Source organism: Burkholderia sp. S171, from assembly GCF_009766085.1.
Classification (GTDB): Bacteria; Pseudomonadota; Gammaproteobacteria; order Burkholderiales; family Burkholderiaceae; genus Caballeronia.
Genome location: NZ_LMUF01000001.1, coordinates 114,569 through 200,906 on the forward strand (window position 1 = coordinate 114,569; position 86,338 = coordinate 200,906).

The following is an 86,338-nucleotide window of genomic DNA, read 5'->3' on the forward strand; positions in this document are numbered from 1 at the left end:
AGTTACGATCATTTCGCGGCGTCCCTCGATCGTTTTCACGATACGCAGCAAGTGGTCGTAGACATCGCGGAAATAGTCCTGCATGCCGGTACAAATGCCCGGCGCGCGGCCGCCGTAGAGTTTGCTGACCGCTTCCAGCAGCGGCGCGGTGTGATGCTGAAGCAGCACGAGGCGACGCTTCAGGGAATACAAATCTTCAATGATCACCCGCGAGGCCGCCGACCCGTTGCGCTCGAAAATGCGCTCCTCGAGTTCGTCGAGCTCTGCGCCGAGCGTCTCCAGAATGGGGAAATAGCGGTCCACTACGTTATCGATAAGCGCGTACATCACGAACGCCGGGCCATGTTCCAGCAAATGCGGCTCGCGCTCGCAGCGCTTGCGCACGTCCTGGAACCCCTGGCTCGTCCGGTTGCGAACGGAGAGCACATAGTTGCTGCCTACAAACACGTTGATCTCGCCGACCACCAACTCGTTGTCGGTATCGAGTTCCACCGTGTGGAGCACGCAAAACAGCGAGTCCGCGTATTCGTCGATCTTCGGCCGCTGGTTCCCCTTCTGGGCGTCTTCCACCGCAAGTTCGTGTAGTCCGAACTGATGCGCCATATGCGGGAGTTCGCCCGGCCCGGGGTCTTTCAGCGCGACCCACACGAAGCAGTCGGGCACGTCCCTATAGGCGGAAATGTCGTCGATAGCGACGTCGGCGAGCTTGCGGCCTTTCTGGTAAGCCGCACAATTGACCAGCATAAGTTCCAGCCCTCTCGCACGGTGATGGAACCGGCGCATGCCGCCTTTCGCGAGCGTTTTTCGCGAGGACAGGCAGCGCGTAACGGGGCATGGCCGGACTTGCCGTGCATCTTAGCGGATTTGTCAGGCGCTTACTGCGCGAGCGCCGGATCACGTTGTCTTGCAACGCGGCCGCCGCGTGAATCAGGTCTCGCTATGCGAGTAGTCCGAGGTCCGTTCGGAACTGAGCCTTGGCGTTTCCACTTGTGGCGCCAAGGTGTTGTCGCGTTTCGTGAGCTTGCCTTCCACGGAAGCCCCCACATCCATGCGCAGTTGCTGGTAATAGATATTGCCGTTCACATGCGCATTCGATTGCAGTTCGACAAAATGTTCCACCGTTACGTCGCCGGTGATGGTTCCATTGATCACGATATCGTAGGCGATGACGTTGCCCGTGATCGAACCCTGGTCGCTCACGACCAGCAACGTCTGTTCGCCCGCGCGACCGGTCACGTTGCCTTTCACGTGGCCATCCATGCGCAGGCCGTCGCTGAATTCGAGGTTGCCGGCTATCTGGACATCGTGTGCGATCAGCGTAGCCAGCTTGGCTTGACTGACGCCGGGAGATTTTTTCTTGAACATGGGAAAACCCCTTCTGGTATGGATTGAAAAGTAGATGCCGGTAATGGACCGAGGGCAGGCGGGTTCCTGGCACGTTGGAAACGGTCAGTTGGACATGGTTAGTTTGACTTATCGCGCTGACGCTTGAGGAAGGTCAGGTCAGTTCGCATTCGATGAATTTCCGCCAGGCTTTCGGACGCTTGTTGCTCCATGACGAGCCGTGTTGCTACTTCATGGTCGAGCGCGATGCGCGCCTTCGAAAGTTGCTCGCGGATCTCGCGTTCCGACATGGGCGGTGCGCACAAGGCGTCGGCCTTCTTGCTGTTGTCGCGCGATGTGACGAGCGCGAAGCCGGCCGCGGCCAGCGCCGCCGCGGCGCAGGCCGCGGCAATCGTGCCGAGCATCAGCATGGGCCAGGTCGGGCCACGTCGCGACGTCAGGGAATAGGTGCGGCGCGTGAGCTTGTGTGACGGCCTGTTTCGATCAGCTTGCGGCATTGGATTTCAGCTTGAAGAGCGCGAGATAAGGCGTGGGATTCACCTGCGTCCCGTCGATGATTACCTCGAAGTGCAAATGCGGTCCGGTCGAGCGCCCGGTCGAGCCGATCTCGGCAATCTTCTGGCCGGGCATGACAAGGTCGCCCACCTTCACGAATATCTTCGATGTATGCCCGTAGCGGGTGATCACGCCGCTACTGTGCTGGATATCGACGGCATTGCCGTACCCGCCGTGGGGTCCCGCTTGCACCACGCGGCCACCCGCGCTCGCGAAGATGGCCGTGCCCGTCGGCGCGACCAGATCAACGCCCGGATGAAAGTTCAGGTGTCCCGTGAACGGGTCGATGCGGTTGCCAAACGGCGAACCCGAACGCGCGCCGGGCGCGGGTTGTCGGCCCGGAAACGCCATGTATGACGCGTAGTGCGCGAGCACGGCGTCATCGAGTGCGCCGATGGTTGCGTCGAGACAATCCAGCGCACTCTGAGTGCGCTTCAGGCGCTGTGGCGCGGAACCGGTTTGCGCTGCACGCTGGGCATCGCAGAGGCGAGGAGGCATCGACGGCCCGCCCGACGCACTGCTGTCGAGCGGCGATTCATCGTCGTTATCGGGAAGCGGTGGAACCACGTGGATGTCCGGATGATCGGCCGCGCGCCGGGCCGCTTTCAATTGTGCTTCGAAGTCCTGAAGTTCATTTACTTGTGACACGAGTTCGATCACGCGCGGTTCGATATGCGTGAGCGTTGCGCTGATCTTGCCGAGCTCATCGATTTCGTAGGAGCGCCGCTCTGTTTGCGTCTTCTCTTCGGCTGCGTGAGTGTTGCCCATTGCCGCACCAATGGCGATGCCGAGCGCGAGTGCGGCCATGATCATCGCAACGACGGCGACGATCACCATGGCGCGGACAGTGCGCGCTTCGACGAAACGCACACGCTGATGCGACACGTTCCGGCGGGACCAGATGACGAACGCCATCAGCGCACCGGGCGCGGCGAATGCGCGGGCAATCGCGCGGCCACAAAACGACGTGCGGGCGGCCGATTACCGGTCTGTCTGCGAGTGTTAATAATGAGATGGATAAAGGTCACGTCCATGTGAAAACGCCGCAGCAGGGCTACGGCGGAAAGCCTTATGGGCGGACGATTATGCACCCGTTACGCAAATGCGTATCTCATATATAAGGGGAGCTGAACAAACACGAAATTCACGGCCTCATCGTTTCGCTCCATAGCATCTCGCGCGCCTCGCCCATCAGCAGCGGACGATTGATTTCAGCCACTGTGCGCAGGAAGTCCCACACTGCCGTGATGCGTTTCAATTTGCGCAAATCTTCGCGGCAGGACAGATAAAAAGCACGCGTGACGACGATGTCATCGGCGAGAACGGGCACGAGGCGCGGGTCCTGCGCTGCCATGAAACACGGCAGGATGGCGAGCGAGCGGCCCTGCAGCGCGGCGTGATATTGAGCGATCACGCTGGTGCTGCGCCAACGCGACACAGCGCCCGGAACTGCGCGTTCGAGATAGAGCAGTTCGTAGCTGAACGCGAGGTCGTCGATATAACTCGCGAAGCGATGCGTCGCGAGGTCTTCTACCTTGTTGACCGGTTCGTGCTGATCGAGATAGTCGCGCGTGGCGTAGAGACGCAAGCGGTAATCGCAGAGTTTGGTGTAGACGGTCTGGCCGTGTTCCGGGCGCTCCAGCGTGACGGCTATGTCGGCCTCGCGCTTGGACAAGCTGACGAAGTGCGGCACCGGCAACAAGTCGATGGAAATCTGCCTGTGCGCGTCCTGAAAGCGCGCGAGTTGCGGCGCGAGAAAGAAGCAGCCGAAACCTTCGGTCGAGCCCACCCGAACATGTCCCGACAGTGCGTGTCCCGTGTTCGCAATGTGCTCGGTCGCCGACTGAACCGTGGTTTCCATGGCGTCTACATAAGCCAGCAGACGCTGCCCTTCGGCGGTCAGGATGAAACCGCCGCTGCGGGATTTGTCGAAGAGCAGGGTGCCGAGCGCATCTTCCAGCGCTCGCACGCGCCGAGCGACGGTCGTGTAATCGACCCCCAGACGCTTCGCCGCGCCGCTTGCACGCTGGGTTCGAGCGACTTCCAGGAAATACCGGAGGTCGTCCCAATTCAGGTGGCTGTCGCCCGGAGTCGTGCTTTTTTGCATATCGGATGGGTATTTGTATCCATACTTCGTAGAGATTTGCATAACTATACTGAACCTTGTGGACTCGCCGTGCACGCGTTCTGTCCCTACGTGTAATGGGCGAGCCGACAACATTCAAATAATCCGGAGACGACATTTCCCCTTTGGCGACCCGCGCGGCATCCCTGCGTGCGTCCGCCTGTCTGTGTCTCCGCATCCCGTTCCGGCCAGGAACGTTCCCGTTTCAAGGAGCTTCTCTCATGAATACCGCTGCTGACCGTCCGGCGCAGGCCGAACAATCCAACGCCGGCGTGCGTACGGCGAAATTGCTGATCGACGGCAAGTTCGTGGAATCGACGACGCAAGAGTGGCGCGATATCGTCAATCCTGCGACCCAGGAGGTTGTCGGCCGGGTGCCATTTGCAACCAAGGCAGAAGTGGATGCCGCCGTGGCATCGGCGGCAAAAGCGTTCCAGACGTGGCGCGTGACGCCGCTTGGCGCACGCATGCGCGTGATGCTGCGGTTCCAGGACCTGGTGCGCCAGAACATGAAACGGATCGCGCAGACGCTGACGGCCGAGCAGGGCAAGACGCTGCCCGATGCCGAAGGCGATATCTTCCGCGGCCTTGAGGTGATCGAACATGCGTGCTCGATTGGCACGCTGCAGCAGGGCGAGTTCTCGGAGAACGTCGCGGGCGGCGTGGACACGTACACGCTGCGCCAGCCTATAGGCGTGTGCGCCGGCATCACGCCGTTCAACTTCCCCGCGATGATCCCGCTGTGGATGTTCCCGATGGCGATCGTTTGCGGCAATACGTTCGTGCTGAAGCCATCGGAACAAGATCCGTTGTCCACCATGGAGCTGGTCGAGCTGGCGCTCGAGGCGGGCGTTCCCGCGGGTGTGCTGAACGTGGTGCACGGTGGCAAGGAGGTGGTCGACGCCATCTGCACGCATCCCGACATCAAGGCGATTTCGTTCGTCGGATCGACGCATGTGGGCACGCACGTATACAACCTCGGCAGCCAGCACGGCAAGCGCGTGCAGGCCATGATGGGCGCGAAGAATCACGCAGTCGTGCTACCCGATGCAAATCGCGAGCAGACGCTTAACGCGCTTGCCGGCGCGGGTTTTGGCGCGGCGGGGCAACGTTGCATGGCGACCTCCGTCGTGGTGTTCGTGGGGGCATCGAAGGACTGGTTGCCGGAGCTGGTCGAGCGGGCGCGCGGCTTGTCCGTGAACGGCGGCACGGAGGCGAATACCGACGTTGGCCCGGTCGTCTCGCGAGCAGCCAAGGAACGGATCCTCGGGCTGATCGAAGCCGGCGTGAAAGAAGGCGCAACGCTTTCGCTGGATGGCCGCGATGTGACGGTCAAGGGTTATGAGCAGGGCAATTTCATTGGCCCGACGGTGTTTTCGGGCGTCACCACCGACATGACTATCTACAGGCAGGAGATCTTCGGCCCCGTGATTTGCGTGCTGGAAGCTGCAACGCTTGACGATGCCATTGCACTGGTCAACCGCAATCCGATGGGCAACGGCGTCGGCCTCTTTACGCAAAGCGGTGCGGCGGCGCGCAAGTTCCAGAGCGAGATCGATGTCGGCCAGGTGGGGATCAACATTCCGATTCCCGTGCCGGTGCCGTATTTCAGCTTTACCGGCTCGCGCGGGTCGAAGCTGGGCGACCTCGGGCCGTACGGCAAACAAGTCGTGCAGTTCTATACGCAAACGAAAACCGTCACGTCGCGCTGGTTCGACGACGCCACCGTCAATGACGGCGTCAACACGACCATCTCTCTGCGCTGAGCCGGTTGCCACGCTGCCAGCTCGCTGAACGAAATAAACAGGGGAAACGCAATGGAAATCGGCTTTATCGGACTGGGCAACATGGGCGGACCCATGGCCGCCAACTTGCTGAAAGCAGGGCATTCGCTGACGGTGTTCGACTTATCGAAGACGGCGTTGCAGGCGGCGGTAGATGCAGGCGCGCGGACCGCCGTTTCACCGCGCGAGGCGGCGCAGACAAGCGAGGTGGTGATCACCATGCTGCCGGCCGCCGCACACGTGAAGGCGGTGTATCTGAACGACGATGGCGTACTCGCCGGAGTTCGTCCGGGCGTACCGCTGATCGACAGCAGTACGATCGATCCGGCGACCGCGCGCCTGATCGGTGAAGCTGCGTCAAAGCAGGGCAATCCGTTCGCCGATGCGCCGGTATCCGGCGGCACAGGCGGCGCGCAGGCGGGCACGCTGACGTTCATGGTCGGCGCCAACGCTGAGCTGTTCGAAACGCTTAAACCAGTGCTCGCCGGCATGGGCAAGAACATGGTTCAGTGCGGCGGAACGGGGACGGGTCAGATCGCGAAAATCTGCAATAACCTGCTGCTGGGAATTTCGATGATCGGCGTGGCGGAAGCAATGAAACTTGGCGCGTCGCTCGGGATCGAACCGAATAAGCTTGCCGGAATCATCAACACATCGACGGGACGTTGCTGGAGTGCCGATACGTGTAATCCCTACCCTAACGTTTTACCGAATGCGCCTTCGTCACGCGGGTATACGGGGGGGTTCGGTGCCGACCTCATGCTGAAGGACCTGGGACTGGCTGTTGACGCAGCGCGTCAAGTCAAGCAACCTATTTTGCTTGGCGCGCTCGCACAGCAGCTTTATCAGACCATGAGCATGCAGGGCTTGGGCGGGTTGGACTTCTCCGCGATCATCAAGTTGTACGGTAGCGAGGACGCCTGATTAAAATTTTCCGATTGCGAATTGCTGCAATGCATTTTATGTGCCCTTTTAAGCTGCGTTGCAGCATCGCATTCGCTCTGCCATGCTAATCAAGGACATGGGGAATACGATGATTCGCTTCTTCCGATTTTGGCCTATTCTAAAAGCACGACGTTCGTGTCTTCACTTTAATTAGTAAGTAACTTATGAACTGAGTTACGAACTGAGTTACGAACTGAGTTAAGAACTGAGTGAAGTCAGCGAAGCCGCTTTGAGTTGCTTATTAAGTTAGTTAAGGCCAGCGAAATGCTGGCGGCAAATAGCCAGGATCAAGGAGAGCCAGATGTCAACAACTCGTCATCACTTTCACATGGAATTGCGGCATGCAACGCTGCCGACCTACGTGTTCAGCTACCTGTTCCCGTTGGTGCTGCTGGCGTATGAGTTATGGCGCGTAGGTTCATGGGTGGCCATGCGCGGTTTCAACTTCGCGGACTTCAGTTCGATGGGGTATGAATTCGCATTGATGCTGGCCGTGTTCGCGATGCAGATCATCGTGGAAATCGCATTCATGGCTGCGGCCATGTTGACGAAACACCATGACGTTGCACATCGTGCGGCTAACTTGCTGCTTGGCGTGTTCTGCTCGGTGGTCGTGCTGGGATTCGACCTCGCGCTTCAGTATGGAATGTAACGGGCGATATAAACCCGCGTCGTAAGCGGTAGCGCCATTCAGGTTCTCGCAGCAATAAAAAGCCCGTTCGAACGTTGTGTTCGAGCGGGCTTTTTCTATGGTTCTTTCCGGCGTGGGTCAGCAGCCTGCCGCAGTGGGCAATTCCGGCGCTGTCTGCGCGCGTGCTTCAAAACATTTTTTGTTCGCCTCTTTGAGCGCCGTGCGCAAACCTTCCTCGATCACCGGGTGATAGAACGGCAGCTTCAGCATGTCTTCCACGGACAGGTCCAGTTGCAACGCCCATGCAATCAGATGACCGAGATGTTCGAGGGCCGGTCCGCACCCTTGGGCACCCAGCAACTTGCCGGTCTGAGAGTGGGCATAGACATGCAGCAAACCCCGGTTTTGGCGCAGCACCCGACTGCGTCCCTGCGTTTCGAATGACACCGTTCCGGTCACCGTCATCTGCTTGTCGAGGTCGTCGTAGGACGCACCTACGCTAGCGACTTGCGGCTCGCAGAAGACGATAGAGAACGGCACCTTGCGTTTGACGGATTGCACATCGGGGAAGCACGCGGCGTTGTCGCCGGCGAGCTTGCCTTCGTCGGCGGCATCGGAGAGAAACGGCCGCGTGCCGTCGCAATCGCCTGCCATGAAGATGCTGCTGTCACCACACTGCATCGACTGCTCGTTGAACAGGGGAACGCCTTTATCGTTGAGCTCGATGTCGGTCTTTTCAAGCTGCAGTGAAGTCAGCACCGGTTTCCTGCCGGTTGCCACGAGCACCAGGTCGAAGCGCTCGGTGCGCTCGGTTCCATCCAGCGCTTTAAAGCGGATCGTGGGCTCGCCATCCTGCATCGATTTTTCGAGGATGGTCGCATCAGGGTCGAGGTAAAACTCTTGCTGCAGCGCTTCAATCAACGCGTCGCGTACAGGGGTATCGGTCAACGCGCCAACCTGGTTCTTCTGGCTGAACATGAATACGTCCACGCCGAGTCGCGCGAAGGCCTGACCAAGTTCAAGAGCGATAGGGCCGGCGCCAAAGACGGCGCAGCGCTTGGGCAAGGTCTTCAGGTCGAAGACATCGTCGCTCGTGATGAGACGGTCGCCGAATAGCTTGAAGTCGTCTGGAATGACCGATGCCGAACCCGTCGCGATCACGACGCTCGTGGCTTCCACGCGGGCGAAGTCATCGACGAGAAGAACGTTACGCGACTCGAAACGGGCGAACCCGCGGATGATCGTGTCCTGAGGAAACGCATCCGTTTCCTTCAGCACGCCCTTGACGAAATGATCCCGCTCGCGGCGAACATAAGCGAGTACATGCTCGCCGTTTGCTTCGAGCGCATGCGTGCCTTCAATGCCCCGCGGCGCCTGCGCCTTCGCGTCGTGCAGGCCATTGGCGGCGGCGAGTAACAGCTTGGACGGCATGCAGCCCACGCGCGCGCAAGTCGTGCCGAACTCGGCGCCCTCAATCAGCACGACTTGCTTGCCCGCCTGACGTGCCGCACGATACGCGGCCATACCGGCCGTGCCAGCGCCAATGACGGCGACGTCCACCTTGATCTGCTTCATCGATACCCTTGGTTGGATGCACCCGAGCCTGTGCCCGAGCATGTATTCACGACCACTGCGGATGCGCTCCGTCCAGGCTCCGGTCGAGCTGGAACGCCGTGCTGATCAGCGCAAGATGGGTCAGTGCCTGCGGAAAATTGCCCAGCGCTTCGCCGCTGATGGCAACCTCTTCGGAGTAAAGGCCGACATGGTTGGCATAGGCCAGCATTTTCTCGAATACAAGCCGTCCTTCGTCCACGCGTCCCGCTCGCACCAGCGCTTCTGCATACCAGAACGAACACGCGCTGAAGCCACCTTCCTCGCCGGGAAGGCCGTCCAGCGAATCACCGCGCGTATAGCGGAAGATCAGCGGATCGACACCCAGTTCGTTGCCGATTGCATCGAGCGTGGAAAGCCAGCGCGGGTCTTTCGGGCCGATGAAACGCACGAGCGGCATCATCAGCGTCGATGCATCGAGGATCTTCGAATCGGGCGTCTGAACGAAGCTTTGTATCTCGTCGTTCCAGAAGTGCGTGTAGATATCCTCGTGAATGGCGTCGCGGACCCTGTTCCACTCCGCGAACGGCGCGGGCAGCGACCGTTTTTCAGCGAGGCGTATGGCGCGATCCATCGCGACCCAGCACATTAGCCGCGAATGCAGCAGGGGCCGCCCGCCATTGCGGAATTCCCAGATGCCCTGGTCCGCTTGTTCCCAATTCTTTGCAACGAAGTTCACGGTGCGCGTGACGTGGCGCCAGCCGTCGTAGGAAATGGCTTCGCCATATTTGTTGTAGAGATAAATTGCGTCCAGCAGCGCGCCGTAGACGTCGAGCTGCGTCTGATCGCGCGCGGCGTTGCCGATCAGCGGGGGCTCGGTGCCGCTGCCGTACAGTTCCTGGACGGCTTCTTCTTCCGGCGACTCTTCGCCATCGACCGCGTACATCACGCTGAATGATCCATCCGAGTCGCACTGCTTGTTGCGCTCGGCGATCCAGTTCTTGAAGTTGCGCGCCTCGCCCGTATAGCCGAGCCGGAGCAGCGCGTAGACGGAGAATGCAGCGTCACGGATCCAGGTGTATCGGTAGTCCCAGCGGCGGCCGCCGTCCGATGTCTCCGGCAGCCCGAACGTAGGCGCCGCGACGATCGCACCGGTTGCGCGCGAGCTCAGCAATTTGAGCAACAGCGCCGAGCGCATCACGACTTCGCGATAGCGGCCACGATAGGTGGATTGTCGCGACCATTCGCGCCAGAAATCGATGGTGTCGGAAAGCGCCTGCTTGCAAGGGAGCGTCTCGCGCATCACTTCGGATTCGGCACCGAAGATGAAGCACGCAGTCTCGTCTTGCTTGAGATTGAAGCTTGCAACGGCGTCGTCATGATCGATAGAAAGCGGCACGGTTGCATCGAGCGTGAGTGCGTCCGTCTGAGCGCCGGCCGTCTGGCCTGCAGGCGTGAAGCGAAGCGTATGGGTGTCGACCTGCGCGGTTTCGTGACTGCCGCGAGCGTAGTCGAAGCGCGGCGCGCAGCGCATTTGCACGGACATATCGCCGTAAATCGCACGGACTATTCGCACGACGCAGTTGGACGTCGCCTTCGCGTCGTCATCCACGTCCGCGACCGGCATGAAGTCGACGATCTCGCACACGGCCTTCGCCGACATGAAGCGCGTGAGCAGCACGTTCGTTTCCGGCAGGTACATCTGTTTGGTACGCGACATCTCGAAGGCCGGCGTGATGCTGAACGCACCTCCCCGTTCAGGGTGCAGTAGCGACCCGAACACGGTCGGTGAATCGATGCGCGGAAAGCACATGAAATCGATCACGCCTTCGGTCGAGACCAGCGCGGTCGTGCGCATGTTGCCGATCAGGCCATGCGCGTCGATAGCGATGCCAAGCTGAGGGCCGGGGGGCGCTTCGCGGCGGCTAACCATTGTCCGCAAAGCCCGGATACAGGGTCATGCCGCCGTCCACGAACAAGGTTGTGCCGACCACATAGTCGCTGTCGTCGGAGGCCAGCCAGACCGCTGCCCGGCCGATATCCTCGCTTTCGCCAATCCGGCCGTAGGGCACGAGTTCGAGCAGCGCCTTCAACGCCTCGGGGCTGTCCCACGCCGCCTTGTTGATCGGCGTGCGGATTGCGCCCGGTGCGATCGAATTCACGCGGATCCTATGGGGCGCGACTTCCTGCGCGAGCGATTTCATCATCATCTGGATGCCACCCTTCGACGACGCATAGTTGACATGTCCCGCCCAAGGGATGACTTCGTGCACCGAGCTCATGCAGATGATCTTGCCCAACGCTTTGGACACGGGACGCGGGCCGCGCCGGAGAAATTCGCGCACGGCGCGTTGCGCGGTCAGGAACTGGCCCGTGAGATTCACGTTCATCACGGCGTTCCAGTCGGCGAGCGTCATGTCGACAAACTTCGCGTCCTTTTGCAAGCCGGAATTCGCGACCACGATGTCCACCGTGCCGAAACGCTTGATCAACGTGTCGAACATGGCGTCGATATCGGCTTCGTCAGAGACGTCGGCCTGGACCGCAATGGCTTGGCCGCCGGCTTTTTCTATCGATGCAGCGAGCGTTTCAGCGGCTTCGCCATGCGAGTGGTAGTTGATGACGACGCTCGCGCCGGCATCGGCGAGCGCTTGCGCCACGCCGTAGCCTATGCCTGAACTGCCGCCGGTGATGAGTGCGACCTGACCTTCGAGTACTGGGTTCATAACGTTCCCGGATGGGGTGCGAAGCGCGCCGTGTGCGCGGCTTGATCACTGCTTGATCATTACGTAGCGCCTGCTCGCGATGCACCTGCTGGGGGCCGGCCTGGGCCGGAGACGTCAGGGCATGAAGCAAGCGCCGGTCCCGCCCCGGGAGCGGACTCGTGAGTGAACTCGCAGTCCGGAACCCGCAGTCCTACTCGGAATCCACCCCAAGCGCGGGGAAACGTTCCGTGGGATAGGCAATTTCGTCCTGCGAGGCGACGATCTCAAGCTCGTAGCGCCCGGCCTGGAAGGTGGTCCTGACTACGGCGTTGACCGCGGCAAGCGTGTGTTCCAGCGCGGCACGCACGGAGTCGCCCAGTAGCGTGCGCGCGAGAAATACTGCGCTTGTCAGGTCGCCAACGCCGACCGGTTGCCGCGCGAACGGATAGAGCGGCCGTTGCGCGAACCACGCTTCGGTCGCGGTGACGGCGAGCATGTTGAAGGTATCGGCGCGGCTGTTGCGGTCTATCAGGTGTTTGACGAGCACCACTTTCGGACCGCGGGCGATCACTTCGCGGCACGCGGCGACTGCTTCGTCCACCGTCTCGATGGTGCGCCCCGTCAGCTTCTGCAATTCGATGTGATTCGGTGTCATGGCATCGGCGACTTCCGGCATGGTATTCACCAGAAACTCCTGGATGCCGGGTTCGACGATACAACCGCTGGCGGCGCCCATGACGGGGTCGCAGAAATAGCGCGCTTTCGGGTTGACGGCTTTCACCATCCTGACAATTTCCACGACGGCAGCGCCTTGCTCGGGCGAGCCGAGATAGCCTGACAGGATCGCATTGCAGCGCGACAGCACGCCGATAGCGCCAATCCCCTCGATCACTTTCGTCAGTTCGTCAGCGTCGACAACACTGCCGGTCCAGCGGCCGTATTGCGTGTGATTCGAGAACTGCACGGTATTGAGCGGCCAGACGTTGACGCCCATGCGGCGCATGGGGAAGACCGCTGCGCTGTTGCCTGCGTGGCCGAAGACCACATGTGACTGGATGCTAAGGACGTTTTGCATGAGGGTTTTTAGCGAGGTGCAGGACAGCGGCCAAGGGCCGCGCACGAAAACCGCATGCAGGTTAGGCATGCCGGACATCATTGTGCCGTGGTTTTTGCCCCGGCCGGAAGAGCCTGTTCGTAAAACGTTGCCGCGGTTGTCTGCCGCAGGCAAAGCTCGCATGGCATGAGGATTGCTAAACCTTCGCGTTTTCGCGCGCCCATCTGCGAGCGCGAACCAATCCGCGGAGATTTCCATCGGATTGCAAAGCGATTTTGACGGCCTCGCGAATCAATTTCCGAAAAGCAGGTGCGAACTATTCACCTTTGCAGCAAAATCATTACAACCGCCCAATCAAGCGCCATTCAAATCCTCTGGAGAAAACCACCTAAATCCCATTCGAGTCATTCGCCAGCTAGCCGGTAAACAGCTGAACCAAAGCTACAAACAGGCCAGAGACAGGCCGCAAAACAGGAGGTCGGTATGGAGACGCTGACAGGAAATCGTACGGATCTGCAGAAGAACACGCTGGCTATCGTCCTAGCGGGCGGCCGGGGTACCCGACTCGGACCGCTCACGAATAAACGCGTTAAGCCAGCAGTGCATTTTGGCGGCAAATACCGGATCGTGGACTTCGCACTGTCGAATTGCCTGAATTCAGGCATCCGGCGCATCGCGGTCGTCACGCAATACAAGGCGCATTCGCTCTTGCGCCACCTGCAGCGCGGCTGGGGTTTCCTGCGCGGCGAGTTCAACGAGTTCATCGATATCTGGCCGGCTCAGCAACGGGTCGATTCAAGCTGGTACAGGGGCACGGCGGACGCAGTCTTCCAGAATCTCGACATCATCCGGTCGATCGGACCCGAGTACATCATCGTGCTGGCGGGAGACCACATCTACAAGCAGGACTACACGCGCATGATTCTCGATCACGTCGAGAGCGGCGCGGATTGCACGGTCGGCTGTATTGAAGTGCCGCGCATGGAAGCGACCGCGTTCGGCGTGATGCACGTCGATGCGCAGCGCCGCATCACGGATTTCCTGGAAAAGCCGGATGATCCTCCGTGCATGCCGGGCAAGCCCGATGTCGCGCTCGCGAGCATGGGCATCTATGTGTTCAGCGCGAAGTACCTGTACAAGCTGCTTGAAGAAAACATCCTGACGTCGGATACGGATCACGACTTCGGCAAGGACATCTTGCCGCGCGTGGTGACGAGCGGCAAGGCGATCGCGCACCCGTTCAGCATGTCGTGCGTGACCTCCGAAACCGATCCGAACGTGCCGCCGTACTGGCGCGACGTGGGTACTGTGGATGCATACTGGTCGGCGAACCTTGACTTGGCATCGACCATTCCCGCGCTGGATCTATACGACCGCAAATGGCCGATCTGGACCAACCAGGAGCAGTTGCCGCCGGGCAAGTTCGTGCGTGATCTGCACGGGCAGCAGGGCGCAATCAACAATCTGCTGGTGTGCGGCGGCTGTGTGATATCGGGTTCGCAGGTAGCGCGGTCGGTGTTTTCATCGGCGGTACGGGTGCATTCGTTCTGTCACATCAACGAAGCCGTGTTGTTGCCGCAGGTCACCGTGGGTCCAAGTTGCCGCCTGAAGCGCGTGGTGATCGACCGGGGTTGCACGCTGCCCGAGGGGCTGGTCATAGGCGAAGATCCCGATTACGATGCCGAGCGGTTTTTCCGGACTGAAAATGGCGTAGTGCTCGTGACGCAGGATGCACTGACACGTCTCGGACAAGCCAAGCATTCATAATTTGGGCGACCGGAAACAAGCCAATGGGGAACCGATGACCGTATGTGTGCTGCATGTTGCAGCGGAGATGTATCCGCTTTTGAAAACCGGCGGCCTCGCCGATGTCGTGGGCGCATTGCCGCCGGCCCAGACGCAACTGGGCACGAACGCCCGCGTGATCCTGCCAGCATTCCCTTCCGTGGTGGCAGGGTTGACGCAGATCGAGCCGGTAGCCGAGCTGGGTTGGGCGTTTGGAATTCATAACGTGCGGCTTGAGCGCGGCTTGCTCGAACCGCACGGAATCGTGGTCTATATTGTGCGCGCCGATGCGTTCTACGATCGGCCGGGCAATCCGTATCTCGATTCGTCGCATACGCAATATGCGGACAGCGACCGGCGTTTTGCGCTGCTGGGCTGGGCGGCGGCGCGTCTTGCGACCGGTGCCGATCCGGCCTGGAAACCGGACGTACTGCACGCGCACGACTGGCATGCCGGCCTGGCGCCGGCGTATCTGAGGGCACGCGAGCGTGAGACGGGCGTGGCGCGCGTGCCGTCGGTCATGACGGTCCATAACCTCGCGTATCAGGGCGTGTTTCCCGCCGCGGAATTCAGCGTGTTGCAGCTACCGTCGGATTTTTTCTCCGTCGATGGCGTCGAGTTCTACGGTCATCTGTCGTTTCTCAAAGCCGGGCTGTTCTACTCGGACCGCATCACGACTGTTAGCCCGACCTACGCGCGCGAGATTCAAACTCATGCGCAGGGCGCCGGACTCGACGGTTTGCTGCGCACCCGCACGCACGATATCAGCGGCATTCTCAACGGCGTCGATAAGTCAGTGTGGAATCCGGCGACGGATACCGCCATCAACACGCAGTACTCGATCGCAAAATTCACCGGCAAAGCGAAGTGCAAAGCCGCATTGCAGGAACGTGTCGGCCTCGCGCGCGAGCCCGATGCTTTGCTGTTCGGCGTGGTGAGCCGGTTGACCGAGCAGAAGGGGATTGATCTCTTGCTGTCGGCTATTCCGGATATCCTCCAGCGCGGCGGCCAACTCGTCGTGCTCGGAACCGGCGACCCGGCGCTTGAAAACGGCCTCAAGAAAGCCGCGCTGGCGCATCCGCACGCGGTTGCCGTGGAGCTTGGATTTGACGAAACGCTCTCCCATTCGATCATTGCGGGCAGCGACATCGTCATGGTCCCGTCACGCTTCGAACCGTGCGGCCTGACGCAGTTGTACGCGTTGGCATACGGTTCGCTGCCGCTCGTGCATTACGTGGGTGGTCTGGCGGACACCGTGGTGGATGCGTCGCTGGAGAATCTCGCCGACGAGCTGGCTACCGGTTTTGTATTCGAGAAATTCGACCGGCCGTCAATTGTCGCCGCGATCCGGCGTGCGTTCGCATTGAAGCAGCGGCGGCTGGAATGGAAAGCTGTCGTGCGTCGCGCGATGGAACAGGACTTCGGCTGGGAAGCGTCCGCGTTGCGATACGTCGACGTGTACCGCGAGCTGATCGGGACGCGTGCGTTGTAGATACGGTTAGTCCGCCAGGTCGCGTGCGAGCGCGTGGATCGCGATCTGTACGCGGCTCGACAGATTGAGTTTGCGAAGCACGTTGCGAACGTGGATCTTCACGGTGCTCTCGGCCAAGTCGAGTTCACGGGCGATATCCTTGTTGCTCGCGCCGCGCGACAGGATCCGCACGATGTCGCGTTCTCTGGGCGTTAATGCAGGCGACGCAGGCGAGCCACGTGGTTCGAGTGACGGTGGCGGCACGGTGTCTTCCGCGCGCACCGGTGTTCTCATTTGCGCGATCAGCCGCTGGGTCATGCTCTCCGCGATCACGGATTCGCCCATCGCCGCGCGTCGGATCATGGTGGCGAGCGCATCGGCTTCCATGTTTTTCAACAGATAACCGCACGCACCTTCACGCAGCGCGCGGGTCAGTTCATCCACGTCTTCCGACACGGTCAGCATGATGACCGCGGTGTCCGGCAAATCCTGCTGAAGCAACTGCAACGTTTCGATACCCGATAACCCCGGCATGTTCAGGTCGAGCAGGACCACGTCCGGGCGATGCTGCTTCGCGCGCTTGAACCCTTCGATACCATCGGCGGCGTCATCCACAACTTCGAAGTCGGGCTGACGCTGCAATAACGCGCGCACACCGGAGCGAAACAGCGTGTGGTCATCGATTAGAAGAATGCGGATGGTCATGCTGCCTGCCGTTCGCTGACAGGCAGCAGAAGATGAACGCGTGCGCCCTTGCCAGGTTCGCTGTTCAGCTCCAATTGCGCCCCGAGCCGCGCCGCGCGTTCACGCATGATGTGAAAGCCGACATGAGCCTCGCCGCGACTGGCGATACGGGCGGGATCGTAACCGTCGCCGTTGTCTTGTATCGTCAGTTCAAAATCACGGGCGTTCTTGAGCGCGATATGGACCTGTGTAGCCAGCGCATGTTTGCGAACGTTCGACAACGCCTCCTGAAGAATGAACAGCACCTGTAGCTGCTGGTCCGGCGGCAAGGGCAGTCCGCCCGCTTCGTCGTAGTCAAGTCTGACCAGTGCGTCCGTTTGCCGTTCGAAGCGCGTTACCGTCTCGTCCACGGCGTCGCGAAGGTTGCCCGTAGCGAACTTCGTGCGGAAATTGACGAGCAATTCACGTACGTCCTCATAACTTTCCTCAAGACCGCCGCGTAACAACGGCGCGATCTCGCGCACTTCGTTCATGTCGTCGCGACTGGCGGCGTCATCGAGTAAGTGCAGTTGCAGCTTCAGGAAATTCAGGCTTTGCGCGATGCTGTCATGCAATCCCTGCGCGACCAGGTGACGTTCCTGCGCGACCGCAAGCTGACGCGCGGCCGTGGCGAGACGATGGTTCTGCAACGCCGTGCCCAGGTGTTTGCCGAGTGTTTCAAGCAAGCGCGTTTCCGATGGCAGCATCGGTCGGTCGCCGCGAAAGTGCAGCGAGAACGAACCTAGCGTTAGGTCATGCGAGGCAATGCCAAAGGCCGCGACTGCATCGAAACCTGCCTTGCTGCAATGGGTCGGAGGACCGCTGTCAACCGCTTGCTGCATGCGTAGATCGCGTACGACGGCCTCGCCGCCAGTCGCTGCCGCGCCGCACACGCAAGTGCTTGCCGGCATGCAGCGCTCGGCGCTCAAAAGCGGCCCGGGCAAACCTTCGGACACGACCACGTGCAGGTTATCCCCCTCTTGAGCGAGGACGCGGACGGTGCCTGCGTCGGCATTGAACTGGCGCATGACACGTGCGAGAAAACCGCGGCACAGGACTTCAACATCATGTGCGCCATGAAGGAATGACGTCATCTCGTAGAGCGCGACCAGCTCACCGTTGCGTGTGGCAAGTTGCGCAGTTTTGTTTGTTACGCGCAGCGCGAGGTCCCGGTACAAACTCTGAAGTTCGCTCGCCATCCGGTTGAAGCCCTGCGCAAGATGACCGAATTCGTCGCGAGACTCGACCGGCAAACGTGCGCTGAACTCGCGCTGTTCGATACGCGACAGTCCGCGCTCCAGGCGTCGAACGGGCGTCACGAACCACGCGTAGAGCAGGTACACGATGGCGATCGTGCCCACGCATGCGAGTGCCGCAAGGGCCATTTGCCAGCGTCGCAGCCAGGCTGTCTTGCGCGCGTTTTCGCGTTCGATCATGCGGACCAGTGCATCGGCTTCAGCAACGAATGCGGGCAGCCGGGCGAGATACAGCGAGGGGGTATCGACTGAGCTTGATGAGTCGTGCGTGATCGCCTGCTTCAACGAGTCGTGCCAGGCCTGCGATACGGCATTTAGCTGAGCGTGGATCGCGGGCGTGGCAGGGAGGAATAATGGCCGCGCGGGGTCGCCGCTTTTCAGGTTTGCCAGCGTGAGATCGAGCAGGGCGCTTTGTGAATTCACGTCGGCTTGACGGCCGGCCCGTGCTTGGTTGAGTTGAATAGCCACGTTGCCCGCGCGCATGCGCAGGCTGCCGGCGTCGTTGATCGCCGCGCCCGCGCCTTCGAGTTGCCACGAGAGCCAGAGGGTGCTCGCGATCATGGAGAGGACTAGCGCCAACGCAACGCCGGACAACGTGACAGTGCGCGTGGATAAGCGGTAACGGAACGGCGTGGCCGGATGAAGCGGATGATCGGACATGGAACTGCGTGCTTGCGCGACCGGAATGCAAAGGGCGCTAATTATCCTGCGTGCTGGCGTTCAATAGCGAAAGTCCGACTGTTTTACATATGAACTCACCAATACCGCCAACGTCCGCCAGAGGCAGAAGCGGGATCGCAGGTGCGTCATGAAGACGCGGGGCGTCGTTGGTGGCGATCGCGAGGATTGCCGTATCGGTTAGATACAGCGGGTCCCGGCCCGCCTCGGGACGAACGACTTCAAGGCGCGGCAAAACTTCGCGCGTGAAGCCTTCCACCAGCGTCAGGTCTGCTGGTGTGAGTCGCGCGACCAGATCCGCCAACGGTGGCTCGGGCGCGTCATGCAGCTCTCGCACGATGGCGTACCGGTACGGCGAGGCAATCAGCACCTCGCCCGCACCGGCGGCCCGAAAACGTGCGCTATCCTTGCCCGGCGGCTCAAGATCGATCGAATGATGGCTGTGTTTCACCACGTTCACCACCAGGCCGCGCGCGTGGAACCAGGGCAGGAGCGCCTCGATCAGCGTTGTCTTGCCCTGTCCCGAACGCCCGCAAATTCCGAAGATGCGCAGCTTCGCCGCTGCTTCTGTCATGTCGCTACCCCGTCTTTCCAGCCCTGGATATTAGCGCGTGCCACCGCTTCCATCACATAACGCCGCTCGGCAAGATCGCGCAGCGCCTGCGACATGGCGACGCGAATGCGCAGTTCGACCTGCTCGAACGGCAACACCGTGCCCGGCGATTTCTCGTGAACCCGGACAATATGGAAACCGAACTCTGTTTCCACCAGCACAGGGCAGAGGGTACCAGCAGGCGCGGCAAACACCGCGCGTTCGAACGCCGCCACGGTGTCGCCGCGGCCTATCTCGCCGAGCGCGCCGCCATCGACCCCCGATGGGCAATTCGACAAGGTACGCGCAAGGTGAACGAAACGCAGTTCGAGATTGTCAGTGCGCAGCAGTTCATCGAGCGTTTGTTGAGCGCGTTGACGCAGCGCCGTCAGATCCACTTTCTCCGTCACCTGGAACAGGATATGGCTGACACGCGCGCGTTCGTTCACTCGCCAGCGCTCCAGGTCTGCCAGGTAATGGCGCTCGCATTCTTCATGCGTGGGCGCGGCGGCCTCAGAGAGCTGATGATCGAGCAGTGCTTCGATCAAAGTCTCGTCGCTCTGATCTGAGGTGATGTGCAACTGAGCCGCTTCATCGAGCAACACGCGGCGCAGCACAGCCGCGGTCAGCGCCGCTTGATGCGAATCGGGCGTGTCCGCATGAACCGGCATTTCGCGTTCAAGGTCTGCATCGGCGAGCTCCACGCCGTTGACGATTATTGCCATGATGTTCTCCTCCGAACGGATTAGCGCGGCCGCACGAGTTGCCATGCGCGGCTTAGGTACGTGACGGACGCGAAGCCGCTCCAGACGTGCACGAGCCGGGTGAAAGGGAAGATGACGAAAAGCGACATGCCCATGAACAGGTGCATCCGGAACACAAACGGTGCGGTCGCCACATACTGCGATGCGTCGCCGCGGAAGGTGACGACGTCCTGCGCCCACGTCATGAGCTGGACCATCATGTGCCCGTCCATGTGATCCGCTGATTCCCGGATCGTCGACAAGCCGAGTAGCAAGGTAACCAGAATCCACACCAGCAGCACCTTGTCGCCGGTACGGGTCACGGCGGAAATACGCGCGTTGCTGATGCGCCGGTGAATCAGGATAACGAGACCGACGAGGCACAGGGATCCCATCACGCCGCCCGCGATCATCGCCACGGCTTGTTTCGTGCTGTGCTCGATCCCGAGCCAGTCCCAGACAGCAACCGGCGTGAGCAGGCCGGCAAGATGCCCGAAGAAGAGCCCGAGAATACCGACGTGAAACAGGATGCTGCCGAGCCGCAGATTGCCACGATGAAGCAACTGCGAACTGTCGGCTTTCCATGTGTACTGTTCGCGCTCGAAGCGCGCGAAGCTGCCGAACAGGAAAACGGCTGCCGCAATGTACGGATAAATACCGAACAAAAATTGATTAAGCATGAACGTAGTCCCCGGAACTTAGTTGGCCGTCACAGGCGGTCGCGGATGGAAATGCATCGGCTGGGCGAGCGGCGTGGGCATGGAGGGCGCGAGCAGCGGTTCGACGCCATCGGCGCCGGGGCCGAAACGTTCTAGCGCCTCGTCCATGTCGCGGATAGGCGGTACCTCGGCGGCTAGCGGCACGACATCCGTCATTGACCGCAGCACGGTGAATACGCCCGCGTACGGACTCTCGTCGCGTGCTAGACGATCGCCGAGAGCGGCTACGACATGGATGGCTTCATCAAGCAGTGCGCGCGCTTCCACAGGATCGATGTTTCCCAGCACCTCAAGAAACAGCGGCACATGGTCGGGTAATTCATTGGTCGCCATCTCAAGACCCAGCCGGCGATATTCATCCAGCAGATCGACCATCGCCTGCCCACGATCGCGGCTCTCGCCGTGAACGTGTTCGAACAGATGCAGCGAGTGCGCGGGATTGCGGTCGAACGTGGCGACGTAGTTCTCCTGCAACTCGATCAACGGATGCTCTTTGAGAAGTGAGAGCAACGGTTCCAACGCGACTTGAATGGTCTCAGAGGAGGCTTCGAGTTCTTGGCCAATTTCCTGCATGGCGTCAAGTAGTTCGGTCTCCGGATAGTCGAGCAAGGTCGCCAGCAACGTGTAAATTGAAGTTCCGCTCACGATGCAACCTCCGTTTTCTTGCGCGACTTCGGCATGTCCGCGAACACCACGCTGCCTTGCGGTTTCTTGCCGAACAACGACCCCTCCGATACCCCTCCCGAGCAACCATTGCCGAAGGTGAATCCGCAACTGCCTTTGTCGTTGAAACTGTCTTCAGTCTGTTCCTTATGCGATGACGGCACCACGAACCGGTCCTCGTAGTTGGCGATAGCCATTGTCTGGTACATGTCTTCCACTTGCGCGGGCGTGAGGTTCAGGCCGTCGAGCAACTCGGGTTCGGCGCGGCCATGCACGACTTCGGCGCGTTTGAACGCGCGCATGGCGAGCATGCGTTCCAGCGCGGACGTGACCGGCGCTTCATCGCCGGCGGTCAGCAGGTTCGCGAGGTACTTCACCGGAATGCGCAGGCTCTTCACGTCCGGAATGATGCCGTCCATGCCGATATGTCCCGCGTCCGCTGCGGACTGAATAGGAGAAAGCGGGGGGATGTACCACACCATCGGCAAAGTCCGATACTCCGGATGCAGCGGGAACGCCACCTTCCATTCCACCGCCATCTTGTAGACGGGCGACTTGATCGCGGCGTCGAGCCAGCTTTGCGATATACCCTGCGCAAGCGCTTCGGCCTGCACAGCGGGATCGTGGGGATCGAGGAACACGTCCAGCTGCGACTGGTACAGGTCTTTTTCATGTTCAACCGATGCAGCGTCGCTAATCTTGTCCGCGTCGTACAGCAGCACGCCAAGATAGCGAATACGCCCGACGCACGTTTCCGCACACACCGTCGGCTGACCGGCTTCAAGACGCGGATAACAGAAGATGCACTTCTCCGCCTTGCCGCTTTTCCAGTTGAAATAGATCTTCTTGTACGGGCAACCTGAGATGCACATGCGCCAGCCGCGGCACTTGTCCTGGTCGACGAGCACGATGCCGTCGTCCTCGCGTTTGTACACCGAGCCCGACGGACACGACGCCACGCATGCCGGATTCAGGCAGTGCTCGCACAAGCGCGGCAAGTACATCATGAAGGTGTTCTCGAAGGTCGCGTACATCTCTTTCTGCACATTCTCGAACAGCGCGTCACGACTGCGCGACGAAAACTCGCCACCAAGGTCGTCTTCCCAGTTCGGACCCCATTCGATCTTCTCCATCTTCTTGCCTGTGATGACAGACACCGGCCTTGCGGTCGGCGGCGTCTCGGACAAGCGCGCCTTTTGCAAATGCTCGTAGTCGAACGTGAACGGCTCGTAGTAGTCGTCGATGGCCGGCAGGTTCGGATTGGCGAACAGGTTCGCGAGGACCTTCAGCTTGCCGCCCTGACGCGGATGAAGCTTGCCACTGGCGTCGCGGGTCCAGCCGCCTCGCCACTTCTTCTGGTTCTGCCATTCCTTCGGATAGCCGATACCCGGTTTGGTCTCCACATTGTTGAACCACGCATACTCCACGCCATCGCGCGAGGTCCATACGTTCTTGCATGTCACGGAGCAGGTATGGCAACCGATGCATTTGTCCAGGTTCAACACCATTGCAACTTGTGCACGGATCTTCATGATGCGGCTCCTTCGCCTTCATTGAGCGGGCCTTCGAGCCACGCTATCTTTTTCATCTTGCGCACGATCACATACTCGTCGCGATTCGAGCCGACGGTGCCGTAGTAGTTGAAACCATAGGCCTGCTGCGCATAACCGCCGATCATGTGGGTAGGTTTGAGCACCGTGCGCGTGACCGAGTTGTGAATGCCGCCGCGCATGCCGCTTGTTTCCGCGCCCGGCACGTTGACGATTTTTTCCTGCGCGTGATACATCAGGCACATGCCCCGCGGCACGCGCTGGCTGACCACCACGCGGGCGGTCAGCGTGCCGTTGATATTGAACACTTCCACCCAGTCGTTATCGACGAGACCGGCTTCCTTGGCTTCCGCTTCCGATACCCAAACATGAGGTCCGCCACGCGAAAGCGTCAGCATGCGCAGGTTGTCCGAATACGTGGAGTGGATGCCCCATTTCTGGTGCGGCGTGATCCAGTTGAGCACGAGTTCGTGCTCGCCGTTCGACTTCGCGCCGAGCATCGCGGTGACGGTTTTTGTGTCGATAGCGGGGCGATACACGCACGAGCCCTCACCGAAGTCCAGCATCCAGCGATGGTCCTGATAGAACTGCTGGCGGCCGGTCAGCGTGCGCCATGGGATCAGTTCGTGCACATTCGTATAGCCGGCGTTGTAGCTGACTTCCTCGGACTCGAGCCCTGACCACGTCGGCGCAGAGATAATCTTGCGCGGCTGCGCCTGGACATCGCGGAAACGGATCTTGTCGTGCTCGCGGCCTTCGGCGAGGTGCGCATGTTCGCGGCCCGTGATCTTCGATAACGCTTGCCACGCCTTTACCGCAACGTGACCGTTGGTTTCGGGCGCGAACGTGAGGATCATTTCAGCAGCGTCAATGGCGGTGTCCAGCCTTGGCCGTCCCTGGCTCACCCCCGCTTCCGTTACCGTGCGCGTGATGTTCGCGAGTTCGCCCACTTCGTGCGCGCTGTTCCAGTTGATGCCCTTGCCGCCGTTACCCTGCGTATCGAGCAGGGGACCCACCGACGTGAACTTGCGATACACATCCTTGTAGTTGCGCTCGACGACCGTCATGGACGGTGCCGTCTTGCCGGGGATCAGGTCGCACTCGCCCGCACGCCAGTCTTTCGGTTCGAACGGCTGGCCAAGCTCGCCGGGGGTGTCGTGCATGAGCGGCGTGCAGACCAGATCGGTACGCGTGCCCAGATGCTCGCCGCCAATCTCCGCGAATTTTTCGGCGATGCCCTTATAGATTTCCCAATCGCTCATGCTTTCCCAGAGCGGTTGCACGGCTTCGGACAACGGATGAATGAACGGATGCATGTCCGAGGTATTCAGGTCGTCTTTCTCGTACCACGTGGCGGTGGGCAACACGATGTCACCGTAGAGGCACGTCGTGCTCATGCGGAAATCGAGCACGGTTAGCAAGTCGAGCTTGCCTTCCGCCGCGTCGCGCACATGAACCTGTCCGGGCATGATGGCGTCGTTTTCATCGGAGAAGAGGGCGAACTGTGGATATCGTTAAAAATCAACAGGTTACGATCTTCGAAATGTAGCCTGATGGACATGGCTGTGGGACAAAGGAGCAGAACAGGGATAACGGGAGCTTAGGAGTACAAAGTGAAACTGTTACGAGCTATCTATGATTACTGGACAAGCCCCGATAGCGATCCTTGGTTAGTGTTAGCCCGTGAGCAGTTCGCAGAATTTAGCCGTAACCATCCGCAGCACGAACAGAACAATATAAACAGGCCTAATCGCTAGATGACTTACCCGGCTACGTCCGTAAAGTCACGGCATTTACGAGGAAATACAAAAATGATGGATGAGAACCTGATCACGCGCTCCCTGTATGTGTCATTGGCCCGTTGCGACGGCCAGCCGGATAACCATATTCTCGACGTGCTGGAGGACTTGCGCCGCCATGGTTTCGAATTCTCGCTGCATACGTACGACGCTGAGGCGAAACAAATTCGCTTCTGGTGTACGTGGCTTCCTAACAGGACGTGGCCCACCAATCACCGTGCAAGACGCCCTAACGTGGTTTCTCGTAACCGAGCCGTGGCCCTGGCTGCACTCGCTACCGACCTGGGCCAAGACATTGACGTGCTGACTGGTGTACAGCAGTTGATGGAGGCGTAGCGTCTAGGCAGTTCACGCGGTGGCTACTGAGGGCTGTTCCCTGACCGGAGCGGCCCTTTTGCTATTGCGTATTGATTGGCTAGCTATGGTTTGCAGCAAACGCTTTACGCAGTTCCTCACGTCGCGCCTCGATATCAAGTACGAGTGCGTCAGGCACCCCAACGGGATTTCTACGGGCCTGTATCTCGTGCATGCGCGCCTTGAATTCATCTGGCGGTAACTTAGGAGCTAGCCCCGCAGCCGCTAATCCTAACGCTTCGTCAAAGTGTTCTCCAAATACCTGCCTCAATCCTGCAAATCGCAGCTTGGCGCGTCGCATCTGCTCCACATCAGGATTGATAACTCTACGCACGGGCCTCGCACGGTAGGAGTAATCCCCCACTACCTTGGTTTCTTGGTATTCGCCCTTTAGCCCGTAGATGTATCCCCCTGTAGCAAACCCGTTCCGGATATCAACCCGCATCTTCCGGTACGCAGTCTTATTCTCTGCCCACCATCCGAACTTAGCGGACGATTCGGCTAAGTCCTCATGCCCCGCACCGTAAAGCTGGAAACCCGGCAAGAGCAACGGGTGCAAATGCCTGTAAGTCTCCCGCTTGACCACGCGGTCAATAGTCGGTTGCGATACCCCAAATAACTGAGCAAGTATCACCGACCCAAACCGTGGACTGCGCGGCAAGTGGACGGCACGAATAACTAGCGCGTCCTGGTCAGTGAGTTTGCGCTCGTTGGTGGTATCAAAAATTTTCTTTGGCATTCGCGAACCTTAGCATGCCCCCATATAACACGCAACTCCTTTATCTGTATGGCTTTGGCTCCGTTTTTGTACAATCTAGTCTGCATCGAGAAGAAGCGAAGTCTGGAATACGAACATCTACCCGTATGTACCCTGGTCGGCAACGTTGATCAGTTCCGCACAGCGAAACACGCCCCACCATGCGAAACGCCGCAGAGTATTGGATAGAGACCTCCGTATCCTAGAGGTAACGATACCTGGCTAGTTCACATTGTGAAAGCGCGACGAGTTGTAATGGATGCGGTAGGCCACCCCTTCCCGCAGTTCCTCAGTAATCCCAAACACACGAGCAGTTCCCACGCACTGACCTTCACAGGCCGTGTGCTTTCCGTTTGTCACACAAACCTTTCTTGGATAGATATGAACACGAACATCCCCGCCACTCCCTACGATACCGCGCGATTTATTAGCGTCCGTGTCGACCCCCTGTTTCACAAAGAGCTTCGCGCCTTCTCAGTTGAAAAGGACGCCTCCGTGTCTGCGGTGGTCGTGGCAGCTATCGCTAAATACATGCAGGGTAAATAATTGTCCACATCTAATAACAATACTTCAATCGTCGTTTCCGTAGATGCTACTGGATTTGAAGCAGGCGTTAATAAGATTAAGGCAGGTTCGGCTTCTATTAGCGCGGCGCAAGCGCAAATGGCTCAGCGTGTTGCTTTAGTAGACGCGGCTATGAAAGAGGCAGCAGCTAACGGGTTTGAGTTGAACGCCCGTGCAGCGAATAAGCTCGCTTCAGAGTACCAGCGGTTAGCCGCAACGGTCGGTAAGACTCAGGCTGAGATTCTGGCTAGCAAGGCTGCGGCTAGTGGCGTGACTAGCACGTTCTCCAGCATGCAGGCACAGATTGCCGCTGCCTCGTCAGAGACACACGGATTCAGCCTCGCTACCGGCTCAGCACGGCGGGAACTTGCCGTCCTAGCCCACGAGGCGAGTATGGGCAACTGGTCCCGGTTTGCTGGGTCTCTAGGGGTACTCGCAGAACGGACAGGCGCTATTAATCTATTGTTCAGTGCTACGGGCGCTACATTTCTTGCAGGGGCTGCGGGAATCGCTGCTGTTGCTTATGAAGTAGCCAAGGGCGTAGAGCAGTATGAAGCGTTCAATAAGGCTATCCAATCCACGAATGGTTTCATTGGCCTGAATGCCGGGCAGATGGAGGACCTATCAGCTAGTCTCATGGGCGCGGGGCAATCACTTACTGCGGTGCATGAGGCTATGGCCCAGGTAGCGGCTACTGGTGCATTCACTGCGGAGAATCTCCGGCTTGCAACTACCGCTGCTCTTGATATGTCGTCTGATATCGGGATCGGCACGGACGAAGCTGCTAAGTCTTTGGCCAAAATTCAGGATAACGTAACAGAATGGGTTACGGCATACCAAAGGGCGCACCATACATTCTCCGCTGCACAGATTGAGGAGATTGATAACTTTGTAAAGATGGGTGATACTGGATCAGCCGTTAAAGCCGTAATGATCGACCTCGCAAACGCACACGATAGGATAGCTGCGGACGCCGATAAAAGTATGGGTTCGGTGATTACGTGGTGGCATGAGTGGGGAAGCATCATTGACCGTGTTAAAGCCAGCATCTTAAGTGTTGGTGTAGCGGACAGTATGAGTAAGCAGATTGGTGACCAGCTAGCCACCGTGCAGGGTGCACAGCGCAATCTAGCTCAGCAGCAGTCTATGGGCATGATGGGCAACGTAACAATGGCACAGCAGCAGTTGGCCGTTGAAATGAAGAAGCTCAGCGTGCTTCGCGATCAGCAGGCGGTAACTTCTAAAGCACAGAAAGATCAGCAGGCTGCAGCGCTAGGCGGTGACTCTACAGTAGCGGCTAAGAGTTTCATTAACTCACATAAGCATGACACTCCAGCACAGCAGCACCAGCAGGCCCTTGACGAGAACGCTGAGGCGTTTAATAACCCGGCTATCCAGCGGTTAGACCACAACGGCGCGGAGTACGCCGCTGCTCTTAAAAAGAATCTCGATAACATTGCAGAGATTAACGAGCAGTACGCAAAGAAAACTCGCCCTAAGGCTGCAAGCGAGGACGGTATCAATGCACAGATTAAAGCACTCAATGCGCAGACGGACCACCTAAAAGCTGTCTACCAGCAGCAGAACGACGCAGCTAAAGCATCTTACGCAACGGGTGCTATTGACGCACAGACGTTCATTGCGCTGCAGCTTCAATACCAAGAGCAGGAGTTAGCAGGCGAAGCAGCCATTGCGCAGAAGCAAGCGGACATTGCTAGGGGTAAGAAGCAAACCGTAGCTATGACGGAATATCTCAATACCGTAAAGAAGATTTATGGCGAGATGGACTCAGCCGCAGCTAAGGCAGCTACCGGCATCATCGAGGCAAACCAGAAACAGACCGATGCTATAGCTAAGTTCATTGCTGAGCAGAACAGCAAGACAAAGGTGCAGCAGCAGGGTTTCGACGTTACTAACGCTACGCAGGGTATGACTTCCAATGATGCTGCCAAGTATCAAGCGAAAGCCGACCTATACCGTGCATACGCTAGGACGATGGAGCAGCTTGAGGCCCAGCACCAAGCTAATGAAATCTCGCTCGGCGTTTACGATTCTGATAAGCAGGCTGCGTCCACTGCTTACGCGGATCAGCTTCAGCAACTGCAGGCTCAGCAAGATAAGCAGCTTGCACTAACGAACGACTACTACACCCAGGTCAAGAACGCTATGACCGAATCCACGGGTAACGCACAGACTAACGCACAGCTTATGGGTTCCGCGTTTAGCTCTGCTTACTCTACGATGGCATCTCAGTTAGAAACCTTCATAACTACAGGTAAAGGTAGCTGGGCGAGCTTCACGGAATCCATCATTGCGGACTTCGCCAAGATTGCACTTAAGGCAGCGGAACAACAGATTTTCACATCGGCTATTTCCATGTTCTCCAGTGGTGGTGCGGTACACGCCGCTACGGGTGGTGCAATCACTGGCGCAGGAAGTGGGACAAGCGACTCAATCCCCGCGATGCTTTCTAACGGCGAATACGTTATTAACGCAGCCTCCACTAAGAAGTATGGAAGTCTGCTCGACTCTATCAACGGCGGCACTATGAGCCACTACGCTACGGGTGGTGCTGTGGGTTCCGTCATGTCTAGTTTAGGCGGCAGTAACAGCGGCGGGGGTACTAATATCTCTCTGTCGCTTGGTGCAGGAAACCAGGGCTTAACTATGGCAGACCTGCAGGCTATCGCCCCGCATATTCAGACACTCGTGGATAAACGCATGGCTCAGAAAATGGGTGGACAGGGGGGCTATAGCGACATGATTCGACAAGGAAAAATCTAAATGGCTGCTGGGCTTCAATGTTTTGACGCAAGCGGGAATCTAATCGTGGATATCACGTCACGATTAACCCGCATTGCGGGTAGCGCGTCGGTGAGTGCTAACGGGTCTGTGGCTGTACCCTCAGGCGGCTCTATCTGGTATGCGTTCCAAGCTTTAACTATATGGGGTTATATATCTATGAACGTACAGCGCCCTAACTTTAGCGTGTCAGGTACTACGCTTATCTGGTCGTACTCTGCGCCTCAAAGTGGGACGCCCTCACACACGGTGTCGGGAACCGTCTTTTTCGGTATCTACTAATGACAGCAGGTTTTCAAGTATTTGCACAGGACGGCTCTAACGTAGCGCAGATAGACAGCGTAGCGGGACTTGGCAATATACAACTCCGCCAGAAGATAACGCAGACTATGAGTTTTTCCGGCTTCCTCGTGTATAACATTGCAGGAGGATCGACCTACAGTTCCCAGGGTAACCAAACCACCTTTAGCTTTACTGCCGTTAATCCGCTAGTGGTGTTCGAATGCCCCACTGGATACGCTGCTCCCATGACGTGGACTCCCGGCTCTAACAACTCGTGGACGCTGCTAGTAGTGGGTGACTCCTCTGTGCCCGTGACCATCTATGTATTCGATCAAGTTAGCGCCATAAGCGCACCTAGTAGTTTTGGGCTACAGGTCTTTGATGCGTCAGGTGCACTTATAGCGGACGTAGTTAAACCGTTTGCACGTGTTGCGGGATTCGCACAAGGTAATCCGAAGTACGCATACGGCTCTACGGGATTTACGAGCGATAGTGGTACTTGGTCAGAACCTCAGGGTAGTTCCGCATTCGCAGTATCTCAGCGTGTAGGTTTCGCATGCGTGCAACCTGCATTCGGTACAGGCGGTACTTCGGGCGGTGCTAGTAACGCGGGTGTTGTGTTCTCACTATTCAACACGTCAGGTGGGACCATTACCACACATATTCATATGTTCGGGGATACAAGCAATTTCAATAACTACGTAGGCTACAAAGAGGCCGTTAGCTGGTCCTACATGGCCGTAGATATCTCGTTCCTTTAGTAGGCACTCATAGGCCGTCCGCCTGCTGATCGACTGGACGCGCTGGTACGTAACAAAGATCAAGTAAGCAGCCCATCCGCATAACGCGCGGGCTAGCCGCTAGCTCTACCGCTGATGTGTGGAATTCTCTACGCCAGCAAACAATACTTAAGAGTACTTATAACTATGGCATCAAATATTATCCGTAAAGCAATCGTCAACACACTTTTCAACTGGGCATATGCGGACAGCGTTAAAGTTCCTGTTGAAATGCAGGAATACTCCGCTAAGCGGTTCGGAACATCCGCAGAAGTCACTAAGGCACTTGTTAATCCTATCGTAGCTGCAGGTAGCGGCCTTGTAAATGAAACGCTGATCCGTGACGAGTTCGTGCAGGCTGTGTTCTCGGGTTCGATCCTTGGGAAGTTGCAGGGCCTTATTGAGGTCCCAGCACTTACGCGGGTAGCCGTTGAAAGCTCACCTGTCATCGCGCCATTCGTAGGCGAGTATCTGAGCGCACCGGGATACCAGGGGAATTTCAGTTTCGTTGCTTCCGGTATCCGCAAAGTGGCTATTGTGGGTGTCGTGACAGAGGAGCTTCTCCGCCTTTCTGGAGATGCTGCAGAGGGCGTCATCTCCGGTCAATTGCAACGGGCACTGAGCCGTGGCATCGATAAGGCATTCGTGGGATCACAATCCCGTGATGCGGTCTCGCCAAATGGCCTAGGTGCAGTGGCGGTGCAAGCTGCTTCATTCAATGCCGGCGTGTTGGCATTCACGGGCGACCTGAGTAAGGCAAGCGTTATCGTCAATCCTCTTACGGCTGTCACGCTCCGCAGTCCTACCGAACAGAGCATTACGGCTGCTGGTGGTAACTACGGTGGTCTCCCGGTCATTACCTCGTATGCGGCCCCTGTAGGAAAGCTGATTATCGTGGATGGTTCGCGCGTGTTGGCGTACATCGGCGGCGCTACCGTTGATATGTCGGATCAGGCCGCGATTACGATGGACGATGGCTCAGGTACTGCAACCTCTACTGTGCCTGCATTTATGTTCCAAGAAGGCAAGCGCGCCCTTCTGGCTAAGCAGTACATTGACTTCGAATTTGTTCCTGGCGCAGCAGTGGAAGTTACCTTGTCGTGAGTACCCAACTTACTCAACATGCGGCTTTCGGTATCGCCTATCGCCTTGCGATGACTCCGGATGCGAGGGCTTCTGCCCTCAAAGCTAAGGTCAAAACTACCAAGGGCTTCTCTATCCGTATCGGCCTGCCTAACATCAATCCGTATGTACTAGACATGACCGCAGAGCAGTTCTCCGAATTCAAATCCACCTTTGAGGGTACGCAATGAACGACAATGAATGGGTCTACCCTTGGGACGGCCTGACGCTGGACGAGAGGAACGCAGCGCTTGACGCTAAGACCCTCGCCGCGCCTGGAAATTGTTTCGGAAAGGGTCACTTTTACTTGGTGTTGTTTGGTGATAGGCCCTCGTTCGTTCCTGTCGATTGCTTCGATGGATTCGCTGCTACGCTGCGAGCGGAAGCACCAGATGCATAATCAAACTGGATTTTCCGCAGTCGTCATTAAGGCGATTGACGAGGAGCGCAGGGAGATTACCGGCATTGCGTCTACGCCGCAGCTTGACCGTGTAAATGACATCGTAGAACCGCTAGGGTTGACGTTCGGAAAAGATACGCCCTTGCTGCTGAACCACAACCACGCACATCCCGTAGGTAATGTGCAGTTCGGTACGCCTACTGCGAAGGGTTTGCCGTTCAAAGCTACCATCGCTAAGGTTACCGAACCCGGCGCAGTTAAGGACAGGACCGAGGAATCTTGGCATAGCGTCAAGGCGGGTCTTATCAAGGGTGTCAGTATCGGCTTTCGTCCGCTGGCGTCTGAGCCTCTGGGAAAAGGGAAAGGGACTCGGTACACGAAAGCGGACATCCACGAGCTTTCGCTAGTTGCTATCCCAGCTAATCCCGGCGCGATCATTACGGCGTTTAAGAGCCTTGCACAGCCCTCAGCAGTTCTCACTGTGACTACCAAGGGTCTAGCCCATCAATTCCTCAATGACGCATCCCCTCAGTGCGCGAACGGGCTGCACGCTTTGGCTAAGCATCTGACAGGCCCCCATCGAAAATGGGTTACTGAGTTGTACGCTAGCTGATCGATAACAGGGCGGCGAATTGTCGCCCATCAATAACTAAGGATACCAAATGAATGATGCAGAAGCAGCACAACTAGAATTGACTCGGATTAACATCGCGCGCCTTCATCTGACGCTTGCTGGTGAGGCACTGGCTTTCATCGCACGTCAAGAGTCGCTGCAGACCGAACTAGCACAAGCGCAATTCCTGGCGGTAGCCCTTGAGCTTATGGAGGATGCCGAGTAATGGATTCATATCGTAGTCCTGCTAGTAACGACGAGTACATGTTTCACTTCAGCAAAACAGGATACAAGGGCCTCCGTACTTTGGCATCGCGAAACGGTAACCGTAGTTCTGAATCCATGCTACGGCTAATAGCAGTTACCCTGCTCCGCGATCCTCTCCGCAAGCTTAACGATACCGAGTACAGCGCGCACGACCTATCGATTACGAAGAACATCAACATTACCGCAGGCGTACATAGGGAGCTTGTACGTATTGCCGCAGCTAACGGCGTACCTCGTGAGTGCCTTGGCGAGATGCTGGCGAACTACGCAGTAACCGTATGAGCACCAGCTACGTAAGGGTAGACACCCCTTTCTATATGAGTAGGGCGGCCTATCAGCGCCTAATCACGGATGCGAGGGAGGCAGATATTCCAGTGGAAACTTATTTCCGAGCTAAGGCTACTGAGCTAGTGCAGATTGCATCTCCTCGGTTTACGGTGAGCGGAGACCCATTCCTAGGCGTCGTGTCGGTCTCCCTAGGTGAGTGGATTATGGATGGGCTGGCTGAGCTATGCCGTGACATTGGCGTGCCCTTTGCGACCGCTGGAGAGCTAGTAGCCGCAGCGGATATTGATCGATTTGAAAATCATGAGGATACACAATGAGCCGTATGAGTCTTGTAGCAGCAGCGAAACGCGTAGGAGTACCTACCACTATCTACGCACGGGGTAAGACGTGGGCTAAAAGTAATGAGGGGCTGCGCATCGATTTGTTGGAACGTTGCTACGGTAATGGCCTGGGCGTGCAAACGGCTAAGACCATGACGGAGCTAGATGCAAGGATCGTTCGGGCCGTGGACTGCTGCAAGGGTGAGCACGGATGGTTGTTATCAACGGCCCAGCATGCTTTGATGAACGCCAATAACGACCGATTTGAAGCTAACCGGATTGCTGCACTTAAGCGACCCAGGCCGGAAGAGATTGCACGGCTACGTAAAAGCGCGGTGCAGTGGTATGAAGTGGCGAGAATTGCACAGAATATGCACTCAATCGAAGTCGGTATGCGTGACGGAAAGGAGTCTGATTATAAGGAGTCGCTGATTAATGGCACGGAATAGGAGTGTTGACGATATTAGAAGGTCCGCTGTAGAGATTTTAATTCCAGAGTATATAAGCCTTACTCCTGCTGAGGCTGATTATTGGGATCGAATCATAAAATCGAGGCATGCAGATGATTGGTCTCAATCCGATTTAGAATTAGTCGCGGATTTATGTAAGTCTAGGGCACTAGAGAGACGCGTAAGAGATGAACTAGATCAGGGTGCGTTAATGCTAGCAGGTAAGCCTCACCCGTTACTCGCAGAAGCTGCACGCTGTTCCGGAGTTTGCCTTAAGTTAGTTACTGCATTAAGGCTAAAGTCACCGGCTGAAACCCGTGTCCTTAGAGGTAGGGCTTCAGAAAGGGTGCGGTTTGATAATGAGGACACAGAAGACGACGAGCTTATCCCCAGAATGCACGGCGCGGACCATGATCCGTCAATTCCGCGATTACCCGTGAGATAGTCCAAGATAGGCAAAAATTACAAACAATTAGCTTTCTCAGTGTGATTTTCTGGGCTTTTGTTAAAGCAAGTCTGAACTGTCGGCGCTTTGACCTTCGAAGTAAATATTTATCACTACCCCCCCCTCATTAGGTCGCTGCTATTAGCTATAAGGTTCACTGGCCGATAGAGTTCACAACTTTGGTGCATCAATTGTAGATATTAACAATATCGAGCTTGTTTATTGAATGTTCTACATTGATGTCGCCTGTTCTTAGTTGAGGTAATGTATGAATGACTGTTCTAAACATCCTGAGTATGTATTTAGTATGACTAGTATTAGCTGTCTACAGTGTAGTCCTAATATGCCAATACGTAATAGGCCACTGACTGCTAAACAGAAGATACGTGTAGCTGCTGCAGGTAATGCAGTGCGTATAGATGACGTATCAGGTTATGCATGGTCAAGGATTAGACTACGTATTAGAGAGCGTGATCAATATACATGCCAGTCATGTAATATCGGAGTACAGGCCGGTATTGTTGATCATAAGATTGCATTGATTAATGGTGGTAATAACGCGGATGATAATCTACAGTTACTTTGTGAAGTCTGCCATACGGATAAGACTAACCGTGATCTAGGTTACAAGGTTAAGACACGAACTAATGAATCTGGACTACCTACTAATCCAGACCATCATTGGAATAAGTAGATGCACACGGACCATAGGAAAGGTGGCTAGGGGGTTGGTGATAACTTGGTACATGAGGTACTTTTTCAGTCTGTGAGGCCCATTCTACCGTGGATTGGTATCAAGGGGGTGGGGGCACAAAAAACTGGTACATGGTGGAACCTATGATTTTGGAGGTACGAATTTGGACACTGGTGAGGCAATGGTTCACGCTGCAGTAAAGATGAACATGCGGACCAAAGGTAACGAGCAGGAGATTTCAGCAGCACAGTACGGCGTTGATATTGACGTTATCAGTAGTGTGTACATCAATGACGGGGCTAAAAATTGGCCTACCGTTCTCGCAACTAACCTTTGCAATAATCCCAAACTAGCGTTAGGAACGAGAGATGAATTAGCGCTTATGCTTACTTCTGCGTGCGGCATGCCTATGACAACGCCATTTATGGCTACCAGACTTAGCCGTATATTAAGTGTTAGGGCGAAATCATTGGTAGACCCCATATTGGCCGGTCGTGGCTATGGAGTGGATTTAGCTGTAACTGGCGTAGGTATTAGAGATGCTGTGCGTGCTGGAGTTAACGCTTCTAATGTAAGAGAGGCCATGCTAAAGACCACGTTTCATCCTGATGGAATAGAGCTAGGAGATAGGTGGTACTCATATGAGCGGATTGCTAGCTACGAGACTGAAATGCCCTGGTATTGTTTTGGACTGAGATTCGCAGGGAATCTTATACCGTTGAAAACCGTTCTAGCTATCCGAGGATTTGGAATTAGCGAATTTTTAAATCTTGACGCAGCAGCCATGCAATTAGCTAACACTGACCAGATGAAAATAAGAGCGCGACTGCTCGCGTCTTAGGGCTGGATTGGGCCACTGCGTAGCGGGTTCCTCGTCAGAACGGAATATCATCGTCCATATCTTCAAATCCAGTCTTAGCTGGAGTAGGCTCTGGAGCGCTTTTAACAAACCTTATCCAATCGTCGCTCCATCCTGTCTGTGAATAGCTGATAAGCTCGCCTTTATCGTTAAAGAACTGCTTTTTAAACTCAATCCATCCCAGCTTCTCCTTGTACCATTCCTCCACACTTCCCTCAGCGTGCATTCCTTCTTCACCTATCGTAAATCCACGTACGTTCAGCCATTTCGTCATTTCATCGTGGTTAGTAAAGAACACGCGGTATGACGTGCCTGTAAGCCTCGCAAGACATGCGAAGATGGGGTTATTCATCGATATAATTGATTGCAGCGCCTCGGCATGGTCTTGATTTGATACCGACAAAAAATTCACCATCTCCTGTAGAGTCGCGGCAACTCCTTTCATATCTTCTATTAATGATATTTCTGACGCTCTTTTTTGCTGCCCTAGATAACGTTGAAACAATCCGGCCCACTGCTCTTGTAAAAATGCGGTCACGTCTGCAATGGTCTTAAAGCCAGTAATAGCGTTATTTTGCGGCAGCGAGTATAGACGATCCAGGAAGCTGTAAATTCTGGGATCATCTGCATACCTGAACCGCATGCCTGTAGTTTCTTTATTTAATTTCCAAGTATTGTATTCAGTGAGCGTATTTTGCTCCACGAATACGTAAACTTGAATGCCTTTTTCGAGCGCACGCGTGATTTCGGTTTGAGTTATTGAGCTACCTTCTTCATCCTTAGATTCAGAACCGAATTTGCCACCGATAATCGTAACGAGCATATCGCATAATTCTACTTCCCTATAAGCGGAGGCTTCCAATTTGGTGTCTTTCGAGTACGGAATGGCACCGGCCTCGTGCCTTACGCAATCGTAACCAAGCGACCGAACAAAACGCTCTATATCTTCTCTTGATTGGTAAAGGTCGTAGTAGGTGGAGCTTAGAAAAACGCGCGGTCTAGCCATTTTTAGTTGGTCTCTTTTTGTTCGATCCTCGCAATATAAGCTGAGGCGACCGCAAAGGCAACGGCAGTCCGCAGCCCCACACATTTGTGCTCAGGATGCGCTCAAGCTGTCCGTTAAACGCAATCATATCTGCTGTATAGCTTTCAATCTCCGCCAGCAGGTTAGCTAGCTCCTGCTGCTCAGTGGTCGTGTCCTTATACCCGGCCTTAAGCTGCGTAAGCTCGAAACGGAGCGCGCTGAGCTTACGATTGTGAGCCGCTATCTGCGCTATAAGTTCATGCTCCATACCCTGTCCTTAAGATGTGTGGTTCGGCAGAAGTATGCAGTGGTTTGCCGTCGCCAGCAGCTATTACTTTCTCACAGTAACAAGTTCGAAACTATCTGCAGGAACGTTGTGGAATATGACATCCCGCACAGGTTGCGTGTTGGGGTCGTGTTGTAAACCGTCCACATCGCGCACGCTACTCGCACAGTGGTTGTGTGACACCCGCAAACCACATATTTCCCTTATCGGTAAACAGGTTACGGCTAACTCCTTACGTCTAATATCGCTACTTATTGTGCTGGTTAAACGTAGCCGCTAAAAATAACCTGCCTTAATCGCTTGTATACGGGGTAACTCCAGACTAATCTTCGTCTGCGGGATAGACCATATGTACACCTAAACATAACGAAACTGAGAATAACAATGAAAAAGCTGCTCGTAGCATCCGCTGTAGCCGCGCTGTTCCTGTCTGCATGCGGTGGTGGAGGTAGCTCCTCGTCCGCTGCTGCGCCTGCGCCAGTTCTTAAGCTGTCGTATTCAGGTAGCCCACTCCAGGCCACTGCACCGGCTGTAGCTCACGCCGCAGTTATCCATGCTGCTTCCGATACTCCCGCGTCTGATCCGAACGCCACCGCTACGGTTACTGATTTGACGGCCGCACTCGCTGCCACTGGCGTAACGGCTAATGTCACCGTGCAGACGATGGACGGGACCGCGCTCCACGCGCTGATTATGGCAACGGATAACGGGGCATCTCCTCCGCAGTCCGCATATGGTACGGTCGATCCGACTAATTGGAATATCGTTAATTTCACGTTTCCGGATATGGTCACTACGATGGACGTGTTGTCGCAGCAAGAGGAGTCGGTACAGTTCGTACAGGACCTGACAGTATTTACGCAACGCGGTTATGTGGCAGGTATGGAGACCTTCGTAGTTATGCCGATCCCCACGTGTAACGCGTCCAGCACTATGACGGCTGCTGGTGGACTGGCGTTAGCTATTGGCGGTTCACGGTCCCTTAACTTCCCAGTAGGTAACATTACTCCGGCTGAAGCAGCGGGGCACATGGGCACCGATTGCCTGACTCCCGATACGTACATTACTAATCTGCGGACGCAGCGCGTAGCTTCCGACATTACAACACTGTGGAACCTGCGGATTAATCCGACACCGCCCACATCTACGCCGATGTGTAGCGCAACGGTTACGACCAACTGCCAGATTCAACAATAACCAGGAGCTAGCATGGCACGTTACGGAATCATCGTTACGGAGAAGGTAGAGCCTGAGGACCACTATATCCACTGGCTGCTAAGGGGAACCGTAGTCCGGCTTTTCGGAGAAGGCGAAGTAGAGTGTGTGGCTCCCTGTTACGGCGTACCTTTTGCGCAGTTCCAGTTCCGCAAGCACCGCCAGTTCCTTAATGACGAGGATGTAATCGAGATTGCTGCGGATCAGCTTGAGGCGTTGCGTGCTATAGCGGATTAGCCAGGAAGCTTCACATCAAGCCGCTAGTGCATGCTCATTATTGCACGTACTGGACCGGGCGAATTATGCTGCCGGTCCCGTAAGAAGGGTGGAGAGGAGCATGCTAGCAGGGGTCGATGGCGGAGGGGGTTCTCCGAATCTGCGCAGTAGTAGTTTTCCTTCTTTGCAGACTTCGGTTAGTTTTTTCCGCTCGTCCTCCTTATCTGTAAGAGCCTTGGCTAGCTTCTGTAGTGAGTACTGCGATTCTCCATCTAATTCGATCGCTCGTTTTAGTGGCGTTAGTGCCTCGGACGGTAAGCCCCGATTCACCAGCAGGTTACCGATGTTGCCTTGTATCCACTCAGCGGTACCCTCGAAAATCTTATCGGCTTTGCGGTAAGCGTGAATAGCTTGATCGTTTAAATCTAAAGCTAAACATGCGTTAGCAAGATAGCCCCAATAGTCTCCATTTTGGGGAAAATCGTCTAACAGTCGATCTAGAAGGTAAGCCGCAATTTTCTGATGCCCCAAATCTGCAGCTAGGCGTGCAGACTTATAGCGTAGTGACTCGCTGTTAGGTGATCTGACCAAAGCAGCGCGGCACACTTCAAAAGCTTTTGATGCGTCGTTATTTGTCGCATGCATATCCGCGAGGTGTGTTGCTAGGTCCGCATTAGTCAGGTATACGTGCTCTGGAATAGAAGCAACGGCGGACGCAAAATCACCTGCCGCAACGTAGCTCTCGGCTAGAGCGATCATAATCGTAGGATCGTTCTGTATCGCAGGGTCCAAGCCTTTTAAGAAATCGAGAGCGTCATCTACGTACTGCTCCCACCGCATGAATAACGCGACAAGCTGATGAATATCAGAATTTAATGGGTTATCTCTTGAGTAATCTCGCAGCGGCTGAAAGCCAGCCGATTGATCGATTTTGTAATCAACGTACAACGCCCACGCCCGGTAATTTTCTTTAGCGCTGGCGTCTGCCGTCTCTATATCTTTAAGTAAAGCAAGTTTCGCTTTTCCGTACTCCTTTTCAAAAAACGGCTTTAGCCAATCACCCCGACTTTTAGTCGCCTCGGTTTCGTCTGGCTTTCCGACCTCAATCCGAACTTCAATCGGGCCAAGCTTTTTGACTTGGTTGCGGATTTGGTTGCACGTGGGACCCGTTGCGGCCTCTAGATTACTGTCCCCGCGTTTAGAGTCGTAGCCCCCAAAACTAACGCCTATCAGGTCAGTTGGTAGATGCAGTTCCTCTTGCCCGGCGATCTTGTCAGGCGAAATAAAATATACCCTGTCGCGTCCCAGTTTTCCGGTGAAAAGCCCCATTTCGAATAATACATTGTCCCTTACGACTCGATTCGTTTCCCCACGCAGCGTAACAATATCATCAGGGCTAAACACGAATATAGCAAAATCATTTGTATTGACCGCCGTTATTAGAGACTCCATAGGAGTACGCGATAGATCGAATACGCCCTGACTCCAAATTGTAGCTTCAACATCATGCGTAAGATTTTGCTGGATAGCGTACGCAACTGAAAGACCCTCAACAGACGACCCGATAAAAACTCTTGGCTTTGGTTTTGTGCTCATTGTATTCTCGTTAGGGAGTGCGGAATAATCGCCGGGACTGACAAAGGTCGCAATATCAAGGCGCAGGCAATTTTACCCCCGTTACCTTGTATTTAGCCATAGCCTCCACAAGCGGCCTAAGTGGGTGAAACTGCCCTCCGTAGTCTCCGGCTGAGTCTCCCTCACTGTGCCCTTGTATAGCATCCCGTACCCCCTTATCGATACCGTACTCCCGACAGATATCCTTAAACAGATGCCTGAAAGAATGGAATGACTTACGACTATCGATGTCGGGACAGTTCGCCCGTAGATACTTTGGAAACCAGCTTGAGAACTTGGACGTTTCCCGTCCGTATTTATCGGGTGTCATTGCGGGGAACAGTCGCGCTCCTTTTTGGCTGGCTACGTACTTCAGGAACCCTAGGTCTAACAAAGCTTTGTGCACAGGTATGCGTCTATGAGATGCAGCGTTCTTTATACCTTGGCCTGCGCCCTCGTCAGTAACGTAGATCACTGGTACGGTTTTCTCGATGCCCTTACCATCGCGGTACGTCTCCTCGCGGATATCTTTCGGGGATAGCTGGCCTAGCTCCTCTAGCCGTGCGCCTGTGAATAAGCCAAGCAACGGAAGCCAGTAAGCGGCCTCGCCACAGCCAGAGACAGGACGTAGCCCTTTGGAATACACAGGGCTAGCGAATATCAAATTTAAATCTGCGTGACTAAACGGAGGCTTTGCCGTTCCCCGTGTGCTCTTGCCCTCAGTGCGTATTCCTTGAGTCGGATTGCCGATACTGGGATCAACCCCGAACAGTGTCCTAAGGAGAGCTATCTGTTTTCTAACGGTAGCTGGAGCTAATCCCATATCGGTGAGGGACTGCTGAAAATCAATCACATGCTGTCGGGTGTAGGACCGTGCCGGATGCTTACCGGCTACCTCATGGAACCGAGAGATAACCATGTGCATCGTAGCCACGGTAGACGAATCAGGCTGTCTAACTTTCTGCCATACAGGAAGTAACCCTATAAGCCCCGTGCTAGGCTTGGTGGGCGATTCGGCTACATGGGTAGCGGGTACAGGTCCTGGAGACGGCTGGATGGGCTGAGGCGGTGCGAGGGATACCCTTTGTTCCTCCAAGACTGCACGTATAGCGTCTTTCATCTCCTCCTTGCGCATGCGCTGCTTATCCAGCATGCGCGACTGCTTTGCATCCTCAGCTAGCAGCCTCGCCACTACAGGATCACGTGCCGCCTCGTCTCGTACAGCAGCTTCCCATGCATCCACGGCCTGCCTGTTCTCCGGTGTTGATCGGTCAAGCTGTACTAGGTGCGGGTTCCACGTCTCAGCAGTGGTGAGCGGATCAACCTCCGTAACGGGATTCGCAAGCTCCGCGCGCAGTCGTGCGAGCAGGTTATTGAACTCCACATCCACATGAGGGCGCAGCAGCCGGGCTTCCTTGTAATCGGATGTCCCTAAAGCCTTCTGGAATTCCTTTGTTCCACCGTATGCCGCTACGAGGTCCGCAGGTATGCGCCGCCTGTAATGGTAGGTCCCGCCCCGCCGTATAACGTACTCCACGATTTATCCTCTGTGTGACAACCACGCGGAACAATTTCTTCCGGAATCCCTTGCAGGGCATGGAATCTAGTGTACACTTCAGTTGTCGTGTGGGCAACCAAGAAGAGGGCGTTCTGCGTGCCGAGCAAATACTTCAGGAAGTACTCGTGACCCTTGCCCGAACTACCCAGGATGTTCGAACGCCACACGAACATGTTGCGCGGGAAGTTGACGGGGTTATCCGGGTCATCGCAGGAGAATTGCAACGCGCCCGACTTCAACCGGCCCACCACGTAGTCAATCGGTTTCATGCCGGCACGCGCCGCTTCGTCGGTGAGATCGAGAGGATTCGCGCCGAGTTGCGGGGCGCTCGGCAACCAGCCCATGCGCTCGGACTTCGCGTTCAGGTCGAGCATCGCGAGGTTTGAGTAATTCGCCTTGTTTGCGGTCGGTGCAAGCACTTCGTCCAGCGCGAGCTTTTCGTGACGCCACTGGCTCGTGTGGTTATAGAAGAACGACGTGCCGTTCATCTGGCGCGGTGGCTTCGACCAGTCGAGCGCGAACGCAAGCGGCGCCCAACCGAATTGCGGGCGAAGCTTTTCCTGACCGACGTAATGCGCCCAGCCGCCGCCGCTTTTACCCACACAACCGCACATCATCAGCAAGTTGATAATGCCGCGATAAATCATGTCGTTGTGGTACCAGTGATTGAGCGCGGCGCCCACGATCACCATGCTCTTGCCCTGGGTCTGATGGGCGTTGGTAGCGAACTCGCGCGCCACTTGAATCACTAGATTGCGCGGGACCGTGGTGTGCTTTTCCTGCCACGCGGGCGTGTAGGGGACATCGTCGTCGTAGCTTTGTGCGACGTTCGGCCCACCCAGTCCCTGATCCACACCGTAGTTCGCCAGTTGCAGATCGAACACGGTTGCAACAAGCGCGCTCGTGCCGTCCGCGAGCGTGACGCGGCGTGCGGGAACGTGACGTTCAAGCAAGGCGTTGTGTTCGCTGCCGAAGTAAGGGAAGCCGACGGCGACGACTTCATCGTGCGCGTCGGCATCGATCAAGGAGACGCGCGGGTCGATCGCCCGTCCGCTGCCGCCGTCCTTCATCTCGAGATTCCAGCGGCCGACCTTCTGGCCGTCGTTGTGCGCAGCTTCGTTCCAGCGAAACCCGATAGTGCCGTTCGGCGCGACAATCTCGCCGCTTTCGGCGTCGATCACCAGCGTCTTCCATTGCGCGTTGTTGGCTTCGTTGAGGTTATCGGCGAGATGCGAGGCGCGCAGGAAGTGATCGGGGACGAGCATGCCGTCGTTGTCGCGCAAGAGCACGAGCATCGGCATGTCGGTGTATTGCTTGATGTAGTCGCGGAAGTACGCCGACTTGCCCGACGCGTTGGCCGCGTGGAACTCCTTCAACACGACGTGGCCCATCGCCATGGCGAGCGCGGCATCGGTACCTTGCTTCGGCGCGAGCCAGATGTCGCCAAACTTGACCATCTCGCCAAAATCCGACGAGACCGCGACGGTCTTCGTGCCCTTGTAGCGCACCTCGGTATAGAAGTGCGCATCGGGCGTGCGGGTCTGAGGGATGTTCGATCCCCACACCATCAGATAGGTGGAGTTGTACCAGTCCGCGGATTCCGGCACGTCCGTCTGCTCGCCCCAGACTTGCGGCGAAGCGGGCGGCAGATCGCAATACCAGTCGTAGAACGACAGGCATACGCCACCGATCAGGCTCAGGTAACGCGAACCCGCAGCGTAGGACACCATCGACATGGCGGGAATGGGCGAGAAGCCAATCACGCGATCCGGTCCAAACTTGCCGATGGTGAACGCGTTCGCTGCAGCGATCATTTCATTTGCGGTGTCCCAGTCGGCGCGAACAAAACCGCCGAGACCACGTACGCTCTTGTAGCGGTTTGACTTGACCGGGTCCTGACTGATCGACTCCCACGCCGCGACCGGATCGAGCGACTTACGCGCTTCGCGCCACATCTCCATCAGGCGGCCGCGAATCATCGGATACTTCACCCGCGTCGCCGAATACACGTACCAGCTATACGACGCCCCACGCGGACAGCCTCGCGGTTCGTGGTTCGGCAAATCGGCGCGCGTGCGCGGATAGTCGGTCTGCTGCGTCTCCCAGACAATCAGCCCGCTCTTCACATAGACTTTCCAAGAACACGAACCCGTGCAGTTCACGCCATGCGTGGAGCGCACGATCTTGTCGTGTTGCCAGCGGTTTCTATAACCCTCTTCCCATTTGCGGTCTTCGTTGACTACCGCACCGTGTCCGTTCGAAAACGTCGATTGCGTGCGCTTGACGAACTTCAGGCGATCCAGAAAATGACTCATTGTTGTGTCCTGTGTCGAAGGGAGCGCGTCAGCAAGGCATGCTCGAGTTGCGGCGTGCGTAGCAGAACCACGTGATGGCGACGCACGTCACGTAGAAGGCGATGAAGACATACAAAGCGGGGATAGCGGAGCCGGTCATGTCGAGGGCGGTGCCGAAGGTCTTCGGGATGAAGAAGCCGCCATACGCGCCGATAGCAGCGGAGAACCCGAGCACGGCTGCGGATTCCTTGCCGGCGTTGTGTAGAGCTTGCCGTTGGGCCGCGGCATCGAGACCCTTGGCACGGCGCTGGTGCTCGGTCATGAAGATCACCGGGATCATGCGGAAGGTCGAACCGTTGCCAATGCCGGTCAGCATGAATAGCACGATGAACATGGCGAGGAAGCCCATGAAGTTGCCCGCATAGTTGCCTGATGCGCCCGTGGCAGGCATGAACGAGATGACACCGAACACGGCCGCGATCATGCCGAGAAATGTCCAGAGCGTGACGCGTGCGCCGCCGAGATGGTCAGAGATCCAGCCACCGACCGGACGCGCCAACGCGCCTGCGAGCGGGCCGAGAAACGCGTAGGCGGTGGGGTTGATCGAGGGGAACTGGCTCTTGGTCAGCAGCGCGAAGCCCGCGGAGAAACCGATGAACGAACCGAATGTGCCGATATAAAGCCAGCACATCAGCCAGTTGTGCTTGCGCGTGAAGATCACGGCTTGCTCGGCGAACGAGGCCTTGGCATCGGCGATGTCATTCATCCCGAACCATGCCGCGACCGATGCCATCACAATAAACGGCACCCAGATAAAGCCTGCATTCTGCAGCCAGATACCGCGTTCGACGCCGTTTGCGACGAAGCTCTGGCCATCGCCTGCGAACGAAGCGAACGCGGCCGTGGCGATCACGAGCGGCGTGACGAACTGCACCAGCGACACACCCAGATTACCGATGCCGGCGTTCAATCCTGTCGCCAGTCCTTTGCGCGCCTTGGGAAAGAAGAAGCTGATATTTGACATCGATGAACTGAAGTTCGCGCCACCAAAGCCGCACAGCAAAGCGAGCACGAGCAGGGTGGAATAGCTGGTTGATGGATCGCGCAGCGCGAAGCCCATGCCGAGCGCCGGAATTAACAGCGTGGCCGTGGAGAATGCAGTAAAGCGCCGGCCACCAAAGATCGGTACGAGAAACGAATAGAAGATCCGCAACGTCGCACCGGACAGGGCGGGCAGTGCCGTTAGCCAGAACAACTCGTTCTTCGTGAAGCGGAAACCGCCTTTGTCCAGGTTAACGACAACGACGCTCCATAACGACCATACCGCGAAGGCGAGCATCAGCGCCGGGATCGAGATCCACAGGTTGCGATTGGCAATGGCGGAGCCGCGTGTTTTCCAGAATGCCGGATCTTCCGGCTCCCAGTTTTTGAGGAGATAGTCGGACATGTTTTTATAGGTTGGGTTAGACGGATGCGCGCGCCGGGACAGCATTGCCATGCGAGCGGAAAGAGAAGGTCATCCAGATGAGGCTGACGGCAGTGGCGCCGAAAAGCAGCATGAAACAGGTGCTGCTCACGCCCGTCACATCGGCGAGGAGCCCGAAAAGAATGGGCAGTGCAAACCCGGCCAAGCCACCAGCGAGACCGACCACGCCGGATACCGCGCCGATGTTGCCGGTATATTCATCGGAGACGAACTTGAAGACGGACGCCTTGCCGATTGCCATTGCAATCCCTAGGGTGAACATCAGGATCGTGAACACGGTGGGCGAGAGCGCGATGTTGAAGCTGATCGGACCGTAGCTCGACTTCACGATGAAACCGGTGTCGGGGTAGCTTAGAAAGAAGAAGCACGTAAGCACGGTCCACATCACGACCCACGTTGTTTTCTTGGCGCCGAAGCGATCGGACAGCCATCCACCCACTGCCCGCAGGACACCGCCCGGCAGCGAGAAGCATGCGGCCAGCAAAGCGGCTTGTTCAATATGGAATCCGTAATGATTGACGTAGTAATGCGGCATCCACAGCGCCAGCCCGACATAACCGCCGAACACGACCGAGTAATACTGCGAATAGCGCCACGCACGACGGTCTTTCATCACGCTCAACTGGCTGGCGAAGCTCGGCGGATTGGCAACGCGATGGCTGGGATTCGTCGCCGATGTCATCCAGAAGAGAATGGCGGTAACAAGCATGGCAATGGCATAGACTTTCGGCACGATCATCCAGGTACCGGCCGTCACGATCAGGATAGGCGCCACGAACTTGGTCAGTGCCGAACCGGCATTTCCTGCACCGAAGATGCCCATTGCGAGCCCTTGACGGTCCTTCGGAAACCAGCGCGCCACATAGGGCGTACCGACCGAGAAGCTTGCGCCGGCGAGACCGACCAGCAGCCCGAGCGCGATGAATTGCCAGAACTGCGTGGCGTAGGTGAGCATCCAGATGGGGATGACGGTGGCGAGCATCGTCAGGAAAAAGACGATGCGGCCCCCGAAACGGTCGGTGCAAATGCCGAGCGGGACACGGGCGAGTGAGCCTGACAAGACCGGGGTGGCGGCGATCAGGCCGAATTCGGTGTCGGAGAGACCCAGTTGGGTCTTCAGCGGAATGCCCAGAATCGCGAACATCATCCAGATCGCGAAACAAATGGTGAAAGCGAAGGTGCTCGACCACAGCACGCGCCAGGCGCGCGGATCGGCGGTCGAGGCGTCGTGGACGGCCTGGCGGGTTTGGGATTTGCGTGCGGCAGTCATGGCGCTTGCCTGTCGATTGAGTTTGCGTTTAGTGGGGAATCGACTGCAAGATTAGGGACTACGCGCGATGCCGCCCATTCGCCGTTGGGAGGGCGCGACTCCATGCCGCTCCTCCGGCGGGACTACGCCAAAAGGTGTAAAACTTGGGGGTGGCGCGCCCGGCAGGAAGCGTTCCCGCCACTGCAATGCAATGCAGCAATCCGCCTGGTTACGAGGACCGACATGGCTGAAGACGACTTGAAGATCACCGTTTCACCGCAGCAGTTTTCCATCGACGTCATGCTGGAAAAGTATGCGAAGGGTGACGAAACGCGCATTGACGATATTTATCGCCGGGTTGCGCGCGGCGTTGCAATGGCCGAACCCGAGGCGCGGCGCAAGCAGGTCGAGACCGAATTCTTCGAGAATTTCCAGCGTGGCGCCCTGGGCGCGGGCCGCATCATGAGCGCGGCCGGCACCGGTATCCAGGCAACGCTCATCAACTGTTTCGTGCAGCCGGTGGGCGACGCCATCCAGGGCGTGGACGAGAACGGCTTACCGGGCATCTACGTCGCGTTGTTGCAGGCAGCCGAAACCATGCGGCGCGGCGGCGGCGTGGGGTACAACTTTTCCGCGATTCGTCCGAAGGGTGCACGCGTGCATTCCACGGGATCGTCGGCATCGGGGCCGTGCAGTTACATGGATGTGTTCGACGCGTCATGCAGGACTGTTGAAAGCGCCGGGTCGCGGCGCGGCGCGCAGATGGGCATTCTTGATTGCTCGCATCCTGACCTGCTTGAATTTATCGCGGCCAAGCATGTGAAGGGGCGCTGGAATAACTTCAACGTATCGGTCGCGGTGACCGACGAGTTCATGCAAGCCGTTGCTGACGATACCCCCTGGCAACTCGTGCATTCCGCCGAACCGTCACCGTCGTTCAGGGCAACAACCGACGCTCGGCAACGAGACGATGGTATGTGGGTCTATCGCGAAGTGCGGGCACGGGAAGTGTGGGACACGATCATGCGCTCCACCTATGACGTCGCGGAGCCGGGGGTGGTGTTCGTATCGCGCATGAATGACGACAACAATCTGCGAGCGGTGGAGACCATTCGCGCAACCAATCCGTGCGGCGAGCAGCCGTTGCCAGCCTACGGGTGCTGCAACCTCGGACCGTTGAACCTCACACGGTTCGTGCGTGAACCGTTCGCGCAGCGCCATGGCGGAACGCCGGTATTCGATTGGGATGGCTTGGCGAAAAGCACCCGCACGCAGGTTCGTTTTCTCGACGACGTGCTCGACGTAACGCTCTGGCCGTTACCCGAGCAAGACCAGGAAGCGCAAGCGAAGCGGCGCATAGGCGTGGGTTTTACCGGGCTAGGCGACGCGCTTGTCATGCTCGGCGTGCGCTACAACTCGCAGGAAGGCCGCGACTTTGCAATACGCGTGGCGCGGACCATGCGCGACGAGGCGTATCGCGCGTCGGTCGAGCTGGCTCGCGAGCGGGGTGCGTTCCCCCTGTTCGATGCAAAAAAGTACCTGGAAACAGGCACTTTCGCGTCGCGCCTGCCGGATGACATCAAAGCGGAGATTCATCGCGACGGCATTCGCAACAGCCACCTGCTGTCCATTGCGCCAACCGGCACGGTGAGCCTGGCCTTCGCTGATAACGCGTCGAACGGCATTGAGCCGGCGTTCTCGTGGACTTATCAGCGGACCAAGCGCATGGCTGACGGCAGCCGGCAATCGTTCTCCGTGGAAGATCATGCGTACCGCTTGTATCGCGAGCTGGGCGGCGACGTAAAGGCGTTGCCGGCATACTTCGTGAGCGCGCTCGATATGTCCGCGAACGATCATCTGGAAATGATGGCAGCGGTGCAGCCTTTCGTCGATACATCCATCTCGAAGACGGTCAATGTACCGGCCGATTATCCGTTCGATGCGTTCAAGGACCTGTACTTCGACGCCTGGCGCCGGGGCCTGAAGGGGCTGGCTACGTACCGGCCGAACGACACGCTGGGCGCGGTGTTGTCGGTCACGCCTGAAACACCCGCTATCGTTGCATCCGATCCTTCGGACGCAGCGGACGCCGAGGTTCAACTGGACCCGTTGCGCATTGCCATCGATCATCGTCCGCGCGGCGAGTTGCCGGCGATCATCGAGAAGGTGGAATACCTCACGCAGGCCGGCAAGAAGTCACTTTACGTGGCGGTGTCGTTCATGGAGATTACCGGGCGGCTGAGTGGAGAGGATGTCACCATCGAGCGGCCTATCGAGTTCTTCATACCAACGGGGCAGCGCGACGAATCGCAGCAATGGATTACAGCAACCATGCGCTCGTTGTCGCTGGCGGCGCGAGGTGGTTTTGTCGCGCGCAACCTGCAGGATATGCGCAAGGTATCGTGGGATCGAGGGCAAGTGCGGCTGGGTGACGTCGAGCGTCCCGGTGGCCATAAGGCACCCCGTTGGCACGATTCCGAAGTTGCTGCGCTTGCCTATGCGATCCAGCAGATTCTGCACCGGCGGGGCTTCCTCGATATCGAAGGTGGCCAAGTACCCTCGCGGCTGCTTGCGAAGCGTCGGCATGAGGGTACGCAGGCAGCGCTTGAATCGGCGTTATCGGATTCCGGCGATGACGACATCACGACCGTCGAGGAGGACAACGCGGACGCGGCCAACCCGCATGCGCTACTGCCCATTCCCGGCCGCAAGTGCCCGACCTGCGGTGCGAACGCAATGATCCGCAAAGATGGTTGCGACTTCTGCACAGCGTGCGGCGAGGTAGGCGCCTGCGGGTAACGCATCAGCGCGTGATCACTCTCATCTGCGATCACGCGCTCAGCCGGATTTCCACACGCTCATATTCAAGCCGTTGAATATCACTGGCGCGGACTTAATAAGTCCGCGCTCGCCCAAGCGCTCAATCCTTCAACCCGCCGCAGAATCCGCCCATTCCGCTACCTGACGCACGCGCGTTGCTTGCGGCCGGTACGGTTGCCATTGCGTTGCTTCCGGAAGCCAGTCGTCGAGCGCGGAGAACTCTTCAAGGGGTACTGATTCTTTCATGATGGACTCCTTTATTTACTGAACGTGCGAGTTGCCGCTTTGTGTCACTGACCCGTTCGCGAACTCCACGATTCCACGATTACGTTGTTCAGCCGCCGCTGCGTCGCGTGCACGTTGTTCGTGCTGCTCGGCAATGGCAATCCCCGCCATGCTGCGTTCCGGGTAAGTGTTGCGGTTCAGCGCGGGCAGCGTGCCGTTTGCATACGATGCGGCCAGTTCGGCGCGGACTTGTGCGCGTGTCATGGTGCTTTGGCTGGTGACCGCGGTTTGGTACGTGCCTGCGTGTCCGATGCCGCCATCAGCAAATGCCGTGGTGGAGACAATGGCTGAGATAGCGGAGATCGAGAGTGTTGCAATAGCGGTTTTCATGCGTGCTGCTCCTGTCGGTTCATTCGATAAGCATCGAACGGAGTCGATGCAATCAGACTGATAGCGGGGCAGCGGGCGTCGTTCCAGGCAATAAACCCAAGCAATAAAAACCAAATCGACGAGCCGCGCTGCGACAGGACGAAATGTAGTCAAGCGAGTGCTGCGGATAAATGACCGTTAAGCGAAAAGATTAATCGCGATAGGCGAATAATCAAAAAAGCCCTTATAGAAAGGGCTTTTGCGGCGAAACCAGTATTAGCGAAAGGGACTTAAGCCCTTACCCGCGAGAGGGTCGAAAAGAGCTAAAAGCTAAAAAGACAGACCTAAGAGAGACCCGATCAAACGGGTCTCAAGCAAAACTAAACGACCACCTCGGCGGTGCCGGCAACATCGGGCGTCCCATGTTTGACGATCGATTTCGCGGGCGTAGCCGTCGGCAAACAGCGCTGCTCCGCATCTTCCTGGCCCGAGAGCAGAGGACACCGTTCAAATAACTCGGCAGCCCAGTCGACAAAAACCCGCACCTTGGGTGACAAATGTCGGTTATGCGGATAAACCACCGAAATGGGCATGGGCAACGGTTTCCACTGCGGCAGCACCTCGATCAGTTCACCAGAGCGCAAATGCGGAAGGGCCATGAAGCGCGGTATCTGGACAATTCCGACTCCTTTGACGCCGCACGCGATATAAGCCTCGGCGTCATTCACGGCAATCTTCCCGCGCATCTTCACGTCGACGGACTTTCCATCGACGACAAAATCCATATCCATCACGCGGCCGGTGCGGCTGGAAAAATAATTCACGGCCGTATGCTGCTGCAAATCCTCGATGGTATGCGGCACGCCATGAAGTTCGAGATATTCCGGACTTGCGGCGGTCAGGCCTTGAAACACGCCGATCCGGCGCGCGACAAGGCTGGAATCCTGCAGCGTTCCCACGCGAATGACACAATCCACGCCTTCCTGGATCAGGTCGACCGGTTTGTCGCCGAAACCGATCATCAACTCGATGTCCGGATAACGCGTGTGGAATTCACAAAGCTGGGGCATGACGATCATGCGCCCGATCGACCCCGGCATATCGATCCGCAATTTACCGCGCGGACCTTTGCCGGTATTGGCGAACGAACTCTCGGTTTCCTCGATGTCCGCCAGGATCCGCACGCAGCGCTCGTAATACGCGGCGCCGTCCGGCGTGAGGTTGAGGCGTCGTGTCGTGCGTTGCAGGAGACGCACGTTGAGGAACGCTTCGAGGTTCTGAATGATCGTTGTCACCGAGGCGCGCGGCATGTCCATGGTGTCTGCTGCGCGCGAAAAACTATTGGTGTCGACCACTCTTGTAAACACCTGCATAGCTTGTAGCCGGTCCATTTTTCTCTCACCGTCAGTGCTTTGCAGCGCCCGGAATAAGGATGCCGCTCAGACAGGAATGGGCAGTTTCAATCGCGATTGTTCGGTGCGACCGAATTGTGTTGCCGGATTATAGGCATTTATTTCAAATGTCGTTGCCCCCAGAATTCGTTCCATCGCAACTCGGGTGGGATGGCGCGGACGCGCTGAAAATAACCATGGCATCGACGCTGGATCTGGGCCTCTGCATAGAGGATGTTCGAATCGCGGGACATGCGCAACCCATAATCTTGCGCAGTTATCGCCCCGCCTCGGACGGCACCGTTCTGCCGATCGTGCTTTATTTTCATGGCGGCGGCTTTGTACGCGGCACGCTGGATGATGCCGACGTAACGGCCAGAACGATTGCCCGCGATACAGCGGCGTGGGTCATCTCGGTGGGCTACTCGCTAGCACCGGCTTTCCCGTTCCCTGCGGCGCCGGAGGATGCTTATCGGGCGGCGCAATGGGCGGTAGCGAACGCTCGTGCGCAACGCTCGGATGCGAACCGCATCGGCGTCGCGGGGCACGATGCCGGCGGCAACCTGGCCACGTGTCTCGCGGCCATTGCACGGGATCGCGGCGACATCGTGATCCTCGCGCAAGCGCTGCTCGCGCCGTTGCTGGACCCCAGCATGACGCGCATGGCCGACGAGAACAAGGTGCGCTCGCCGGACATCTGCATGGCGGAGTGCGCGCAGTGTTATCGCGCGTATTTGCCGAACGCTTCACAACGGCTTCATCCGTATGCGGCGCCGTTGGAATCGCGGCGTCTTGCCGGTCTGCCGCCGGCGCTGATCGCGAGCGCCCAGCATGATCTGCTGCATATCGAGGCCGAGAAATATGCGGGCGAACTGATCGCCGCCGGCGTGCCGACGGAAGTTACGCGGCACGTGAATGCATCGCATAACGCGCTTGCAGCGGACCCGGCCGCACTCGCCGACGTAGTCGCGTTCTTCAAGAAACGGCTGCGCGCGCGGACGGTCGCGCCGCTTGCGCCGCTTGGCGACACACAAAAAATTCAAACAATCTCAACGACTTAATCGGAGCAACGCATGTCCATCACTCGCAAACGTCTTACCGTCGCGCTAGGCGCCGCGCTGGTCGTCGCAGGCATCGGAACATTCACTGCCATGCATGGTTTCGGCCACGGCGATCTGCCGGTGAACGGTGCTGAAGCCGCGATCAAGCCATCGGCGCCCGCCATGGAAGTGGATGTCGCCACGGTGGTCTCGAAGACCATCACCGACTACCAGAACTATTCGGGCCGCCTGGAAGCGGTCGACAAGGTCGAGATCCGTCCGCTCGTGCCGGGGACCATCGTCGCAGTGCATTTTGCCGATGGCGCGCTGGTGAAAAAGGGCGATCCGCTCTTTACCATCGACCCGCGGCCGTACGTGGCGCAAGTCGATCAGGCCGCGGCGCAACTCGCGGCGGCCCAGGCTCGCAACGGTTATACCTCGACCGATGCGGCGCGCGCGGAACGTTTGCTGGCGGACAACGCCATCGCCAAGCGCGACTACGACGAGAAGCAGAATGCTTCGCACGAAGCCGCGGCGAACCTGAAGGCTGCGCAAGCGGCGCTCGAAACGGCGAAAATCAACCTGACGTACACGCAGATCGTGGCGCCGGTGTCGGGCCGGGTGTCGCGTGCGGAAATGACGGTGGGCAATATTGTGTCGACGGGTTCCAGCGCACCGCTGCTGACCACGCTGGTGTCGGTGTCGCCCATCTACGCGTCGTTTGACGTCGATGAACAAACCTACCTGCGTTACCTGAGCCGCGATTCGCGTGCCAGCGTGCCGGTCTCGCTCGGCCTCGCGAATGAAGATGGTTTCTCGCGTGAAGGCAAGGTCGCGTCCGTCGATAACCAGCTCGATACGGGCTCGGGAACGATTCGCGTGCGGGCACGTTTCGATAACGCCGACGGTTCGCTGGTGCCGGGTCTCTATGCGCGCATCAAGGTAGGCGGAGGCACGCCGCATCCGGCTGTGCTGATCGACGATGCCGCGATCGGGACCGACCAGGACAAGAAGTTCGTGATGGTGGTCGACCCGGACAATCGCGTGCAATACCGCGAAGTCACGCTCGGCACGTTGAGCGAAGGCATGCGCGTGATTGTGAAGGGCTTGCAGCCGGGCGAGCGGATCGTGGTCAACGGTCTGCAGCGCGTACGTCCGAACGATGTGGTGAAGGCCAACTCCGTAGCAATGGCGAGCGCATTGCCGCCTAAAGACGCTTCATAAGACGCGCTTTACAAGACGAGTTTATAAGCGCTTAACAGCGGCTCCTCGCGTGTGTGGTCCGTGGCGGTTCGTTCCTGACGGGACGGACTGGCCGGCGGTTACGCGCGCGCAGCCTCTCATGCAGATAAAGAAAACGTCATGAACATTTCCAAGTTTTTCATCGACCGCCCGATCTTTGCGGGTGTGATGTCGGTGCTCATCCTGCTGGCGGGCATCATCGCCATGTTCAAGCTGCCGATCTCCGAATATCCGGAAGTCGTGCCGCCGTCCGTGGTCGTGCATGCGCAATATCCGGGTGCGAATCCGAAAGTGATCGCCGAAACAGTGGCGTCGCCATTGGAAGAGCAGATCAACGGCGTGGAAGACATGCTGTACATGCAGTCGCAGGCTAACAGCGACGGCAACCTGACCATCACGGTGACGTTCAAGCTTGGCACGGACCCGGATAAGGCGCAGGAACTGGTGCAGAACCGCGTGTCGCAAGCGCTGCCGCGCTTGCCGGAAGACGTGACGCGGCTCGGCGTGACGACGATCAAGTCGTCGCCGACGCTCACCATGGTGGTTCACTTGAACTCGCCTAATGACCGCTACGACATGACGTATCTGCGCAACTACGCGCTGATCAACGTGAAGGACCGGCTTGAGCGGATCCAGGGCGTGGGCCAGGTTCAGCTGTGGGGCTCGGGCGATTACTCCATGCGCATCTGGCTCGACCCGCAAAAGGTCGCTCAGCGTGGCATGACGGCAACCGATGTGGTCAACGCGATTCGCGAGCAGAACGTGCAGGTGGCGGCCGGGGTGATTGGTGCATCGCCGACGTCGTCGAACGTGCCGTTGCAACTCAACGTGAATGCGCAAGGCCGCTTGCAGACCGAAGCGGAGTTCCGGGACATCGTGCTCAAGACTTCGCCTGACGGCGCAGTCACGCATTTGAGCGACGTGGCGCGGGTCGAGTTGGCTGCATCGGAATATGGCTTGCGTTCGCTGCTCGACAACAAGTCGGCGGTCGCCATGGCGATCAACCAGCAACCGGGTGCGAACTCGCTGCAGATCTCCGATTCGGTCCGCGAGACCATGAAGGAACTGAAAGCGGACATGCCGGCGGGCGTCGATTATCAAATCGTCTATGACCCGACGCAGTTCGTGCGCTCGAGTATTGAAGCGGTGATTCATACGCTGATCGAAGCCATTGCGCTGGTCGTGCTGGTGGTGATCGTGTTCCTGCAAACCTGGCGCGCGTCGATTATTCCGCTGCTGGCGGTGCCGGTGTCGATCATCGGTACGTTCTCGTTGCTGCTGGCGTTCGGCTTCTCGATCAACGCGTTGTCATTGTTCGGCATGGTGCTGGCAATCGGGATCGTGGTCGATGATGCGATCGTGGTGGTGGAAAACGTCGAGCGGAATATCGAGGCGGGGTTATCGGCGCGAGAGGCGACCTATCAGGCCATGCGAGAAGTGAGCGGGCCGATTATCGCCATTGCACTGACGCTGACCGCCGTGTTCGTGCCGCTCGCGTTCATGTCCGGCTTGACGGGGCAGTTCTACAAGCAGTTCGCGATGACCATCGCCATCTCCACGGTGATCTCGGCCTTCAACTCGCTGACGTTGTCGCCGGCGCTGGCAGCCTTGCTGCTGAAGGGCCATGACGAACCGAAGGACTGGCTGACGCGCGGAATGGATCGGGTGTTCGGTGGCTTCTTCCGCCAGTTCAACAAGGTCTTCAAGCGTGGTTCGGAGAACTACGGCAAGGGTGTGACGGGCGTTATCAACCGCAAGGCGCTGATGATGGGCGTGTATATCGTGTTGTTGTGCGGCGCTGTGCTAATGAGCAAGGTCGTGCCTGGCGGTTTCGTGCCGGCGCAGGACAAGGAGTACCTGATCAGCTTTGCGCAGTTGCCCAACGGCGCGTCGCTTGATCGTACGGAGGCGGTGATTCGCCAGATGACGGACATCGCGCGGAAAACGCCGGGCGTGCAAAGCGCGGTGGAGTTCCCGGGCTTGTCGGTGAACGGTTTCACGAATTCGTCGAGCGCGGGCATTGTGTTCGTGACGCTCAAGCCGTTTAACGAACGCAAGGGCGCAGCGCTCTCTGCAGGAGCCATTGCAGGCTCGCTGAACCAGAAATACGCGGCCATCAAGGGTTCGTTCATTGCTGTGTTCCCACCGCCGCCAGTGCTTGGGCTGGGAACGCTGGGCGGCTTCAAGCTGCAACTGGAAGACCGTGGCGCGCTGGGCTACGCCGCACTGAACGACGCGACGCAAGCGTTCATCAAGCGTGCATCGCAGACGCCTGAACTCGGCCCGACGTTCTCCAGCTATCAGATCAACGTGCCGCAATTGAACGTGGATCTGGACCGGGTGAAAGCGAAGCAACTGGGTGTCTCCGTCACCGATGTATTCAGCACGATGCAGGTCTATCTCGGCTCGCTGTATGTGAACGACTTCAACCGCTTCGGCCGTGTGTACCAGGTTCGGGTGCAGGCGGATGCGCCGTTCCGGTCGAGCTCGGAGGACATCGGTCTGCTCAAGACGCGTAACGCGAATGGCGAGATGGTGCCGTTGTCGTCGCTCGTCAAGGTGACGCCGACCTATGGTCCCGAGATGGTGGTGCGCTACAACGGCTACACCGCTGCGGACATCAACGGTGGTCCGGCTCCAGGGTATTCGTCGGGCCAGGCACAAGCTGCAGTGGAACGCATTGCGGCTGAAACGCTGCCGCGCGGTATCAAGTTTGAGTGGACCGACCTGACGTATCAGCAGATCCTCGCGGGAAATGCCGCCATGTGGGTGTTCCCGATCAGCGTGCTGCTGGTGTTCCTGGTACTGGCTGCGCTGTATGAAAGCCTGACGCTGCCGCTCGCCGTGATCCTGATCGTGCCCATGAGCATTCTGTCGGCGCTGGTCGGTGTGTGGCTCACGAAGGGCGACAACAACATCTTCACGCAGATCGGCTTGATGGTGCTGGTGGGGTTGTCGGCGAAGAACGCCATCCTGATCGTGGAATTTGCGCGAGAGCTGGAAATGCAGGGTCGTTCGATTGTGCAGGCCGCTATTGAAGCCAGCCGTCTGCGTCTGCGGCCAATCTTGATGACGTCGATCGCTTTCATCATGGGCGTGGTACCGCTCGTGCTCTCGTCGGGCGCGGGTTCGGAAATGCGCCATGCAATGGGTGTGGCGGTGTTCTTCGGCATGCTCGGTGTGACGCTGTTCGGCCTGATGCTCACGCCGGTGTTTTATGTGCTGTTGAGAAAGCTGGCTGGCGGCGAACATCTCGTCGACAAGCATGGCCACAATCCGCACATCAGCGGTGTCAATGCTTCAGCTGAAGCATGAGAGAGATTGAAATGAAAACGTTGAATACAAAGCGATGGCTGGGATTGTCGGCGTTACTCGGATCGTTGCTGGTTGTTGCGGGCTGTTCGCTCGCACCGACCTACACGAAGCCCGACGTGAGCGCGCCGGCAGCCTTCAAGGAAACACCGCAGGAAACAACGCAGCAAACGGCGTTGGCGCCCTCTGAACAAGGCACGTGGAAGACGGCGCAACCGTCGGAGCAGGTGCTGCGCGGTGAATGGTGGACTGTTTTCAACGACCCCACGCTCAACGCTCTGGAACATCAGGCGCTTGAGGCAAATCAGAACCTGAAGGCAGCGGCCGCGCGCGTGAAGGAATCGCGCGCGATCAACCAGACGGCGCGGGCGGGCTTGTTCCCGACGTTGGATGCGGGTTTCGGGCCGACGCGCGAGAAGCTTTCGCCGGCGTCCCAGTTCCTTCCCGCCAACGCGAACGTGCCCTCACAGACCCTGTGGCGCGCTGAGGGGAGTGCATCGTATGAAGTGGATCTGTTCGGTCGCGTATCGGACTCGGTGAAGGCCGCGAACGCCGGCACCGAGCAAAGCGAAGCGCTGTTCCGGTCCGTGCAACTTGCGTTGCAGGCTGACGTGGCGCAGAACTACTTCAACCTGCGTGAACTTGATTCGGAAAGCGATGTCTTTACGCGGACCGTGACGCTGCGCGAGCAGGCGCTGAAGCTTGTGCAGAACCGCTTTAACGAAGGCGAGATCAGTGAGCTGGACGTGGCGCAGGCCAAGTCGGAACTGGCCACCGCCAAGTCCGACGCCATGACAGTGCAGCGCGCGCGTGCCGCGTCCGAACATAGCCTCGCCGTGCTGTTGGGTAAGGCGGCATCGCAGTTCTCGATGGCGGCGAACCCGCTGACGCCTGTCGATATCAAGATTCCACCGGGCTTGCCTTCATCGTTGCTCGAACGCCGTCCGGATATTTCGGCAGCCGAACGCGCGATGGCGGCGGCGAACTCGCGCATTGGCGTGGCGAAGTCGGCGTTTTTCCCCTCGCTCAACATAACGGGCTCGGGTGGATTCGAATCGGCGACACTCGGCGATCTCTTCAACTGGTCGAGCCGCACGTTCCTGCTCGGACCGTTCGCGGGGACGGCGCTCAATCTGCCGATCTTCGATGGCGGCCGTCGCAAGGGCAATCTCGCGAACGCGCGCGCGATCTATGAAGAGGATGTCGCGAACTATCGGCAGCAGGTGTTGGTGGCGTTCCAGGAAGTGGAGGACAACCTCTCGGACCTGCGCATCCTGCAGGACCAGACACGCACGCAAGCTGAAGCAGTGAGCGCGTCGAATCGGGCAGCGCAGTTGTCTCGTTCGCAGTACACCGAGGGCGCGGTCAATTATCTTGATGTGATCGATGCCGAGCGTACCGTGCTGCAGTCGCAACGCGCAGCGGTACAACTGGCGGGCGTGCAGGCGACGTCGACGGTGAACCTGATCCGCGCATTGGGCGGCGGTTGGGGAGACATGCCTGCTGCACCTGCAACGCCGGTCGCGGCCGCGTCGGATGCGAGCGTAGCGTCGCGATAAGCATTAAACGCAGCACTGGAAGCGCGATTGTTCAAAACGCGCGACAAGTGTCTTCGATTACAGAGGGTTTATCCGGAGGCTCCCGGTCCGTAAAATAACAATATGGATACGGGAGCCGTCATGAAAGCCTTAATCGAACGACAACTCTACCGACCCGCCGTCGTACTACCGCTGTTGGTCTTGATGCGCCTGATGGTGACGCTCGATTTCAACCTGATGCAAGTGACGTTCGTCGTGGTCATGAAGGGTTCGCAATACATGTTTCAAGCGGTCTTCAGGCGTCGCTTCGATCAAGCCGATCGTAGCGATGCCCGCCCGCCGCAGGTCCATGCCATGCATGACAAGACCTGCCACTGCTAGCCCCCTGCCGCTGCTTACTCTTTCATCAATCAATATATTTCCGGCACGATAATGCTGTCCGGCACAGGCTGCCGCAGATAATCGTCGTTATGAACGCGGGAAGGCAATTCGATCGTGGGATGCTCGATGTCGTGATACGGCACCTGGCTCAACAGGTGATGAATGCAGTTCAGCCGCGCGCGTTTCTTGTCCACGGCCTGCACGACCCACCACGGCGCTTCGGGAATATTCGAGCGCGCCAGCATCACTTCCTTCGCGTGCGTATAGGCTTCCCAGCGACGACGGCTTTCCAGGTCCATCGGGCTCAGCTTCCACTGTTTCAACGGATCCTGAATGCGTGCCTGGAAGCGGACTTCCTGCTCGTCGTCGGTGATCGAAAACCAGTACTTCAAGATCTGCACGCCGCTGCGGACCAGCATCTTTTCAAATTCGGGCACGGAGCGATAAAACTCTTCGTACTCCGCATCGGTACAGAAATTCATCACGCGTTCCACACCGGCCCGGTTATACCAACTGCGGTCGAACAGCACGATCTCGCCGCCTGCCGGCAGATGCGACACGTAGCGCTGGAAATACCACTGGGTGCGTTCACGATTGTTCGGTGCGGGCAATGCGGCGACGCGGCAAACGCGCGGATTCAGCCGCTGCGTGATGCGCTTGATCGCGCCGCCCTTGCCGGCGGCGTCGCGTCCTTCAAAGATCACCACGAGCCGGTGGCCACTGGACACTACCCAATCCTGCAGCTTGACGAGCTCGCCTTGCAGGCGGAACAGCTCGCGAAAATAGATCTTGCGCTGCTCGCGCGCCTCGGCGGAAAACGCGCCGTCGCCGTCGAGGATGCGGTCGTCGACTTCCATCTCCAGTTCTTCGTCGTAGCTGTCGATCAGGTCTTCTTCGAAGCGGCGCTGTTTATCCTGCGAAATCATGGGAAGCTCCGTTTGGTTGGGCGTGTTGACGGCGTTGACCGAGTTGACCACGTTGACTTTCGCCCCGGCAGGCAATGCAAAACCTGGCAATCTTGCAAATTATCGATTATCTCACCCGATAATTTCAGGAATGTTACGGCCGGCATGTCAAGAGCACGGCGACGGTTAGACGAATGATCCGCCTTTCCGCCAGAGGCATACGTGAACGGCCGGCGGCTATAGGCGGTTGCGTTAATGTACGTTCTGCACTTATGCATTTTGCACTTTGCCCGGAAACTGGAAACCGCATGCACGACTCATCCATTGACACACGGCGCCCATCAATAGTCGAACGGTGGGCGCCGTCCGTCTATTTCGTAATCGGGCAACTCGGCTGGTTTGCCTGTGTGCTGAGCGCCGCACGCGACGTGCCATGGATGGGCGTGGCCACCACCATTGTGCTCGTCGCTATGCATCTGGCGCGCGTCGAGCGGCCGATGCAGGAGTTCAAGCTGCTGGTCAGTGTGGTGTTGGTGGGTGCGATCTGGGAGAGCGTGCCGGTTGCGACCGGGTTGCTCGTGTATCCCAACGGCACCGTGTTGCCGGGTGCTGCACCTTACTGGATCCTTGCATTGTGGGCGCTGTTCGCGGCCCAGTTCAACACCACGTTCGGGTGGCTCAAGCAACGCATGTTGCTTGCTTCGGTGCTTGGCGCCATAGCAGGGCCAATGTCGTTTCGCGCCGGCGCAGCGCTGGGCGCAGTGCGATTTGCGCATCCATTGCCGGCAACGATCGTGCTGGCGATCGGCTGGGCCTTCCTGATGCCGGTGTTGATCCTGTTGTCGCGTCGGTGGGACGGGGTTCACGACGCCCGCTGATTCAGCGATCAAGCGGCCAGTCATGTTCAAGGGCGTTGGATGCGCGCCGTGAGATCTTCGTCGTGAAGCTGGAATAGTCCTTGCTAAGTATCCCGGGGTGATCCAAGGATTATTTCAGGGCTTGATTGATGACTAGCAGAACCGAATTTGAAACAAGAGAAACGGGTTGGCGCGCTCAATCCGATGTTGCGAGCATCGCAAGACAAGCATGGTCGGATGCGATTCCCGCAGCCACGCCAACGGCGCCTTCCCGCACTACACCACCAGCGACGTACTTTATATCGGTGCTCGAATTAGCTACCGGCGAGAAGCTTGGCAATGACGAACGCCTTCGCGCCATCGCAATTCTTGAAGCGCATTTTGCCGCGGGACGCCCTCGCACGCTAACGGAAGCGATCAGGATCTGCGCAGGCGCGATCGATTCTTCGACGCTTCAGCGGATGGCGCGCGGCGCGAAGGGGTGACACCTTACGCGCTCTCAGCGCTTCATCATTGTTTTCAGCCGCTAGCAAGAGCGACGTGTTTTCGTCATACCGAAGACTTGCATCGAAAACGCCATGCTTCGCCTGAAAGAGTGAGTGTGAGCGCCGAAAGCGGTTCCAGGTCCATGCAATAAATGGCCGTGAGCGGTGCGTCCAGCACGATCGCCAGCACGGTCTTGACAACGATTGCATGCGTTACGACCAGCATGACTCCCGCCTCCCGAATGCTCCCCAGCGCACCGCGAACCCTTGTTTGAAGGGCTTCCAGGCTTTCGCCGCCATGCGCCGCGCTTCCCGGTTCGGAAAGCCATGCGCCCAATCCAGCCGCGTCTTCATCATGGACCTCGCGGATCGGACGACCCTGCCACAGACCGTAATCCAGGTCGCTCCATGAGGCGTCGACACGCGTCGGGATTCCGAACGCCCGTCCGGTTTGCATGGCCGCGTGGGCCGGGCTTGTGACGATGCGATCGGGTTGAAACATCGAAGCAAGCTGCGGGAGTCGGGGTAACTCAAGCTCATCAATCGCGTCGCCGGTACTTGGAAACGAGCCGGTTTTCATCGCGTGCGTAGTCGCGTGGCACAGCAAGATAAGTTCGGTTTTCATGACGCTCGATTAAGGGATTGCTAACGGACTGCTTTACATTCCACCAACTCATTTTAGAATGGCAAGCTTGCAGCGCGAGGAAGTCGGTGAAAACCCGGCACGGTCGCGCCACTGTGAGCGGATGTCGAATGGGGCTGATAGCGTTTCAGCCTTCGTTCAGCCTCTGCAAGTCAGACCCCCGCTGCAGCCTTTCTTTTGTCTTACGGGACGCGCATTCCCTTGGAGTCGTTCATGAATCATCCTGCCGCATCCGCCAGTTTGTCCGGCAACAATCCCGCATTTGATGCACCCGTGCCCATTCCGGTGCGTGAAGTGTTGCCCTGGGCCGTCTTTATCGGTCTGCTTTTGCTGATCGCGATTTATTTTGTCGGCGCCGAACAGGGCGCGACCTCGATCTTCCAGGGCATGTATATCCACGAGTTCGTCCACGATGGTCGCCATCTGCTCGGCTTTCCCTGCCACTGAGACCGACCATGATCCGAAACCTTTTGATACGCGGCATGATCGCGGGACTCGTCGCGGGCCTGCTGGGCTTTTGCGTGGCGAAAACCTTTGGTGAGCCAGCGGTTGATCGCGCGATTGCTTTCGAGTCGCAGCAGGACAAGCTGCGCGATGAAGCGGACGCGGCGGCCGGGCATCCCCACGATCCCGCCGACGACGTCGAACTCGTCAGTCGCGGCACGCAAGCGGGGCTGGGATTACTGACCGGTGTCTGCGTGTTCGGGACCGCGCTGGGCGGCCTGTTCTCGCTCGTGTTCGCTTTTTCGTATGCAAGGATTGGCGCTTTGCGCGCTCGCGGTACGTCGGCGTTGCTCGGCTTGTTCGGCTTCGTGACTATTGCGATTGTGCCGTTCCTTAAATATCCGCCTAATCCGCCTTCCGTGGGCAACCCGGAGACTATCGGCGCACGAACCGCGCTGTTTTTCGGCATGGTCGCCATTTCGCTGATCGTGGCCGTGTTTGCGGTGCGCTTGCAGCGTCGTTTGCAAGCACGTCACGGAAATTGGGATGCAGTGCTGGTCTCGGTTGCCGTTTATATCGTGCTGATGGGGTTGGCGTACGTTGCGCTGCCGCCCATCGACGAAGTGCCGAAGCTGTTCTCAGCCGCGCTGCTATGGAAATTCCGCGTGGCGGCAATCGGTATCCAGGCGGTGATCTGGACCACGCTGGGTTTGCTCTTCGGCGTGCTCGCACAACGTGAACTGGAAAAGGTGCCGGTGCGGCGGATTGCTTCGGTCTGAGCGCTTGGTTGATGCGTTAGTGTGGACTCGATGAGGGGCGGCTTGCGGGCCGCCCTTTTTTTATAACGCGGCCTTGCGTGCAAGCAGGGTATCGAACAGCGCGAGCTTGTCGCCGTCGGCCATTGTTTTCCACGCCTTGATTTCCTCGCGGCTTCTGAAGCAGCCTTCGCAATGACCCGTGGTCTTGTCGAGCCGGCATACGTCGGTGCACGGCGAGCCGACGGGTTGAAGCTGTTTAGCGCGCTCGATGGTGAACGTGAGTTCGAGTGGTGCTTCCGTTTCCATCGGCAATTCCATAGGCGTTGTCATAGCGTTTCGCCGCGAAAGAGGGCGGCCGCTGCCGCCGGATTCGTCGGCCAGTAAGTGTGCATGTAGGTCGCGGTGATCGGGCCATGACGATAAATCGCTTCGCCTTCAACGCCGGTGGTGGCGTGCGTTGCGGTGAGCATCGGCAACATGCCGGTCGTCATCGACGAGTAGTGGAAGGTGTGGCCGGTGTGAGTGCCGTGACGGCTTTCAACACGCTGCATCGCTAGCCGGGCCAGGCGTTTCTGCATCTTCGCGTGCCCCGGCAAAAGGGCAAGCATCGCATGCTGCGAACCTTCGATGTCCGTCAGCGAATCGAGTAGATACAGCATGCCGCCGCATTCCGCGACCACCGCTTTACCGGCCGCGACATGCTCGCGAATCGAGGCCGCACTCACTGCGTTCGCTGAAAGCCGGGCAGCGTGCAACTCCGGATATCCACCCGGCAGATAAAGCGCATTGGCATGCGCGGGGACGGGTTCATCGGCGAGAGGAGAGAAAAGCGCGAGCGTCGCGCCCATCGCCTCCAGCAGATCGAGATTTGCCGGGTAGATGAATGAAAACGCGTCATCGCGAGCAATGGCGATGTGCATGCCTTCCAGCAAACGCGGCGGCTGTTCTGTCGCTTCATGCTCGAACGCCACCGCGGGCGGCAGATCGCGCAACGCCGTCTCGCCGATGGCGTCCGCTGCACGATCCAGCCGGGCATCGATGTCCGCCACCTCCGCTGCTTGCGTGAGACCCAGATGCCGTCCGGGTAGCGCAAAGTCGTCGGTGCTCGACAGATGCCCGCAATATCGAATGCCTTCGGGGATGGATTCACTCAGCATTTGCGCATGCCGCGCCGATGCCACGCGATTGGCGAGCACGCCATAAAACGGCAGGTCCGCCCGGTAGCGCGCGAGCCCGAACGCCATTGCGCCGAAGGTCTGCGCCATGCCGTGTGCGCCGATCACGGCGAGCACCGGCACGCCGAACGTGGTGGCGAGATCGGCGCTGCTGGGCGTGCCGTCGAAGAGACCCATCACGCCTTCGATCAGGATCAAATCGGCTTCCTGCGCCGCTTGCGCGAGCAGCGCGCGGCAGCCGCTTTCACCGACCATCCACAAATGCAGCGAATACACCGGCGCGCCGGATGCGCGTTCCAGGATCATCGGATCGAGAAAATCGGGGCCGGTCTTGAAGACCCGCACCCGCAGGCCTTGCCGCGCGTGATAGCGCGCGAGCCCTGCCGTGACGGTGGTCTTGCCCTGGTTCGACGCAGGCGCGCTGATGAATAAAGCGGGGCAGGCGCGCACGTCAGAACTCGACGCCACGTTGCGCCTTCACCCCTTGCTCGCGATACGGATGTTTGATCGGGCGCATCTCCGTCACGAGATCGGCCACTTCGACCAGCGCCTCGGGCGCATGGCGGCCTGTCACGACCACATGCAGCATCTCGGGTCGCGCGGTGAGCACCGCGAGCACTTCGTCGAGCGGCAGGTACTCGTATTTGAGGACCGTGCACAGTTCGTCGAGGATGACCATCTGATACTCGCCGCTTTCAATCATCTTGCGCGCGGCGTCCCAGCCTCGGCGAGCCGTCGCAACATCGGCATCGCGGTTCTGCGTGTCCCACGTGTAGCCGTCGCCCATGGTGATGAAATCGCAGTTCGCGATTGCGCCAAGGAAATCGCGTTCGGACGTATGCAGCGCACCCTTGATGAACTGCACCACGCCGAGCCGCATGCCGTGTCCGAGCACACGTACGGCCATGCCGAACGCCGCAGTGGTCTTACCCTTGCCCGTGCCCGTATTGACGATCAGGAGGCCCTTCTCGAGCGCGGCGGCGGCCTGCTTTTTCTCGTGGCCTTCCTTGCGTCGCTGGGTCATGCGCAGATGCGATTCTTCGTCCGTTTTCATCATGTTCCCTGGTTGTCAGTCTGTTGCTTGATTTCTTGTCCGAGGTCGTCTTCGGCAATCGCGACGGTCACGCCATCGGTCACTCTTTTCGGCACGATGATTCGCCCGTTGCGCGACGCGAGCAGCGCGCAGGGTTCGCAGACGCCGTCGATACCAAGCAGCGCCTGAACCCGTTCCGACGTGCTGGTTTCAACCTGCGCGATGTCTTGCTTCGAAAAAAATTGCAGGGGCAAACCGTGGCGAGCGGCGAATTCGAGCAGGGCGGCTTCGTCTTTCTTGCTATCGATTGATGCCAGCGCTCGCGTGCTCGCCACCGGCCGCGTCCCCAGCGCCCCGAACACGGCAGCATGAATCTGTTCGACGCTGACATCGCGCCGGCAGCCTATGCCGATGACCCATGTGCTCATGATTGCTGTGCGACGTAATCCAGCGCGCTCGCAATCCCCAGCCCGGCGACCGAGCCGATCACCACGATTGCTGGCGCTCCGATTCCCGCGCGCTCCACCGCTTCCGCGAGGTGCCTGAGCGGCGCTCGCAGATGCCGTTGATCGGGACGGGTAGCGCGTTCTATGGCGGCCGCCGGCGTCTCCGGATCGAGCCCGGCATCGACCAATGCGTGGGTGATATCCGTGAGCCGCCGTACGCCCATATACACGACCAGCGTCATCTTCGTCGCGACCAGCGCGCGCCAGTCGGGCTCGGCTGCATGGGCGCCCGCTTCGCGGCTGGCACCGTGGCCGGTGACAAACACGACGCCCATGGTGTGATCGCGATGCGTGACCGGAATGCCGACGGCGGCCGGCGCGGCAATGCCCGCCGTGATGCCGCAGATCACCTCCACTTGCACGCCTGCCGCATGCAGCGCCTGGACCTCTTCGCCACCGCGCCCGAAGACGAATGGATCGCCGCCTTTCAGCCGCGCGACGACGTGGCCAGCGCGCACATGGGCCAGCATGTCTTCGATGATCGCAGCTTGCGGGGTAGACGGATGTCCGCCGCGCTTGCCGACGTAACGAATGACCGCGTTGGCGCGGGCGAACTTCAGCACATCGGGATTCACGAGGTCATCGACGAGGACGACATCGGCTTCCGACAGCGCGCGCACGGCTTTGAGCGTCATCAGCTCGACGTCGCCGGGGCCGGCGCCGATCAGCCAGACGCGGCCGGACGTGCTCATGATTGCGCCTCGTTTGCGCGACCTGGACACGCGTCAGATAGCCGGCAGAACGGTCGGTACGAGGGTGAGCGAAAGCGTTGCAAAATTGGATTCATGTAAGACGATATCAACATTACGTCCTTCATCCGTCCCTCGCGGATGTGGCGTCCGACGCGCTATTAAAGCTAGAGCGCGCCACTTGGCGACTGGCCGGTATCCGGGCTTGGCGACCGCATTCCGCTCGCCTTCCCGCTCGTTGGAGCAGTGGCTTTGGAGGAAATGGGCGCTCGGTTCGAATGAAAGTCAGGAATGAGAGTCAATCGAAGCGGGCGCGGGTCGCTTGACCGTTGCGGGGACAGCACAGGTTTTTGTCGACACGGCGCGTGAGGCCTGCAGCGTAAGCCTTGAGCCTCGAGAATACGCGCGTGTGCATCCTGTTTCCCGTTTAACTACGCGCGCGGGAAAAGCGCGCGTGAGCACCAGACGCGGGCCAAAGATAGCACAGCGAGTGTTGCTTGCGCTGGGCTTTTACAGGCTAGAACCGGCCGGGAGTGCCGGGTTTTTGCGCTCGGAACGGCAAAATCACTCGTCAGAAGGCAGGGCCTGAACCCCGTCCGCACCCCGCCCTGATCCTTGACGCTAATCCCCCATCAGCCTAGACTTCGCCGTAGTTTCTGGTGCTCGCGCGTGGTCTCTGCTGCGCGCAGTTAAACGGGAAGCAGGAAGCGTTGCCGGAACCCCGGCCGTGCCAACCTGCGCTGCCCCCGCAACGGTAAAGCGAAAATCGCGCGACGTGGTTTTATCCTGGTTCACGCCGGGTTCACGCCACCTCGCACGGTAAAGCCGGCTTCGAAAAACCACTGCATGGATACATCATGTGGGAAGGTGAAGCGGCATTTTCGTCAGCCCGGATACCGGCCGGAACGAGTCAACACCTGAAGCGGACGTTTGTCGCGGGGATGCGGCATACGGTCGACACTTTTCACCATGCTTTTCCGGATTGCCATCCTGCATCGCGACATCCGCGCGGGCTTTTTCATTGCTCGCTTGAGTCAGCAAAGGGTCAGAAAAGGGCGACGCATTCCGGCAGCAAGCAGCCAATCGATACTACGGAGCAACGGATGCAAATGCGCAAAATCCCGGCCACGGTCGTAACGGGTTTCCTCGGCAGCGGCAAGACCACATTGATGCGGCACATCCTGCAAAACGCGAAAGGGCTGCGGATCGCGGTGATCGTGAACGAGTTCGGCGAACTGGGCATCGACGGCGAAATCCTGAAGGGCTGCAACATCGGTTGCGAGGATGAAAGCGTCACGGATCAACCGAATCTGTATGAGCTGTCGAACGGCTGTTTGTGTTGCACGGTGCAGGAAGAGTTTTATCCGGTGATGGAGCAACTCGTCGAGCGGCGCGATCAGATCGATCATGTGCTGATCGAGACCTCCGGCCTGGCGTTGCCCAAGCCGCTCGTGCAGGCTTTCAACTGGCCGTCGATCAAGAATGCATTCACTGTGGACGCTGTGGTGACCGTGGTCGACGGTCACGCTGCGGCAAGCGGCCAGTTCGCGGCGAACCCGCAAGCTGTCGACGCACAACGCCGCGCCGATCCGAACCTCGATCACGAATCGCCGCTGCATGAGTTGTTCGAAGATCAGCTTGCGTCGGCGGACCTGGTGATTCTCAACAAGACCGATCTGATCGATGAAACGCAGCAGCGTGCGGTGGAAGCACTGATTCGCGGTGAGATTCCGGCGGGCGTGAAGATCGTGCCGGCGCAGATGGGGCAGCTCGATCTGCACGCGCTGCTCGGGCTTGAGGCGGCATCGGAAACGACTATTCATTTGCGTGTCGATCATCATGGTTCCGTCGATGATGAAGGCCACGCCGATCATCATCACGACGACTTCGATTCAGTCGTGGTGGAAGCGCGGGTCGAGTCGCGCGAGGCCGTGGTCGCCGCACTGCGCTCACTGGTCGATGCCAACACGATCTATCGCGTGAAGGGTTTTGCGGCGTTGCCGGGCACGCCCATGCGGCTTGTCGTGCAAGGGGTAGGCCAGCGTTTCGATACCTATTTCGATCGCCGCTGGACTGCTGCCGAAGCGGCCAGCGAGACCAGCCGGTTCGTGCTGATTGGTGAAGATCTCGATCAGCCGCGTCTGCAACAAGCGCTGGTCGCCGCGCTCGCCAACGCACCCGTGCAGGCCTGATCCATGCATCTTCTACGCACGACGCCCGGCGGTTTTGTCGACGACGCAGCCGGCGTCATGCGTATCGACCAAACGCCTGCGCCGATCGTCGTGCTCAGTTCGGCCGATACCACGCTCTCGCTACTCGCGAGTGTCGTGCCGCATCTGGAAGCGGACTTTCCGGCTGTGCGGCTGGCAAATCAGGCGTTCCTGCGACAACCGGCATCGGTGGATTTTTACGTCGATGACGTGCTGAAACATGCGCGCGTGATCGTCATTGATCACCTTGGTGGTGAAGCGTACTGGCCTTACGGAATTGAGAGCATTACCACGCTCGCGCGCCGCAACGGCCAGATGCTCGTGATGTTTTCCGGCGATCTGCAGGAAGATCCGAACCTCGTGGCGAAGAGTACGGCCGAGCCCGCATTGTGCGATCAGCTATGGCGTTATCTGCGTGAGGGCGGTGCAAAAAATGCCGAAGAATTTCTTCGTTGCATCGCGTTTCGAGCGTTGGGATATGGGCGTGAAGCGCGTGCGCCGAGTCCGCTGCCCGCCGTGGCAATCTATCATCCGGCGCGGCAGATCGCGACCGTTGATGACTGGACAACACGTTGGGTTCACGGTGCGCCCGTCGTCGCCGTGTTGTTCTATCGGGCCCATTTACAGTCCGGCAATACGGACGTGTTCGATGCTTTAATCGAGGCGCTGGAAGCGCAGGGACTCAATCCGCTGCCGATCGCGATGGCGTCGCTAAAAGACCCTTTGAGCCGCGAAGTTGTGCAGCAGCTTTGCGCGGATCACGGTGCGTCGCTGGTGCTGAACACGACCTCGTTTGCTGCCGGCGTCATAGACGACCCTGTGCCTTTCGAACTCGCGGGTGACGCGCCGGTACTGCAAGTCATCCTTAGCGGCGGAAATCGCGAGGATTGGTTGAAGGACAACCACGGGCTGAATTCGCGCGATGTCGCCATGCATGTCGCGCTGCCGGAAGTCGATGGACGCATCATCACGCGCGCGATCAGTTTCAAGGGACTTGCGTATCGATGCAAGATCACGCAAGTCGATGTCGTGCGTTATCAGCCCGATCTTGAACGGGTGCGTTTCGTGGCTGAGTTGAGCCAACGCTGGTGTCGTTTGCGGCAACTCGCTAACGCTGAAAAGCGCATCGCGCTCGTGCTCGCGAACTACCCGTTGAGTGAGGGCCGCATCGGCAACGGCGTGGGTCTCGATACACCCGCCTCCGTCGTCAATATCCTTTCGATGCTAGCTAACGAAGGGTATCGAGTGGATGAAATTCCCGCCGATGGTGATGCGCTGATGCACGCGCTGACCTCGGGCGTGACGAATGACCCCGTGGTTCGCGACTTGCGTCCCGCGTTGCAAAGCCTGGCGCTTGACGATTACCTCGACGCTTTCGCCAAGCTGCCGGACAACGTCCAGCAGGAGCTGAACATGCGCTGGGGTCCACCCGAAAGCGATCCCACAATCCGGCGCGGCCGCTTCATGATCGCGGGCTGGCGCTGCGGGCATGTGTTCATCGGCATCCAGCCGGCGCGTTCGCGTGAACGTGGCGACTACGCGAGTTATCACGACGCGGAGCTTGTGCCGCCGCATGCGTATCTCGCGTTCTACTTCTGGCTGCGGCTGCGATTCAACGTGGATGCAATCGTTCACGTCGGCAAGCACGGCAACCTGGAATGGCTGCCGGGCAAGAGCGTCGCATTGAGCGCGTCGTGCTGGCCTGACCTGACGCTCGGCGCCATGCCGCATCTGTACCCGTTCATTGTCAACGATCCGGGCGAGGGCAGTCAGGCGAAGCGGCGGGCGCAGGCGGTCATCATCGACCATTTGATGCCGCCGCTCACGCGCGCTGAAAACTACGGTCCGCTGCAGGACCTTGAGCGTCAGGTCGACGAATATTATGAAGCGCTGATGGTCGATCCGCGCCGCGCGAAACTCCTGCGCAAGACGATTCTGGCGAGCATTGTCGAACATCGGCTGCATGAGGAACTCGGACTCGATAAACCTCGCGATTCCGATACTGAAGACGCGTTACTGACCCGCGCCGACGCATATTTATGCGAGCTCAAAGAGGCTCAGATCCGCGATGGCCTGCATGTGTTCGGCGTCTCGCCGCAGGGCGTGCAACGCCGCGATACGCTGCTTGCCCTCGGCCGTTATCCGATTGGTGACGCGCAAGGCGCGAACGCGAGTGTGCTGACCGCGTTGGCTCGCGATTTGAACCTGGGCGACACGTTCGATCCCCTCGATGCCGACTGGAGCGCGCCGTGGACGGGTCCCCGTCCTGCTGAATTGCTAGGGATTCTGGACACGCCGTGGCGTCATCATGGCGACACCCGTGAGCGTCTCGAGTTGCTCGCAACCTCGTTGCTCGACCGGCCATCGGACACGGCGGGGCCGAATACATCGCAGGTACTTACACGCCTGAATGGCGACTTGCTCGCGCGGCTCGACGCGTGCGGCCCGCAAGAGTTGAAGCAGCTTAAACGCGGTCTCGACGGGCGGTTTGTGCCGCCGGGCCCGAGTGGATCGCCATCGCGTGGAAGGCCGGACGTATTGCCTACCGGCCGCAATTTCTACTCCGTCGATACCCGCGCCGTGCCAACGCGTGCAGCATGGACACTTGGCCTCAAGTCAGCCAATCTGCTGATCGAACGCCACCTCCAGGAGCACGGCGATTACCCGCGCGCGATTGGTTTATCAGTATGGGGCACGGCGACCATGCGTACCGGCGGCGACGATATCGCGCAAGCCATGGCGCTGATCGGCGTGCGGCCGAAGTGGGCGGCAGGCAGCAATCGCGTGACTGATTTCGAAGTCCTGCCCATCACGATTTTCAATCGCCCGCGCATTGATGTGACGCTGCGGGTGTCGGGATTTTTCCGCGATGCGTTCGCGAACCTGATGCATCTCTTCGATGCCGCTGTGCAAGCCGTCGCGGAACTCGACGATGAGGCCGAGGACATCAACCCGATCCGTGCGCGCATCATGCGTGAACGCGACGAACACATGGCGCGCGGGCTGGATGAGAAGGAAGCCCGCTTGCGCGCGGGTTGGCGTGTGTTCAGCACGAAGCCGGGCGCATACGGCGCGGGTTTGCAAGAGATGATCGACGCGAAGCAATGGCAAAACGACGCCGATCTTGCGAGCGGTTTCCAAAGTTCGGGCGGTTATGCGTATTCGCAAAAGGGCGATGGCGTGGAGGCTCGCGAGACCTTCGGCGCGCGTTTGTCGACCATCGATGTGGTGGTGCAGAACCAGGACAATCGCGAACACGACTTGCTGGATTCGAACGATTATCACCAGTTCCAGGGTGGCATGGTAGCGGCCGTGCGGCATCTTTCCGGCACCCAGCCGCATGCGTATAACCCCGATCACAGCAATCCCGCCGCGCCGCGTATCAGGACATTGCAGGAAGAAATCTCTCGCGTGATCCGCTCGCGCGTGGTCAATCCGAAATGGATCGACGGCGTGAAGCGGCATGGTTACAAGGGCGCGTCGGAACTCGCGGCAACAGTAGATTATCTGTTCGGTTACGACGCCACCGCGCGGGTCGTATCGGATCATCAGTACGCGCTGGTCGCTGATGCCTACGTCAACGACGCAGACACGCGCGAGTTCATGCAGCAGCATAATCCGCACGCGCTCCATTCAATCTGCGAGCGTTTGACCGAAGCGATGCAGCGCGGCTTATGGCAAAGTCCAGGCGCGTATCAGGAGCAGATCGAACGCCATCTGCTGGATGCCGAACAGCAACTCGAAGGGCAACGAACGTGAACGAATTCATCTTCCCGTTTGCCGCATTGGTCGCACAAGAACCCTTGCAGCAAGCGCTTTTATTGGCGGCAGTCGATCCTGCACTGGGCGGCGTGCTGGTCAGCGGTCCACGTGGCACCGCGAAATCGACAACCGCGCGCGCGCTTGCCGAACTACTGCCGGAAGGGCAGTTCGTAACCTTGCCGCTGGGGGCGAGCGAGGAACAGTTGATCGGTTCGCTGGATATCGAAGCTGCGTTGCGCGACGGCGGCGTGCGCTTTTCGCCGGGTTTGCTCGCGAAGGCGCATCAAGGGGTGTTGTACGTCGATGAAGTCAATTTGCTGCCCAATCAACTCGTGGACCAGTTACTCGATGTAGCCGCGAGCGGTGTGAACGTGATTGAACGCGACGGCATTTCGCATCGGCATGAAGCGCGCTTTGTGCTGATCGGGACGATGAATCCAGAGGAGGGCGAACTCAGGCCGCAACTACTGGATCGATTCGGGCTGGCAGTGGAATTGGAGAATTGCTTTGACGCCGCAAAACGCCAGGAGATCGTCAAGGCGCGTCTCGCATTCGATATGAATCCGGAAGCTTTTCGCTCGCGGTTTGCGAGGCAGCAAGAAGCCTTGGCCTTGAGGCTTCGCCAAGCCAGAGCGACGCTTCCGGCCCTCGAATTCGACGACGCAGTTCACGCGCGCGTCAGCGAGTTATGCATCGAGGCGCATGTGGATGGCTTGCGCGCCGATCTCGTCATGTTGCGCGCCGCGCGAGCGCTCGCCGCATTTGAGGAAGCTTCAGCGGTGAACGTCGAGCATGTTGAACGCGTAGCGGAATCGGTGCTGTTGCATCGGCGCAAGGATGGCAGCGCGGCTAGCGACCATGGCTCTTCTGAGTCCCGTGCTCAACAACGTCCCAAAGACACCGACGAAGCAAGCTATGGCTACATGCCTCCTGAGCCCGTAGACATCACAGCAGTCAAGAACGTCAGGCCGCTTGCCGCAAAAAAATCCTGAGCCATCGAAGGCAGGATCCACAGGCCGAACCCGGCCGCCTTCGATGGCTTGATGCTTCAGCACCGGGTAAATCACGATCGCGCGCGGGCCAAGTGAGCACGCGCGTCGACTGGTTGCAAACGCTGCTGGCCAAGCGCAATCGACCTCTGGATGAAACGCACCTGAGGTTCCATCGCGAGCAAGGCGACAGCAGCGCGTTGCATTGCTTCGTGCTCGATTGTTCCGGGTCGATGCTAAGCGGCAAGCGGCTTGCGCTGGCGAAAGGACTCGTCGTGGCGTTGTTCGACCGGGCGTATCGCGAGCGTGCAGAGGTTGCATTGGTCTGCTTTGGCGGTGCGACAGCGCAAGTGCGTCGCGAACCCGGGGCGGCGCATTGGTGGAACGATCGCTGGCTTGCCCCCATAGGTGGGGGCGGAGGAACGCCGCTAGCGCTGGGCGTGCGCACAGGCGCCAATGTGCTTCTCAGGGCTGCACGTCATCGCCCTTCACAGCGGCGCTTCCTGTGGTTGCTGACCGACGGCCGCAGTCCGGAGACGCCATCGCGTCCCGATGCCGCGGATCAGATTGTCATCGTCGATTTCGAGAGTGAGGCGGTGCGTTTAGGGCGTTGCGTGACGCTAGCCGAATCTTGGCAAGCGGACTATCGTACGGCCGCTTCCATGACTACCGCTTAGTTCATTCGTACCAGCGCGGCGTGTATACCCAGTCGCCGTGGCCATCAGCCCGCGGAAAACTACGTGTGGTGGATGAACCTACGATCACCATCGTGCGCATATCGACCTGACTGGAATGCAGTTTATCCAGCGTCGTGGTAGTCAGCGTTTCACCCGGCCTGCCGATGTTTCGACCCAGCACGACCAAGGTCGCGCCACTCCGATGCTCACGCACGATATCCAGCGCACGATCGAGTTGCCACGGCCGCGCGCGCGAGACGGGGTTATAAAACGCCATCACGAGATCGGCTTGAGCCGCGTGACGCAAGCGGGTTTCTATCACGGCCCACGGCTTGAGATTGTCCGAAAGCGACAGCATGCAGAAGTCGTGTCCAAGCGGCGCGCCGGCGCGAGCGGCTGTGGCGAGCGCGGCCGATACACCCGGTATGACCTGCAATCCCACCGCGTTCCACAGAACGTTATCGCGGGCCTCATCGAGCGCTTCGAGCACGGCCGCGGCCATCGCAAAGACGCCAGGATCTCCCGACGATACAACCACTACGTTACGTCCGGCACTCGCCAATTCGAACGCATGGCGCGCACGCTGCATCTCTTCGCGGTTGTCGGTGCTATGCAGTACTTGATGCGGCGCGAATGGACCGGCCATGCGCACATAGGTCTCGTAACCGAGGACATCGTCGGCTTGCGTTAAAGCCTGTCTTGCCGCGGGCACCATCAGATCCGCGCTGCCGGGGCCGAGACCAATCACGGTTACTATGCCACGTGCTTGCCCGAGCGTTGAGGTGTCGACCGGCTGTGGCGCGAGGGCAATCACGATACCGTCGTCACTGGTTTTGAGCGTTTCGAAGCCTGCAGGAAGTGTTCCAAAGCGCAGCGGTACTCCCAACGTCCGTGCGGCGTCTGCAAGCGGTGCAGATGCCATCATGCTCAGAGGTGCGAGCACCGCCGCCAGCGACATCGATGCAAGACGATGTTCACGCAACATGAGACGCACACCTTCGACGATCGAGTCTTCCGACGACAACGCCGCCACGCACAAAACCACACAGCGCGGATGAATCATCAACTCGCCGGCAACCTCGCTCGTATGCGGCGTGACGCGGATTGCCAGGCTTGCGTCGGCAGCGCGTGGCAGGTCTGCTGCGTCGAGCCACGGCGCATGACCCTCAACGCGCATCGTGGCGCCCGCGAGCAGGTCCGACACAAAACGCTTTCCGTGCTCGATATCGGCTAGCACATAACCCGCTGGCGGGTTCAGCAGGCAAGTGCCGAAACGTAGTTCTCCGCTGGTCGTTATCGCCGGTGCAACGTCCAGCGCCGCCGCGATTTCACGCGCCATCACGTTCACGCCGCCCAGCCCGCCAAGCAAAGGCACGACGGCACTGCCGTCCTCGGCCACGGCCAGCACAGGCGGTTCATAGGTCTTACCGCCAAGCGCAGAGGCGAGGCATCGAATCACGATTCCCGCTGCGCATAACGCGACGATCGGCGTGTTGCGTGCATAGAGTTCGCGCAGATGCGGGCCGAGTTCAGTGAAGCCAATATCGGCCTGCACGCGGCTCGTGAGACCATGGACAAGCGATCCGGGATACCGCGTCTGAATGCGGCGCGCGGTATCGATTGCCCCCATCCCCAGCACGACGATTGCCGCAGGCACTTGATCGTTCAAAGGGGTCACGCCTGCCATTTTTCCCCCGGCACGACGAGCAGCGAGAAGTAGGGTGATGCCATGGGCTCGACTTCTTCCAGCGGCACGATGCGCTGGTTCGCCATGGTCGCGCGTTCGACGTACAGCGCGCGTTTGTCGAGTCCGAGTTCGGTCAGCACGCGACGCACCTTGTCGAAGTTGCGACCGAGTTTCATGATCACGGCGGCGTCGGCGGTGGCGAGACGTTCCCTCAGATCCGCTTCCGGCAGCACGCCCGACAACACCGACAAACTCTGGTTCCGATACACGAGCGGCACCCCAAGCACAGCTACGCCACCCAGCATGGAACACACGCCCGGCACTACGTGCGCTTCGAAGCGTTCGGCCAGCCGGTCATGCAGATACATGTATGAGCCGTAGAAGAACGGATCGCCTTCGCAGATCACGGCCACGTCGCGTCCCGCTTCCAGATGATCCGCAATGCGAATGGCGGATTCATCGTAGAAGTCGCCGATGATCGTTTCATAGCAAAGCGGCGGTTCAAGCGCTTCGGTCGTGACCGGATACACCAGCGGCAAACGCGTCTGGGTCTCCGTGAGATGCGCTTCAATGATCCCGAACGCATTGCCTTTCTTGCCCTTCGCCACGAAGTAAGCCACGACCGGCGCGGAGGTCAGCAAACGCAGTGCCTTCACTGTGATCAACTCGGGGTCACCAGGGCCGACACCGAGGCCATAGAGGCGTCCGCTCATCTATTCGGTCTCCGTTGCCAGCGCGTTCACGGCGGCCGCCGCCATCGCGCTGCCGCCACGTCTGCCGCGCAACGCGACGAACGGCACGCCGCGGCTATCGGCGGCAAGCAGCGCCTTCGATTCCGCCGCGCCGATAAAACCCACCGGAAAGCCCAGGATCAGCGCAGGTTTCGGCGCGCCCGCGTCGAGCATGTCGAGCAGATGAAAGAGCGCCGTGGGCGCATTGCCGATCACCACGACGCTGCCTTCCAGATCCGGTTTCCACAGCTCAAGTGCAGCTGCGGAGCGCGTGTTGCCGAGCGTGCGAGCGCGGTCGGGCACGGAAGGATCGTTGAGCGTGCAGATCACGCGGTTGTCCGCCGGCAGCCTCGCACGCGTGATGCCCTCGGCGACCATGCGTGCATCGCAGAGAATGGGGGCGCCTCGGCTAAGCGCGAGGCGGCCTGCCGTGCCCGCGCCGGGTGAGAACACGAGGTCATCGATTACGTCCGTCATGCCGCATGCATGGATCACGCGCACGGCAAGTTTCTCGAGATCGGCGGGAACGGCCGAGAGGTTAGCCTCGGCGCGAATGGTCGCAAACGACGCGCGATAGATCGCCTGGCCGTCGCGAATGTAGTCAAGCATCAAAGTGACTCCGGGCTAGCCAGTGGGCTGCCTGTTCTATGGTGAGATGGCGGGCGAGGGGTTCAGGCGCCTCGCCGTAAAGATCGTAGCGACCGGGAGCGACAGCGATCAGCGTGTTCTCGACGCGGTGTGCCGCTGCGCATGAGCGCGCGCAGCCGCTCAGGTGGACGTCGCCGGCAGGTGGCATCGACTGGGCGAGAAGGTGCGCGTCGGCTTTGGTATCGGCGAAACTTTTCGCACAGCCTTGCGAACCCGTACACGCGATGAGGCGCGCGAACGGTTCGTCGGGGGTTGTCGCGAGGCCGAGTGAGGCGAGTTGTTCCGTGACCGCTTGGGCCTCTGCAGACGACACATCGAGCAGCATGACGCTTTGCCATGGCGTCATGCGTAATCGTGGCGCGAGATCGGCGAGAGAAGACAGTGCCGCGGCATCCAGGCGTCCAAGCGGAACTTGCGCACCCACGCACACGCTGTCGCTCGTCCCTTGACGATGCACGCCGAAACGCAGCCTTGCATCGGATGCGGGACGACGCCAGTCCTCAACCTCACGATCCAAAGCGAAGCCAAGCTTTTCCTGAACGAGGCGAAGAATTTCTTCGATGGAACACGTCGTCAGCAGATCGCGCATCCTGGTCTGCCAAGGCTGCGCGAGATCGAGGAAGGTGTGCAGCAGCGCATCGACCAGCGCGGGGACGTGACCGGTTTTCACTGCAGCCAATGCCGGCGCGTCGTTTTCGAACCGCGGTGGACAGCCCGCAAGCCCGAATACAAACCGTTCCGCCGATACCGCTGAAAGCCACACATCGTGAGGATGATCGAGCATGGCGAGGCGCTCGCCACCGTCCACCATCAACGCAAATTTCGGCGATAGCTGATTCAAACGCGCGTCGCGCTGCATCTGCCCGAGTAACGTGGAAACGAGCGGTGCGACATCGAGCGCGGCGTGCGAATCGAGGCCAGCCAGCGGACTGGACATGACGTTACGCTGGTCGTCGGAACCCGGCGTGACAGGGCCGAGTCCCGCGTCGACGAGCAGCGAGACAAGCGCTTCCCGCGAGTCTTCCCCTACGCCGCGGATCTGCAGATTCGCGCGATTGGTCAAATCGATCAAGCCCGAACCGAACGTCCGCGAAGCGTGCGCCACCACGCGTGCCTGCGCTGCACTCAGTTCGCCCGATGCAAGGCGAATGCGGCACAGGCCACCATCGCGTGCAGGCACAATCCGCATCAGGCCCGGACAAGCCGATGGCCGCAATGCTTGCGTTGATGCGTGCGCTAATCCGCGTACAGTAGTGAGTGATTCGTTCAAAGCGTGACCCGTTCGGTCTCGCGCGGCGCCTCGAGCATGCCGCACCCTGAAGGGCGTGGCACGTTCGCGGCATCGGTACACCCCGCCCGATGTTGGCTTGCACGAAGAATTCCGGTCGGCAGGTCTCTTGGCTGGCAGGTCGCCGTCCGCACCGGCCTTCCCAGTCGAAACCAGTGGCAGTGGAGCGCGGACTCGCTGCGTACAATTGCGGGGGCAGCCACAGTTCTGCTGTGTTCCCTGTTAGGCCCGTAAGGGCACCGACTAACACGGTATTATGCCCGTTTTTGCAGCGGATAAAGCGGATCGGGGTCAGGCCGGACGTGCTTTAGCGGCATTGTCTCGGCTACGTTGTAGACGCGGCGCAATCACTGAATGAATCAAGCGAGGATCGGCGGATGACACCGTGGTTGACCGTGGTGGGGATCGGGGAGGATGGCTGGCGCGGACTGAGCCGTCAGGCGCGTCAGGCGCTGCTTGCTGCCGATACGATTTTCGGCGGCGCGCGTCATCTCGCGTTCTTGCCGGTCCGGATTGGCGGCGAACGTCGCGCATGGCCTACGCCGTTCACGATTGCGCCGGTACTCGAATATCGTCATGGGCGTGAACGGGTGTGCGTGCTCGCGAGCGGCGACCCGATGATGTTCGGCGTCGGCACGACGTTCGCCCGCGAACTGGCTGCGGATGAATTCTGCGTGGAGCCCGCGCCGTCATCGTTGTCACTTGCCGCCGCGCGTTTGCACTGGGCGCTGCAGGACGTCGCGGTGGTGTCGCTGGTCGGGCGGCCGGTCGCGGCGCTAGAAACGCAGCTGCATCCCGGCGCGCGCGTCTTTGTTCTAAGCAGCGACGCTACGAGCCCAGGCTTGGTCGCCGCATTACTGACGAAACGTGGTTTTGGGGCGAGCCGTCTGAGCGTGTTCGAGCATCTGGGGGGCGATCAGGAGCGGCGTATCGATCGCGTGGCGAGCGCGTGGGCGACAAGCGAAGTGGCCGCGCTAAATCTGGTAGCGATCGAGTGCATCGCGGAAAACCCTGCACTGCGCTTGCCGCTGACGCCCGGTCTTCCCGACGATGCGTACCAGCACGACGGCCAGCTCACCAAGCGCGATGTCCGCGCGATCACGCTGTCGCGGCTTGCACCCGAGCCGGGAGAATTACTGTGGGACGTGGGTGCGGGATGCGGTTCGATTGGTATCGAATGGATGCGCGCGCACCCGAGTTGCCGTGCCATCGCGATTGAAGCGAATGGCGAGCGTCAACGCCTGATCGAATACAATCGCGACGCGCTCGGCGTGCCGGGGTTACAACTGGTCGAGGGCGAAGCGCCGGACGCGTTGGCCGGACTTCCCGAGCCCGACGCGATTTTTATCGGCGGTGGCGTGACCGCGCCGGACATGCTTGAGACGTGCTGGTCTCATCTGAAGAAAGGCGGCAGATTGATCGTCAACGCGGTCACGATCCAGAGCGAGGCCACGCTCGTCGCGTGGCGTGCGCTTCATGGCGGGGAGATGATGCGGATAGGTGTTGCACACGCACAGCCCTTAGGCGGCTTCGATACCTGGCGTCAAGCGCTTCCCATTACGCTGCTGCATGCGGTTAAACCATGATGCTTATCGGTTATCTCCATGCGTGACGAAACGCCCGAACAGCCCGCGCCGCTACGCACTGGATTGACCACGGGTAGTTGCGCGACCGCGACGTCGCTTGCAGCAGCCCGATTGCTGCTCGCGGGTCGTGTCAGCGAGCACGCGGACATTACGCTGCCGAAGGGTCAGCAGGTCGTGATGCCGCTCGTGTTCTGCCGTCTCACCGGAGACAATTGCGCGGAAGCGGGTACCGTAAAAGACGCCGGCGATGACCCCGACGTCACGCACGGCGCGATCGTTTTTGCACGCGTAAGTTTGCTTGAAGAACCCGGTGTGCGGTTCCTCGCGGGACCGGGCGTGGGCACCATCACGCGGGCCGGACTGGCTCTTCCCATCGGCGAACCCGCTATCAATCCCGTGCCGCGCAAGATGATGACCGATCACCTTGCAGCACTCGCAAAAGAACACGGATACAGCGGTGGCTTCGAAGTCAGCATCGGCGTGGAAAACGGTGCCGAACTCGCACTCAAGACGATGAATCCACGCTTGGGGATTGTCGGTGGGTTATCGATTCTCGGGACGACCGGCATTGTCCGGCCGTTTTCCTGCTCGGCTTATATCGCTTCAATTCATCAAGGTATCGATGTTGCCCGCGCGAATGGGTACGTTCATATCGCGGCATGCACGGGTAATCAGAGCGAGGACGCCATGCGTCTTCGCTACAACTTGCCGGACATCGCGCTGATTGAAATGGGCGATTTCGTGGGTGCTGTGCTCAAGCATTTGCGGCGCGTGCCGATCGATAAGTTGAGCCTGTGCGGCGGCTTCGGCAAGATCAGCAAGCTGGCCGCGGGACATATGGACTTGCATAGCAGTCACTCAAGCATCGATCTGCCGCAACTCGCGGCTTGGGCCGCGAGTTCGGGCGCAAGCGCCAGTTTGCAACAGGCCATGTGCGGAGCCAACACGAGCCAGGAAGCGCTGCTGCTCGCGCACGAGCAGGGCGTGCCGCTCGGAAACATTGTCTGCGAACACGCGCGGCAATTTGCGTTGAGCGTGGTGCCTGAAAAGATTGCCGTGGAATGCTTTGCGATCGACCGGCAGGGGCGCATCGTGGGAGAGGCGCAATGAAACGGATCTTGCTATTGGGCGGCACCGGCGATGCATTGGTGATCGCACGACGTCTCGGTGCTGATCACATTTATAGCCTCGCCGGGTTAGGCCGTACGCCGGGCGATCTGGGCTGTCATGTGCGCGTGGGCGGCTTCGGCGGTGTAGCAGGGTTAAAGGCATTTATTGAAGCAGAATCCATCGGCTTGATCGTCGATGCCACGCATCCTTACGCTGCGCAAATGAGCCGTCACGCGAGCGCGGCCAGGGCGCTGCAGAACATTGAATGCTGGGCGCTTCGCCGCGCACCGTGGCAACCGCAAACCGGCGACGACTGGCGGGAGGCAGCAGAATTTCCGGACATCGTCCACACGCTTGTTCCTTATAAATATCCGCTCTGGACGCTGGGCCGCCAACCGCTTGCGCATCTTGATGTGATTCCCCCTTCGCAACACTGGACCATTCGCTGTCTCGACCCGCACCCCGGCACCGCACGGGCGACAATCATCGGTGCGCGTGGCCCTTTCTCGCTTGATGGTGAACGCGCGCTCTTCGACGCGCAGCAAACCGATGTCCTGATCAGCAAGAACAGCGGCGGCGCGGCAACCGAGGCGAAACTGGCGGTAGCGCGGGAACGCGGCTTGCCCGTGATCATGCTGCAGCGACCGATCTTACCCTCGGTCGAGCGCGAATTTTCCGATACACACGCGCTTCTGAACGCACTCGAAGTATGGCTCCATCCGCATCCACTTTTCGATAAAACCCCTTAAATGACGGTCTATTTCATTGGCGCCGGACCCGGAGATCCCGAACTCATCACGGTGAAGGGGCAACGCCTGATTCGCACGTGCCCGGTCATCTTGTATGCCGGATCGCTCGTGCCGGAAGCCGTGTTGAGCGGGCATAGCGCGCAAAGCGTGGTGAACACGGCGGATCTTCACCTCGATGAAATTATTACGTTGCTCGAAGCCGCGCACGCTAAAGGGCAAGACGTCGCGCGTGTGCATTCCGGCGATCCGTCGTTGTACGGTGCAATCGGCGAACAGATCAGGCGTTTGAATACGCTCGCGATACCGTATGAAATCGTGCCCGGCGTGACGGCAGCGGCAGCGTGCGCCGCATCGCTTGGCTGCGAATTCACGTTGCCGGGTATATCGCAGACCGTGATCTTGACGCGCTTCGCCACGAAGACGTCGATGCCCGAAGGCGAGCAACTCGCCGATCTCGCACGCCATCGCGCGACCATGGCGATTCACCTTGGTGTGCGTCATATCGAACGGATTGTCGCCGACCTGATTCCGCATTACGGAGCGCAGTGTCCTGTTGCAGTGATCTTCCGGGCAAGCTGGCCTGACGAAGAAAAGGTGCTGGGCACGCTCGCCGATATCGCGGCAAAAGTGCTTGAAAAAGGCATCGAAAGGACCGCGTTGATCGTGGTCGGGTATGTGCTGAATTCGGAAGGTTTTACGGATTCATCGCTGTATCGCAAGCCAGCCTGAGCCACGTGCCATGCGCGATCTCGATACCGTTTTCGACGCCTTGTCGCATTCGAATTTTCGCATGCGCTTCCGGCTTGGTGTGCGTGAAGAGGCTTATCTGCGTGAGCACGGCATGACGGAAGTGATCGGCCACGCGCGTGAGCTGATCACCCGGCGGCTTGCACCCGAGCAACTTCCGAACGATGGCAAGCAGACTCCGTTTCGAGGCCATCCGGTATTTATCGCGCAGCACGCCACGGCGACGTGCTGCCGGAGTTGCCTCGCCAAGTGGCATGGCATAGAAGCGGGGAAGCGACTGGACGATGACGAACGCGACCATGTTGTGCAGGCAATCGAACGCTGGCTGAAGGCGCAAAAAGTGGCCGGCGCCGATAAACCGCCGCGTCAACCCGACTTGCCGTTCTGATAAAAAAAAGCCGCGCGGCTTGGAAGCCACGCGGCGGGTCGACTGTGGCCGACTTAGCGCGCCATCATTCGAAAGCGCGTTTCTTCTTCGCCCGGCGCGACAGCATATTCAGCCCTTCGACCAACGCCGAGAACGCCATCGCCGCGTAAATGTAGCCCTTGGGCACGTGCGATCCGAACCCTTCGGCAACCAGCGTCATCCCGATCACGAGCAGGAAACCGAGCGCGAGCATCACGACAGTCGGGTTCCTTTCGATGAAACGCGATAGCGGTCCGGCCGCGAACAACATCACCGAAACGGCCCCGACCACCGCCACGAACATGATCGGAATGTGTTCGGTCATGCCCACGGCAGTCACGATGCTGTCGATGGAAAACACGAGATCAAGCACCAGGATCTGGCCGATCGCCGACCACGGCGTGAGCGTGGGTGTTTTCACGCCACCGCCATCATTGCCACCTTCACCCGCGACGTGATGATGGATCTCGGTGGTCGCTTTCCACACGAGGAACGCACCGCCAGCGATGAGGATCAGGTCGCGCCACGAGAAATCGTGTCCGAACGCGGTGAAGATCGGGGCGGTCAGGCGCACGATCAGCGCGACCGTACCGAGCAGACCAAGCCGCATCACCAGCGCCAGGCCAATGCCAAGCCGCTGGGTGCGCGCACGATGCGCCTCAGGCAGTTTGTTCGTAAGAATGGAGATGAAGATCAGGTTGTCGATGCCGAGCACGACTTCCATGACAAGCAACGTCGCCAGTGCGGCCCACGCGCCGGGGTCGCTTGCCAATGCAACTAAATAGTCCATGAGATCCAAGGGTCTTGGGGAAATAGGAGAAAACGGTTAAGGCGCCTACGCGGCGGCCGTTCGCGATGATACGTGACCTGTCATGCAAAAATGTAAGCTTAATGAAATAATTGAGAGCGTTGCAGAGCCAAAAAGTTCGACGGATGGATGGTTGGCGTCGAATAACCACCAAAATGGTGCGACGCGCAAATGCGGGTAAACTCTAGTGCTGTCCGCCCTATCGTAACTGTGCACTTACTTTAGCCGGAACCGCACCGGAAACCGCACCCTCAATCTTCGCTGCCCGTGTTCAGCAGTACTTTTCAGGTTCCACATGCAGGGAAAATCGCAACGCCTGGTCGAATTGGACTTTTTTCGCGGTCTCGTGCTGCTGGTGATCGTCGTCGATCACATTGGCGGCAGCATGCTATCGCGCGTGACGCTTCACGCGTTCGCGCTCAACGACGCCGCCGAAGTGTTTGTCTTTCTCGGCGGCTTCGCGACAGCCACCGCCTATGTGTCAATGGCCGCACGTCGCTCGGAGTCGGCCGCCCGGGCGCGGTTTTTCCGCCGTGCGTTCGAAATCTACCGTGCGTTCGTGGTGACCGCGGCCCTCATGTTGTTAACCAGTTTCGTGCTGCGGCCATTTTTCGGCAGCGCGCCGAATCTGGCTACCGCCGACCTCGACAGCTTCCTCGCCGCGCCGTTCACCGCGCTGGCCGACGTGTTGCTCCTGCGCCGTCAGCCGTATTTATCGTCCGTGCTGCCCATGTATGCGTTCTTCGCGCTGGCTGTGCCGTTTGTGTTGCCGCTCGCGCGTCGCAAGCCGTGGCTTCTGCTTGGCGCCAGTGTCGCGCTGTGGGCCGTGGCGGCGCCTGTGGCTGAGTATCTGCCGTCGGCGGAGGATTTGCTGTGGGACTTCAATCCCGCTGCGTGGCAGTTGATGTTTGTCCTTGGCGTGCTCGCATGCTGCCAGCCGGTCTATCAGCGGGTGAGTTCGCACCGGTTCGGCTGGGTGGTGAGCATCGCGGCGCTCGCGATTGTCGCGGGCATGGCGTATTACAAGTTGCTCGTGCTGCCCGTTTCCCTCGATGGCGATCTGAAGCGCAACTTGGCTGGCGCGCGTATCGTCAATTTTTTGGGCATCGCCTGGCTTGCAAGCGACCTGGCGCGGCGCGGAGTAGTGCAGCAGATCGCCCGTCGCTTGCCGTGGGTTGGTGCGGTCGGCCGTGATGGCCTCGTGTGTTTCGTGGCAGGCGCGGTGATTTCGCTCACGGTCGATTCAGTGTTGTTCACGCTCACCGGCGGGCTGATCGACGTTCCGATGGGTCTCGCCGCCGATGCCCTCGCGCTGGGTCTGTTGCTCGCGATCCCACATCGTCAGCGCGTCTTCGATGTAATACGTTCACGGTTCGTAGTGGCCGTGGCGAAGAGAGAAGGGTAGCGCCACGCGGTTGTATTGGCGGCGTGCGGCGTGCGGCCTCGTCGTTCGTCAGGTAATCAAAAAAGAAAGTGCGAACAACGAACTCAGCGACGAAGCATCCGTTTGCACCGCGGTACATCATTGCGGGATCTACGCGGTTCCTCATAACCCCAACAAACCTCGCGCAACCCCGCGCTCCCGAAAACCCTCACCCATCTGAGTTCATCTAAAACCCCAAAGGCGTCCCAAGCGGACGCCTTTGGGGTTTTTGGCGTGCCGTTCATCAACGCGCGCGTTTCACCCCCCGCACACCCGCACCCCCGCACCATTTCGCTCTTAGTAATTCTTAATTTTGTCCTAATTCTTTAAGACAGTTCCGAGGGTCATCCGAGGCGCCCGGTCTTAATATTCATTCACTCGCAGACGAACCGGTTCATCGCCTCCTACACGAATCCAGACGATGAAAAAAAGGTGGCTCGCCTTGCGCGGTCGGTATCACCGGACGAAGTAGTCCTAAGCACCGCAAGCGTCTACAAACTCTTATTCATTTCTCTACTGGAAACGTTCATGAAATCATTCATCTCCACCCTCGCTGCTGCTGCAACCCTGGCCACGATGGCTTTGGCTTCAACCGGCGCAAGCGCGGCTGACGGCACGATCACCTTCACCGGTGCAGTAACCGACACGACGTGCTCGATCGATGCAAAAACGGTTGGCGCCGCTGACAAGAACGTCACGCTGCCGACCGTGACTGACAGAACCCTGGGCTCAAAGGGTGCAACAGCCGGCACGACCGCTGCCACCGACCTGACCTTTGCGCTGAGCGGCTGCTCGACCGAAACGAAGGCCGTTGCGCGTTTCGAAAACGGTCCGACGATCGACCAGAGCACCGGTTATCTGACGAACCAGGCACCGGCCGGCGCGCAAAACGTTCAAGTTCGTTTGCTTAACGCATCGCATCTGCCGATCAACGTCGTGACCGGGGAAAACAACGATATGGCTGGCAACGGCGTGGCGATCGTGACGGGTGCTGCGAACCTGAAGTACTTCGCTGAGTACTACGCCACGGGTGCTGCCACAGCCGGCCCGGTCAACACCTCGGTCCAGTACACGGTCGATTACCAGTAAGCCGT

At 58.8% G+C, this 86,338-nt stretch carries 73 protein-coding genes, 3 pseudogenes and 4 riboswitches (1 of these 80 only partly in view); of the genes and pseudogenes, 36 read left to right on the plus strand and 40 right to left on the minus strand.

The annotated features are described in order from the left end of the window. From corA to GSQ93_RS00555, 5 genes are all read right to left on the minus strand, one after another. Positions 1-744: the 5' portion of a magnesium/cobalt transporter CorA gene (gene corA / locus GSQ93_RS00535; protein WP_158933741.1), read on the minus strand. It extends 234 nt beyond the left edge of the window; the window shows 744 of its 978 coding nt (coding positions 1-744); its start codon is at positions 742-744; its stop codon lies off the left edge, out of view. Positions 745-927: 183 nt separating this feature from the next. Continuing rightward, a complete protein-coding gene (locus GSQ93_RS00540; protein ID WP_158933742.1) occupies positions 928-1,365 on the minus strand; it encodes a polymer-forming cytoskeletal protein in 438 nt (145 codons plus the stop codon). Between the two features lie 98 nt (positions 1,366-1,463). Continuing rightward, positions 1,464-1,754, minus strand: a complete 291-nt coding sequence (locus GSQ93_RS00545; protein WP_254073692.1) for a hypothetical protein — start codon at positions 1,752-1,754, stop codon at positions 1,464-1,466. 73 nt (positions 1,755-1,827) lie between these two features. Then, positions 1,828-2,814, minus strand: a complete 987-nt coding sequence (locus GSQ93_RS00550) for a M23 family metallopeptidase (RefSeq protein ID WP_158933744.1) — start codon at positions 2,812-2,814, stop codon at positions 1,828-1,830. A 229-nt stretch (positions 2,815-3,043) separates the two neighbouring features. Further along, positions 3,044-4,006 (minus strand): LysR family transcriptional regulator, encoded by a 963-nt coding sequence (locus tag GSQ93_RS00555; protein ID WP_158933745.1) that lies wholly within the window; start codon positions 4,004-4,006, stop codon positions 3,044-3,046. 239 nt (positions 4,007-4,245) lie between these two features. Here GSQ93_RS00555 and GSQ93_RS00560 point away from each other — a divergent pair, with 239 nt between their 5' ends. The 3 genes from GSQ93_RS00560 to GSQ93_RS00570 all read left to right on the plus strand — a co-directional run bounded on the left by GSQ93_RS00560 (position 4,246) and on the right by GSQ93_RS00570 (position 7,405). Next, entirely contained in the window at positions 4,246-5,790 is a 1,545-nt protein-coding gene (locus GSQ93_RS00560) for a CoA-acylating methylmalonate-semialdehyde dehydrogenase (RefSeq protein WP_158933746.1), read from the plus strand. A gap of 51 nt (positions 5,791-5,841) precedes the next feature. After that, on the plus strand, positions 5,842-6,732 hold the full coding sequence (gene mmsB / locus GSQ93_RS00565) for a 3-hydroxyisobutyrate dehydrogenase (protein WP_158933747.1): 891 nt from the start codon (positions 5,842-5,844) through the stop codon (positions 6,730-6,732). Between the two features lie 322 nt (positions 6,733-7,054). After that, a complete protein-coding gene (locus GSQ93_RS00570) occupies positions 7,055-7,405 on the plus strand; it encodes a hypothetical protein (protein WP_254073693.1) in 351 nt (116 codons plus the stop codon). A 117-nt stretch (positions 7,406-7,522) separates the two neighbouring features. Here the strand turns inward: GSQ93_RS00570 and GSQ93_RS00575 are convergent, their stop codons facing one another. The 4 genes from GSQ93_RS00575 to pdxY form a co-directional block, all read right to left on the minus strand. Continuing rightward, a complete protein-coding gene (locus tag GSQ93_RS00575) occupies positions 7,523-8,959 on the minus strand; it encodes a dihydrolipoyl dehydrogenase (protein ID WP_158933748.1) in 1,437 nt (478 codons plus the stop codon). Between the two features lie 46 nt (positions 8,960-9,005). Then, on the minus strand, positions 9,006-10,868 hold the full coding sequence (locus GSQ93_RS00580; RefSeq protein WP_158933749.1) for a glycoside hydrolase family 15 protein: 1,863 nt from the start codon (positions 10,866-10,868) through the stop codon (positions 9,006-9,008). After that, positions 10,861-11,661: an SDR family oxidoreductase gene (locus GSQ93_RS00585; RefSeq protein WP_158933750.1), complete on the minus strand. Its 801-nt coding sequence runs from the start codon at positions 11,659-11,661 to the stop codon at positions 10,861-10,863. The genes GSQ93_RS00580 and GSQ93_RS00585 overlap by 8 nt, the downstream gene beginning before the upstream one ends. 190 nt (positions 11,662-11,851) lie before the next feature. Further along, a complete protein-coding gene (gene pdxY, locus GSQ93_RS00590) occupies positions 11,852-12,715 on the minus strand; it encodes a pyridoxal kinase PdxY (protein WP_158933751.1) in 864 nt (287 codons plus the stop codon). A gap of 462 nt (positions 12,716-13,177) precedes the next feature. Here pdxY and glgC point away from each other — a divergent pair, with 462 nt between their 5' ends. Together glgC and glgA are read left to right on the plus strand one after the other, a co-directional pair. Continuing rightward, positions 13,178-14,461, plus strand: coding sequence for a glucose-1-phosphate adenylyltransferase (gene glgC, locus GSQ93_RS00595; protein WP_158933752.1), 1,284 nt, complete (start codon positions 13,178-13,180; stop codon positions 14,459-14,461). Positions 14,462-14,495: 34 nt separating this feature from the next. Next, positions 14,496-15,971 carry a glycogen synthase GlgA gene (gene glgA / locus GSQ93_RS00600; RefSeq protein WP_158933753.1) on the plus strand — a complete coding sequence of 492 codons (1,476 nt, stop codon included), beginning with the start codon at positions 14,496-14,498 and terminating at the stop codon, positions 15,969-15,971. Positions 15,972-15,977: 6 nt separating this feature from the next. Here glgA and GSQ93_RS00605 read toward each other — a convergent pair whose 3' ends face one another. The 8 genes and pseudogenes from GSQ93_RS00605 to GSQ93_RS00640 all read right to left on the minus strand — a co-directional run. Next, complete coding sequence (locus GSQ93_RS00605) at positions 15,978-16,655, minus strand: response regulator (RefSeq protein WP_158933754.1); 678 nt, start codon at positions 16,653-16,655, stop codon at positions 15,978-15,980. Continuing rightward, on the minus strand, positions 16,652-18,589 hold the full coding sequence (locus GSQ93_RS00610) for a type IV pili methyl-accepting chemotaxis transducer N-terminal domain-containing protein (RefSeq protein WP_158933755.1): 1,938 nt from the start codon (positions 18,587-18,589) through the stop codon (positions 16,652-16,654). Before GSQ93_RS00610 ends, GSQ93_RS00605 begins: the two co-directional genes overlap by 4 nt. Positions 18,590-18,626: 37 nt before the next feature. Next, the gene (mobB, locus tag GSQ93_RS00615) at positions 18,627-19,181 is read right to left on the minus strand and encodes a molybdopterin-guanine dinucleotide biosynthesis protein B (RefSeq protein WP_158933756.1); all 555 of its coding nucleotides are present in this window, start codon (positions 19,179-19,181) and stop codon (positions 18,627-18,629) included. Continuing rightward, complete coding sequence (locus GSQ93_RS00620) at positions 19,178-19,924, minus strand: peptidylprolyl isomerase (RefSeq protein WP_158933757.1); 747 nt, start codon at positions 19,922-19,924, stop codon at positions 19,178-19,180. Before GSQ93_RS00620 ends, mobB begins: the two co-directional genes overlap by 4 nt. A 20-nt stretch (positions 19,925-19,944) precedes the next feature. Continuing rightward, the gene (gene narI, locus GSQ93_RS00625; RefSeq protein ID WP_158933758.1) at positions 19,945-20,622 is read right to left on the minus strand and encodes a respiratory nitrate reductase subunit gamma; all 678 of its coding nucleotides are present in this window, start codon (positions 20,620-20,622) and stop codon (positions 19,945-19,947) included. Positions 20,623-20,640: 18 nt separating this feature from the next. After that, positions 20,641-21,309, minus strand: a complete 669-nt coding sequence (gene narJ, locus GSQ93_RS00630) for a nitrate reductase molybdenum cofactor assembly chaperone (RefSeq protein ID WP_174254563.1) — start codon at positions 21,307-21,309, stop codon at positions 20,641-20,643. After that, on the minus strand, positions 21,303-22,856 hold the full coding sequence (narH, locus tag GSQ93_RS00635; protein ID WP_158933760.1) for a nitrate reductase subunit beta: 1,554 nt from the start codon (positions 22,854-22,856) through the stop codon (positions 21,303-21,305). Before narH ends, narJ begins: the two co-directional genes overlap by 7 nt. Beyond that, positions 22,853-24,373 (minus strand): annotated as a pseudogene (locus tag GSQ93_RS00640) (molybdopterin dinucleotide binding domain-containing protein); the annotation flags it as partial. The gene narH and the pseudogene GSQ93_RS00640, both read right to left, overlap by 4 nt. Positions 24,374-24,685: 312 nt before the next feature. Here GSQ93_RS00640 and GSQ93_RS00645 point away from each other — a divergent pair. Then, the gene (locus tag GSQ93_RS00645; protein WP_158933761.1) at positions 24,686-25,009 is read left to right on the plus strand and encodes a hypothetical protein; all 324 of its coding nucleotides are present in this window, start codon (positions 24,686-24,688) and stop codon (positions 25,007-25,009) included. A 79-nt stretch (positions 25,010-25,088) separates the two neighbouring features. Here GSQ93_RS00645 and GSQ93_RS00650 read toward each other — a convergent pair whose 3' ends face one another. Further along, positions 25,089-25,766: a hypothetical protein gene (locus GSQ93_RS00650; RefSeq protein ID WP_158933762.1), complete on the minus strand. Its 678-nt coding sequence runs from the start codon at positions 25,764-25,766 to the stop codon at positions 25,089-25,091. 564 nt (positions 25,767-26,330) lie between these two features. On the opposite strand from GSQ93_RS00650, the gene GSQ93_RS00655 reads away from it, so the two are divergent. From GSQ93_RS00655 to GSQ93_RS00690, 8 genes are all read left to right on the plus strand, one after another. After that, positions 26,331-29,132, plus strand: a complete 2,802-nt coding sequence (locus GSQ93_RS00655; protein ID WP_158933763.1) for a phage tail length tape measure family protein — start codon at positions 26,331-26,333, stop codon at positions 29,130-29,132. Positions 29,133-30,358: 1,226 nt separating this feature from the next. Beyond that, positions 30,359-31,315, plus strand: a complete 957-nt coding sequence (locus GSQ93_RS00660) for a hypothetical protein (RefSeq protein WP_158933764.1) — start codon at positions 30,359-30,361, stop codon at positions 31,313-31,315. Then, positions 31,312-31,524: a hypothetical protein gene (locus tag GSQ93_RS00665; protein WP_158933765.1), complete on the plus strand. Its 213-nt coding sequence runs from the start codon at positions 31,312-31,314 to the stop codon at positions 31,522-31,524. Before GSQ93_RS00660 ends, GSQ93_RS00665 begins: the two co-directional genes overlap by 4 nt. A gap of 201 nt (positions 31,525-31,725) precedes the next feature. Then, entirely contained in the window at positions 31,726-32,346 is a 621-nt protein-coding gene (locus GSQ93_RS00670; protein WP_158933766.1) for an HK97 family phage prohead protease, read from the plus strand. A 49-nt stretch (positions 32,347-32,395) separates the two neighbouring features. Further along, entirely contained in the window at positions 32,396-32,572 is a 177-nt protein-coding gene (locus GSQ93_RS00675) for a hypothetical protein (RefSeq protein WP_158933767.1), read from the plus strand. A 642-nt stretch (positions 32,573-33,214) separates the two neighbouring features. Then, entirely contained in the window at positions 33,215-33,670 is a 456-nt protein-coding gene (locus GSQ93_RS00680) for a hypothetical protein (protein WP_158933768.1), read from the plus strand. Positions 33,671-34,458: 788 nt separating this feature from the next. Next, positions 34,459-34,809, plus strand: a complete 351-nt coding sequence (locus tag GSQ93_RS00685; RefSeq protein ID WP_254073694.1) for an HNH endonuclease — start codon at positions 34,459-34,461, stop codon at positions 34,807-34,809. A 163-nt stretch (positions 34,810-34,972) separates the two neighbouring features. After that, on the plus strand, positions 34,973-35,650 hold the full coding sequence (locus tag GSQ93_RS00690; protein WP_158933770.1) for a hypothetical protein: 678 nt from the start codon (positions 34,973-34,975) through the stop codon (positions 35,648-35,650). Between the two features lie 34 nt (positions 35,651-35,684). Here the strand turns inward: GSQ93_RS00690 and GSQ93_RS00695 are convergent, their stop codons facing one another. Together GSQ93_RS00695 and GSQ93_RS00700 are read right to left on the minus strand one after the other, a co-directional pair. Beyond that, positions 35,685-36,674 carry a DUF4062 domain-containing protein gene (locus GSQ93_RS00695; RefSeq protein ID WP_158933771.1) on the minus strand — a complete coding sequence of 330 codons (990 nt, stop codon included), beginning with the start codon at positions 36,672-36,674 and terminating at the stop codon, positions 35,685-35,687. Further along, entirely contained in the window at positions 36,667-36,960 is a 294-nt protein-coding gene (locus tag GSQ93_RS00700) for a hypothetical protein (protein WP_158933772.1), read from the minus strand. The genes GSQ93_RS00695 and GSQ93_RS00700 overlap by 8 nt, the downstream gene beginning before the upstream one ends. Before the next feature lie 402 nt (positions 36,961-37,362). Here GSQ93_RS00700 and GSQ93_RS00705 point away from each other — a divergent pair, with 402 nt between their 5' ends. Continuing rightward, entirely contained in the window at positions 37,363-38,175 is an 813-nt protein-coding gene (locus tag GSQ93_RS00705) for a hypothetical protein (protein ID WP_158933773.1), read from the plus strand. Positions 38,176-38,187: 12 nt separating this feature from the next. After that, positions 38,188-38,430 (plus strand): hypothetical protein, encoded by a 243-nt coding sequence (locus tag GSQ93_RS00710; RefSeq protein WP_158933774.1) that lies wholly within the window; start codon positions 38,188-38,190, stop codon positions 38,428-38,430. 63 nt (positions 38,431-38,493) lie between these two features. Here the strand turns inward: GSQ93_RS00710 and GSQ93_RS00715 are convergent, their stop codons facing one another. The 5 genes and pseudogenes from GSQ93_RS00715 to GSQ93_RS00735 form a co-directional block, all read right to left on the minus strand. After that, positions 38,494-40,005 carry a TIR domain-containing protein gene (locus tag GSQ93_RS00715; protein ID WP_158933775.1) on the minus strand — a complete coding sequence of 504 codons (1,512 nt, stop codon included), beginning with the start codon at positions 40,003-40,005 and terminating at the stop codon, positions 38,494-38,496. 55 nt (positions 40,006-40,060) lie between these two features. Further along, positions 40,061-41,560 carry a site-specific integrase gene (locus tag GSQ93_RS00720; RefSeq protein ID WP_158933776.1) on the minus strand — a complete coding sequence of 500 codons (1,500 nt, stop codon included), beginning with the start codon at positions 41,558-41,560 and terminating at the stop codon, positions 40,061-40,063. Between the two features lie 101 nt (positions 41,561-41,661). Next, positions 41,662-43,896, minus strand: a pseudogene (locus GSQ93_RS00725) (nitrate reductase subunit alpha); the annotation flags it as partial. Positions 43,897-43,924: 28 nt separating this feature from the next. Further along, complete coding sequence (locus tag GSQ93_RS00730) at positions 43,925-45,322, minus strand: NarK family nitrate/nitrite MFS transporter (RefSeq protein WP_158933777.1); 1,398 nt, start codon at positions 45,320-45,322, stop codon at positions 43,925-43,927. 16 nt (positions 45,323-45,338) lie between these two features. Then, positions 45,339-46,631, minus strand: coding sequence for a nitrate/nitrite transporter (locus GSQ93_RS00735; RefSeq protein ID WP_158933778.1), 1,293 nt, complete (start codon positions 46,629-46,631; stop codon positions 45,339-45,341). 222 nt (positions 46,632-46,853) lie between these two features. Here GSQ93_RS00735 and GSQ93_RS00740 point away from each other — a divergent pair, with 222 nt between their 5' ends. Further along, complete coding sequence (locus tag GSQ93_RS00740) at positions 46,854-49,409, plus strand: adenosylcobalamin-dependent ribonucleoside-diphosphate reductase (RefSeq protein ID WP_158933779.1); 2,556 nt, start codon at positions 46,854-46,856, stop codon at positions 49,407-49,409. Positions 49,410-49,538: 129 nt separating this feature from the next. Here GSQ93_RS00740 and GSQ93_RS00745 read toward each other — a convergent pair whose 3' ends face one another. From GSQ93_RS00745 to GSQ93_RS00755, 3 genes and pseudogenes are all read right to left on the minus strand, one after another. Next, positions 49,539-49,676, minus strand: coding sequence for a hypothetical protein (locus GSQ93_RS00745; RefSeq protein WP_158933780.1), 138 nt, complete (start codon positions 49,674-49,676; stop codon positions 49,539-49,541). A 15-nt stretch (positions 49,677-49,691) separates the two neighbouring features. Next, entirely contained in the window at positions 49,692-50,045 is a 354-nt protein-coding gene (locus tag GSQ93_RS00750) for a DUF4148 domain-containing protein (RefSeq protein WP_158933781.1), read from the minus strand. 461 nt (positions 50,046-50,506) lie between these two features. After that, positions 50,507-51,415 (minus strand): annotated as a pseudogene (locus tag GSQ93_RS00755) (LysR family transcriptional regulator); the annotation flags it as partial. A 197-nt stretch (positions 51,416-51,612) separates the two neighbouring features. Here GSQ93_RS00755 and GSQ93_RS00760 point away from each other — a divergent pair. From GSQ93_RS00760 to GSQ93_RS00780, 5 genes are all read left to right on the plus strand, one after another. After that, positions 51,613-52,476: an alpha/beta hydrolase fold domain-containing protein gene (locus GSQ93_RS00760; protein WP_158933817.1), complete on the plus strand. Its 864-nt coding sequence runs from the start codon at positions 51,613-51,615 to the stop codon at positions 52,474-52,476. A gap of 12 nt (positions 52,477-52,488) precedes the next feature. After that, entirely contained in the window at positions 52,489-53,679 is a 1,191-nt protein-coding gene (locus GSQ93_RS00765) for an efflux RND transporter periplasmic adaptor subunit (RefSeq protein WP_158933783.1), read from the plus strand. 138 nt (positions 53,680-53,817) lie between these two features. Beyond that, positions 53,818-57,012 carry an efflux RND transporter permease subunit gene (locus GSQ93_RS00770; protein WP_158933784.1) on the plus strand — a complete coding sequence of 1,065 codons (3,195 nt, stop codon included), beginning with the start codon at positions 53,818-53,820 and terminating at the stop codon, positions 57,010-57,012. Positions 57,013-57,023: 11 nt separating this feature from the next. Continuing rightward, positions 57,024-58,568 (plus strand): efflux transporter outer membrane subunit, encoded by a 1,545-nt coding sequence (locus GSQ93_RS00775; protein WP_158933785.1) that lies wholly within the window; start codon positions 57,024-57,026, stop codon positions 58,566-58,568. A 120-nt stretch (positions 58,569-58,688) separates the two neighbouring features. After that, a complete protein-coding gene (locus tag GSQ93_RS00780) occupies positions 58,689-58,928 on the plus strand; it encodes a hypothetical protein (RefSeq protein WP_158933786.1) in 240 nt (79 codons plus the stop codon). A gap of 29 nt (positions 58,929-58,957) precedes the next feature. Here the strand turns inward: GSQ93_RS00780 and ppk2 are convergent, their stop codons facing one another. Next, entirely contained in the window at positions 58,958-59,854 is an 897-nt protein-coding gene (ppk2, locus tag GSQ93_RS00785) for a polyphosphate kinase 2 (RefSeq protein WP_158933787.1), read from the minus strand. Between the two features lie 287 nt (positions 59,855-60,141). Here ppk2 and GSQ93_RS00790 point away from each other — a divergent pair, with 287 nt between their 5' ends. Further along, positions 60,142-60,711, plus strand: coding sequence for a DUF2878 domain-containing protein (locus tag GSQ93_RS00790; RefSeq protein WP_158933788.1), 570 nt, complete (start codon positions 60,142-60,144; stop codon positions 60,709-60,711). A gap of 528 nt (positions 60,712-61,239) precedes the next feature. Here GSQ93_RS00790 and GSQ93_RS00795 read toward each other — a convergent pair. Continuing rightward, positions 61,240-61,800, minus strand: a complete 561-nt coding sequence (locus GSQ93_RS00795; protein WP_158933789.1) for a histidine phosphatase family protein — start codon at positions 61,798-61,800, stop codon at positions 61,240-61,242. Positions 61,801-61,853: 53 nt separating this feature from the next. Further along, a riboswitch (cobalamin riboswitch) is annotated at positions 61,854-62,001 on the plus strand. A gap of 30 nt (positions 62,002-62,031) precedes the next feature. On the opposite strand from GSQ93_RS00795, the gene GSQ93_RS00800 reads away from it, so the two are divergent. Both GSQ93_RS00800 and GSQ93_RS00805 read left to right on the plus strand, forming a co-directional pair. After that, the gene (locus GSQ93_RS00800) at positions 62,032-62,265 is read left to right on the plus strand and encodes a CbtB-domain containing protein (RefSeq protein WP_158933790.1); all 234 of its coding nucleotides are present in this window, start codon (positions 62,032-62,034) and stop codon (positions 62,263-62,265) included. Positions 62,266-62,273: 8 nt separating this feature from the next. Further along, positions 62,274-63,041, plus strand: coding sequence for a CbtA family protein (locus tag GSQ93_RS00805; RefSeq protein WP_158933791.1), 768 nt, complete (start codon positions 62,274-62,276; stop codon positions 63,039-63,041). Positions 63,042-63,101: 60 nt separating this feature from the next. Here GSQ93_RS00805 and GSQ93_RS00810 read toward each other — a convergent pair whose 3' ends face one another. Genes GSQ93_RS00810 through cobA form a run of 5 tightly spaced genes read right to left on the minus strand, consistent with a single transcriptional unit; the run spans position 63,102 to position 66,426 of the window. Continuing rightward, entirely contained in the window at positions 63,102-63,350 is a 249-nt protein-coding gene (locus tag GSQ93_RS00810; RefSeq protein WP_158933792.1) for a DUF1289 domain-containing protein, read from the minus strand. Then, on the minus strand, positions 63,347-64,645 hold the full coding sequence (locus GSQ93_RS00815) for a cobyrinate a,c-diamide synthase (protein ID WP_158933818.1): 1,299 nt from the start codon (positions 64,643-64,645) through the stop codon (positions 63,347-63,349). The genes GSQ93_RS00810 and GSQ93_RS00815 overlap by 4 nt, the downstream gene beginning before the upstream one ends. Position 64,646: 1 nt before the next feature. Beyond that, positions 64,647-65,249 (minus strand): cob(I)yrinic acid a,c-diamide adenosyltransferase, encoded by a 603-nt coding sequence (gene cobO, locus GSQ93_RS00820; protein WP_158933819.1) that lies wholly within the window; start codon positions 65,247-65,249, stop codon positions 64,647-64,649. After that, on the minus strand, positions 65,249-65,656 hold the full coding sequence (locus tag GSQ93_RS00825; RefSeq protein WP_158933793.1) for a cobalamin biosynthesis protein: 408 nt from the start codon (positions 65,654-65,656) through the stop codon (positions 65,249-65,251). Before GSQ93_RS00825 ends, cobO begins: the two co-directional genes overlap by 1 nt. Beyond that, complete coding sequence (cobA, locus tag GSQ93_RS00830) at positions 65,653-66,426, minus strand: uroporphyrinogen-III C-methyltransferase (protein WP_158933794.1); 774 nt, start codon at positions 66,424-66,426, stop codon at positions 65,653-65,655. The genes GSQ93_RS00825 and cobA overlap by 4 nt, the downstream gene beginning before the upstream one ends. Before the next feature lie 169 nt (positions 66,427-66,595). Next, positions 66,596-66,904, minus strand: a riboswitch (cobalamin riboswitch). A gap of 159 nt (positions 66,905-67,063) precedes the next feature. After that, positions 67,064-67,343, plus strand: a riboswitch (cobalamin riboswitch). Positions 67,344-67,526: 183 nt separating this feature from the next. Between cobA and cobW the strand changes: the two genes are divergently transcribed. From cobW to GSQ93_RS00850, 4 genes are all read left to right on the plus strand, one after another. Beyond that, positions 67,527-68,615: a cobalamin biosynthesis protein CobW gene (cobW, locus tag GSQ93_RS00835; protein ID WP_158933795.1), complete on the plus strand. Its 1,089-nt coding sequence runs from the start codon at positions 67,527-67,529 to the stop codon at positions 68,613-68,615. Positions 68,616-68,618: 3 nt separating this feature from the next. Next, on the plus strand, positions 68,619-72,392 hold the full coding sequence (gene cobN, locus GSQ93_RS00840) for a cobaltochelatase subunit CobN (protein WP_158933796.1): 3,774 nt from the start codon (positions 68,619-68,621) through the stop codon (positions 72,390-72,392). Then, positions 72,389-73,387 carry an ATP-binding protein gene (locus tag GSQ93_RS00845; protein ID WP_254073695.1) on the plus strand — a complete coding sequence of 333 codons (999 nt, stop codon included), beginning with the start codon at positions 72,389-72,391 and terminating at the stop codon, positions 73,385-73,387. Before cobN ends, GSQ93_RS00845 begins: the two co-directional genes overlap by 4 nt. A 92-nt stretch (positions 73,388-73,479) precedes the next feature. Beyond that, positions 73,480-74,061 (plus strand): VWA domain-containing protein, encoded by a 582-nt coding sequence (locus tag GSQ93_RS00850; protein WP_254073696.1) that lies wholly within the window; start codon positions 73,480-73,482, stop codon positions 74,059-74,061. A 1-nt stretch (position 74,062) separates the two neighbouring features. On the opposite strand, the gene cobJ is transcribed toward GSQ93_RS00850, so the two are convergent. From cobJ to cobG, 4 genes are read right to left on the minus strand one after another with little or no spacing between them, the layout of a single operon-like run. Next, positions 74,063-75,691, minus strand: coding sequence for a precorrin-3B C(17)-methyltransferase (gene cobJ / locus GSQ93_RS00855; protein ID WP_254073700.1), 1,629 nt, complete (start codon positions 75,689-75,691; stop codon positions 74,063-74,065). A 44-nt stretch (positions 75,692-75,735) separates the two neighbouring features. Further along, entirely contained in the window at positions 75,736-76,461 is a 726-nt protein-coding gene (locus GSQ93_RS00860; RefSeq protein ID WP_158933799.1) for a precorrin-2 C(20)-methyltransferase, read from the minus strand. Beyond that, complete coding sequence (locus GSQ93_RS00865) at positions 76,462-77,088, minus strand: precorrin-8X methylmutase (RefSeq protein WP_158933800.1); 627 nt, start codon at positions 77,086-77,088, stop codon at positions 76,462-76,464. Continuing rightward, the gene (gene cobG / locus GSQ93_RS00870; protein WP_254073697.1) at positions 77,081-78,397 is read right to left on the minus strand and encodes a precorrin-3B synthase; all 1,317 of its coding nucleotides are present in this window, start codon (positions 78,395-78,397) and stop codon (positions 77,081-77,083) included. The genes GSQ93_RS00865 and cobG overlap by 8 nt, the downstream gene beginning before the upstream one ends. Before the next feature lie 99 nt (positions 78,398-78,496). Further along, positions 78,497-78,674: riboswitch (cobalamin riboswitch) on the minus strand. 118 nt (positions 78,675-78,792) lie between these two features. Here cobG and cbiE point away from each other — a divergent pair. The 5 genes from cbiE to GSQ93_RS00895 are packed head-to-tail and all read left to right on the plus strand — an operon-like array spanning position 78,793 to position 82,995. Continuing rightward, positions 78,793-80,001 (plus strand): precorrin-6y C5,15-methyltransferase (decarboxylating) subunit CbiE, encoded by a 1,209-nt coding sequence (cbiE, locus tag GSQ93_RS00875; RefSeq protein ID WP_158933801.1) that lies wholly within the window; start codon positions 78,793-78,795, stop codon positions 79,999-80,001. Between the two features lie 18 nt (positions 80,002-80,019). Then, a complete protein-coding gene (locus GSQ93_RS00880) occupies positions 80,020-81,111 on the plus strand; it encodes a cobalt-precorrin-5B (C(1))-methyltransferase (protein WP_158933802.1) in 1,092 nt (363 codons plus the stop codon). Beyond that, positions 81,108-81,860, plus strand: a complete 753-nt coding sequence (locus GSQ93_RS00885; RefSeq protein WP_158933803.1) for a cobalt-precorrin-6A reductase — start codon at positions 81,108-81,110, stop codon at positions 81,858-81,860. The genes GSQ93_RS00880 and GSQ93_RS00885 overlap by 4 nt, the downstream gene beginning before the upstream one ends. Further along, a complete protein-coding gene (gene cobM, locus GSQ93_RS00890) occupies positions 81,861-82,589 on the plus strand; it encodes a precorrin-4 C(11)-methyltransferase (RefSeq protein ID WP_158933804.1) in 729 nt (242 codons plus the stop codon). It abuts the gene before it with no gap. Between the two features lie 10 nt (positions 82,590-82,599). Further along, positions 82,600-82,995, plus strand: coding sequence for a DUF4186 domain-containing protein (locus GSQ93_RS00895; protein ID WP_158933805.1), 396 nt, complete (start codon positions 82,600-82,602; stop codon positions 82,993-82,995). 64 nt (positions 82,996-83,059) lie between these two features. Here the strand turns inward: GSQ93_RS00895 and GSQ93_RS00900 are convergent, their stop codons facing one another. Further along, the gene (locus GSQ93_RS00900; protein WP_158933806.1) at positions 83,060-83,803 is read right to left on the minus strand and encodes a TerC family protein; all 744 of its coding nucleotides are present in this window, start codon (positions 83,801-83,803) and stop codon (positions 83,060-83,062) included. 313 nt (positions 83,804-84,116) lie between these two features. Between GSQ93_RS00900 and GSQ93_RS00905 the strand changes: the two genes are divergently transcribed. Together GSQ93_RS00905 and GSQ93_RS00910 are read left to right on the plus strand one after the other, a co-directional pair. After that, complete coding sequence (locus GSQ93_RS00905; protein WP_158933807.1) at positions 84,117-85,226, plus strand: OpgC domain-containing protein; 1,110 nt, start codon at positions 84,117-84,119, stop codon at positions 85,224-85,226. Between the two features lie 546 nt (positions 85,227-85,772). Next, on the plus strand, positions 85,773-86,333 hold the full coding sequence (locus tag GSQ93_RS00910; protein WP_216857558.1) for a fimbrial protein: 561 nt from the start codon (positions 85,773-85,775) through the stop codon (positions 86,331-86,333). Positions 86,334-86,338: the final 5 nt, after the last annotated feature.

What these genes read in the sequence shown, in the direction of transcription:
- GSQ93_RS00560 (WP_158933746.1), top strand. Translation starts at nt 4,246, where the DNA reads ATGAATACCGCTGCTGACCGTCCGGCGCAGGCCGAACAATCCAACGCC.
- GSQ93_RS00620 (WP_158933757.1), bottom strand. Translation starts at nt 19,924, where the DNA reads ATGGCAATAATCGTCAACGGCGTGGAGCTCGCCGATGCAGACCTTGAA.
- GSQ93_RS00865 (WP_158933800.1), bottom strand. Translation starts at nt 77,088, where the DNA reads ATGCTTGACTACATTCGCGACGGCCAGGCGATCTATCGCGCGTCGTTT.
- cobA (WP_158933794.1), bottom strand. Translation starts at nt 66,426, where the DNA reads ATGAGCACGTCCGGCCGCGTCTGGCTGATCGGCGCCGGCCCCGGCGAC.
- GSQ93_RS00905 (WP_158933807.1), top strand. Translation starts at nt 84,117, where the DNA reads ATGCAGGGAAAATCGCAACGCCTGGTCGAATTGGACTTTTTTCGCGGT.
- GSQ93_RS00710 (WP_158933774.1), top strand. Translation starts at nt 38,188, where the DNA reads ATGGCACGTTACGGAATCATCGTTACGGAGAAGGTAGAGCCTGAGGAC.
- GSQ93_RS00825 (WP_158933793.1), bottom strand. Translation starts at nt 65,656, where the DNA reads ATGAGCACATGGGTCATCGGCATAGGCTGCCGGCGCGATGTCAGCGTC.
- GSQ93_RS00610 (WP_158933755.1), bottom strand. Translation starts at nt 18,589, where the DNA reads ATGTCCGATCATCCGCTTCATCCGGCCACGCCGTTCCGTTACCGCTTA.
- ppk2 (WP_158933787.1), bottom strand. Translation starts at nt 59,854, where the DNA reads ATGATTTCGCAGGATAAACAGCGCCGCTTCGAAGAAGACCTGATCGAC.
- GSQ93_RS00645 (WP_158933761.1), top strand. Translation starts at nt 24,686, where the DNA reads ATGATGGATGAGAACCTGATCACGCGCTCCCTGTATGTGTCATTGGCC.
- GSQ93_RS00705 (WP_158933773.1), top strand. Translation starts at nt 37,363, where the DNA reads ATGAAAAAGCTGCTCGTAGCATCCGCTGTAGCCGCGCTGTTCCTGTCT.
- GSQ93_RS00765 (WP_158933783.1), top strand. Translation starts at nt 52,489, where the DNA reads ATGTCCATCACTCGCAAACGTCTTACCGTCGCGCTAGGCGCCGCGCTG.
- mobB (WP_158933756.1), bottom strand. Translation starts at nt 19,181, where the DNA reads ATGACAGAAGCAGCGGCGAAGCTGCGCATCTTCGGAATTTGCGGGCGT.
- GSQ93_RS00880 (WP_158933802.1), top strand. Translation starts at nt 80,020, where the DNA reads ATGCGTGACGAAACGCCCGAACAGCCCGCGCCGCTACGCACTGGATTG.
- mmsB (WP_158933747.1), top strand. Translation starts at nt 5,842, where the DNA reads ATGGAAATCGGCTTTATCGGACTGGGCAACATGGGCGGACCCATGGCC.
- GSQ93_RS00695 (WP_158933771.1), bottom strand. Translation starts at nt 36,674, where the DNA reads ATGGCTAGACCGCGCGTTTTTCTAAGCTCCACCTACTACGACCTTTAC.
- GSQ93_RS00605 (WP_158933754.1), bottom strand. Translation starts at nt 16,655, where the DNA reads ATGACCATCCGCATTCTTCTAATCGATGACCACACGCTGTTTCGCTCC.
- GSQ93_RS00800 (WP_158933790.1), top strand. Translation starts at nt 62,032, where the DNA reads ATGAATCATCCTGCCGCATCCGCCAGTTTGTCCGGCAACAATCCCGCA.
- GSQ93_RS00770 (WP_158933784.1), top strand. Translation starts at nt 53,818, where the DNA reads ATGAACATTTCCAAGTTTTTCATCGACCGCCCGATCTTTGCGGGTGTG.
- GSQ93_RS00745 (WP_158933780.1), bottom strand. Translation starts at nt 49,676, where the DNA reads ATGAAAGAATCAGTACCCCTTGAAGAGTTCTCCGCGCTCGACGACTGG.
- GSQ93_RS00735 (WP_158933778.1), bottom strand. Translation starts at nt 46,631, where the DNA reads ATGACTGCCGCACGCAAATCCCAAACCCGCCAGGCCGTCCACGACGCC.
- GSQ93_RS00585 (WP_158933750.1), bottom strand. Translation starts at nt 11,661, where the DNA reads ATGAACCCAGTACTCGAAGGTCAGGTCGCACTCATCACCGGCGGCAGT.
- GSQ93_RS00740 (WP_158933779.1), top strand. Translation starts at nt 46,854, where the DNA reads ATGGCTGAAGACGACTTGAAGATCACCGTTTCACCGCAGCAGTTTTCC.
- GSQ93_RS00550 (WP_158933744.1), bottom strand. Translation starts at nt 2,814, where the DNA reads ATGGCGTTCGTCATCTGGTCCCGCCGGAACGTGTCGCATCAGCGTGTG.
- GSQ93_RS00540 (WP_158933742.1), bottom strand. Translation starts at nt 1,365, where the DNA reads ATGTTCAAGAAAAAATCTCCCGGCGTCAGTCAAGCCAAGCTGGCTACG.
- GSQ93_RS00780 (WP_158933786.1), top strand. Translation starts at nt 58,689, where the DNA reads ATGAAAGCCTTAATCGAACGACAACTCTACCGACCCGCCGTCGTACTA.
- cobW (WP_158933795.1), top strand. Translation starts at nt 67,527, where the DNA reads ATGCAAATGCGCAAAATCCCGGCCACGGTCGTAACGGGTTTCCTCGGC.
- GSQ93_RS00700 (WP_158933772.1), bottom strand. Translation starts at nt 36,960, where the DNA reads ATGGAGCATGAACTTATAGCGCAGATAGCGGCTCACAATCGTAAGCTC.
- cobM (WP_158933804.1), top strand. Translation starts at nt 81,861, where the DNA reads ATGACGGTCTATTTCATTGGCGCCGGACCCGGAGATCCCGAACTCATC.
- GSQ93_RS00680 (WP_158933768.1), top strand. Translation starts at nt 33,215, where the DNA reads ATGAGCCGTATGAGTCTTGTAGCAGCAGCGAAACGCGTAGGAGTACCT.
- cobO (WP_158933819.1), bottom strand. Translation starts at nt 65,249, where the DNA reads ATGAAAACGGACGAAGAATCGCATCTGCGCATGACCCAGCGACGCAAG.
- GSQ93_RS00675 (WP_158933767.1), top strand. Translation starts at nt 32,396, where the DNA reads ATGAATGATGCAGAAGCAGCACAACTAGAATTGACTCGGATTAACATC.
- GSQ93_RS00685 (WP_254073694.1), top strand. Translation starts at nt 34,459, where the DNA reads ATGCCAATACGTAATAGGCCACTGACTGCTAAACAGAAGATACGTGTA.
- GSQ93_RS00760 (WP_158933817.1), top strand. Translation starts at nt 51,613, where the DNA reads ATGGCATCGACGCTGGATCTGGGCCTCTGCATAGAGGATGTTCGAATC.
- GSQ93_RS00750 (WP_158933781.1), bottom strand. Translation starts at nt 50,045, where the DNA reads ATGAAAACCGCTATTGCAACACTCTCGATCTCCGCTATCTCAGCCATT.
- GSQ93_RS00790 (WP_158933788.1), top strand. Translation starts at nt 60,142, where the DNA reads ATGCACGACTCATCCATTGACACACGGCGCCCATCAATAGTCGAACGG.
- GSQ93_RS00900 (WP_158933806.1), bottom strand. Translation starts at nt 83,803, where the DNA reads ATGGACTATTTAGTTGCATTGGCAAGCGACCCCGGCGCGTGGGCCGCA.
- narI (WP_158933758.1), bottom strand. Translation starts at nt 20,622, where the DNA reads ATGCTTAATCAATTTTTGTTCGGTATTTATCCGTACATTGCGGCAGCC.
- GSQ93_RS00545 (WP_254073692.1), bottom strand. Translation starts at nt 1,754, where the DNA reads ATGCTGATGCTCGGCACGATTGCCGCGGCCTGCGCCGCGGCGGCGCTG.
- glgC (WP_158933752.1), top strand. Translation starts at nt 13,178, where the DNA reads ATGGAGACGCTGACAGGAAATCGTACGGATCTGCAGAAGAACACGCTG.
- GSQ93_RS00910 (WP_216857558.1), top strand. Translation starts at nt 85,773, where the DNA reads ATGAAATCATTCATCTCCACCCTCGCTGCTGCTGCAACCCTGGCCACG.
- GSQ93_RS00860 (WP_158933799.1), bottom strand. Translation starts at nt 76,461, where the DNA reads ATGAGCGGACGCCTCTATGGCCTCGGTGTCGGCCCTGGTGACCCCGAG.
- GSQ93_RS00895 (WP_158933805.1), top strand. Translation starts at nt 82,600, where the DNA reads ATGCGCGATCTCGATACCGTTTTCGACGCCTTGTCGCATTCGAATTTT.
- GSQ93_RS00580 (WP_158933749.1), bottom strand. Translation starts at nt 10,868, where the DNA reads ATGGTTAGCCGCCGCGAAGCGCCCCCCGGCCCTCAGCTTGGCATCGCT.
- GSQ93_RS00885 (WP_158933803.1), top strand. Translation starts at nt 81,108, where the DNA reads ATGAAACGGATCTTGCTATTGGGCGGCACCGGCGATGCATTGGTGATC.
- GSQ93_RS00650 (WP_158933762.1), bottom strand. Translation starts at nt 25,766, where the DNA reads ATGCCAAAGAAAATTTTTGATACCACCAACGAGCGCAAACTCACTGAC.
- GSQ93_RS00575 (WP_158933748.1), bottom strand. Translation starts at nt 8,959, where the DNA reads ATGAAGCAGATCAAGGTGGACGTCGCCGTCATTGGCGCTGGCACGGCC.
- GSQ93_RS00660 (WP_158933764.1), top strand. Translation starts at nt 30,359, where the DNA reads ATGGCATCAAATATTATCCGTAAAGCAATCGTCAACACACTTTTCAAC.
- GSQ93_RS00730 (WP_158933777.1), bottom strand. Translation starts at nt 45,322, where the DNA reads ATGTCCGACTATCTCCTCAAAAACTGGGAGCCGGAAGATCCGGCATTC.
- glgA (WP_158933753.1), top strand. Translation starts at nt 14,496, where the DNA reads ATGACCGTATGTGTGCTGCATGTTGCAGCGGAGATGTATCCGCTTTTG.
- GSQ93_RS00810 (WP_158933792.1), bottom strand. Translation starts at nt 63,350, where the DNA reads ATGACAACGCCTATGGAATTGCCGATGGAAACGGAAGCACCACTCGAA.
- GSQ93_RS00775 (WP_158933785.1), top strand. Translation starts at nt 57,024, where the DNA reads ATGAAAACGTTGAATACAAAGCGATGGCTGGGATTGTCGGCGTTACTC.
- GSQ93_RS00805 (WP_158933791.1), top strand. Translation starts at nt 62,274, where the DNA reads ATGATCCGAAACCTTTTGATACGCGGCATGATCGCGGGACTCGTCGCG.
- narH (WP_158933760.1), bottom strand. Translation starts at nt 22,856, where the DNA reads ATGAAGATCCGTGCACAAGTTGCAATGGTGTTGAACCTGGACAAATGC.
- GSQ93_RS00795 (WP_158933789.1), bottom strand. Translation starts at nt 61,800, where the DNA reads ATGAAAACCGAACTTATCTTGCTGTGCCACGCGACTACGCACGCGATG.
- cobN (WP_158933796.1), top strand. Translation starts at nt 68,619, where the DNA reads ATGCATCTTCTACGCACGACGCCCGGCGGTTTTGTCGACGACGCAGCC.
- GSQ93_RS00570 (WP_254073693.1), top strand. Translation starts at nt 7,055, where the DNA reads ATGTCAACAACTCGTCATCACTTTCACATGGAATTGCGGCATGCAACG.
- pdxY (WP_158933751.1), bottom strand. Translation starts at nt 12,715, where the DNA reads ATGCAAAACGTCCTTAGCATCCAGTCACATGTGGTCTTCGGCCACGCA.
- GSQ93_RS00715 (WP_158933775.1), bottom strand. Translation starts at nt 40,005, where the DNA reads ATGAGCACAAAACCAAAGCCAAGAGTTTTTATCGGGTCGTCTGTTGAG.
- cbiE (WP_158933801.1), top strand. Translation starts at nt 78,793, where the DNA reads ATGACACCGTGGTTGACCGTGGTGGGGATCGGGGAGGATGGCTGGCGC.
- cobJ (WP_254073700.1), bottom strand. Translation starts at nt 75,691, where the DNA reads ATGGGGGCAATCGATACCGCGCGCCGCATTCAGACGCGGTATCCCGGA.
- GSQ93_RS00555 (WP_158933745.1), bottom strand. Translation starts at nt 4,006, where the DNA reads ATGCAAAAAAGCACGACTCCGGGCGACAGCCACCTGAATTGGGACGAC.
- GSQ93_RS00670 (WP_158933766.1), top strand. Translation starts at nt 31,726, where the DNA reads ATGCATAATCAAACTGGATTTTCCGCAGTCGTCATTAAGGCGATTGAC.